Genomic DNA, 115,343 nt, shown 5'->3' on the forward strand with positions numbered 1-115,343 from the left:
CGAATAAAAATAACGCTAATGATTTTAAATAACTGTTATAAATTCATTTTGTACATTTCAACTTTTTATTTAAAAGTATGTATATGAGTGATTCATGGTTTGTAATTGTAAATCCAGTTGCGGGAAGAGGTAATTTTTATAAGATATGGAATACTATTCAACATGAATTAACTACTCAAAATATCTCCTTTAAATATGCACAAACAACGCATACTAAACATGAAATAACGTTAATTCAAAATGCTATTAATGAAGGATTTAAAAAAATTATTTCAGTAGGTGGTGATGGTACTTTACATCATATTATTAATGGTATAATGACTCAAAAAACCATTGATAGTCAAGAAATTACAGTAGCTGTTATTCCGTTAGGAACAGGAAATGATTGGATTAAAACCTATAATATTTCAAAAAATATAAAAGAAGCTATTAGTTATATTCAACAAGAAAAAACGATACATCAAGATATTGGTTATTTAGAGTTAAAAAACACCTCTTCTTACTTTTTTAATGTAGCAGGAATAGGTTATGACGGATATGTTGTTAATAAGTTGAATAAACTAAAAAGATTCGGACCTATTGCTTACTTATTAAGCGGAATAGCCGGCTTGTTACTTTATAAAAAAACTGAATTTACTATAGAAGTTAACAATCAAATTATTGAAACTAAATGCTTGATGACCTTATTTGGAATTTGTAAGTTTTCTGGAGGAGGAATGCAATTAACTGATTATAAAGATAGTAGTAATGGTTTATTTGATATTACCATTGCTAAAAACTTCTCATTAATAGATTTTTTATTGAATATTCAAAAGTTGTACAACGGAAAAATAGTAGAACATAAAAAGGTAGAAACACACCTATCAAACTCATTGTTAATAACTCCAACAAATACTACAGATGTACCTTATATTGAGGCAGATGGAGAGTTAATAGGTCAGGGCTCAGTAAAAGTAACAATGTTTAAAAAAGCTATTAAAATCGTTATTCCGTAAAAAAGTTAAAAAAAACTTAAGAAAATTGTAACATATCTTAAATTTATACGTCTTTATAATAAAATAAAGTCGTTATAAATGAAAAGCTTACGTAAAATAATAGCACTATTTATTTTCATATTTATCACAGGAATTATCGTTACTGTAGTAAGCATTAATACGACTTTAAACGAAAAAAATCCTAAAGAAGTAGTAAAAGCAAAAGACTCTGTTTACCTTATAAAAGCTGCTAAAAAAGCCGTTTAATCGCAGGGCGATAGTCAAATAATCTTCAATTACACTTATCAGTACTTATAAACAATAGTAGCTTACACAGCTTAATTTTCGGAATTTTACCCTACAAAAACGAGAAAGGGAATAATTTCTTCTCCCAGCTTTATTTCAATCAAAAGAAACTTAACAAAGCTTTCTAAGTAAAGAATCACAAATACGTAATAACAAAATTAATCTTCAGAAAAGCAAAATCTAGAATTAAAAAAAACCTGTTATCAACATATAATATTATTAATAAAAAAGATTTTTAAAATTTAAAAAAAGAAATGATTGTTATTATAGCGTGTTAATATGTGGAATAAAAAGTGGATTTTATTTTTGGTGAAGTGACTTATTAAAATAAGTAAACAAGTTATTAGCTAAATAAAATCTTTAAAATCAATTATAAAATAGAGTTATTAACAAAAGTTATAAACAGCAATTCACTAATTTTTATGAATAGTTAATTTATTTTTAAATGTAAAAAAAGGGTTAATTTTATGTTGATAAATGTTCATTAAAATCTCAAAAAAAAAGTTGCATAATTAATTCTTGTTCTTGTATTGTAAAAAATATTTAGAAAATCAAATTTTCTTTTCAGAATATACTATTAGTTCTTAACAATTAGATAATATAGTTTAACCCCTTAATTTTAAAGAGGTTATTAAGAATACTAAAAAAAGCATTGTTAATTACTGTTGATAACCGTGAATAACTGTATTTTTGTAACTCACAACTGAATTAAAATCAACAAATTATGACAATCGCTGTAGGAAATGACCATGCAGGTACCGAGTATAAGTTTGAAATTATTAAACTTTTAGAAGAATTAGGACATAAAGTAATCAACTTTGGTACCAATGATACTGATAGTATGGATTACCCAGATACCATTCACCCAACTGCAGAAGCTGTAGAGACAGGACAAGCAGAAATGGGAATTATTTTATGTGGAAGTGGTAACGGAGCGCAAATGACCGCTAACAAGCACCAAGGAGTACGTGCCGCTTTATGTTGGAATAATGAATTGGTAGAATTAACACGTCAGCACAACGACGCTAATATCTTAACGATTCCAGCTCGTTTTGTATCGTTACAACAGGCTTTAGGTTTTGTAAAAATATTTTTATCTACTGAATTTGAAGGTGGACGTCACGCTAATAGAGTAGAAAAAATAGCTTGCTGTTAATGAATATTACGATTAAAACATTTCAAGAATTAACAACTTCAGAACTGTATGAGCTTTTGCAATTACGTTCTGAAGTTTTTGTTGTTGAACAAGATTGTGTATACCAAGATATTGATGGAAAAGATTTAAAAGCATTGCATGTTTTAGGTGAAAAAGAAGGAAAAATAGTTGGATATACACGATTATTTAACAGCGGTGAATATTTTAATACCCCTAGTATTGGTAGGGTTGTAGTAAAGGAAAGTGAACGTAAATATGGTTATGGTCACGATTTGATAAAAGCATCTATCAAAGCTATTGTTGATAACTATAATGAAACTACAATTACCATTTCTGCACAAACCTATTTACAGAAATTCTATGAATCTCACGGATTTAAACAAATAGGAGAAGGGTATTTAGAGGATGGTATTCCACATATAAGAATGGTAAAAATTTGATAATGAGAATAAGTAATTTTTTAACCAATTTGGGTGAAATATCACTTAACTTTCAGAGTGATGAAGAGGTTAAAATAATTACTAGTGAATTAGGTTATAATCTTTTATCAAATTCATTTAAAATAGAAATTATTGAATTTTATGACGTTAAAAATTGGTTGGATGAACTAAAGAAAGAGGAATTCAATCAATTTAAAGTAGAAAAGACTATAGGTTGGATTTTTAAAATACATAAGTTAAACGATGCAAAAAAAACATTGAGTTTTGATTGCATTTTAAGTCCTAATAACTCAAAGGTAACTTCTGAACCAGACACCGGTGAACACTTAGATTCAGTATGGATAGATGATGAAAAAAATGTAGTAAGTATAGGTACTGAAGATGGAGAAATAATGAAAATTAGGGCAAAAAATAATGATTGGATGCCTAATCGACTTAAAGATAACTTAGGAATTGTAAAGTCAGGATTTTTTTTAAGTAAAAGATATGTGGAAAAATCTATCACTAAAATATTACCATTTGGTTTAAAAACTGAAGTTCCTCAATTATTTAAGGATGAAAACTTATATTTTCATTATCTAATAGCTACAAATAAATTAAAGAAAAATTATGATCATCCTGATGAGTATAGTATTGCAACTCATCTAGCTGTAGATTATTCAAAAAGAATATTAATTGAAAAGTTAAATTTGAAAGATCATTTTTAATGATTAAATCAATTCCTCAACTTCTCTAACTTCGCCGACTTGCATATTTCCTAGTAGAATATCACCCACACGAACACGTACCAAACGAAGTGTAGGAAAACCAACAGCTGAAGTCATTTTACGTACTTGCCTAAATTTACCTTCGGTTAAAGTAACTGAAATCCAGGGAGTAGGACCGTGACGAGCATCGCGAATTTTTTTAGAACGTTCTGGTAAATCAGGAGTGTCAATTAACTCAACTTTACAAGGTTGAGTCATATATTTTTTTCCATCAAAACCAATTTCAACACCGTTTTGTAATTGTTCAATAGCTTCCGCAGTAATAGCCCCATCTAACTGAACATAATATTCTTTTTCAACTCCACCTTTGGTAGTAATAAAATCGCTTACTTTTCCGTCTGTAGTCAATAATAATAAACCTTCCGATTTTACATCTAATCTACCAACAGCCATTGTTTTTTCAGGAAAATCATACAATTCTCCCAACAATTTGTGTTTACCTCCTTTTATTTGATTGGTTATAAATTGGGAAAGAAAACCGTAAGGTTTGTAAATAATAAAGTGATGATGCTCTGACATCTGTTATTTTTAAGGAGTACAATATTACAAAATGTAACATAAAAAAGATGGGGAATTAAAGTTAGTTTTTCATAACTTAGCCATTCTTATATATTAAAATAATTAGCACGATTTATGGCAGCAGATAAAGAAAAAGAAGCGAAATTAAAAGCGCTTCAACTTACACTAGATAAGCTAGATAAGACCTATGGAAAAGGAACGGTAATGAAGTTAGGCGATAGCCAAGTAGAAGATGTAGATGCTATTTCATCGGGTTCTTTAGGCTTAGATTTAGCTTTAGGAGTTGGAGGTTATCCACGAGGAAGAATTATTGAAATTTACGGACCAGAATCATCGGGTAAAACAACCTTAACAATACATGCAATTGCTGAAGCTCAAAAAGCAGGAGGTATTGCTGCTTTTATTGATGCAGAACATGCTTTCGACCGTTTTTATGCTGAAAGTTTAGGAGTAGATGTTGATAACTTGATTATCTCTCAACCAGATCACGGAGAGCAAGCTTTAGAAATTGCTGATAATTTAATTCGTTCAGGAGCTATTGATATTGTAGTGATTGACTCTGTTGCTGCCTTAACACCAAAATCTGAGATTGAAGGTGAAATGGGGGATTCTAAAATGGGATTACATGCACGTTTAATGTCGCAAGCCTTACGTAAGTTAACAGGAACAATTAGTAAAACTAACTGTACGGTATTTTTCATTAACCAATTACGTGAAAAAATTGGTGTAATGTTCGGTAACCCTGAAACTACAACGGGTGGTAACGCATTAAAATTCTATGCATCGGTTCGTTTAGATATTCGTAAGAGAACTCAAATTAAAGATGGTGATAAGGTAATTGGTAACAGTACCAAGGTTAAAATTGTAAAAAATAAAGTGGCTCCACCATTCCAACAAGCAGAATTTGATATTATGTATGGAGAAGGAATCTCAAAAGTTGGTGAGGTTTTAGATATTGGTGTAGAGTACGGAATTATAAAGAAAAGCGGTTCTTGGTTTAGTTACGGAGACACAAAATTAGGTCAGGGTAGAGATGCTGTAAAAGGTGTTATTAAAGACAATCCTGAATTAATGGACGAACTAGAAAATAAAATTAAAGAAGCTATTGAAAATCAAGAATAAGTAATTTAAATTCAAAGTTCAAACTATTACTATTTAAAAAGCTGTTCTTGTTAAAGAACAGCTTTTTTTTTATAAAAAATAAATATGATTAAGATATCTAATAGCATACAAATCAAAGAAATACAAGTAGTAGATTTCAAAATTCTTAATACTTTAATGAATGATGTATATAAAGATGCTTATAAAGATTTTTGGAAAGATGGAGGTGATTGGTATCTACAAAATCAATTTTCAAAAAGTAATTTAGAAAAAGAACTATCAGAAGATAAAACAAGCTATTATTTTGTTCTTTTTAATGCAGAAATAGTGGGAATTTTTAGAATCTTATGGGATAAAAAACTCTTAAGACTAGAGAATAAAAAGTCATTGAAACTCCATCGAATTTATTTACATAAAAATACTCAAGGTAAAGGAATTGGTAAGCAATTATTAGCTTGGTTAGAAGAAGAAGCCATTAAAAAACAATATGAAATGATATGGTTAGATACTATGGATGAAAAACCGCAAGCTTTTGAATTTTATAAAAAGTTAGGATACCAATATCATTCACATTGTTTTTTAGACTTTGAATTATTATTTGACAATGTTCGAAAAATGAGTCAAGTATATAAAGTATTGTAAATTACTATTGTTTGTAGGGAGGTATTTGTATTACCAAACGTTCAATTTCCTTGACAATTTCTAACCTATTTTTTGAAGACAACTCAAAATATAAGTTTTCCCAATTACCTTTGTAATCTATTTTTTTAGTCTTAGGATTTTTAACTTTAGTAAGATTTATAACTCTAAGATAAAAAAGACCGTTAAGGTCATTTTCTGGTCTAAAATCTAAATCAATTGCTCTCATAAGTTGGTAATTAGTTAGATGCAATAAAGAACTTGAGTCCAAATAATGCATAAAACCTTCGGAAGGATCTACTTCATAAAATAAATTCCATTCTACTTTCCAACCAGAAGTAATACGTAAGGGTTGTAAATTAGGTTCTTCCATTATACTCCTGTACTTCCAAAACCACCAGCACCACGTTCTGTTTCATCTAAAACAGCTACTTCTTGCCAGTTTACACGCTCATGTTTTGCAATGACTAATTGGGCAATACGCTCACCATCATTTACAATAAACTCTTCATTAGATAAGTTCACTAAAATAACTCCAATTTCACCACGGTAATCTGCATCAACAGTCCCTGGAGAATTTAATACGGTAATTCCTTTTTTAGCTGCAAGTCCACTACGAGGACGAACTTGGGCTTCATATCCAACAGGAAGCGCAATAAATAATCCAGTTTTTATAATAGCTCTTTCTAAAGGTTTTAAAATAATTGCTTCGTCTATATTAGCGCGTAAATCCATTCCTGCAGACCCTTCGGTTTCATATGTAGGAGTTTGATGTTTGGACTTGTTTATAATTTGTACGTTCATATGTTTCAATAATTTTTAAAATTCAAATATAATAAGGTTTAAGATTAGAGAGTAGTTTATAGATTTCTTAATTTTGTACTACAAACAAATACTACTTATGAACAATCAAACTAAAATAGCTGTATTAGGAGGAGGAAGTTGGGCAACTGCTATTGTTAAAATGTTATCAGAAAATTTAGAAACTATTGGTTGGTATATGCGTAGTGTGTATGCAATTGAACATATTAAACGCAACAAACACAACCCTAACTATTTAAGTTCTGCAGAACTGCATCCAGAGCAACTCGATTTGTCTGATGATATGAATTATATTGTTGAAAATTACGACGTGTTAATTTTTGCAATTCCATCAGCATTTTTAAACAAAGAGTTAGAAAAATTGACTGTTTCGTTAGAAAATAAAGTTGTGTTTTCTGCAATTAAAGGTATTGTTCCAGAATCTGGGTTGATCGTAGGAGAACATTTCCACACAACATATAATGTTCCGTATGAAAGTATAGGAGTTATTTCTGGACCTTGTCATGCCGAAGAAGTGGCAATGGAACGTTTATCATATTTAACATTGGCTTGTCAAGACCAAGAACAGGCTAAAGAGTTAAGTAAATCGATAGCAGGTCGTTATATAAAAACAAAAATTTCCGACGATATTATAGGTACTGAATATGCAGCAATGCTAAAAAATATTTATGCTATTGCCGCAGGAATAGCTCATGGTTTAGGCTATGGAGATAATTTTCAAGCAGTATTAATGAGTAATGCAATTCGTGAAATGAAACGCTTTATTAAAAAGGTTCATAAAATGAAGCGAAATATTAACAATTCGGCATATTTAGGTGATTTGTTAGTTACAGGATATTCTACATTTAGTAGAAATAGAATGTTTGGAAATATGATAGGTAAAGGCTATACGGTAAAATCTGCTATGTTAGAAATGAGTATGGTTGCAGAAGGATATTATGCCACTAAAAGCGCATATCAAATTAATCAAAATAACGGTGCAAAAACTCCAATTATAAACGCTGTATATAATGTCTTATATGACAAAAAAGAAGCGAAAGATGAGTTTTTAAAGTTAACAAATAGATTAGATTAGTTGTTTGCATTTGTACAAATAATCCTTCTTAAAATGAATTAAGAAGCCCCATCAATCGCTTCTATAATTGAGTTGTTTGTAGGTTTTGTATATAAAAATAATAACAAAGTTAATTTAAAAATCTGATTAGTAAATATTTTTGTTAAATTTTTGATGAAAAATAAGTAATGGTATAAAATTACTGATTATTATATTTTTATTACTTTTAGTTTAAAACTAAACAATTATGAAAACAATTCAAGAAGCTGTTGAAATTACCATCAGAAAAACGCCTTTTATAGAAGAGGCTTTAAATGAAAAGTTAATTAATGTATCTTCATTGGCAAGAGAAATCTTACCTGAAGTTTCAAAGCTTTTAAAGAAAGATGTAAAAGTTGGTGCGGTAATGATGGCAATAAATAGGCTATCACCAGCGAATGAATTGAGAGTTCGTAAAAATATTAAACGACTAGCATTAAATTTAGGTGATGTAATTGTACGTTCTGATTTGTGTGATTTTACATTTAAAAATACCACTTCATTACTAAAAGAAATTGCTAAAATTTTAAGCAAGTCTGCTGATAGTAATGACTATTTTTTAACTGTTTCACAAGGAATTTTTGAAACCAACATTGTTACCAGTAAAAATTTACAACCGTATGTTGAAGAAATTTTTAAGAAAGAAACATTAATTAACAATGTGAACGACTTAGCATCAATCACGTTAAAGCTTCCAAAAGAAAATTTAGATCAATCAGGAATTTATTACTTTATTTTAAAGCAATTTGCTTGGGCAAATATTGCTGTTCAAGAGGTAATATCTACAACTCATGAAATGACTATTGTAGTAAAAGAACGCGATGTAAATGAAACTTTTGCCATTTTAATGGATTTGAAATTAAATTAATCCATGGAAAAAAAAGACCCCTACGCTTCTCTCAGAATTAAAGAGTTTAATATTTTTCTTTTAGTTCGCTTTGCTTTGGTATTTGCTTGGTCTATGCAATTTATCATTATCGAGTGGCAAGTGTATAGTATTACAAAAAATCCGTTATCATTAGGTATTATTGGGTTGATGGAAGTAATTCCTGCAGTATCCATGGCATTGTTTGCAGGGCATATTGTTGATCAAAAAGAGAAACGGAACTTGCTTGCTTTGTGTATCGGATTGTTTTCGCTCATAAGTTTAGGTTTATTCTTTTTAACTCTACCTAGTTTTGTTGAAGGATGGGAACAAAAAACTATTCTATATGCTATTTATGCATTGGTGTTTTTTGGAGGATTGTTACGCTCGTTTTTCGGACCAACGATTTTCTCATTAATAGCTCTAATTGTTCCAAAAAAATTATATCCTAATGCGGCAACATGGAGTAGTTCTACATGGCAAATAGCTTCGGTATTAGGTCCCGCTTTTGCAGGTTTAACCATTTCTTGGATTGGTGTACATTGGTCGTTGTGTATTGTTTTCGGACTGGTTTCTATATCATTTTTAACAGTATTCTTTATCAAAAAGAAACCAATTTTAAATCCAAAGATTGGCGAACCTGTCATGAAAAGTTTAAAAGAAGGAGTGCGTTTTGTGTATAAAACAAAAGCGATTTTAGGAGCCATTACTTTAGATATGATTTCAGTATTATTTGGTGGAGCTGTAGCCTTGTTACCTGTATACGCACAAGATATTTTAAAAGTTGGTCCTGAAGGATTTGGGGTTTTACGTGCTGCACCTGCTGTAGGTGCGTTTTTAACGATGTTAATAACTGCTTACATACCTATCAGTAAAAATGCCGGAATGAAGCTTTTAGCGGCTATTTTTGGCTTTGGAGTTTGTATCATTGTTTTTGGATTATCTTCTGTTTTCTGGATTTCAATCGTAGCATTGTTTTTTAGTGGAGTTACCGACGGGGTTTCAATGGTTATTCGTCAAACCATTTTACAATTAAAAACACCTGATCACATGCGTGGTAGAGTGGCCTCGGTAAATTCAATGTTTGTTGGGTCTTCCAACGAGTTAGGCGCTTTTGAAAGTGGTGTAACTGCTAAATTAATGGGAACCGTAACTGCTGTAGTTTTTGGTGGAACCATGACTTTAATTACGGTAGTAACTACTGGAATAGTAAATCCAACACTTCGAAAATTAGACTTGACAAAAGATTTGGAAGAGCATGAAAAAATAGAGTAGTAATAGTTTTTATTTACATAAAATAGAAAACCCCAGAAACTTAGTTTCTGGGGTTTTAGTATGATTGTTTCAACTATCAATAAATCAATTACGACATATCAAAATAGTTGATTTTTGTAATCTTTTTTGTTGTTTGATCGAAGTCGATATTTATAAAAACATCACAACTATCACATTCGGCATATAAAATACTTTTATCACCATTTCTGCCAGTACTAAAATCAATAGTTCCTAATTTACTAATAGGATCTCCCACAGTCACTGTAATACCTTTTATAGTAAAACTAGCTTCACTATTTAAAACATCAAACGACTCAATGTAAGGTTTTCTTCCAGAAGTAGAAAAATCGATTTTTAATCCATTGAATTTATAGTAATAGTAAAACCCATTATCTTCATAAGAATTAGAAGTACCTAAAAGGGATTCTATCTTAGCTTGTTTTCCAAGGGTTTTTTTTAAATCACCTAAGGTGATATTATTAATTTTAATATTATTAAAATCAGAATTTGAAATAATATTAGTTTGGCTTTTTACTATAAAACTGGTTAATAAAAAGAATACGACTACAACTTGTTTCATGCTACTTAAAATTAATTGTACCAACCTTTTTTTGGGTAGGGGTTATGGAGCGCCAAATATATAATTCTAAGATAATTTAGAAGGTAAGAAACTAGTTAAATTTTATTGTTAAGCTTATCTTTTCTTCCAGCTCTTTTTCGTGCAATAATGTTGTTTCATCATTCCAATTAAAGCGTTTGGCAAACTCTTGTACTACAAAGTTTTTATGGATATCAACACTAGGTTTATCAAAAAACAAACGCCCCGTTCTTCTCATAAAAAAGTCGGTAGGAGTACAAGTCATTTCGTGTTTTGTAGTAAACCAAATTTCAGCTTGTAATAAGCGTCTTTCAAGGTTTTCTTCCTCTAATTCATCAAATTTATCTAAAATAAGTTCAGTTTGTTTTCCGTAGTTATGCACTAAATAGTTAGCATCTTTTTCAGTGAAACCAAACGGTTTTATACGTTTATAAATCTGATTGCCATATAATTTTACCGATTTGTAGTTTTGAAATGGTCCACCAGCTAATACAATTTCTTCCGTTTGAATAGGGTCGAAATCTACCTCAAAACGGCGTTTCATTTTTTTAGCAACGATATCTACAATACGTTCAGCCATTTTTCGGTAGCCTGTTAATTTTCCTCCTGCAATAGAGATTAACTTCGTGTCAGATACAAAAATTTCATCCTTACGAGATAATTCTGAAGCTGATTTTCCTTCTTCGTGAATTAAGGGGCGTAATCCTGCCCATGAAGATTGTATATCATCTATTGTTAAATGAATATCGGGAAACATATTGTTAACCGCTTCAATCAAATACAAAGCATCTACCATTGAGGTTTCTACTGAATCTTTGTCTTGTTGATAATTGGTATCGGTAGTTCCAAAATAGGTTACTTTTCCACGAGGAATAGCAAACATCATACGACCATCAGGAATATCAAAATAAACGGATTGTTTTACAGGTAATTTTTCATGTGGAACCACTAAATGCACTCCTTTGGTTAAGTGTAAACGTTTTCCAATTTTAGAGTTATTTATTTGACGTAATTCATCTACCCAAGGTCCAGCAGCATTTACAACATATTTCGACTTGATATCGTAGCTTTCTTTGGTAAAAACATCGGTTACTTTAGCACCTACTACACGTTTATTTTCATAAATAAATTCATCTGCACACGTATAGTTGAGTATTTGAGCATCGTATTGACTGGCTGTTTTTAACACTTCAATAGTTAAGCGCGCATCATCGGTACGATATTCAGCATAAAAACCTGCTCCGTTTAAAATGTTTTCTGGTAACAAAGGTTCTTTTTCTAACGCTTCGTTTTTGGTAAGCATTTTACGTTTATCATCGCCTTCAACAGAAGCCAACACATCGTAAACTTTTAATCCGATAGAGGTTAACCACGAACCGTAGGTTCCGCCTTCAATAAGTGGTAAAATCATCTTTTCAGGAACCACCAAATGAGGTGCCAATTTATGAACAATGGCACGCTCGGTACCTACTTCTTTTACCAACCAAAAATCGAATTGTTTAAGGTATCGCAATCCACCATGGATAAGTTTGGTTGATTTACTAGAAGTACCAGAAGCGAAATCATTTTTTTCAATAAGGGCAACTTTCATACCTCGAGAAGCCGCATCTAAAGCAATACCCGCTCCAGTTATTCCGCCACCAATTACTAAAATATCGAACTCAGTTGTTTGTAATTCTTGCTGAATATTAGCTCGGTTAAAAAAAGAAAAATTGTTCATAGATGTTTTTTATCTACCAAAAGTAAGAATAAAAAGAACTGAAAAAGAATAAAAAAGTAGTTGAAAACTTTTAGGTATAAAGGATTTACTTATGAACTCCTTTTTTCCAATTAAGATCTGCTTGTTTTTTTAATTTCTCAGGGTTTTCTTTTAACCATAATTTTAATGTATTGGTACCCCAAGAGTTATAGAAGAGATATAGTTTACCGTCCCTAATTTCGAAGGTTTTAGGATCAATACTTACTTTCTCACCTGTTTTTCCAATAGCATAAGCACAATAACCTCCATATTGTGGAATGTATTTGGTTGGATTCTCTTTGAACAAGGTTAAATTTTTTTCCGAAGAAAACTTAAGTTTTACTCCGTCATAGCTGGTTTGATATATTTTATCTCCTTCAAGAGGTTTGTTGTTGAAATACGAAACAACATCATAACCTTCAGCAACATATCCTTTTTTAAGGTAATATTCTGTTTTTTGAGAGAATAAAGCACTTGAAATGATAAGGAAAAGAAGTGTAATGGTATTTTTCATCGTCTATGAATTTTAAAAGTAGTCGATAAAAAACAACAGTAATTACAGTTGTGAATTATTTAATAGTGGTTAAGTGTGTTTAATTTTTATAATGTAAGATGAAAATTACAAAACCATTAAATTACACCCGCGAATATCAGAATTATCAAAACGCCCGATAATTTCAAAACTATTGTCTTGGTATACTTTTCCTAAATCTTGTGTAGCAATAAAGGAGCAAGAATTGTAGTTTGCTAAATCAATGACATTAATTCCACCAGATTTTCCCTTTGGCAAAATAGTCAAAGCATCTTCAGTATCACGAGTTAAAATTTGCATCCAAGGCGGACAGTTAAAAACACCATTTCCTTTTGAATATCCTTGGCTTAACAATTCTGTCATTCCATATTCAGAATGAATATTTTTTACTCCAAATCCGTTACTTAAAATCGTGTGTAACTCGTTACGAATAAGTTCTTTTCTTCTTCCTTTCATCCCACCAGTTTCCATAATAATAGTATTAGAAAGGTTGAATTCATATTGCTCAATTAAATCTAACAAAGCAAATGAAACTCCAATTAAAAGTACTTTTTTTCCTTGGGTATCTAGGAACTTAAGCTTTTGAGCTAACTCATCAAGATTGTTGAGGTAGAACCCGCTTTCAGGATGTTGAGAACGCTTGATTAAATCATCAACCATGTATATTAAAGAAGACCCCTTTCGCTCTAAATAATTTGGCAACAAAGCCAATACTACATAATCTTCGATGTTTCCGTAAAAATGTTCAAAACCTTTTAGATAGCTGGTTTCGTACCATGATAAATCGGTAACTAAATGTTTACTAGTTGTACTTCCCGTTGTTCCTGAACTGGTAAAAGTTTCTTGAATTTCATCGGTTGATGAAAGTACTTCGCGAGTTTTAAAAAACTGAATAGGTAAAAACGGAATTTGCTCTACAGTATGTACATCAGAAGGATGAACATAGATTAAATCGCAAAAAGAGCGATATACTTTGTTATTAGCAAATTGATGCTTAAAAACTTGTAGTGCTGTATTCGTGAAATCTTCAGTAGATTGTATGTTAAAAACGGTACTTTTCATAAACTTTCACAAAAATACAAGTATTCCACGCAACCTTTTTAATTTTTTTTCATCTAGTACATAGATCAGTAAAATTAAAATATAAATAATGAAAAAAATTTTGATTCTTTTTTTGAGTGTGTTTACGTTTTATTCTTGTTTGGATGATGACGGATCAAATTTTAGATATGAGTTTTTAAAGATTGATAGTGCGGAAACTCCAGAGAGTTTTATCTTCGGTGAGGTAGATACCATAAAAATTAAGTATACACTACCTAATGGTTGTTATGCTTTTGATGGATTGTATTACCAAAGGGTTGATACCACCAGAATAGTTGCTGGTACAGCTATAGTTAATCTTGATGGTGCATGTACTGAAGATATTAGACAGGAAGAATATGCTTTTACTGTTGAAGCAACACAAGTAGAAGATTACGTTTTCAAGTTTTGGAAAGGTAAAAATGAAGAAGGAGAAGATGTATACGAAGAAGTGGTAATTCCAGTAAATTTGTAGCATCAATTTAGAGAAACTCATACAAGAATGCTGTCGTCAAAATATAGCAGCTCAAGCTCAAGTTTATCAGTTATTTTCTGGTAAACTTTTTGCGCTTTGTTTAAAGTATTCTCGAAATTATCAAGATGCAGAAGATACACTGCAAGATAGCTTCTTAACTATTTTTAAAAAGATATGTCAATATAATAATCAAGGGTCTTTTGAAGGATGGATGAAACGAATAACTATAAATACAGCTTTACAGAAATACAGAGAGAAATCACCTTTACAATTACTAACAGATGGGGTGAGTGAAGAATTTGAAGAAGAAGTTGTATTAGAAACAGAAAGTGTAAATGTTGATATATTATTAAAGTTAATTCAAGATTTACCAGATAGGTATCGATTAGTTTTTAACTTATATGTCTTAGATAATTATTCGCATAAAGAAATAGCATCATTATTAAATATTACTGAAGGAACGTCAAAATCTAATTTATCAAGAGCACGACAATTATTAAAAAAAGAGGTAGAAGTGTATCAAGCAACAGCGCAAAAGGCATAAATGATGGAAGAAAAAAACATCGATAGACTATTTCAAGAAAAACTTAAGGATTTGGAGGTTACTCCAAACGAAAGAGTATGGAATGCTATTGAAGAAAAACTACAAAAAAAGAAAAAACATCGTGTTTTTCCTATTTGGTGGTTTTCAGGGGGGGTTGCTGCAGTATTTGTTTTAGGGCTTTTATTGTATCCTTATATTGACAACCAAGACAATTTAGAAAAAATAGACCCAGTAATTGTTGAATCAGAATCATCAAAACCTGAAGAAAATATAAAAGATGAACTGAAGGATGATATTTTATTAACTGAATCAATAAAAGAAAATTCACACGAAATAGTTGTAATAAAAGAAGAAACGAAAAAGAAAAGAATATTGAAAGAAAAGCTTCACGAGAATGAAGTTTTAACCGCTAATCATGTTGTGAAGGTTAGCCAAAAAGAGTTGCAAGGAAAAGATAGCAACAACATGGCAAGTAAAGTAGTTGAAGGGGCTTTACTAGCAAAAAATGATGTTGTGAAAGAAGAGCAACCTACTGGCAAGCTTGAAAATAGCTTGCCAGTTTTTAAAAAGAAAGAAAACACTTTTTTGAAAAAAGAAAATGATACGATTAATCAAGTTCTAAAACCTAAAAAAGATTTTTTAGCAGTTGTTGACAAAAATGAAGAGGAAACTAAAGAAAAGCCTAAAACGAAGTCTTGGTCTGTTTCACCTACAGTAGCAGTTTTAAACTCTAATTCATTTTCAGAATCATCTCCAATAGATGCAAGTTTATCAAATTCAACAAAAGGAAATACAAGCTATTCGTATGGAGTTCAAGTAGCATATCAACTAAATAAAAAATGGACAATTCAATCAGGAATTCATTTACAAGAAATGGGTTATTCTAATACTAATGTAGCTGTTAACCCTGTAAAATCAAGTAGTTCAAATGTAGTTTTTAGCTCAGGTGAAAGTTATGCATTAAGTGATACCTCTCAAACAAATTTTAGTACAAGTTCAGTATCTATAAGTTCAGGAAGCCTTGATGGAGAGTTAAATCAAAAATATGGATATGTAGAAGTTCCAGTACAAATAAAATACAATTTCTTAGAAGGGAAAAAGATTAAAACAGAATTAGTAGTTGGTTTTAGCTCGTTGTTTTTAAATAAAAATGATGTAACTCTTAATACCACGAATTTTTCTACTTCAGGCGAAGCCAATAACTTAAACTCGATTAATTTTAGTGGAAACTTAGGAATCGATTTAAATTATCAACTAGGTAATAGATGGTCTATAAATATTAATCCAATGCTAAAAACCCAGTTAAATACATTTAAAAATGATTCAAATGGGTTTCAGCCTTATTTTATAGGTGTGTATACAGGTTTAAGTTACCAGTTTTAATCGTTATAAATCTTAATAATTAAATCACCTTTATCATTCATTGAAGCTCTGTACATTCCAGCAGTGTTAAATTCAAAAGACATATTACCATTTTTATCTAAGGCAACTACACCACCTGTTCCACCAAGCTTGGTTAATTTATTTTGAATAACATCTTTGGTTGCCTCTTTCAATGTTTTTTGTTGATACTCCATTTGTGCAGAAATATCATAGGCTACTTGAGTACGTATAAAATATTCACCCCAACCAGTTGAAGAAACCCCACAGGTATTATTATTAGCGTAGGTACCAGAACCAATAATAGGAGAATCTCCAATTCGTCCCCAACGTTTGTTTGTCATACCACCCGTAGAAGTACCCGCAGTAATATTTCCCTCTTTATCTAAAGCAACACAACCAACTGTACCATATTTACTGTTTTTAATATCAGTGTCATAAAAGGCTGCTTTTTTATCGTCATGGTCTAATTCCGTTTTTTCTTTGTCTTTAATTCGTTGTAAAGATTTGAAACGATTTTCGGTATAAAAATAACTTGGATCTACAATTTCTAACCCTTGTTCTTTCGCAAATTGAGAAGCACCAGCCCCTGAAAGCATCACATGATCAGAGTTCGTCATTACTGTTCTAGCAGCTTCAATAGGGCTTTTTATATCTTTTACACCTGCAACAGCACCAGCATTCAAGGTTTTTCCATCCATAAAAGATGCATCTAACTCGTTAGTTTCTTCATGAGTAAAAACAGCTCCTTTTCCAGCATTAAATAAGGGAGATTCTTCCATTACCTGAATAGTTTTTACAACAGCATCTCCACTAGAACCTCCATTTTTTAAAATTTCATACCCAGTTCTTACAGCTTCTTCTAATTTAGCTTTATAAGCAGCTTCTTTTTCAGGAGTCATGTTTTTTTTCAGAATTGTACCAGCCCCACCATGAATAATAATTGCAAACTCGTTTGTAGGAGTATTATTTAGCTCTTTTGAAGTTGTTTTAGTTTTATTACAAGAAAACAGTAGGAAGGTTAAAGTAAGGCAGAAGAAAATATTTTTCATGATTTTGTTAATTTTTAAACAAACAGAGTTGTTTTTGTTTAATTTATTAATTGTAAAATTATTCGTAGTTTTGAGCTTTAAATTTAAAAAACTAAAATTACAATATAAAACATGGCAGATTTTGGTATTAAAGAAGCTTTAGTTCAATTAGGCTTAAAAGATATAAACAACGGAACTTCAACAGGTTCAGTAAACTTCGCAAACGGAGAAATTATTGAAAGTTATTCACCAGTTGATGGTAAGTTAATTGGTAAGGTAGTAGCAAGTACTCGTGAAGATTATGATAAGGTGATGGATGCGGCTACTTCAGCTTTCAAAACTTTTAGAGCAATGCCTGCTCCACAAAGAGGAGAAATTGTTCGTCAATTTGGAAACAAATTAAGAGAATTAAAAGAACCTTTAGGTAAGTTAGTTTCTTATGAAATGGGAAAATCTTACCAAGAAGGTTTAGGTGAGGTTCAAGAGATGATTGATATTTGTGATTTTGCTGTAGGTTTATCTCGTCAGTTAAACGGACAAGTAATTCCATCAGAAAGACCAGGACACGTAATGAGAGAGCAATGGCATCCATTAGGAGTAGTTGGTATTATCTCTGCATTTAACTTCCCAGTGGCTGTTTGGTCTTGGAACACAGCTTTAGCTTGGATTTGTGGTAACGTATGTGTATGGAAAGGTTCAGAAAAAGCACCTTTATGTTCAGTTGCTTGCCAAAACATTATTGCTGAGGTTTTAAAAGCTAACAATTTACCAGAAGGAATTTCTTGTATTGTTAATGGAGATTACAAAGTTGGTGAATATATTACTGAAGATGCACGTATTCCTTTAGTATCTGCTACTGGTTCTACAAGAATGGGACGTATTGTTGGTACTAAAGTCGCTGAGCGTTTTGGTAAATCTTTATTAGAATTAGGAGGAAACAATGCAATTATCATTACCCCAACTGCTGATTTAAAAGTAGTAGTTCCTGGAGCTGTATTTGGTGCTGTAGGTACTTGTGGTCAACGTTGTACTTCAACACGTCGTTTAATCATTCACGAATCTGTATACGATAAAGTAAGAGATGCGATTGTTGGAGCTTACGGTCAAATTAAGATTGGAAATCCATTAGATGAAAATAATCACGTTGGACCATTAATTGATAAAGATTCAGTAAATACTTATTTAGCTGCTATTGAAAAAGCAAAAGCTGAAGGAGGAAACGTATTAGTTGAAGGAGGAGTTTTAGAAGGAGAAGGTTACGAAAGTGGTTGTTATGTTAAGCCAGCAATTATTGAAGCTGAAAACCATTTTGAAATTGTTCAACACGAAACATTTGCTCCAATTTTATACTTAATGAAGTATTTGGGTGGTGTTGAAAATGCTATTGAATTACAAAACGGAGTTGCGCAAGGATTATCTTCTTCAATCATGACAAATGAAATGAAAGAAGCTGAAAAATTCTTATCATATGCAGGGTCTGATTGTGGTATTGCTAACGTTAATATTGGTACTTCTGGTGCTGAAATAGGTGGAGCTTTTGGTGGTGAAAAAGAAACAGGTGGTGGACGTGAGTCTGGATCTGATGCTTGGAAAGTATACATGCGTCGTCAAACAAACACAGTAAACTATTCTGATGAATTACCTTTAGCACAAGGAATTAAATTCGATTTATAAGAAAACGCAGTTTTCAAAACATAAAAACAGTCTCATCATTTTGATGAGACTGTTTTGTTTTTATCTAAGTTGTTGGTTATACTATTTTTCTAAAGCCGCGGCAATAGCTTTATAAGCTTCGTGTGCTTTCGACATTTTTGCATATTCTAAGGCAGTATATCCTCTTTCAGATTTAGTTTTTAATTTGGCTCCGTTATCAATTAATAATTGAACAATATCTGCTTTGTTATATCTAGCAGCAAACATTAAAGGAGTTAATCCTACAGATTTTCTGTTAATATCTGTTCCATTATCAACCATAGCTTTTACAGCTTCAAAATTTCCAGCTCTAATTAATTTACAAAAGGTACTTACATTAGGACTTTCTATAGTCATTTTTACAGGAGCTTCATAAGAATTTGAAGCAGTAATAGTTCCGAAAGATAAAGCGATTGCTAAAGCAGTTAATACAAATTTTTTCATGATGTTACGTTTTTATTTTAAGATTAGGTTACAGCTAAAAGACGCCTATTAAAAAAAAACGTTTCAATAAAAATAGAGACTTAACAATAATTTAAGATGAGCTCTTAAAAATCTCTTAATAGATTAAATTATTTTTAATAAATTAACAATCAGTAAATTAAGATGTTTTAAATGAGTAAGAGATCAACATATTTATATGGTATTTTTTTAACCATTACAGTAGGTACTTTGTTGTGTTGGTATTTATGCTGTAAGAAGCATTATTGTACTATTGAAAAACAACAACACGTAATATTTAATAATAAATTATAATCAACTTAAAACAAAAACTATGAATTGGTGTATATTAATTCCATTATTAGTAGGACTTATTACTGCTTTTTTAGGCTATTTAATTGGAAAGCTATCCAGTAAAAACATAAAAGAAGATGAGATAGTTCTTTTGAAGAATAAAATTGTAAAATTAGAAGATAGTTTACGAACTTGTAGAGAGAACAACTCAAACCTAGAAACGGATTTAAAACTAGCAAGAACAAGTACAGAGGCTTCTTTTGATAGTGCACTAGTCAAGAAAATTTTTGGTAAAAAGATAAAAGAAAACGACTTGAAAATAGTTGAAGGTATTGGACCAAAAATAGAAAGTCTTTTTCACAATTTTGGAATTGACACTTGGAAAATATTAGGAGAAACCTCTGTAGAAAAATGCCAAGAGGTATTAAATAGTGGTGGGGATCGTTATAAAATTCATAAACCAGATTCATGGCCAAAACAAGCTCAGCTAGCTTCAGAAGGAAAATGGCAAGAGCTTAAAGATTGGCAAGAGACATTAAATGGAGGAAAGTAAAAAATCACGCTATAAAATTCTGACCCTTGATAATTTCAAGGGTTATTTTTTACCCAAAACATAGATTGATTCTTAATATAAAACCAAGTACCTTCGTTACTTAAAAGGTGCAAATGAAAGATATTAACTTTATTTTTTTACTATTAGCTTTAGTAGCTGAAATAATTGGAACAATAGGCGGATTCGGTTCTTCTGTTTTCTTTGTTCCGTTAGGAAATTTTTATTTCGATTTTTATTCTGTGTTAGGCTTAACCGCTATTTTTCATCTATCGAGTAATGTGAGTAAAATCTTTTTATTCAAAAAAGGATTAGATAAAAAGTTATTGATAAACATCGGAATTCCTTCTGTGATTTTTGTAATCTTAGGAGGTGTATTATCAAAACATTTAAACAGTATGTATTTAGAAATATTTTTAGGTGTTTTTTTAGTAGCATTTAGTGCTTTTTTCCTAATTAGAAATAGGTTTTCTTTTTCTCCTAACAGAAAAAACGCCATTGTAGGTGGTACTCTTTCAGGATTTTCCGCAGGATTATTAGGCACAGGAGGAGCTATAAGAGGGTTAACTATGGCAGCTTTTAATTTAGAAAAGAGTGTGTTTATAGCAACTTCTGCTTTTATCGATTTTATGATCGATTTTTCAAGAACTTTTGTGTATTACCAAAACGGCTATATTCATGATCACGACTTAAAATATGTGCCTTTTTTATTTATCATCGGTATAGTAGGTACATTCATCGGAAAGAAAATATTAGCCTATATACCACAGTCTAAATTTAGAACCTTGTCGTTGACTTTTATTTTATTGATTGGGATAGTAACGATTGTTCAGTTGATGTTGAGGTAGTAAAATACTAAAGAGCTTTATTTTATAAACTATGTGACGCAACCTTTTAAACAATTAAACATCTAATAGTTAAATAAAAACATAAAAAAAAATGAAAAAGCAAATTTTACTTTTATTATCTATTGGACTAATGTTTTCTTGTAGTAATGAACAAAATAATATTGAAGCAGATTCGGTAGGAAAATGGAAATTAATTGAGGTTTTAGCTGATCCAGGTGATGGAAGTGGAACTTTCGAACCAGTAGAGAGTAATAAAACTATTGAGTTTAAAAGTGATGGAACCTTGATTACTAATGGATCTTTATGCGAACCATACTCGGATGAAGTAATAAGTTCAGGAACTTATGAGAATAACACTATAACTACTGGATGTCAAGATCCTAATATCGCAACTATCTCATTTGAATTAAAGAATCAGTATCTGATATTAAATTTTATTTCTAATGAAGGGTATTCTCAAAAATTTGAAAAGATAAATTAAGACTGAAATTGATAATTAAGTTGGTTAACTATACTTCACTTTCCTTAGCACACGCATCGCTTCTTTGTATTTGATATAGGTGGTTTTATCTTCTAGATTTTTAATATAGTTTTTTGCTTTTTTAAGTTGTAACGGAGCGTTTAAAAATCCGTTTAAATAGCAAATTAAGTAGGAGGTAGGAAGTCTAAAAACATCTTCATGTTCAGTAACCGAAAGCGGTTTGTTTTTTATAATTTTTGCGACAATACAGTTGTTATTATTGTAAATATGCTGTAAAATATTTTTATCGTATTGTGGTGGTTTAAACAAAAACTCGGTAACAATATCGTGTTTTCCGTTGTCTTTAAAATTGATGATGGTTTTTTCTAATGGATAACGTTTTTCGGTTTTATCAATACCCAATACAATGTATTCGGTAATAATAAATGATTGCTCGTTATAACTGATTTGAACATCATCTAACGAAGAAAAAAATAAACGAACTTGTTCATTAACTAATTCAATATCTACACGAGTAAAAAACTCTTCGTTGTTAATTAGTTTTCTTTTTCCTGCCCAACACAATACGAATTGCTCGTTAAATACTTTGTATCTCGGATTATATTCTGGTTTATGTCGGTTGATAAAATCGAAAACACCATCAAGTGTGAGTTTAATATTATTATTGGCGTTTTTTTCAATAGCTTCAACAATTGCTTTATTGTTGTTTCTAAGTTCAAAACTACCTTCTACAGGTATTGAGTTACTTCCTCTACGGTAAAACACTGCTCCTTTACGATATTTCCAAGCATTTTTTGCTAAAGATGTAATAGAGTTGTTAGGATATATAGTTACTAACCCTATTACTTTATGACGCTGTAAACGAGGAAAAGGAACGTTTTCATATTCTATTTTTGGTGGATTATTCAGGTAAGCATTTACCAGATTTTGAATTTTACTATCGTCGTAAAAATCTACACCAATAATGGTGTTTTCTTCATCCTCAATACCAATAACGATATATGAGTTATTGTTTGGATTGGAGTTTGAAAGTGCACAAATGTGTTTTATAAATTTGGCTTTTCCTTCTTTAGAGCCTAAGGATAACTTTTGTTTTTTATCATAAAAACTATTCTCATCGTTATGAGATAGTAAGTTTTTAATTAAAAGACGTTTGTTAATCACAACTTAAGCATTTTTATTCACAATAGTTGCGCTAGCTTGTGCTGTAGGGTATACGATTAAATCTTCAATATTAACGTGATATGGGCGTGTAACAACAAAATGAATAATATCTGCTATATCTTCAGGTTGTAGTGCTTTGTAACCTTGGTATACGGTTTTGGCTCTTTCAGTGTCTCCCTTAAAACGAACATCAGAAAATTCAGTTTCTACCAAACCTGGATGAATGGCACACACACGAATGTTATGTTGGTTTAAATCGATGCGCATTCCTTTATTTAAAGCGTTTACAGCGAACTTTGAAGCACAATACACATTTCCGTTAGGATATACATCTTTTCCTGCTATAGAACCGATATTTAAGATAAATCCGTTGTTGCGTTCAACCATTTGAGGAATCACAGCTTTTGAAACATATAAAAGCCCTTTTACGTTTCCGTCAATCATAGCATCCCAATCGTCTATATTTCCATTTTGAAAGCTGTCTAGTCCGTGTGCATTACCGGCATTGTTAATAAGAATGTCTATATGTTTAAATTCATTAGGTAAACTGTTGATTGCTTTTTTTACTTCATCGTTGTAGCGAACATCGAATTGAAGTATATGTACTTTGGTAAACTGTGATAGTTCTTGTTTAAGTTGTTGAAGCTTTTCAATACGTCGACCACAAATAATTAAGTTGATGTTATTTTTAGCAAAAAGTTGAGCGGTTGCCTTACCAATACCTGAGGTTGCTCCTGTAATTAAAGCAGTTTGTTGCATGGTTTTTTGTTTTGTATAAAGGTAACCTTTTTTATGTTAAGCCACTATTATAAAATGAAAAACCGCCCCTTACGGAGCGGTTCCTTTTAGTTGGCTACTACACCAACCAAAAATCAACTAACCAAACTTTATTTTTACTTCCTTTTCGGAACTGTTTCTCTTTCTATCTTAGTACGTTTTCTACCGCTATTCCTTACAGCTGGTTTAGTACTAGTGGTACTTTCACCTTTTTTGTATTGTATAAATCCTCTACCAGAAAAAACATAGGTTCTTTGAGAATTTACATGATACAGTTCTATCTCACCATCATTAATAACGGTTAAGTCAAATTCTTCAGTATCTCCATTATCATAATTAAGTGTTAAATATTTTAAGTTCTGTTCACCTTGAACGTTACGAACTACATAACTTCCCTTAAAATCCCAATTTATATAATCAACATTTGTGCCAAAAGGATCGTGAGATGAATAGAATGTCACATCATTTTCTGGAGTAAACTGTAAGTAGTTTTCATAATCAAAAGGGTTATCATTTCCTCCATATTTATTAATCTTTTCCCAAGCTACATACTCTTGTAAAAAGTATTCAATATTATCATAGAACAACATGTCATAATCAAATTGATTTCTTTGGTATCCAACCAAATAGTAACTTACGTTTTGTGATAAGTCATCAATTCTAATTCTGTTGTCAGAAAGTTGTACTACCTCAAATTCAAAATATCCATCTATATCGTGTCGAGTTTCTAATACAGTTCCGTAAGTTCCATAGCTTCCAACTGCAATTCCTAAACCGTTTCCTGTATGACCGATATCAACAATATTGTTGTTTGCATACATGGTTCCGTTTAAAAAGGAAATGGTAAACGCTCTTGATAAAAATGGAACATCTCCTGTACCTGTTGTTTTGTGATAATCTACATACCATAAATCATAACTAGAAATATATTGATGTAAAGAAAAACCATCATCTCCAAATCCATCATGTACAATTTCATTTCTTACAACACACGAAGTAAGTGTTACACTACTAACAAGTAGTAATAAAAGTAATTTTATACGTTTCATAAGCTTTCGTTTTATGGTTATGCTTATGAGTTTTCAAATTACGTGCCAAAAATAAAAAACACCTCTTTTGGAGGTGCTTTTGATAATTATAGATTATTTAGAACAACGTTTGTATTTAGTTATTTCCACTTCGTTCTTAATTCAGTTCCTACAGGATATTTTTTTGAAGAAAAATCAGGGATATAGGTTCTTCCAAAACTTTTATCTTTTAAAACGGAGTCAATTTCAATAAAAAGGTTTCCATCTTTTGTTTTTAAAGTTAAACGATTATTAATTAAATCATTTTCACCTTTGTCTAATTCAAATAACCAATGAAAATCATTCTCCTCTTTTGAATATATTATTTTTTTTATGGCTTTAATTTTTGCAGAAATAGGTTTTTTCAAGAAAAATTTTTTCCATTTTTTAGGTATTTGATTTAAATCAAAATTAGAAGTTATAGAGTCTTCAAATTTATTAACTAAATACATCCCACTAGATTCTGGTTCTCTACCAGAATTTAGGTAGTTAGCAAAACGGATATAATCATTTTCTTCTTCTAAACTCCAGCCTATATGAAAAAAATCAGATAAAAGATATCTGTTTTTTTTCCATTTAAGTATCTGATAATTAGTTTTAATTTTAAGAGAATCTATATTATGTTTTATTTTTTTTATAATTGGTTTTGTTTCTCTTTCTATAGGATACTCAGCAAGTTCAACTAAGGTAGGGTTTAGCGTTAAGTATGTTTTAGAACTATCTATTTTATAAGTTCCATAAACCTTTTTTCTTTCTCCTCCACCAGTACAACCAAACAAATATTCTTCATTAATAAACTTTCCATTGCTTAATAGAAACAGGTTTTTACCATTATTAAACCCTTTATAAGAATACTTTAAAGTGTCAATATTTTGTTTCTCAAGTTTTGAACTACTTTTAGTAGTACAACTGAAAATAAAAAAAGAGAAGACAATTATATATTTCATATTTTAAACATCTAAAATAAAGTAGCTTACTGCATAAAAATCTTTTTTTGCTTTTCGATATTTTCCACTTTTACATAGTGAATTTTATCACCAATTGTATACGAAACCATCGCTTCATTTTCTTTCAATTCAAAAGGAAATTTTTCTGTAGGATTATTCGGTGTATTGCCAAATTCCTCTTTAGGATCTACATGTAAAATCAAGTCTTTTCTATCTTCATCTGATGAGGTTTTGTAACGTGCAGCAATATATTGTTTATCGTTATGTTGCTCAACAACAGCTTTCGTAATCCTGTTTTGAAAATATACTTTTTGAAAATCAACAGGCTTTTTAGCAGTGAAATTGATAATTAAGTTAGTAGAATTATAGCTGCCTTTTACACCTCCTGTAACGTGAGCATAACTTGCTGATTCTATTTTAAAAGGATGATTGTTTTCCATTTTTACACTTGCGCATTGTGTTAGACTAAAAGCTAAAATTAAGATTCCGATTAGTTTCATCTGTTTAAATTTTTTATTGTTTTTAATTGGTCAGATGTAATTCGCCATTAAACAGTTCTATTAGTAAAAAAGAATTGCGATGGCTCATTTCATAGAGTTGTTTTTTAATGTTTAAATTTAGGCATTCAAGGAATGTGCCAAGTCACAAATATAATCAGTTTTATATGATGTTGAATTTCAGTTATTGGGAGCTAAAAGAGTGGTTTACAGCGATAGATTTTACCGTAGTTGGTAGTGGAATTGTAGGGTTAAATTGTGCGTTACAGTTGCGAAAAATGCACCCGAAAGCAAAAATTCTAATTCTAGAAAAAGGAATGTTACCTCAAGGAGCTAGTACCAAAAATGCTGGTTTTGCTTGCTTTGGAAGTTTATCTGAACTCATAGATGATTTAAACACACATACTGAAGAAGAAGTTGTTAGTTTGGTAAAAAAGCGTTGGGAAGGATTACAGTTATTACGAACAATTTTAGGTGATAAAAACATCGATTTTCAGCAAAACAAAGGATATGAATTATTTTTGACCACAGAATTGTATGAATCGTGTTTAGCGCAAAAATCGAAGATAAATGAATTGCTGAAACCTTTATTTTCTTCGGAAGTTTTTAAGGTTGATGATAATAAGTTTGGTTTTCAAAATATTCATCAACAGTATATAACTAATCAGTTTGAAGGACAGCTAGATACTGGAAATATGGCAGCTAAATTGTTAGAAAAAGTAGTGTCTTCAGGAATTAAAATCGTAAACAATATTCAGGTTAAAAATTTTATTGAAAATAACGAACAAGTTGAGGTTGAAACTAACCAATTTACATTTAACACTAAAAAATTATTTGTAGCAACTAACGGATTTGCGAATCAACTGTTGAATGAAAGTGTGCAACCCGCTAGAGCACAGGTATTAATTACAAAGCCGATTAAAAACTTACATATCAAAGGAACTTTTCATTTAGATAAAGGTTATTATTATTTTAGAAATATTGATGATAGAATTTTGTTTGGAGGTGGTAGAAATCTTGATTTTAAAGGAGAAGAAACTACTGATTTTGGGCAAACCGCAATTATTCAAAACAAATTAGAAGAAATTTTAAAAACAATCATTTTACCAAATACAGAAGTTGAAATAGAGCATAGATGGAGTGGAATAATGGGAGTTGGAAATCAGAAAAAAGCGATTGTAAAGCAACTTTCTAACAATGTATTTTGTGGTGTTCGTTTAGGAGGAATGGGAGTTGCTATAGGTAGTTTGGTAGGGAAGGAGCTTGCGGAACTTTTAGATTAATATTTTTCAGCTGAAATAAAAAGAATGAATATAAAAGAAGAATTATACAAGCAATGTGAGTCGTATGTAAATAAGCGTTTACAAACGGTGGAAGAAACAATAGCTTCTCATCAAAAAAGCTTGCAATCTGAAACAAAAAGTTCTGCGGGAGATAAACATGAAACAGGACGAGCAATGCTTCAGTTAGAAATGGAAAAAGCAAGTCAACAACTTAGTGGAATTGCTCAAATGAAAGAAGTCTTAGCAAAATTGAAAATAGAGATTACTTCAGAAGTAGTTTGTTTGGGTAGTGTAGTGGAAACTTCTACTACAAATTATTTTATCAGTATAAGTGTAGGTTTACTAATGGTTGATAATAAAAAATACTTCGCTATCTCACCTTCTTCACCAATTGGAAAGCTAATTTTAGGAAAAAAAATAGGGGAAAGCTTCGATTTTAATGGAGCGAAAAACACGATTAAAAAAATTTTCTAAAAAAAGTAGGGTAAATTAAAACCTAATTGTTTTATATGCAGGAAAGGTTGTTATAACCAAGAATAGAAAGAGAAAACTACAATACACTTTTATCTTTTGGTGTTTAATACGGTAAGAGTGTATTTTTTTTAAGAAACAAATTTATTTTAAGATAGTTGAGTAATAATTATGAGATAGTTATTATTGGTTTAAGCAGCCTTTTTTAATTTAAAAAAGGCTGTTGTTTTTTTCTCAATATTTTCTTGATGATTTATAAAAATTGATTGGTTATCGTAAGCTACTTCTATCAACCAAAATCCTCCTTTAAAATAAGATTTTACTACAGTTCCTGTTAAATTGGAAGGTTCATCAACAATTTGTAGTTGATTTGGGTATAACAACATGGTTTGATTGTTAATTGAAATTTCATTTACATCATCAAATAACGAAGCTACATATTTTTCCTTCGGATGTTGGTATAAGTTAGAAGGACTGCCATATGCAAGTACTTGATGATTTCGGATTACCATCATGTTGTCGGCAAAAGATAAAGCATCGTTTCCGTCATGGGTAGCTACAATACAAGCGATGTTTTTCTTTTTTAGATAAGCGAATAATCGTCTACGTAACGAATTTTTTTTGAAATTATCTATCTGACTAAAAGGTTCGTCTAACAATAATAACTCAGGTTCTTTGGCTAATGCTCTAGCAATAGCTACTCGTTGTTGCTGACCTCCACTTAAATTTTTTACCTTTTCGTTGGCAAGCTCTGTCATTTCAATAACTTCTAAAAGTTCTTGAGTTCTTTCTTCTGCTTCTTTAGGATAAAATCGTGAGAGGAATTTTTTAATGTTTTCACTTACAGAGGTAAACGGCATTAAATCAAAATCTTGTGCTACGTACTTGAAAAATTCCATTCCAGGAACCAAGTGATGTTCTGGACCTAAAATTTGAGTGTCGTTCCAAAATAAATCTCCTTTATCAACATCTAACAAACCATACACGATTTTTAAAAGGGTCGATTTTCCGCAACCACTTTCACCCATAACACACAAATGTTCTCCTTTTTGTAAGGTGAAATGAATGCTTTCTAAGGTTTTTTCTTTTGAAGGATAGGTAAATGAAATATTGTTTACTTGTAGCATAAATGCAAAAGTAACGGATTAGTAGGAAACAAAAAACCGACACTTTACGTATCGGTTTATATTTTTAAGCACTTCTTTCTACAAAGCGAATAATACTTTTGGCAATATCTTTTCCTGTGGCTTTTTCAATACCTTCTAAACCAGGAGAAGAGTTTACTTCTAAGATTAACGGACCTCGATCTGACTGTAACATATCTACACCTGCAACACCTAATCGCATTGCTTTAGCAGCTTTTAAAGCAGCATTTTCTTCTTCATCAGTTAATTCAATGATTTCAGCAGTTCCACCTCTGTGTAAATTCGATCTAAACTCACCTTCTTTACCTTGACGTTTCATAGCACCTACAACCACACCATCAACCACAAATGCACGAATATCAGCTCCTTTTGCTTCTTTAATGTATTCTTGAACGATTACACGAGCTTGAAGACCGTTAAATGCTTCTAAAACTGATTCAGCAGCTTTTTTTGTTTCAGCTAATACAACTCCTAATCCTTGTGTTCCTTCTAGTAATTTAATAATTAAAGGTGCTCCTCCTACTTTTTTTATAATTTCAGAAGTGTCTTTAGAATAATTGGTAAAAACAGTTTTTGGTAACCCTAAATTTGCTCTAGATAACACTTGTAAACTACTTAATTTATCTCTAGATCTTACTAAGGCTTGTGACTCTACAACCGAAAAAACTTTCATCATTTCAAATTGGCGTACTACAGCAGTACCATAAAATGTAACTGAGGCCCCGATACGAGGTATAATAGCATCTACATCAGTTATAAGCTCATGGTTGTATACAATAGCTGGTTTTCTTTTTTCAATAATTAAATCACATTTTGTATGATCTAATACCAGCATTTCATGACCTCTTTTTTCTCCTGCTTCTACTAAACGTTTTGTTGAATATAATTTTGAGTTTCTAGAAAGAACAACAATTTTCATGTGTTTGTTTTTACTGTTTTTTTAATAGTCATAATATAACCTTTGTTAATGACAATAATCAAGCAAATATTTTATTTAATGATTATTTAAATTACGCAGGTTTCATTTTATTTTTCTTTTGACGCGATGTTTTTTTGTGAAACATCAACGATAAATTTTTTATTTAAAAATTTTCTACCAATTAAAACTGGATAGGTCATTTTACCTCTATCAGATAAAGATAGTTTTATTTTATATTTTTTATCGAAAAAAACAACAGATGTTGATACCACATATCTTTTTTGTTTTTTACCGTTTGAGCTTCGTATACTTTTAACTTGATACTTGTTTGTTTGTAGCAATTTATTATTATATTTCTCTGTTTTCGGGCACAATAATATAAATTCTAACACGCCATCTTTTTCTTTAATATGCTTACAATGTATCGCAGAAGTATAGGCACCTGTATCTATTTTAGCAGGTAAATCTTCAATTTCCCAATTTAAAAAGGATATTTTTTCAGCTCTTCCTATTAGTTTCATTAAGATAAAAAGTTAAGGAGGGCGAATTACTTACTATTTTTTGAAATACGCAATACCCAATTATCTATTTATTAAAAATAAAAAAACCAGTGCTTACACACTGGTTTAAAGGTACTTATTTTTTTGTTGAATTTACCAAATTCTAACACGATCTTCTGGTTTTAAGTACATGTTATCTCCTTCCTTAACATCAAAAGCTTCATAGAAAGCATCAACATTTTTAAGAGGCATGTAGGCTCTATATTTTCCAGGAGCGTGTGGATCTGTCATGATTTGGTTTTTTAAAGCTTCATCACGTACTTTAGTTCTCCAAATTGTTCCCCAAGAAAGGAAGAAACGTTGCTCAGGAGTATAACCATCAATGTTTTCAGGACGACCATTCTTTTCTAAGAAAATTTGTAATCCTTCATAAGCAGCTTGTACACCACCTAAATCACCAATATTTTCACCTAAGGTAAATTCACCATTTAAGTTCATACTGTCAATAGCAACAATGTCACTAAATTGTTTGATTAATTTAGAACCAGCTTCTTTAAATTTTTCTGAATCTTCTTCAGTCCACCAGTTTTTTAAGTTTCCATCACCGTCAAAACGAGCACCAGAATCATCAAAACTATGTGAAATTTCGTGACCAATAACAGCTCCAATTCCTCCATAATTTACAGCTTCATCAGCTTTGTAGTTGTAGAAAGGAGGTTGTAAAATTGCTGCTGGAAAAACGATTTCGTTGTTTACTGGGTTAAAGTAAGCATTTACTGTTTGAGGAGACATTCCCCACTCAGTTCTATCTACTTCTTTACCTAATTTAGCCATATCTTTTTCAAAGTTCCATTTACGAACGTTTACAGCGTTATCAAAGTATGTACCTCCTTGCTCTAATCCTTTTACTTTTAAAGTAGCGTAATCTTTCCACTTATCAGGATATGCAATTTTAACAGTTAATTTGCTTAATTTTTCTAAAGCTTTTTCTTTAGTTTCAGCACTCATCCAAGGTAATTGCGCAATACGTTTTTCAAAACCTAACATTACGTTATCAATCATTTCCTTAGCTTTTTGCTTTGCTTCTGGCGGGAATTTCTCGTCAACATATAATTTACCTAAAGCTTCACCAATTGCACCATTTAAATTAGCTAAAGCACGCTCATTTCTTGGTTTTTGTTGTTTAGCCCCACGCATTTCTTTGCTATAAAACTCCCAATTAGCTTTTTCTAAATCGGTAGATAATAAACCTAATGAGTTGTTAATTGCATTCCAACGTAATACTAATTTAACATCTTCAATAGGAGCATTTTTTAATACTTCGTTCATAGCTTTGAAGTATTTAGGATCGGTAACGATAACTTTTTCAAGACCTTTAGTTCCATCTAAACCATCAAGATTAACACCAATTCCTTTTAAATGTGCTTCCCAATCAATTACTGGAGCTAATTCAGATAATTCAGCAATAGTCATAGGATTGTACATTTTACGAGTATCTCTACGCTCTTCTTTAGTCATCATTGGCTCAGCTAAACTTTTTTCAAAAGAAACAATAGTTGCTGCATTTTTCTTAGCCGTTGCTTCGTCATCACCAAATTCTTGTAACATATTCGCTACAAATACTTGATATTTTTCAAGCTTGTCTTTTACTTTTTCGTCTACGTAGTAGTCTCTAGATAAACCAAGTCCACCAGCACCCATATAACCAGCATTCATGCTACTGTTTTTAAGGTCGTTAAATACCCCAAAACCGTAAAAACCACCACCACCGTAAGGAGCCATGTTGGTAATATATGTTTGTACGTCGTTTAAGTCTTTAATTTCCTCGATTTTTTGAAGAAAAGGTTGTAAAGGTGCTTTACCAGCGTTGTTTCTAGCTACAGTATCCATGATAGTTTCGTAGTAGTTTACCGCTTTTTCTTGATCAGAATCTATTTCGTTTCCTTCAGCATCTTTTATTTTTTCGAAGTTTCCTTCTTCAATCGCTTTGTTTAAGATAGCTAAGACATCTTTAGTAGTGGTTTTTCTTAATTGATTGAATCCTCCCCAAGAAGTTTCATCAGCTGGAATTTCAGTTTTATCAACCCAAGAACCGTTTACATATCTAAAGAAATCGTCTGTTGGTTGTACCGAAGTATCCATGTTTTCTAAAACAATTGCCTGTACTTTTTCTTCAGGCTTTTTGTCTGTTTTACAAGCAACGACCCCTAAAGAAGCAACTGCAGTTGTAAACAACATTTTGTGAATGGTTTTCATTTTTTGTGATTTTTGATTGAATCTTATATTTAACAAACTACCTCGAGGTTTTGCCTCGAGGTAGTAAATTTACTCTAATAAGAGTGTTTTTTTATAAAAGTGTTACAGTTTTTAACTCTTTATTTCTGATTTTTGAGCATTTGGTAACGATTCAAACCCCATATTGAATAAAGTGAATCCGAAAATATCAGCATATTGCTCAATAGTTTTAGCTACAGGAGTTCCTGCACCGTGACCCGCATTTGTTTCAATTCTGATTAATACAGGATTATTTCCTTGTTGCTTGTCTTGTAATTCAGCAGCAAATTTAAAACTATGTGCAGGTACTACACGATCGTCATGATCACCTGTAGTTACCATTGTTGCAGGATATTGAACACCATCTTTTACGTTGTGTACTGGTGAATATCCTTTTAAGTAATTAAACATTTCCTCACTTTGTTCAGAAGTTCCGTAGTCATAAGCCCAACCCGCTCCAGCAGTAAAGGTGTGGTAACGTAACATATCTAATACTCCAACAGCAGGTAACGCTACTTTCATTAAATCAGGACGTTGTGTCATCGTAGCCCCTACTAATAATCCTCCGTTTGAACCACCTCTAATAGCTAAATAATCAGAAGAAGTATAGTTTTCTTTAATTAGGTATTCAGCAGCAGCAATAAAATCGTCAAATACGTTTTGCTTTTTTAACTGCGTACCTGCATCGTGCCATTTTTTACCATACTCTCCACCACCACGTAAGTTTGGTACAGCGTATACACCACCTTGTTCCATCCAAACAGCATTAGCAATGCTAAAACTTGGAGTTAAAGAAACATTGAATCCACCGTAACCATATAAAATAGTTGGGTTTTTACCATTTAACTCTAATCCTTTTTTATAAGTAATAATCATAGGAACTTTAACCCCGTCTTTTGATGTATAGAATACTTGCTTGCTTTCATAGTCCTCTGCGTTGAAAGAAATAGCAGGTTTCCAGTATAATTCATACGTTCCGTCTTCTGGATTAAATTTGTAAGAAGAACTTGGTGTGTTGTAGTTTGTGAAAGAGAAATATAATTCTTTAGCCTCAGTTTTTCCACCGAAACCACCAGCAGTTCCTACGCCTGGTAATTCAACCTCACGGATTAATTTTCCGTCAAAATCGTATTGTACTACTTTAGAAACAGCATCTACCATATATTTAGCAAAGAAATATCCACCTCCAGTAGAAGGAGATAATACATTTTCTGTTTCAGGAATAAAGTCTACCCAGTTTTCAGGTGTTGGGTTTGTAGCATCTACAGTAACAATCTTTTTGTTAGGAGCATTTAAGTTAGTAACTAAGTATAATTTACTTCCTCTACTGTCTATTACACCGGTATCGCTATCAAAATTGTCAATGATAGGAGTTAACTTACTATTTGGATCCGTTAAATCTTTTATGAATAACTTGTTTCCAGAAGTTGAAGTTGAAGCAGAAATTAATAAGTATTTATTATCTTCAGTCAAGTAACCACCTACATAACGGTGCTTTTGTTCAGGAGTAGCTCCAAAAATAACTTCATCAGAACTTTGAGGAGTTCCTAATTTATGGTAGTATAATTTATGTTGATCAGTTTTTGCTGATAACTCACTTCCTTTTGGCTTATCGTAGCTAGAATAGTAGAAACCTTCGTTTCCTTTCCAAGCAATTCCAGAGAATTTTACATCAACTAAAGTATCTCCTTTAATTTCTTTAGTTTCAGCATCCATTACAATTACCTTTCTCCAATCACTTCCTCCTTCAGAAATAGCGTAAGCTACTGTTTTTCCATCTTTAGTAAAACTGATTGACCCTAATGAAGTAGTTCCATCTTCAGCAAAAGTATTAGGATCTAAGAAAACTTCTTCTTTCCCGTCTTTATCTTTTCTATAGATAACGTATTGGTTTTGTAATCCGTCATTTTTATAGAAATAAGTATAATCTCCTTCTTTAAATGGCGTTCCTACTTTTTCGTAGTTCCATAATTCAGATAAACGCTCTTTTAATTGTTCGCGATAAGGAACTTTACTTAAATAATCGAAGGTAACTTCATTTTCAGCCTTTACCCAAGCTTCGGTTTCAGTACTTCTATCATCTTCTAACCAACGGTAGTTGTCAGTTACTTTGGTGCCAAAGTATTCATCTACCACAGGCTTTTTAGCTGTTTCAGGGTAATTCACACTAATATTGTTTTTAGATTGCTTTTCTTCTTTACAAGAAACTAAAATTGCTCCTGCACAAATAATGGGAAGAAGGATTCTTTTCATGATTTAAAAATTGGTTAATTGGATCAAATTTAGAAGAAAAACGATCATAACAATTCATTTTAAGACGAATTTAACAAAAATACCACTGAAAGCTATTGAAATAAAAACGACTACCTTTACATAAATATAATAGATAAACATGACAGAGAATTTAAATAAAGAAACGTTCTTTAAGAGGGTTTTTAACTATGAAGAGAATAAAGAGTGGAAGTTTGAAGGAGAAATTCCAGCAATTATTGATTTTTATGCTGATTGGTGTGGACCATGTAAAGCTTTGGCTCCTGTTTTAGAAGAGTTAAGTGCAGAGTATGAAGGAAAAATCAATATTTATAAAATAGATACTGAAGCTGAACAAGAATTATCAGCTGCTTTTGGTATTAGAAGTATTCCATCGATGTTATTTTGTCCAGTAGGAGAAGATCCACAAATGGCTCACGGAGCGTTGCCAAAAAAACAGATAGAACAAATTATTTCAGATGTGTTAAAGGTTGAAAAATAAGTCCTTTTTTACACTAAAAAGAGAAGTTAAAAAGTGATGCAATTTGCATCACTTTTTTTATGTGTAAACATCAAATAAGAAACTCAGTGAGTATCACTGTTTAAGCGATTTTTTGGTTTTTAAGTGGTTGTTTTTAAGTTTTTTATAAAAAGAGAGAGTTTTCTTAAAATCAAGTAAAAAAATCATTTTGTTAAAAACTTCAAGGGATTTGTGAATAAGTATAGCTTTCAATTTTTAGCAATTTTTTCAATCTTTGTTTCTCCCTCAGGCGATAAAAAAATAACACACTAAAAGAGCTAAAGAAAGCATGGCATCTATTGAACCAATTTTACAAGAAAATAAAGACAGATTTGTAATTTTTCCAATCCAACATAACGATTTATGGGAGTGGTATAAAAAGCAACAAGCTTGTTTTTGGACTGCAGAAGAAATTGATTTACATTCAGATTTAAACGACTGGAATACCAAGTTAACAGATGATGAGCGTTACTTTATTAAGCACGTTTTAGCATTTTTTGCAGCATCTGATGGAATTGTAAATGAAAACTTAGCAGAAAACTTTGTAAATGAAGTTCAGTATTCAGAAGCAAAATTCTTTTATGGTTTTCAAATTATGATGGAGAATATTCATTCTGAAACCTATTCATTATTAATTGATACCTACATTAAAAATGAAGAGGAGAAAGACAGGTTGTTTAAGGCAATTGATGTTTTTCCTGCCATTAAAAAGAAAGCTGACTGGGCATTAAAATGGATTGAATCTGATTCGTTTGCAGAGCGTTTAATTGCTTTTGCTGCGGTAGAAGGAATTTTCTTCTCAGGATCATTCTGTTCAATTTTCTGGTTAAAGAAACGTGGGTTATTACCTGGGTTAACCTTCTCTAACGAGTTAATTTCTCGTGATGAGGGTATGCACTGTGATTTTGCGGTACACTTACATAACAATCATTTAGTAAACAAGGTGCCAAAAGAAAGAATTAAAGAAATAATCATTTCTGCTTTAGATATTGAAAGAGAGTTTATTACTGAATCACTTCCAGTGAGTTTAATTGGTATGAACGCAACTTTAATGACACAATATTTAGAGTATGTAACTGATAGATTATTACTTGAATTTGGTTGTGAAAAAGAATACGAAGCAACTAATCCGTTTGATTTCATGGAAATGATTTCATTAGAAGGAAAAACTAATTTCTTCGAAAAAAGAGTATCAGAGTATCAAAAAGCCGGAGTAAAATCAGGCGGTACAGGAAGCATCAGCTTTGATGCAGATTTTTAGGAACCAATAAGCTGCAATTCCCCTACATGCAGTATTACTCAGCTAAAGCACTTTAAACGTGCTTTAGCTTATATATCGTTTCAACAAGAAACAAACTAAAATTAACATTTTACAAGTTGCCTAACGAAGCATGTTTTGGCGACGCTATTAACCAACTAAAAACCAATATCAATATGTATGTAGTAAAAAGAGACGGCAGAAAAGAGCCTGTGATGTTCGACAAAATCACAGCAAGGGTTAGAAAAATGTGTTACGGATTAAACAATATCGTTGATCCGGTTAAAGTAGCAATGCGTGTTATTGAGGGATTGTATGATGGGGTAACTACTTCTGAATTAGATAATTTAGCGGCTGAAGTAGCTGCGACAATGACAACTGCGCACCCAGATTATGCAAAACTAGCAGCAAGAATTGCCGTATCTAACTTACATAAAAACACTAAGAAGTCATTTTCTGAAACAATGACCGATTTGTATGAATACATCAATCCGCGTACAGGAAATAAAGCGCCATTATTAGCTGATGATGTATATAAAATCATCATGGATAATGCGGATAAATTAGATTCGACAATTATTTACAGTCGTGATTTTAACTACGATTATTTTGGTTTTAAAACATTAGAGCGTTCTTATTTATTAAAGTTAAACGGAAACATTGTTGAGCGTCCACAACAAATGTTAATGCGTGTTGCTATTGGTATTCACAAAGAAGATATTGATGAAGCGGTTGCTACATACGAATTGATGAGTAAAAAATATTTTACCCATGCAACACCAACCTTATTTAACTCAGGTACGCCAAAACCACAAATGTCTTCTTGTTTCTTATTACAAATGCAAGACGATAGTATTGATGGAATCTACGATACGTTAAAGCAAACTGCTAAGATTTCTCAATCTGCAGGAGGTATAGGGTTGTCTATTCACAATATTCGTGCAACAGGATCATACATTGCAGGTACTAACGGAACATCAAATGGTATTGTACCAATGTTACGTGTTTTTAACGATACTGCTCGTTATGTAGATCAAGGAGGAGGAAAGCGTAAAGGTTCTTTTGCAATGTATTTAGAGCCTTGGCATGCTGATATTTATGACTTTTTAGACTTAAAGAAGAACCACGGTAAAGAAGAAATGCGTGCGCGTGATTTATTCTATGCTATGTGGATTTCTGATTTATTCATGAAACGTGTGCAGGAAGATGGTGAATGGACGTTAATGTGTCCACACGAATGTCCTCATTTATACGATACCTATGGTGAAGAGTTTGAGCGTTTATATACAGGATATGAAGCTGCTGGTAAAGGTAGAAAAACGATCAAAGCACGTGATTTATGGGAGAAAATCTTAGAATCACAAATTGAAACAGGTACTCCGTACATGTTATATAAAGATGCAGCAAACCGTAAGTCAAATCAAAAGAATTTAGGAACTATCCGTTCTTCAAATTTATGTACTGAGATTATGGAATATACTGCGGAAGATGAGGTAGCAGTATGTAACCTAGCATCGATTGCAATTCCAATGTTTGTTGCAGAGGATGAAAACGGAAACAAGTTCTTCGATCATCAAAAATTATTTGAAGTAACTAAAAAAGTTACACGTAATTTAGATACAGTAATCGATCGTAACTACTACCCAGTAAAAGAAGCTGAAAACTCAAACTTCCGTCACCGTCCGGTAGGATTAGGAATTCAAGGGTTAGCAGATGCTTTTATCATGTTACGTTTACCATTTACTTCTGAAGAAGCAAAGAAATTAAACCAAGAAATTTTTGAAACCTTATATTTTGCCGCAGTTACTTCATCTATGGAAGTTGCAAAAGCAAAAGGAGCTTATTCAACATTTGAAGGATCACCAATGTCGCAAGGAGAATTCCAACATAATATGTGGGGAATTAACGATGATGAATTAAGTGGTCGTTGGGATTGGGCGAAGTTGCGTAAAGAAGTGAAAAAACACGGAGTTCGTAACTCTTTGTTAGTAGCGCCAATGCCAACTGCATCTACTTCTCAAATTTTAGGAAACAACGAAGCATTCGAACCATATACTTCTAATATTTATACTCGTAGAGTATTATCAGGTGAGTTTATCGTGGTAAACAAACACTTATTAGAAGATTTAGTAGAGTTAGATTTATGGGATAACAATATGAAAGAAGATATTATGCGTGCAAACGGATCTATCCAACATATTGATGCTATTCCACAAGACTTAAAAGATTTATACAAAACGGTTTGGGAAATGAGTATGAAAGATATTATTGATATGGCACGCCATAGAGGATATTTTATCGATCAATCTCAATCGTTAAACTTATTTATGCAAGATCCAGACTTTGCTAAGTTAACGTCAATGCACTTCTACGCTTGGAAATCTGGATTAAAAACAGGAATGTACTATTTACGTACAAAATCTGCGGTAAACGCGAAGCAATTCACGTTAAATGTAGAAAAGAAAGAAGAAGACAAGCCAATGAGTACAGATGAATTTAAAGCGATGGTAGAAGCTTCTAAAAACGCAGAGGGACCAGACGATTGTTTAATGTGTGGATCTTAAGAATTAGTTTTAATTATTCATTAAAGATTGCTGAGCGCAGTCGAAGCAAAATTAAAAGTGATAAAGAGAAGTCGAAAGGCTTCTCTTTTTTGTATTTTCGAAAAAATTTATTTGATAATGAACTGGGAACAACTCCTTTCTTTAAAACGTTTTGGTGATACCCAAAAACGTGAGCGTGCAAAACAAGACGAAACTCGTTTAGGTTTTGAGGTAGATTTTGATAGAATTATCTTTTCATCGGCTTTTCGTAGCTTACAAGATAAAACACAGGTAATTCCGCTATCTAAAACTGATTTCGTTCATACACGTTTAACACATAGTTTAGAGGTTTCTGTTGTAGGTAGAACTTTAGGTCGTAGAGTAGGAAAGGAGCTATTAGAGCGTCATCCAAATTTAAAAGAGTTAGGGTATACCTTTAACGATTTTGGAGCAATTGTAGCTGCTGCATCAGTAATGCACGATATTGGGAATCCGCCATTCGGTCATTCAGGAGAAAAAGCGATTGGTGAGTATTTTAAAACAGGTAAAGGACTTCAATATAAAGAGCAACTAACCGATTTAGAATATCAAGACTTAATAGATTTTGAAGGGAATGCCAACGGATTTAAAATCCTTACAGAAAGCAGAGAAGGTATTGAAGGAGGTTTACGTTTGTCGTATGCAACCTTAGGAGCGTTTTTAAAGTATCCAAAAGAGAGTCTTCCAAAGAAACCAACCAAACATATTGTCGATAAAAAATACGGCTTCTTTCAGTCTGAAAAAACTGCTTTTTCTGAGATTGCTGAAGATTTAGGTTTGTTAAAAAAAGAATCTGAAGGAGTTTCTTATTATCGTCATCCATTAGCGTATTTGGTAGAAGCTGCGGATGATATTTGCTACACAATTATTGATTTTGAAGATGGAATAAACCTTGGCTTAATTGAAGAAGATTATGCTTTAGAATACATGATTAAGTTGGTAAAAGACACGATTGATAGTAAAAAATACCATTTATTACAACATCAAAAAGATCGTGTAAGTTATTTGCGTGCTTTAGCAATTGGCGTGTTAATAAATGAAGCTGTTACTATCTTTTTAGAAAATGAAGAGGCTATTTTAAACGGAACTTTTGATAAAGGATTATTAGACAAGTGTAAATATGAAGCACAGATTAACGATATCATCAAAATAAGTGTTGATAAAATTTACCGAAGTAAAGAAGTGGTTGAAAAAGAAGTAGCAGGTTATAAAATTATTGCTGATTTGCTAGATGTTTTTGTAACTGCACTTAATAATAAGTTTGAAAACAAACAGTCAAACTACGATAAGTTGGTATTAAATTTACTTCCAGAGGAATACCAACAAGAGAGAGAAAATTTATATGACAGAATTATGCAAGTGTGTAGTTACATTGCAGGCTTGTCTGACGGATATGCTATTAGATTACATAGAAAATTAATGGGATATATTAGTTAGAAAATGTTAAATAGTTGGTTTTTTGATTGAAATTTAACGGGTTTAACATATTATTGTTAAAAACAGTTAGGGTAAAGTAAAAACTGCCTGTTATACTAGTCATTAACCACTTTATTATGAATAAAAAAATATTTTTTTTTAGCTTTTTAATAATAGCTATGTGTGTTGTTGTTTTTAAGGTTAAAGACATCAATGAAACAGAGATTGATAAACTAAGAAAACAGCATGCAGAATTTTTACAAAATCACCCTTTTCAAAAAACGGGAGAACTTCTAAAAAAGAAGAGAAAGTCACAAGGATTACCTCCCAATGCTTATTTTGAACAAAAGTATTTGAGTGAAATAAACCCTAATACGGGAAGAACTCATAAAGAAAACGTTTACCAACTTCAAGAAGAACTTAATAGACGTAGAATAGGACGTAAAGTTCCTGGTGATGCCGACAATGCTTGGGTAGAAAGAGGACCAGATAATGTTGGAGGAAGAACGAGGGGATTGATTTTTGATCCAAATGATACCACTAATGAAACTGTTTTTGCAGGAGGAGTAAGTGGTGGTTTATGGAAAAACACTAATATTTCTAATTCAGAATCAACATGGACTCGAGTAGGAATTCCAGAAAATTTAGCTGTATCTTGTATAGCAGTTGATCCAAATAATTCTCAAATTTTTTATGTAGGTACTGGTGAATCGTATGTAAACGGAGATGTAAACGGAGATGGTTTATGGAAATCTACAGATGCAGGTAATTCTTGGACTAGGATTTTAGGTGGAATTACAGGAGGATCTTTTTTTGATACAAATTCTAAATTAACAATTAATTCCCCAACGGGAATAGCAAGAGATTATGTAACAGTATTAACAACCGCTTTTGGAGGAGACATTACAACCGATATAACTAGTAATTTAGTTTTAGTTAATGATGGAGTTGGTACAACAGAAGACGGATGTGAAACAATTATAAATACTGAAGATCTAAATGGTAAGATAGCAGTTATAAGAAGAGGAACATGTAATTTTTCATCTAAAGCAAAAAAAGCTCAAGATGCTGGAGCAATTGCTGTAATTATAGTTAATAATGTAGATGAACCTCCATTTAATATGGCAGCAGGAGAAGGTGCAGAAAGTGTTACTATACCCACGTTAATGATTAATAAGAAAGATGGAGAAGCAATAATGACAGCAATTTCATCTGGTGTTGTAAATGGAACTTTAATTAGAACTAAAGACAATGCTATAAATGCAACTATTGTTCCTGGTATTCAGCATATTAATGATGTTGTAGTAAGGGACAACTCAGGAGTGTCAGAAGTGTATATAGCGGCTGGAGAAGCTGGATATACAGGAGGAGTTTCGTTGGGAGGTGATAAAATAGGGGTGTATAAATCGACAGATGGCTCAACTTTTACTAAAGTAAATTTTCCTAAAACATTAGCAGGAAATGACTATGAGCCTAATAATTTAGAAATAGCTTCAGATAACTCTATCTATGTAAGTACAACAAGTAGTTTTGCTTTTGGAGATGGAGGAGGAACGATTTTAAAGTCTGAAGACGGTGATAGTTTCAATATAGTATATTCCATAGAAAATGGATTAAGAACAGAAATAGCATTATCACCATCAAATAAAGGGACAGTATATGTTCTTACACAAATTAATGATTCAGATAATCCAGTAAAAATATTAAAAACGACTGATGATTTTGCCACGGTTAATATTATGGCTCTTCCAAATGATGCGGATACCGATATCGATGCAAATGATTTCACAAGAGGTCAGGCATTTTATGATTTATTGATTAAAGTTGACCCATTGAATGAAAATACGATTTATGTTGGAGGGATAGACTTATTTAAATCAACTAATGGAGGAGTTTCTTGGGGACAGTTGTCTCATTGGTATGGAGGGTTTAGTAAGCAATATGTACATGCTGACCAGCATGGTTTAGCGTTTGCTTCTTCTTCTAATAGAATGGTTTTTGGAAATGATGGCGGAGTTTATTTTTCTAATAATTCAGGGGTTACTATATCAGAAAGAAATAACAACTATAATACAGTTCAGTTTTACACTGTTGGTGTTGCTCCAACAACAGCGTTTAATGGTGAAGAGCATTTTTTAGCTGGAGCTCAAGATAATGGTACTCAGTTAATTAAAAAAGCTGCTGAAGGAATAAATAGTGCAGAAAGAGTTTTTGGAGGAGATGGGGCTGCAAGCTTTTTTGATACAGATGGGAAAGATAAATATTATATTGTTAATTACGTATATAATCAAGCAATTGAACTAACAAATTTAGCAACAAACAAAAAAATAACTATTAATGAAGAAGACTCAGCGAATGGGGACTTTATTAATCAAGAAGAACTAGATTCAAATCTTAATATTTTATATTCAAACTATTCTTCAGCAACAGCTTTTTCAGTGATGAGATATTTAAATATCTTATCTATACCCGCAAAGAAGAAACTAACTCACACGCTTATGAATGCTGAACCTTCTGCTTTAAAAATATCTCCTTATAGTAAAGAATCTAGTAAGTTATTTATTGGGTTGAAAAATGGAAAATTATTAAAGGTGGAGAATGCAAATAAAGGAGATGGAACTTGGTCAGAAATAACAGGAGATCTATTTTTAGGGTCAGTTTCAGACATTGAATTTGGAGAAACAGAAAATCAAATATTTGTTACCATGCATAATTATGGAGTAAAAAGTATTTGGTATTCTAATGATGGAGGGGCCAATTGGGTAAGTAAAGAAGGAGATTTACCAGACATCCCTGTAAAAGCAATATTACAAAATCCATTAAGCATTAATGAAGTTATTGTTGGGACAGATTTAGGTGTTTGGAAAACAAAAAATTTTAATGATGCTTCACCAAATTGGACTCAATCATACAATGGTATGAGTAATGTGCCTGTTTTAGATTTAGATTTACGTGATGATAATACTGTTTTTGCAGCTACTTATGGTAGAGGTATTTTCTCTGGAAAATTTACTTTCGACCCTAATGGAGATGCAGACGGAGATGGTGTGCTAAACGGAAATGATAACTGTCCTAATACTGCAAATTCAGATCAAGCTGATATTGATAATAATGGAATAGGAGATGTGTGTCAAGATACAGATGGAGATGGTGTTTTAGATATTGATGATAACTGTCCTAACACAGCAAATCCAAATCAAACAGATATTGATAATAATGGAATAGGAGATGCGTGTCAAGATACCGATGACGATGGCGTGATGGATGATGTGGATAACTGTTTAACTACTAAAAATCCAGATCAAGCAGATACTAACGGTAATGGTATAGGTGATGTGTGTGATACGAGTTATAAGAATGCAGATAACATTTCTGTTAAAACAATTTCAGAAACTTGTGTTGATCAAAACGATGGAAAAATAGTAGTAGAGGTAAAACAAACCTATATAAGTTATACAGTAACTGTTAAAGGAACTTCAACAGATGTGACTAAGCAATTAACAACTACTTCAGTTATTTTTACTGATTTAGCTCCAGGAACTTACGAAGTATGCGTAAAAGTTAATGATAGAGATGATTATGTTCAATGTTATGAAGTTAATATTACAGCATCTAATCCAGTAGCATTAAGATTGACTAAAAATAAAGCATCTCAAAACTATACGGTTAGTGTAACCTCAGGAACTGCTCCATATACGGTATATTTAAATGGAAATATACTTGACACCTTTACTACAGCAACATTTGATGTAACTGCTAAAAATGGTGGGGTTTTAGAAGTTAAAACAGCAAAGGTATGTGAAGGAAAACTGACTGAAATAATTGATAATATTTTCTTAAAAAGAAACCCAGTTTCAGAAACTATAGATTTGTTATTACCTGATAATGCACCATCTCATTTAGAAGCTAAAGTATATAATGTAAGAGGAAAATTGATTCTTGAAGGAAGGTTTGAAAAACAAGGAAACGAACTGTCAATCCCTTTTAATGGATTTAATTCAGGAACGTACATGCTTAAAGTAGGAAATGATAACACAAACACATTTAAAGTTTTAAAACGATGAAAAAAGTAATAAAAACAATCGCCTTATTTTCACTTCCTTTATTTGTGGCGTGTGGTGGTGGAAGTAAAGAACCAGTAAATGAAGCACCAACTACTGTAAATTTAGTGTACCCTACACAAAACTTATTGTGTATAGACAATAGCATTAAGTTTGATTGGAGTGATGCTACAGACGCAAATGGAGATAATATTAGTTATAAAGTAGAAATCTCAAAAAACAGAGAGTTAACTAATATAGCTAAAACACAAATAGTAACTACTTCTCAGGTTACTATTGCTTTAGAAAAAGGAGAAGCATATTATTGGAGAGTTACTGCAGTAGATAATAAAGAGAAACAAGGTGAGCCTTCATCAGTATTTGCTTTTTATACTAAAGCAGAAGGAGAAAGCAATATAGCACCTTTTACGGCAGAAATAGTTAAACCAACTGATGAAAGTACAGTTGAGGGCACTACTGTTACTTTAGAATGGAAAGGAGCCGATTCTAATACAGGAGACACCTTAACTTATGATGTTTATTTTGGTGAAGATGTAATTCCAACAACGTTAAAAGCAGAAGGTAAAAGCACCACTAGCGTTGAAGTAATTGTAGAATCAGGAAAGACATACTATTGGAAAGTAAATACAATTGATAATGCAGGAGCAAAATCGATTGGGCAAATATGGAGTTTTACAGTAAAATAAAACAAGAGTTTAGAATATAAAACGACGCTATTTAGCGTCGTTTTTTTTGTGTTTAACTTATTTTTTCAAGTGTTTCTCAGCTACTTTTTCAAGTTCATCGTACCAATTTTGGCCAAATTTTCTAATTAAAGCTTGTTTTACAAATTTGTATACAGGTACTTGTAGTTCTTTTCCTAAAGAGCAAGCATCATCACAAATTTCCCATTTATGATAGTTTACAGCAGCAAACTCACTATAGTCTTTTACCCGAACAGGGTATAGGTGACAAGAAACAGGTTTTTTCCAATCTACAATTCCCTGATTGTATGCTTCTTCAATAGCACATAAAGCAGTTCCTTTATCATCAAAAATAACATAAGCACAATCGGCATCATTGATTAAAGGAGTTTCTAACTCTCCAAAATCACTAGTTATCCAAGTTCCTTGTTTTTCAATAGCCTCAATACCTTCTTTGCGTAAAAAAGGTTTAATTTTAGGATAAATTTCTTCCAATATTTTGGTTTCTTCTTTTTCTAACGGAGCACCTGCATCACCATCAATACAACAAGCACCTTTACAGGCAGATAAATTGCACACAAACTCTTTTTCTATAAGATCTTCTGAAACGATGGTTTTTCCTAATTGAAACATAAAATGTATTTAAAGTTGGAAGTTTATATGACTTCACGTAAATTTAAATGCAAAAATACTAGATTGTAACATTACTTATATAATTTTGCACACGAAAAACATCAACTATGAACTTTAACTTTAAAGAAATTTTTACAGCCTTTATGGTATTATTTGCGGTAATTGATATTGTTGGAAACATTCCAATTGTTATTGATTTACGTAAGAAAGTAGGACACATTCAATCAGAAAAGGCTTCTGTTATTGCAGGGTTTATTATGATTTTATTTTTATTCGTCGGACAACGATTACTAAATTTAATTGGAATAGACGTCCATTCTTTTGCTGTTGCAGGATCGTTTATCTTATTTTTTATAGCCTTAGAAATGATTTTAGGGATCACATTATATAAAGAGGATGAAGGACAAGCATTAAATGCAACAGTTTTTCCGTTAGCATTTCCATTAATTGCAGGTCCAGGTAGTTTAACAACCTTACTTTCATTACGTGCAGAATTTAATCTTGAAAATATTATTGTAGCGGTTCTATTAAATGTAATCGTAATTTATATAGTATTAAAAACATCGGCAAAAATTGAACGAATAATAGGTCCAAACGGAATTAATATTATTAGAAAAATATTTGGGGTTGTTTTATTAGCAATTGCGGTTAAGTTATTTGCTGCCAATATAAAAATGTTATTAGCATAAAATGAGTTTTGACGCACTAGTTGTTGGAGGAGGTGTATCTGGGATGCAATGCGCCTTAGTTTTGGGATCTGCATTAACTAAGGAATATGCAAAAGGTAAGAAAGTTGGAGTTATCATGCATCAAAGAGCTTCTCACTTGCAAGATGCTTTATTTAATAATGTTTTAGGTTTAACTCCAGGAACTTTAGGTAAGGATATTTTAGAGGAAGGAAAAAAACAGCTAGAAGAAATCTATCCTGAAGTTATTCAAATTGAGAATGAAAAGGTAGTAGCAGTTTTACATGAAGATGAAGGGTATAAAGTAATAACTAATAAAGGAGAGTATATTAGTAAAATGGTAGTTATTGCATTAAACTATTCAAAACCATTTGAAATTGCTGGTTTAGAGCAATATGTAGAAAAACATATACGAGCTAATGCAATGAAAGACAGAATACAATTACGTAATTTTAACCATTTGATTAAAGACGGTTTGTATGTTTGCGGAACACTAGCAGGTTGGCGAAGTCAGTTTGCTATTGCTGCTGGAAGTGGAGCAAGTGTTGCAACAGATATTTTAACGGTATGGAATGATCATATACCAACTAAGGTACACGATAAAAATAAAAAGGAATAATTATTAATAGTAGTATATTATGAAGAGAATAGTTGGACTCATAGCAATGTTAGCATTGTTTGTGAATTGTGGTGGTAACGACAATGAAATTGTATCACCAGTAGAAGATAAAGTAATTGCAGTAAGTGATTCTTTTGAAGCAGAAGAAAATTTAGCGGTTGTATTGCCTAGTTTTTTAGAAAATGATACTTATACTCAAGGTAAGATAGAAATATCATTTGAGACTTCTACTGCAAGAAATGGAAGTATTACAAGAGCAAATAATGAATTTACCTATACACCTGTATATGGTTTTGTAGGAGTTGATTCTTTTAAATATACTATTTGTAGTACCATTACACCAAGTAACTGCTCTACAACAACTGTAATTATTAACGTTAAAGAGTCGTCTTCAGGTAATTTAGGAAGTTTTAATATTCCGACAGAGTTGGCAGCATATTATAAAAATGTAGACTTTACTCTAACTAAAGGAGATTTAAAGGATGCGTTGGCAATTACTGTTATTGGTTCTCATACAACGTATTTAGATTATACTCCTGGTGTATGGGATGTATTGAAACAAGCTGATTTAGATCCTAATGATAATAGCAAAGTAGTTTTAATTTATGGTTATGATGATACTGATGCTAGCCTTGTAAACGATAAAACTCGTGATAAAGATGCTAATGGAGGTAATTCAGGTGATTGGAATAGAGAGCACGTGTATCCTAAATCATTAGGAACACCAAACCTTCAAGAGTCTGGTCCAGGTGCAGATGCGCATCACTTAAGACCTTCTGATGTTACATTTAATTCTCAACGAGGTAATAAATTATTTGCAGCTGGTTCAGGTAATGCTGGTGATGTATCAGGAAATTGGTACCCTGGTGATGAATGGAAAGGCGATGTTGCTCGTATGATGATGTATATGTATTTACGATATGGGGACAGATGTTTGCCTAAAAATGTAGCCGTAGGTTCTACAGTAGCTTCTGACAGTAATATGGTTGCTTTGTTGTTAGAATGGAATGCTGACGACCCTGTGTCTGATTTAGAAATACAACGCAATAATGTAGTTGCTAATAAACAAGGAAATAGAAATCCATTTATTGATAATCCGTATTTAGCTACTCTAATATGGGATGGTAGTGAAGCGGATAACATCTGGAAGTAACGATTTATTTTTAATATAATTGAAAAGCCTGAGCATCTTGCTCAGGCTTTTTTGATTTTGTAATAGATAGTCCCCCACAGATTATCATATTGTAATCAATGGTGGCAAATGTATTTTCTTTTTAAGTTTACAGAACGGAAAAAGGCACAAGCGTAATAAATTGAAGAATAAGTGAAATTAATATAATTGAGCATAAAAAAACCGAAGCATTTGCTTCGGTTTTTTATCTATAATAAAGTCTTATCCTTTAAAACTTGCTTTTAAGAACTCAGAGTTCATACGAGCAATGTTTTCTAAAGAAATTCCTTTTGGACATTCAACCTCACAAGCTCCAGTGTTGGTACAGTTACCAAAACCTTCTAAATCCATTTGAGCTACCATGTTTTTAACACGTTCAGTAGCTTCTACTTGTCCTTGTGGTAATAAAGCATATTGAGATACTTTAGCTCCTACAAATAGCATTGCAGATGAGTTTTTACAAGTAGCTACACATGCACCACAACCAATACAAGTTGCAGCATCCATTGCTTTATCAGCATTTTCTTTAGGAACTAAAATAGCATTCGCATCAGTAGTGTTACCAGAGGTGTTTACTGAAATATACCCTCCAGCTTGTTGAATTCTTTCAAAAGAACTTCTGTCAACTACTAAATCTTTAATTACAGGGAACGCAGCAGCTCTAAATGGCTCAATTGTAATTGTATCACCATCGTTAAACATACGCATGTGTAACTGACAAGTAGTTACGCCACGGTCTGGTCCGTGTGCTTCACCGTTAATATACATTGAACACATACCGCAAATTCCTTCACGACAGTCGTGGTCAAATGCTACTGGCTCTTCACCAGAGTTTACTAGTTGTTCATTTAATACGTCCATCATTTCTAAGAAAGACATATGCTCAGAAATATCGGTCACTTTATATTCGACCATTTTTCCTTTATCACTTGCGTTTTTTTGACGCCAAATTTTAAGTGTTAAATTCATAATTCTCTCTTATTTATATGAACGTTGTTTTAATTCAATATCGTTAAACTCTAATTCTTCTTTGTGTAAAACAGCATCAGCTGGTTCTCCTTTGTATTCCCAAGCAGCTACGTAAGCAAAGTTTACATCATCACGTTTAGCTTCTCCTTTTTGAGGTCCATCTAATTCAACAGACTCTTCTCTAAAGTGTCCTCCACAAGATTCAGTTCTGTTTAAGGCATCTTTAGCAAATAATTCTCCTAACTCTAAGAAATCGGCTACTCTTCCTGCTTTTTCTAATTCTGGATTCATTTCGTTAGCAGCTCCAGGAACTTTTACGTTTTTCCAGAAATCTTCACGTAACTCTTTAATTTCAGCCATCGCTTCTTTTAAACCTTGCTCGTTACGTGCCATTCCACATTTATCCCACATGATTTTTCCTAATTTCTTGTGGTAGTAATCTACAGAATGCTCTCCGTTATTGTTAATGAAGAAATCAATACGATCTTTAACCGCCTTTTCAGCTTCTTCAAATTCTTTTGTTTCAGTTGATATTTTTCCTGTACGGATATCGTTAGATAAATAATTACCAATTGTATAAGGTAATACGAAGTATCCGTCAGCTAAACCTTGCATTAAAGCAGAAGCTCCTAAACGGTTTGCACCGTGATCAGAGAAGTTTGCTTCACCAATAGCATAACAACCAGGAATAGTCGTCATTAAGTTATAATCTACCCAAATTCCACCCATTGTATAGTGAGTTGCAGGATAAATCATCATCGGTGTTTTGTATGGATTGTCATCTACAATCTTCTCATACATTTGGAATAAGTTTCCGTATTTAGCTTCTACAATAGCTTCACCTAATTCAGTGATTTTAGTTGCAGAAGGGTTTTCAATACCTTTTAATTTCGCTTGCTCTTTACCGTAACGCTCAATTGCCGATTTAAAATCTAAATACACAGCTTCACCAGTAGCATTTACACCGTAACCAGCATCACAACGCTCTTTTGCAGCACGAGAAGCTACATCACGAGGTACTAAGTTACCAAAGGCAGGATATCTTCTTTCTAAGTAGTAATCTCTATCTTCTTCAGCGATTTGAGTTGGCTTTAATTTACCTTCTCTAATTGCTAATACATCTTCCATTTTCTTCGGAACCCAAATACGTCCGTCATTACGTAACGATTCAGACATTAAGGTTAACTTAGACTGGTAGTCTCCTGAACGAGGAATACATGTTGGGTGAATTTGTGTATAACAAGGGTTCGCAAAGAATGCTCCTTTCTTATGAATTTTCCAAGCTGCTGTTGCGTTAGATCCCATTGCGTTGGTTGATAAGAAATATACGTTTCCGTATCCACCAGAAGCAATTACTACAGCGTGTGCTGAGTGACGCTCAATTTCACCAGTAACTAAGTTACGAGCAATAATTCCACGTGCTTTTCCATCAACAATAACAACGTCTAACATTTCATGACGATTGAACATTTCAATCTTACCACGAGCAATTTGACGGTTCATTGCTGAATAAGCTCCTAATAATAACTGCTGACCAGTTTGTCCTTTCGCATAGAAAGTACGAGATACTAATACCCCACCAAACGAACGGTTATCTAATTGTCCACCATAATCACGAGCAAAAGGAACACCTTGCGCTACACATTGATCAATGATGTTTGCAGAAACCTCAGCTAAACGATAAACGTTAGCCTCACGAGAACGGTAATCTCCACCTTTTACAGTATCATAAAATAAACGGTAAAAAGAATCACCATCTCCTTGATAGTTTTTTGCTGCGTTAATACCTCCTTGTGCTGCAATTGAGTGCGCACGACGAGGAGAATCTTGGTAAGCAAATGCTTTAACGTTGTATCCTAATTCTGCTAAAGTTGCACAAGCAGAACCACCTGCTAAACCAGTACCTACTACAATTACGTCAATTAAACGCTTGTTAGCAGGGTTTACCAAGTCGATTTTATCTTTATAAGTTGTCCACTTATCTTTTAATGGACCTTTTGGTATTTTTGAATCTAAAATTGCCATATTTAAGTGGTTTTATTAGTGGTTGAAATGGTGGAATAATGCGATGATGATAAATCCTGCTGGAATACCAATAGCATATATTTTACTAAATGTTTTCAACCCTCTAGTATATTTGTTATTTGCTCCAACTGATTGGAATGCAGAGCTAAATCCGTGTAATAAGTGTAATGCTAAGAAAACAAAAGCAATTACATAAGCACCTACTCTAAGTGGATTTACAAATTTGTGTTGTAACTCGTGGAAGTATCTAAACTCTCCATCGTGTAAACCACTCCAATCACCTTGAATGAATTTGGTGTTGATTTCTGGAAACCAAAAATCGATAAAGTGTAAAACAATAAACGCTAAAATAGCGGCTCCACTATAAATCATGTTTCTACTCATCCAAGTAGAGTTCGCAGCTCCGTTATTTTTAGCATAACTTACTTTACGTGCACTGTTGTTTTTCATTTCTAAGATGAATCCCATTACAAAGTGAAAAACAACGCCAAAAATTAAGATCGGTTGCATTACATACTGTACCAAGCCGTTAGTTCCCATAAAATGAGATAGTTTGTTGAATGTAGCTCCGTTGTCTGGAAAAATTGAGGTGATGTTAATTGCAAAATGTTGTAATAAGAAAAACATCAGGAAGAATGCCGAAAGTGCCATGGCAAATTTTCTTCCAATAGAAGATTTTAGTAATCCGCTCATTATTTTGTTGATTGATTAAATAATAGCACAAATTTAAGCGGAACGCATTACTTGAACAAACTTTACGAATTGTTTTCTTAAATATTTAGAATCGGTTTAAATAGAAGAATGTTTTTGTTAAAAAATGTTATTAATATTAGGGAAATAACTGTTTTTTTGTTGATTATTTCAGTCCATTTCTTTTTTTAGTTAATAATTTAACAAAATAAATTATGTGTTTTAAAAACATCAGATCTGTTAAAACCCCAGCTAAGTTATTTTAACTAAAATGATACCGTCTTAAAATTGTATTTTTAAGCTAAAAATAGTTTTTTAAGCCATATTTTCTGAAAGTTAAATTAATTCTTGGATTTAGGTATTCAGGGTTTATGGGTAAACTATGTTCGTAGTATTTTTGACAATTATCTTTCATAACTAGTAAACTTCCATGTTGTAAAAGAAGTTGGTTTTCTTCTTTTGTTTGTTTTTCTCTAAGAGAAAATATGCGTTCTTCACCTAAACTAATTGAAGGAATGATATTAGTATCTCCAAAAGCGACTTCATCTGAGTGGTATGCTACGCCAGAATTACCATCAGGGTAAAAAATACAAACACAAGTTTGAAATTTTTCATTGGTATAATTTTCAACTTTTTCTTTTATTGAAAGCATATACTCTGGCCATTCCATAGTATTTCCCCAGGCAGATTTAGGAAAAGCATTTTTTTCTATTAAATCTCGATCGAGAAACATCATTTTGCCAAAATTATACTTCACAATATCGCCAGTAGGAAGTTTCATTTCCATCATTTTTGTAAGTTCCGAGTGTTTTTTTAATAGTTGAAACAACTTTGTTGCATTTTTTTTAGTCAAGAAACTAGGATTGTAACTAATGAACGTGTCAATTTTAGTAGCCATTTTTATATTAATTAATAGTCAGGTTTAGTATAGAAGCTAGCTCCAAGGGCTTTTCTAACGGAATCATATGACCGCAATTTTTAATGGTAATATTCTTTCCGTTTTTAGTTGTTTGTGCAAACTCTTTTACTTTTTTGGGGTTGATAAGTGCATCATTTTCCGCAGTAATAAAAAGTATAGGAATGTTTAATTTTAAAACTTCTTGTGAAATATTTATTCTAGATGAAGTAGCTTTTAACTGACGTAATAATACTTCTTTTCCTAAATCTACATCCATTTTTTTGATGATGGAAACAATCTTGGAATTACTGTGATTATCAGGGTGTAGAAACTGTTGAATTCTTGCTTGTGAGATTCCTTTATAGTTGTGTTTTTCTAAAAATTCAATGGTACTTTTTCGTAGTTGAATTTCTGAATCACTCAATCCATCAGTGTTGGCGGCAACTATAATTAGTTTTTTTACTTTTTCAGGATGGTGTACCGCAAAGTTCATAGCAGAAAATCCGCCTAAAGAAAATCCTACAATTGTAGCTGGAACTTCAATATGATTTGCAATAATTGTATTGATTTCTTCAAAAGAGTTTGCAGGAGTAATATCAATGTGGATAGGGAATATGTTTTCTAATTTCGGAAACACAAATTGCCATAAATCTACCGTACACATCGTACCTGAAATAAAGTATACTTTTTGCATTTATTGGTTGTAATTAGAGTTTATTAAGCATTTATTGTTTTTCCATTTTCCTTTGAGAGACTCATCAGAAATAATTTTATCATCACAAGTTAAAAAATTTCCTTTTGGGTCTTTTTTGATGACTTTCAGCTTTCCTTGATGAATGGCGTTGATTACTCTGTAAATTAACCCATTTTTAGGGAGTTTTCCATTTTCCTCAGAAAGAGACAATCCAATTTCATTATTAAATAAATCCATTTCCGAAGAAATTTCATCAGGAACAATACCGTCTTCTAATTGTTGTTTTTTAAAAGTTTGATAGTTTTCTTTTTCGTGAGTTCTTCCAAGAGATCGAGCCGCATTTTTTCCTATTTCTTGTTGTAATAAAGCCATCCAAAAAGCATGACGAAACGCATCTACTTTTCCACCAGAATAATCACCATCTAACAAGGGAGAAACTCTTATAGAGTCACTTACTCTTAATGCTTCACGTGAAACAATTAAGGCTTGTTTAGCCTTGAAAGGGTGGAGTAGCACCCACTTTTTTTTAGGTGAGGATAGCTTTCCGAATTCTTGCCAATTAGATTGTGTATATGACGAAACACCTATTAATAAAAAGACAAGAAGTAGTATTTTCTGCAACAAAACAAAAATAATTATAAGCCAAAGATACGCTGGTTTTGTTAGCTCTCCATATTTTTTCGACCAACGATTAAATATGTGTAAGTATAATGGCTATACAGAATATTCAAAGTTACTCTTATAAAAATATTTTTTCTCTACAAACAGTTCAGTTTCAAAAATCTTGTGTGGTAAACTCACCACAACAAATAGAACAGTTTAAGATTTTTTGGATTAAAGAAGGAAGCGGGACGTATAACATTGATTTTAAAAGTTATTCGTTTAAAGGGAATACGTTGTTTTTCTTATCTCCAGGTCAAGTTTTTTCTGTAGTTTCTGAAAAAATGAAAGAAATATATCAGTTGAGTTTTACGAGAGATTTTTATTGCCTTCAAGCACATGATACAGAGGTGGCATGTAATGGTGTATTATTTAATAACGTATATGAAACTCCTTTTGTTTTTCCATCAGAAAATGAAGCTGAAAAACTAAATTTTATCCTTTTAAGTTTAATTGAAGAGTTTGAGTTAGAAGAAACAGCACAGCATGATATGCTACAATCACTTTTAAAACAGTTTATTGTGTATTCTGTACGTATGAAAGAGGAAAAAGATGTTGTAAAGGAAAATACAGAAACGAAACTTTTTAAAGAATTTAGTTTACTGGTGGAACTAAATTTTACAAAACTACATAGTGTTACTGATTATGCGAATAGATTAGGACTTTCGCCTAAATCATTAACCAAGCATTTTAAAAATATAGGAACTCAAACACCAAGTGATTTTATAAAGAATAGGATTATTACCGAAGCAAAGCGATTATTATTGTATACAAATAAAGCTATTAAACATATTGCTTTCGAGTTAGGGTTTAATGATCCTGCTTACTTTTCTCGCTTTTTTACTAAGGCAACAGGCTCTTCTCCTAAAGAGTTTAAGAAAAACTATAGTTTATAAAAAGAAAAAACCACGCAACGCGTGGTCAACTACACAACTAATACGTTTGTTACACTAATACAAACAACCTTTTTTGACGATTTAAAATTACCATTATTAATACACGGTAGTGTTATCTGCACTTTATGAAACCGTGAAGAAAATGAAGCTTTTTTGTAAGAAAATTGTTAGAAAAAACAGATGTACAAGTTTTAAGAACTTTTGTCCATTTTTTGAGGTTACCTCCCGTCGCATCTTTGTATCAGAATTCAAAACCAATGAATTATGAAAGTAGAAATTAATCAATGCCCTAATTGTTGGGGATATCAAGAATATGATGAGCAGTTTCCAGAAAGAGAATTATGTAACTGCGAAAAACAAACTAAAAAGACAATTTTAAAATAGTAAAATTATGAGTACAAGAATTAAAACATTAAACCCAGAAACCACAACAGGAAAATCAAAAGAATTATTTGAAGCCGTTCAGAAAAAAGTAGGATTTATTCCAAACCTAATTAAAGTAATGGGAAATTCACCAGCACTTTTACAAAGCTATTTGAGTTTAGGAGATATTGCTGTAACAGGTAATTTTTCTAATAAATTCAGAGAACAATTAGCATTGGCAATAGCTGAAGAAAACACTTGTGATTATTGTTTGTCTGCCCATACAGCTATTGGTAAAATGAATGGTTTGTCAGAAGATGAAATAGAGAAAAATAGACAAGCAGAAGCATCAGACGTTAAAACTAAAGTAGGGTTGCAGTTTGCTCAAAGTATCACAAGAAATAGAGGAAACTTAAGTTTAGAAGAAATTGCAGAGGTTAAAGCTGTAGGGTATACCGATGAAGATATTTTAGAAATTTTATTAAATGTTGTTTCCAATACGTTAACCAATTATGTAAACCATATTGCAGAAACAGAAGTTGATTTTCCAAAGGTAGAAGCAGGAAAATTTACACAAAATGCTTAAAAACAAGTAGCTTTTGTAGTCGTAAATAATGTGTCATATTGTTAATGGGGAATGATTACAGAACTACTTGTTTTAAACAATAATAACTATATAAAAAACAATTAAAATGAAACGAATTATTATAATCTTAGTATTACTAGTTGGTGTTGTTTTTCAAGCCAATGCACAAAAAGTAAAAACAGTAACATTAGAGCAAACCAAAGGGGCGTTTACTCAAAAATCATTAACACTTCCAGCAGGGACTTATGTTTTTGAAATTTCAAATAAAAATGTAGGTCATGATGTTGGGTTTGTATTAGCGCCAAAAGGGAAAACAGATGAAAAACACCATATTAAAGAAGCATACGTAACCTCTTTAGTAAAGAATAATAGCAAGTCAAGTTCTCAAAAAGTAACTTTAGCAAAAGGAGAGTATGTATATTTTTGTCCGTTAAATCCGACACCGCAATACACATTGAAAGTAGAATAGATTAAAAAAAGCCCTTATTTTAAGGGCTTTTTAATTTGTATTATTTATGGTTTTGCTTCAAAAATTAGGTTGAATGGATTATGGGTTGCAACCTTGAATTTAGAAAAGCCACCTTCTTTAGCAACCGTTTCTATCTTTTTTGACCCTGCTTGAGCTCCTAAAGCAAGTCCAACTTCTTGGTTTAAAGAACAAGGAGTACATATGGTGGTAGAAAATGCGTAAAAAGCTCTTCCGATAGGATTGAGGTTTTCTTCTAATGAATCATTAGCATAAGGTTCTACAATCATACAAGTTCCATCTGGTTTTAGAGCGTCTTTCACGTGTTTACAAGCTCCAACAGGGTCGCCCATATCATGTAAACAATCGAAAAAGCAAATAAGATCATAATCATTTCCTGGAAAATCTTTAGCTGTAGCAACCTGAAAAGTTATATTATTAACATTGGCGTCTTCAGCTCTTTTTCTTGCTTGGTTAATAGATTCTTCATGAAAATCGAAACCTATAAAGGTTGAGTTTGGAAATGCTTTAGCCATTATAATTGTTGAAGCTGCATGACCACAACCAATATCAGCAACTTTAGCTCCTTTTTCTAATTTTTCAACAACACCATCTAATGCTGGTAACCAATTATCAATCAAGTTTCCTTCATAAGATGGACTGAAAAACTTTTCAGTACCACAAAATAAACAGGTGTTATGGTCTCCCCAAGAAATTCCTTTTCCAGTTTTAAAAGCCTCTTCAACTTTTGGCTCGTCATGGTATACTGAAGAAACTGCATAAAAACCTCCTGTCATAAAAACAGGACTTTTATTATTACCGAAAACAGCAGTTTGCTCAGGAGTCATATAAAAATTATTATTAGTAGCATCGTATTCTACGTATCCTGAAGCAGCTTGTGCAGCTAACCATTCTCTTACATATCTTTCTGAAGTATTTGTTTTATCTGCCAATTCACTAGAAGATAAAGCATCAGATTCTGAAAGAGATTTGTACAATCCTAGTTTGTCACCAATGGTAACAAGAGGTCCATTAGCAGCAGCCCCCATTTCGGTAACCACTTTTCCTAATAAGTCGTGTAGTTTTGTTTCGTTTAGTTCCATAATTAAATAGTTTAGTTGTTAGTAGAAAAACTAATGAGAAACAACTCGTTAATTATGCACAAGATAAAGTAGAAAGCTTGCAAACTCATTAGTAACATGAGGAGCGAGCCGAATTTAAAAATAAAATAGATAGATAACAAAGGAAATACCTGCTAATTGGCAGGTATTTTTTACTGTTTTTTACGATAAGCTTTTGTTTACTCCTTTTTAAAGAACTATAAAAATAAGAACGCCATTACATTTTCTAACAGAAAATGTAATGGCGTTTAAAAAGTATGGGAAATGATACTATTTATTCATAATATCTTCTATTTCGTCTGCTTCAATAGGTATGTTGCGCATTAAGTTAAAAGGCTCTCCAGTTTCTTGAATTACTACATCATCTTCTAAACGAATACCAAAACCTTCTTCAGGAATATAAATACCAGGTTCTACAGTAAATACCATATTAGCTTCCATTGGTTGGTGTAATAATCCGTAGTCATGCGTGTCTAATCCCATGTGGTGAGAAGTTCCGTGCATAAAGTATTTTTTGTAAGCTGGCCAATTAGGATCTTCATTTTGTACATCTGCTTTGTCTAATAAGCCTAAACCTAATAATTCCGAAGTCATTAATTTACCAACTTCTACATGATAATCAGCCCAAAGAGTTCCTGGAACTAACATTTTTGTAGCATAATTTTTTACACGGTTTACAGCATTGTATACTGCTTTTTGTCTGTCAGTAAAACGACCAGAAACAGGAATGGTACGAGTCATATCCGAAGAATAATTTGCATATTCAGCTCCTACATCCATCAATAATAAATCACCTGCTTTACATTGTTGGTTGTTTTCAATATAGTGTAATACGTTTGCGTTGTTACCAGACGCAATAATTGGCGTGTAAGCAAATTTCTTAGAACGATTTCTGATGAACTCATGAATAAATTCAGCTTCTACTTCATATTCCCAAACACCAGGTTTTACGAAATCTAACACACGTCTGAATCCTTTTTCAGTAATATCACAAGCAGTTTGAATTAAATCGATTTCGATTTGATCTTTTAGTGAACGTAAACGTTGTAAAATAGGGTTGCTCTTTGCTACAGAGTGTGCAGGATATTTATTTAATAACCATTTAGTAAAACGAGCCTCACGCGTTTCAGTTTCAACAGTAGCACGGTAATGCTCGTTTGTGTTGATGTAAACTGTATCTGCTAACGCCATCATTTCAGCCAATACTTTTTCTAAATCTTGTAACCAGTGTACATTTTTAATTCCGCTAGTTTCTAACGCTTTTTCTTTGGTTAGTTTTTCACCTTCCCAAACAGCAATGTGTTCATTGGTTTCACGTAAAAATAATACTTCACGTAAGTTTTCTTTTGGGCAATCTGGAAATAAAACCAACACACTTTCTTCTTGATCTACACCACTTAAAAAGAAAATATCGCGGTGTTGTTCAAAAGGTAAAGTACTATCTGCACTTACAGGATATATATCGTTTGAGTTAAAAACAGCTAAACTATTTGGCTTCATTTGCGCCATAAAGTTTTTACGATTTTTTATAAATAATTGACTGTTTATTGCGTCGTATTTCATAATGATTCAATTAAATTGATAAAGTCCTTCAAAAATACGGAAAGAAACTGTGCAAATATTAGCCATTTGGCGCTAATTTATGTTTTTTCGAATCCTACTCATGTGTCGGGTAGAAATTCCTAAAAAGGAAGCTAAATAGTGTAGCGGAACTTCTTGAAGAAGCTTAGGTTCGTTTACGAGTAATTTATTGTAACGCTCTTCTGGTGTTAGTGTTAGTAAATCAATACGATAATCGTCAATTAAAAAAATTTGATTCTCTATAAAGTTGTAATAAAATTGATGAAAAGCTTTGTTGTTTTTTATTAGGTATTTAAAGTCATTAATCTTTAATACCCAAAGTTTACAGGCGCTTAATGCTTTTATGTTTTTGGGAGAAGGAGTTTGTTGTAAAAAGCTCTTTAAAGAAGAAGCAAATCCATTTCTTAAAGCTAAATAGGTGGTTTTTTCCTGTCCAGAAGCGGTAACGGCGTATTGTAAAATACCACTTTCTACAAAGCAGAAATAACGACAAGCTTCTCCTTTTTTTACTAAAAACTCATTTTTAGATAAAGGAAACTCTTTAAAACAGTCAATAATTTCAGGGATTAAATTATTTAAGGTTTCATCATTTATGATGTTTTGTATACGCTGTGTAATAGCTTTTTTAGAAGCATCCATTTATGGAAATAAATTTTAGCTTAAAAATATAAAAAAAGAAGCTATTTCAAAACATTTAATACCATGTCATTTTGAATGAATTTGAGAATTCTATTACAAAAAATATCCCTTAACTTGTAATAGTTAAAATTTCTCTACACGCGAAAATGACGTTTTGAAATAGCCTCTTTTTGAGAGTTTATGTTTATAAGAATTATTCTAACTCAACAGTTCCCATATCGGTGTTTTCACCTAGAACAGAATTAACTCCTTCAACAGTTTTTGGCGCTAAACCAGAAGCTTCATCTGGAGTAAAGGTTACGCTGTAAGTACCAGCTGGAACTCCGTGTAACATAAATTTACCTTCTTCATTAGTATAGGTTGTAATAGCTTCTTCTTCTCCAGAAACAGCGCTAACTTCTACTTGATAGTCAAAAGGATTTACCATTCCAGAAATAGCCCCTGAAGCAGCTTCAGTAATTACTCTAATGGTTGGTTTTAAACTATAAGCTCCATTACCTTCAACTACGATTGATTTATCAACCATAAAGTCTAAGATAAAAGTATACTTTACACCGCCAACTAAATCTTGGTGTACGTTTAATTTTAATCCTGATTGTTGAGCACTAGGGGTTGCTAAAGGATGTGTTTGTCCATCTACTACAATCGAATTGTTTTCACCTAAAACCAAACGAATTTGGCTAATTTTTCCAGCAGGAATTTCTGTATCAACTAATAAAGCATCAATACCTCCGGTTAACTCTAATAAGTTATATACTTGTGGGGTTACGTTTCCTAAGCTCTTCCATCCGTTTTCTCCATCGTTTACATTAATCATCACGTCTTGTACGTCAATGTTTACTGCATCATAATCTCCAGGAGCATCAACTAAGCGAACCTCTACTTGAGATGTTTTTGGATCATCGTTAGAACAGCTAATAAAAGCGGTAAAAAAAGTTGCTAAAGCAACTAATAAAAAAACATGTTTTTTCATAATTATATTGGTTTTGTAATACACAGATATATAACAAGATTTATACCAAAATATTGCTTTACTAAATGATTAAAGTTCTAAGGATGCTGATAACTAATGAGGTAATTTTGTTATTGAGAAGCTTTATTACTATTTCTTCTATTACGGTTGTTTCGTTTTCTAGGGGTGTGTTTTTTAGGGTCTCCAGAAGTAGCTGTAGGCTTCTTTTTTTTAGATTTTAAAGGTTTCTTAGAAGTCTTTTTTTCAGTATGTTTTGGTTTTGTACGTTCTGTAGTTACTTCGCTTTTTATGGTAGATAAATCAAAACCTTCTAATTCAGAAATAATAATTTTTTGTCCTAATAATTTTTCAATACTTTTTAAGTAAGTTTCCTCTTCTTGAGACACTAAAGAAATTGCTTCTCCACTAGCGCCTGCTCTTCCTGTTCTACCAATTCTATGTACATAATCTTCAGGAACATTAGGAAGTTCAAAATTAATAACGTGTGGTAATAATGGAATATCCAATCCACGTGCAGCAATATCAGTAGCTACTAATACTCGAATAGAATTGTCTTTAAAGCCTTTTAAGGCTTTGGTTCTTGCACCTTGACTTTTGTTACCGTGTATAGCTGCGGCAGAAATACCTCGTTTAACTAGTTTTTCGGTTAACCTATTAGCACCATGTTTAGTTCGAGTAAAAATTAATACTTGACTCCAGTTTCCTTTTGAAATCAACTGCCCAACTAGCTCCGTTTTTTTACTTTTTGGAACTTTATATAGTTTTTGATTTACTTTTTCAGCAGTTGTATTTTCAGGAGCCGCTTCAACCAACACAGGATTGTGTAAAATACCTTCTGCTAATTTTTTTATTTCTTTTGAAAAAGTTGCCGAAAACAACAAGTTTTGACGTTTTTGAGGTAAAAAAGAGATAATTTTTTTAATATCTCGTAAAAAACCCATGTCAAGCATTCTGTCGGCTTCATCTAAAACCAAAACGTCTACACGTTTTAAAGAAAGTTGATTTTGCTCGTGTAAATCTATTAATCTACCAGGAGTAGCCACCAAAACATCAATTCCGTTTTTAAGTGTTGCTATTTGAGTACTTGGTTTTACTCCGCCAAAAATAGCGGTAGATTTAATATTTAAATGGGTGCTGTATTCGCGCACATTATCATAAACCTGAGCGGCTAATTCTCTTGTAGGTGTTAGTACCAATGCTTTGATTGGACGATATTTTGGATTCTTTTTTTCTGATATATTTTGTAAAATAGGCAAGGTAAACCCTGCAGTTTTCCCTGTTCCGGTTTGTGCAGAAGCTAATACGTCTTTGCCTTCTAAAATAACTGGAATTGCTTTTTCTTGAATGGGAGAGGGGGTTTCGTACCCTTTTTCGGTTACAGCTTTCACTAAAGCTTTTGATAAACCTAACGATGTAAATGTCATATATAATTCTTCAGTAGGATCTAAATAAGACACCACTATGAGCTTACAAAGGTACTGCTATTTATTGGGCTTCGCCTATAAATAAAAAAAGACGCCTTATTCAGGGCGTCTTTTCTTTAGTTTTAATGTGTGTTTAACTTTTAGCCATGGCACTTTTAATAACACCAACAATAACTAGTAAAACAGCTCCACCAACACCACTTCCAGCAATGTTTCCGATAATACCAGAAATATCAATGTTTAGCATTCCTAACAATTGAGCTCCTAGGCCACCACCTAAAATTCCTACAACAGAGTTCCAAAGGGTACCTAAAGAATACTTTTTTAACACAGCTCCTGCAAGATTACCACCTACAGCACCGCTTAATAAGCTAATAAGAAATTCCATAATTTATAATTTTTGATTAGTTAATTTGAATTAAAGAACGTAAAAAATAAATTATAAAACAAATAAAATCAGTTTGTTAGGTGTTTCCTAAATGAAATAAAGGATCTCCCATATTAATAATCGGAAAGTTGTTTTTAGCAATGATATAGCCATTTGCCGGAGATTTTACGGTAAAGTTTGTTTCCCCATAAGTATCCATAATATGCCCTAAAATTTCCCCTTTTTTAACTTTAGCACCGTTATGAACGGTCGGATTAAACAAACCAGCAACTTTTGCGCGAATCCAACTGCGTTTGTTGATGTGAATAGAGGAAGGATTTTCAGGAACTTGAACTCTTTCGTGTATCATTTTAAAGTGTTTTAGAATACGAAGTGTTCCATTAATTCCTTGTTGAATGGCTTTTTCTTCTAAACGCAACGATTCTCCTCCTTCATAAACAATTACAGGAATATTGTTTTTATAACATTGATTTCTAAAGGACTTCGGAATAAGGCTAGAACCGAACATAAATGGAGCATTAAAAATACTGGCTAGTGTATGGCCTATTTCATCTTGAGGTGTATATCGTATTTGTGGAAAGTTGTTGCGTTGTTCACCACCCGTATGATAATCAATAGCGAAATCTACATTGTTAGTTATTTCTTTTATCAGGTAATATGCCATTCTACTGGCTAAAGATCCTGTTTTAGATCCAGGAAAGCTTCGGTTTACATCTTTACCATGCATGTCACGAGACATGTTTAAGAAACCAAAAACATTTAACAAAGGAACCACAATAACACAACCACGATGAATTTTATACGATTTGTCAATTAACATTCTTCGTACCAATTCTACGCTATTAACCTCGTCTCCATGTAAACCACCCTGTAATAAAATAGTTGGACCTACTTCATCTCCGTTAAAAATATAGACAGGGATTTCTATGAGGGTTCCTGTAGGTAATCGATCAATTGGGATTCTAATGAGTTTAGATTCACCCAATCCTATTTTTTGCCCTCTTATTTCTATGGTTTCGTTTTTAAAGTTTTGGTCGAACATTTTCTTCTAAAAATTTAATAATAGTTTTAGCGATATTGTCTTTGGTGTACGTTTCAATTCCTTGCAAGCCAGGAGTAGAGTTAACTTCAATTAACAAGGCTCCTCGTTTTGAACGTATCATATCCACTCCAGCAACAGCAAGGTTTAAGAGTTGAGTAGCTTTAATGGCTATTTCTTCTTCTTCTGGGGTTAAAGTAACTTTACATCCACTTCCTCCTTTATGAATGTTTGAACGAAAATCATGGTCTAATCCTTTACGTTTCATTGAAGAAATTACCTTGCCGTCTACCACAAAAGCACGAATATCTTCACTATTACTTTCTTTAATAAATTCTTGTAATAAAATACCAGTATTAGAGCTGTATAAAGTGTCAATAATAGAAATGGCAGATTTTTTACTTTCTGCTAAAATAACTCCCGATCCGTGTGTGCCTTCTTGTAATTTAATTATGATAGGAGCTTCTCCTAACAAATCTATTTGTTCTGCTACATTTTCAGGATCTACAGAAAAAACAGTTTGTGGTATTGGCAATCCATTTCTGCTAGCTATTTGTAAGGTCTCTATTTTGTTTTGTGCTTTTAAAATACCAGATGAACTAGCTGTGCTGTACACTCCGTTTAGTTCAAACTCTTTTACAACAGCAGCTCCATGCCTCATTGCAGAAAAACCTATTCGAGGAATAATAATATCAGGAACATCAATAATGTCTTTACCTTGATAAATAATTGCAGGTTTGTCTTTACCTAGTTTGATAGAACATTTTAAATGATTTATAATTTCAACTTTATGACCTCTGCGAAGTGCTTCTTTATATATTCTTTGTGTTGAATAAATATGTTCGCTAACAGAAAGAATAAAAATGGTCATAGCTTTATGTAATTGAGTTAACACAAATCTAATAATTTTTTGCGGGTGTATTACTTGAAGGAAATACCCCAAATTTCTGTTAATTTTTTTGAAATAGTTTTAACATACAGTATTTTCACAAGCTACTAAACCAAATAATCATGAAAACCTTAGCAAAAGTTTGTATTGCTTTGTTGCCATTTACAGTAGTTGCTCAACAACCTACTTCAGCAGAAAAAATACAAGATGCTTTACAGCAAAAAGAAGCGTTAACAAAAAATTCCACGGTAAAAAATATTTCATTTAAAAGCATCGGACCTACAGTAATGAGTGGTCGAGTGGTTGATATTGATGTAAATCCAAACGATCCAACAGAATTTTATGTAGGATATGCTTCAGGAGGAGTATGGCATACGAATAACAACGGAACTACTTTTACTCCAATTCTAGACAACTCGCCTACACAAAATGTGGGTGATATTGCTGTAGATTGGAAAAATGGAACAATTTGGGTTGGTACAGGAGAAAATAATTCTTCTCGATCATCGTATGCGGGAATCGGAATTTTAAAATCTACCGATAAAGGTAAAACTTGGGCAAACGTTGGGTTACTCGATTCACATCATATAGGTCGTATTTTAATCAATCCGAAAAACCCAGATGAGGTAATCGTTGGTTCTATAGGTCATTTATACTCATCAAACAATGAAAGAGGAATTTTTAAGACTTCTGATGGAGGTAAAACATGGACAAAAACCTTGTTTATTGATGAAAATACAGGGATTATAGATATTCAGCCTGTGCCAAACAACTTCAATATTTTATATGCTGCTGCTTGGGAACGTGAGCGTAAAGCATGGAATTTTGATGGAGACGGAAAAAATTCTGCAATTTATAAATCGACTGATGCTGGAAATACGTGGACTAAAATTTCGGATAACAATGGTTTCCCTAATGGAGATGGAGTAGGAAGGATTGGTTTAGCGGTATATGATGAAAATACCGTGTATGCTTTTCACGATAGTCAATTCCGAAGAAAAAAAGATTCTACTAAACAAGCTAAAGGTTCAGGAGCTTTGACAAAAGAGGAGCTTGCGACAATTTCTGCGGATGAACTGTTGAATATGAAAGACAAAAAGCTGAATTCATATATCAAAATGAATGGTCTTCAAGAGAAGTATCGTGCAGAAAATATTAAGCAAATCATTCGCTCTAGTCCAGGAGAAATGCGACCAAGTGATTTGGTTGGTTACTTGAAAGATGCGAATGCAGCTTTGTTTGATACTCCAGTGATAGGAGCAGAGGTTTTTAAAACAACTAATGGAGGAAAAACGTGGAAGAAAACACACGAAGGGTATTTAGATGATTTGTACTATTCGTATGGATATTATTTTGGTGAAGTTCGTGTAGATCCGCAAGATGAAAATGGAATTTATGTATTAGGAGTTCCAATTTTAAAATCGAAAGATGGAGGAAAAACATTTACTTCTATTAGCAAAGAAAATGTACATGCCGATCATCAAGCATTATGGGTAAATCCTAAAAAACAAGGGCACCTAATTGATGGAAACGATGGTGGATTAAATATTTCATACGATGATGGTGAAAGCTGGATTAAATTAAATCAACCTGCAGTTGGACAGTTTTATACCGTATATGCCGATAATCAAGAAGTGTACAAGGTATATGGAGGATTACAAGACAACGGAGTTTGGGTAGGAAACCATAATGCAAAAATTGACAAAAGCTGGCATCAAACAGGAAAGAATCCCTATGAAAGTTTAATGGGAGGTGATGGTATGCAGGTTGCGGTTGATGACAGAAATCCGAATATTGTGTACACGGGGTATCAGTTTGGAAACTATTATAGAATTGATAGAGCTACAGGAAAACAAACTTATATTCAACCGAAACCTAAAAAAGATAAGCCAGCATATCGATTCAATTGGCAAACACCTATTTTGTTGTCAAAACACAATCAAGATATCCTGTATTTAGGAGGAAATAAATTACACCGTTCTTTAAATCAAGGGAGTGATTGGGAAGAAATTTCTGGAGATTTAACCAAAGGAGAAAAAGAAGGAAATGTAGCTTATGGAACCTTAACTACAATTTCTGAAAGCCCATTTCAATTCGGGTTAATTTATGTAGGTTCTGATGATGGATTGGTACAAGTGACTAAAAACGGAGGAGGAAGTTGGGAGAAAATTTCAAACTCTTTTCCGCAAGATTTATGGGTAAGTCGTGTAATAGCTTCAAAGTACAAGAAAGAACGTGTATATGTTACGTTAAACGGATATCGTTTTGATGATTTTACACCTTATGTATACATGTCTGATGATTACGGAAAAACATGGAAAAATATTAGCGGTAACATTCCAACTTCTGCGGTAAATGTGATTAAGGAAGATCCAGAAAAAGAGAATATTTTATACCTAGGAACTGATAACGGGTTGTATGTTTCTTTCAATCAAGGAGAAACTTGGGAAGCGTTTAGCAACGGATTGCCGAATGTTGCAATGCATGATTTAGTGATTCAGCCAAAAGCAAAACATTTATTAGTAGGTACTCACGGACGTAGCTTATACAAAGCAAATGTCACATCGTTACAAGAGTTTGATAATAAAGAAGCTATTTTTAGTATCAAGAATATTAAAAAAAGAAATTCTTGGGGAAGTTCTTGGAGTAAGTGGTTAGAGCCTTATACGCCTGGTGTTAGCATTCCATTTTATGTAAATTCTGATAAAGAAGTTGTGTTAGAAGTGTATTCTTCAGATGATGTTTTGGTAAATACGATAACAGCGAAAGCTTCAAAAGGATTTAACGAAGCTGTGTATGATGTTTCTTTTTCAGAAAAAGGAAGAAAGAAATACTTAAAAAAGCACAAAGATGCTGAAATTAAAGAAGCAAAGAATGGTAACTATTATTTGCCTAAAGGAAAATATAAAGTGACTATAGGTGAATTAAGTCAAACATTTGAAATTCTTTAAAAAGAATAATTTATAAAAGAGAAAAACAAGATTGTTGTTTTTCTCTTTTTTTTGAAATAAAATTTAAACAACTTAATAAAGAAACATTACTATTTTTGCGGCATGGGAATTATACGTGTAAACGACATCCGATTATTTACCAATCATGGATGTTTAGATGAAGAAGCAAGAATCGGTTCAGAATATCGAGTAGATGTAGAGGTAAAAGCCGATTTACAAAAATCAGCGCAAACTGATGAGTTGGTTGATACGGTAGATTATGTACACTTGAATCAAATTGTAAAAGAAGAGATGGCAATACGTTCTAAATTGCTAGAACATGTTGCTAGACGAATTTTAGAAAGAATTTTTAGAGAGATACAATTAGTTGATGAAGCGGAGGTTAGCGTAGCAAAAATTAATCCACCCATTGGAGGTAATGTTGCTGAGGTAGCCATTGTTTTATCAGATGTGCGTAAAAAGTAAAAAAAGCTTGCAAAAAAAGATAAAAGCTGTAAATTTGCAGTCCTTATCAATATTAAGGTGTCGTGGCCGAGTGGCTAGGCAGTGGTCTGCAACACCATCTACAGCGGTTCGAATCCGCTCGACACCTCGAAAAGCACATCGTTTAGATGTGCTTTTTTGTTTTTATTAACAAAATAATTCGCTAAAATTCTGCATCTTTGTCGTTATGCGAATTTATCCGATAGAAACAGGTAACTTTAAATTAGACGGAGGCGCTATGTTTGGCGTGGTTCCAAAATCGATTTGGCAGAAGACAAATCCAGCCGATGAAAACAATATGATCTCAATGGGCATGCGTTGTATGTTGATTGAAGATGGTGATCGATTAACCTTAATCGATACAGGAATTGGAAACAAACAGTCCGATAAATTTTTTGGTTATTACTACTTGTACGGAGACTTTTCATTAGACTCTTCTTTAGCAAAATATGGTTTCCATAGAGATGATATTACCGATGTGTTTTTAACACACTTACATTTTGATCACTGCGGAGGAGCAATTCAATGGAATAAAGACAGAACAGGATACGAACCAGCCTTTAAAAACGCACGTTTTTGGAGTAACCAACGTCACTGGGACTGGGCTGTTCACCCGAATGCACGTGAAAAAGCATCCTTCTTAAAAGAAAACATTTTACCTATTGAAGAAAGTGGACAATTAAATTTTTTGCATTTAAATGCAAGGGATTATGTTGGTTTCGATGTCTTATTCAAAGATGGACATACAGAAAAACAAATGTTACCAAAAATAGAATATCAAGGAAAAACCTTAGTATTCATGGCAGACTTGTTACCAACAGCAGGTCATGTTCCGTTACCGTATGTAATGGGTTATGATACGCGTCCGTTACTTACCTTAAAAGAAAAAGAAGCTTTCTTAAAAGAAGCTGCCGATAAAGAGTTTTACCTGTTTTTAGAGCACGATGCTTACAATGAGGTAATAACCGTTAAGCATACTGAAAAAGGAGTTCGCTTAAAAGACACATTTAAATTTACAGATATTTTTAATTAAGATAGAGATTATGAGAGTTTTAAAGCCCGTATTTTACTCGGCAATTGCAGTAGCTACCTTAGCTAGTTGTAACACAGTAAGCAAAATCCCTGTACCAGCAGGAAGCAATACAGTAGTTAATATTCCAGCAAAAAAAGCGGAGTTAACTGATTACGAACAAGAAAACTGGCAACATTTAGATTTAGCAACTGATACAATTCCTGGAATGAGCGTTAACAAAGCGTATGAATTCTTAAAAGGAAAGAAACATGTTGAGGTTATTGTTGGTGTAGTTGATTCGGGTACCGATTTAAAACATGAAGATTTAGTTGACGTAGCTTGGGTAAACACAAAAGAAGTTGCAGGAGACGGAATTGACAACGATAAAAACGGTTATGTTGATGATATCAATGGATGGAACTTCTTAGGAGATTCATACAAAGAGCACTTAGAGTACGAGCGTATTTTAATGAAACCAGAAGTTGCAGATGCTGAAACCTTAGCAGAAGTAAAAGCTTTTCAAGATGAAAAAGTAGAAGAAGCTAAGAAAACAGTTAGCCGTTACGGAAACTTAAAAATTGGAGCAGTAGAGTCTGATAAAGCATTAGAAAAATATTTCGGAAAACCTTCTTACACAAAAGAAGAAGTTGCAGCTATCAATACAAATGATCCAATGTTAGGTAAGGCAAAAGAATTTGCAACTAGAATGTTAGGATACTTTGATTCGTTAACTGAGGCAAAAGAATACTTTGAAAAAGGTATTAAAAATGCTCAAAAAACAATTGACGGAGAAAACTTAAAAACAGATTACCGTACAGTAGTAGGAGACAACGCTTACGACATTAACGATAAGCCAGGATATGGAAACGGAAATACAGGACACTCTGAAAAAGGAGAAGCTCACGGTTCTCACGTATCAGGAATTGTTGGTGCAACTCGTAGCAACGGTAAAGGTATGGATGGTGTTGCTAATAATGTAAAAATTATGGCAGTTCGTTCAGTTTCTGACGGAGATGAGTATGATAAAGATGTTGCTTTAGGTATTCGTTATGCAGTTGATAACGGAGCAAAAGTAATCAACACAAGTTTTGGTAAAGCTTTTTCACCAAACAAAGAATGGGTTTACGATGCAATTAAGTATGCAGCTTCTAAAGATGTATTAATTGTAAATGCAGCAGGAAATGATGGTAAAAACATCGATGTTGAAAAAACATTTCCTAACGATGCGCCAGATTTATTAAATGAAGTTGCAGATAACTTCTTAACAATTGGTGCAATGAGTGCTAATTATAATGAAGAATTACCAGCAACATTCTCTAACTACGGTAAAAAGAATGTAGATGTATTTGCTCCAGGAGTGCAAATATATTCAACTACTCCAGATAATGAGTACAAGAAATTCAACGGAACTTCTATGGCATCTCCAGCAGCAGCAGGGGTTGCAGCATTAGTGCGTTCTTACTATCCTAAATTAACAGCAAGTCAAGTAAAGCATATCTTAATGAACTCAGGAACTAAGATTGATTTTGATGTTGTAAAACCAGGTACAGGAGCTAGATATGGCAACGAGCCAGTAAAAGTTCCTTTCTCAGAATTATCGGTTTCAGGACGTGTTGTAAACGCATACAATGCAGTTAGAATGGCTGATAGAATGGTTAACGGAAGAAAATAAGACTAATATAAATTAGCTAAAAAAGAGCATTATTTTTTGATGCTCTTTTTTTGTTATAATGAAAATGCTATGCAATTAGAGTTCAATAAAAAAACAGAAGAATTAACCATAAAAGACGAAATTCCTAAGCATTCTTGGTTAGTTATAATTTTAATGTTTGTTAACGGAGTTAATATGGGAGTTCAGCTATACTTAATGAGTTATCAAAATAATGAATTATTGTTTAGCTTTATGTTTTTATTAGCTTTAGTTTCGGTAGCTGTGATATTGTATTACCTTGTAAAAAGATCATGGAAGTCTAAATATTCACTAAAAGAAATAGCAGGACTAGAAACAAAAATATCTTACGGAAGAGAGCGTATTTTTTTAAAGCTACAAAATGGAAAAAGACGTAGTTTTCCAATATTAAAAAATGAAGAAGAATTAAAGAGTTTGAAAAGAACACTAACCTCAATGGGAATTAAACCAGTTTAATATGAAGAAAATAATTTTTAGCCTTTTATTGTTACCAATGGTTTCATGTGCTACAATGAAAAACGGCACCGATACTAGTGTGGCAAAAACACATGAAAATAAGCAAACAACCAATAACGGTTATTGGCAACAGCATGTAGATTATACAATGGATATTGATATGGATGTAAAAACCTATCAATATAAAGGAATCCAAAAACTGGTGTACACAAATAATTCACCAGATGTGTTAGATAAAGTATTTTATCACTTATACTTTAATGCTTTTCAACCAAACTCTCAAATGGATGTTCGCTCAAGAAACATTCAAGATCCAGATAAAAGAGTAGGTGATAGAATTAGTAAATTATCACCTTCAGAAATAGGATATATCAAAGTAAACTCTTTACAACAAAACGGAACAGCGGTAAAACACGAAACTGTTGGAACTATTTTAGAGGTTACATTAAACGAGCCAATTCAACCAGGACAAAGTGTAACATTTGATATGATTTTTGATGCACAAGTACCAAAACAAATCCGTCGTTCAGGGCGTAATAGTGCAGAAGGAGTTGCTTTGTCTATGACACAATGGTATCCTAAAATGGCTGAGTATGATTTTGAAGGATGGCACACACCTCCGTACTTAGGAAGAGAATTTCATGGAGTTTGGGGTAATTTTGATGTAACATTACATATCGACAAGAACTATGTAGTTGGAGGAACAGGATATGTACAAAATCCACAAGAGGTAGGTCATGGTTATGAAGACAAAAAGCAACTGTTAAACCTTCCTTCAGGAGATAAATTAACATGGAAATTTAGAGCACGAGATGTGCATGATTTTACATGGGGAGCAGATCCAGAGTTTATTCATGATACATATAAAATGAAGAATGGTATTGATTTACACTTCTTATACAAAAAAACATTAGATGCTGAATATTTAGCAAACTGGAAGAAATTACAACCAAAAACAGCTGAGTTAATGGAGTATTTCAGTAAACATATTGGACAATATCCATACAAACAATATTCGGTTATTCAAGGAGGAGATGGAGGTATGGAATACGCAATGTGTACGCTAATTACAGGGCAACGTAAATGGGGAAGTTTATTCGGTGTAACAGCACATGAGTTAGCTCATACTTGGTTCCAGTTCTTGTTAGCAACTAATGAAAGTAAACACCCTTGGATGGATGAAGGATTTACCACTTATATTTCAAACAAAGCTGAAAATGAAATTTTAGATGAAGGAAAGGAAAATCCACATGCTGGTTCTTACAGAGGATATAATTATGTGGTGGGTAATAATATTGAAGAGCCTTTAACAACACATGCTGATAGATATCACACAAACACTGCATATGGAGTTGCGAGTTATTCTAAAGGAAATATTTTCTTATCACAATTAGAATATATTATAGGAGAAGAAAACGTAGCAAAAACCTTAAAAAAGTATTTTGAAGATTTTGCGTTTAAACACCCAACACCAAATGATATTAAGCGTACAGCAGAAAAAGTTTCAGGTATTCAGTTAGATTGGTACTTAAATGAATGGACGCAAACAACACATACTATTGATTACGGAATTAAATCAGTAAACGGTAAAGAAATTACCTTAGAGCGTATTGGTCAAATGCCTATGCCTATTGATGTTGAAGTAACGTATACTGATGGTTCAAAAGAATCATTTAATATTCCGTTACGTATGATGCGTGGAGAAAAACCAACGAATGCAACTTTTATTGCCGATTGGACTTTTGCACATCCAACCTACACGTTTACCGCAAAAAAAGAGGTAAAATCAGTTGAAATTGATCCGTCTAAATTAATGGCAGATGTAAATCAAGCAAACAATTCATACGGTAAATAAAACCAAGTTATATAAAAGCTTATAAACGGAAACCTATTCAGGTTTCCGTTTTTTTGTTGTAAAAGTTTAATCCTTAGTTTTCTTTGTGTAAATATCTCACAGATTCTATGTAATTTTGTGGCTTAATTTCACAAATGAATCCTTTTAAGAGGAATTAATGAAAGAAATTATAGAAGATTGAACAAAGACAATTAACAATTCAGAATGTCAGAAGAAAAGAAATCATTGAATTTTTTAGAGCAAATTATTGAAGAAGATTTGGCTAACGGAATGCCAAAAGAAAATTTACGTTTTCGTTTTCCACCAGAACCAAACGGATATTTACACATTGGACACACGAAAGCCATTGGTATTAGTTTTGGTTTAGGGGAAAAGTACAACGCTCCTGTAAATCTTCGTTTTGACGATACCAACCCAGCAAAAGAAGAGCAAGAATATGTAGATGCTATTAAGCGCGATGTAGCTTGGTTAGGGTATCAATGGGAAAACGAATGTTATTCTTCTGATTATTTCCAGCAGCTTTACGATTGGGCTGTTCAATTAATTAAAGATGGAAAAGCTTATGTAGATAGTCAATCTTCAGAAGCGATGGCCGAACAAAAAGGAACGCCAACACAACCTGGAGTAGCTGGACCTTATCGTGATAGAAGTGTAGAAGAAAATTTAGATTTGTTTACACGTATGAAAAATGGTGAGTTTGATGAAGGAGCTCATGTGTTACGTGCAAAAATTGACATGACTTCACCAAACATGCTAATGCGTGATCCTATCATGTATCGTATCTTAAAAAAAGCACACCACCGTACAGGAAACGATTGGGTAATTTATCCGATGTATGACTGGACACATGGTGAAAGTGATTATATAGAACAAATCTCACACTCATTATGTTCGTTAGAGTTTAAACCTCACCGTGAATTGTACGATTGGTTTAAAGACAATGTGTATGAGTACAGTAAATCAGAATACCCTTTACCGCCAAAACAACGTGAGTTTTCTCGTTTAAACTTAAGTTACACCGTAATGAGTAAGCGTAAGTTGATGAAATTGGTAGAAGAAGGTGTTGTTTCTGGATGGGACGATCCACGTATGCCAACCATTTCAGGGTTACGTCGTAGAGGATATACACCAGCATCTATCCGTAGTTTTGTAGAAACTGTAGGAGTTTCAAAAAGAGAAAACGTGATTGATGTAGCGTTGTTAGAGTTTAAAATTCGTGAAGATTTAAACAAAACAGCAAACCGAGTAATGGCGGTGTTAGATCCTGTGAAGTTGGTAATTACTAATTACCCAGAAGGAGAAGAGGAAGTTTTAATCGCTGAAAATAATCCTGAAGATGAAAACTCAGGGTCAAGAGAAGTGCCTTTTTCAAGAGAATTATATATTGAAAGAGACGATTTTAAAGAAGAGGCAAATAAGAAATACTTCCGTCTAACTATTGGTAAAGAAGTTCGTTTAAAGAATGCGTATATCATTAAAGGAGAGAGTTGTGTTAAAGACGAAAATGGGAATATTACTGAAATTCACTGTACGTACGATCCGTTGAGTAAATCAGGAAGTGGTACAGAAGAAAGTAAGCGTAAGGTAAAAGGAACGATTCATTGGGTGTCGGAAAAACATGCGGTAAAAGCAGAGGTAAGAGCGTACGATCGTTTGTTTTTAGATGAGGCTCCAGATAGTCATAAAGACAAAGATTTCATGGAGTTTTTAAATCCAAATTCGTTGGAGAAAATTACTGCTTATGTTGAGCCTAGTTTACAAACAGCAAATATTGGAGATCGTTTCCAATTTCAACGTTTAGGGTATTTTAATGTTGATGACGATTCAACTTCAGAAGCTTTAGTGTTCAACAAAACAGTAGGTTTACGCGATACTTGGGCGAAGAAAAACAACTAGTAAAGCAGATATAAATAATCTTTATGATTTTTTTATTTATAAAAACTTAATAAGAATGTTTTTACCATTTTTTTCAATTTTTGTTTAATACAATTGTCAATTGATCAAATAGTAATTCACAAAAACATTTCGTTATAAAACAACAATTTTAATTTTTATATGTATATGAATTCCTTAACAAAATTTAAATTATTAATAGTATTAACCTTGTTTTTTGTTTCTGCTCAGAGTCAAGAAAAATATAATGAAGAATATCAAATTGCTAAAATAAACGAAGCACTTAAAGGCGCTTTTTATTCTACTAAAGATCTTTTCAGGTCTGAGTTAAAAATAGAAAATAATAATTTATTAGTTCAAACAATAAGGAATCGAGATAACTTTGCAATGACTTATACAATACCCATTAATAAGGTTGATATCGAATCTATGAATGTTGGTAAGGATAAGACTCGATATTCAGTAAAAAAGCCAAAAACATATCAGATTAATATCAAGTCTGTCAATAAAGAACGGGTTATTACTCATTCTGCGTTTAAAAACTCAAAATACAGTGCGTTAAAAATAGTGATTAACTCGAAAGAAAAGGGAAATAATATTATTGACCTTATAAGAACACTCGTTCAAAATCATAATTAACAAGATATAGCGCAAATCAATATTTTGAAAATACTTAAAGGTAAACTCTTTTTACTTATAGTCATTATTTTTATTAATAATAATTACTCAATTAGTAAAAATGATGATTATATAGTCTTTAACAAGAAGAAAGTTCAAGTACAAAATGAAATGTTAATTAATTTATTTATAAATCTTGAGCTAACTGAGAAAAATTACAATCTTTCGAGTATAATGGATTATGTGCCTGACCTAAACAAAAAGAAAATCAATAGAATAGAGTTTTCTTCCAATTTGGGAGGTTTCCACGAAAAATTATTTTTCAATTATAGTAAACAAAAATTAGTTGAAGTAAACTATTCTATTGATAGGAATGATGGAGAAGGTGTAAAAATATTTAACTATAAATTAGAATACATCAATAACTATCTTAAAAGTATTTATCTAAACAACAGAAAAAAGTATCAATTAGAATATAATTATCAGGGTAAGTTTTCAACAATTTCCTTTACACTTAGAGAAGTTAGTTATATCTACAATATAGAATATAGTTCTAAAGATAATAATGCCGAGTTGCGACTTGATGTTATTAAAAACGGAAAAGTGTATATTGGAAATAAATATAATAAAACAAAAATATTTTGGGACAAAGAATATAGACTAACATCTTTTGAAATTGACAGGTACAGCACAAATCATATTTCTTATAACTCGAATGGGGATGTTGTAAGTTTTCAATCAATTACGAGTAGACCCATCCCCTCCGATATTCAATGGAATTATTCTTATGATGAAAATACAAATTGGGTAAAAAGATATAATAAAGAAATTATAATTAATAGAAAAATATCTTATAAATAAACTAAAGAAAATCGACTTATTTTAATTTAGAGTATGTAATTTTAAAAAAACACTCATTGAATATGAGTATTTTTTGTTCATAATAGATTAATATTCTATCATATAGTTCGATTCTTTTTTTTAAAACTGAAAACACCAGTAAATTTATTACTTTTAGAACGGAAGCTAAGTATATAAGTCGATCTTCTTATATAGATTAACTCAGGTTTTTGCATAACAATAACTTTTAGGAATGATCAATAACCTCATCAGATAATATATCCCAAAAAAGGAAAACTTTGAAAACATTTCAGACAAACAAGTCAAAGACATACAACATAAAATCAATGGAAGATTTAGAGAAAAATTAAATTTTGAAATTCCTATAAAATGTGTTAGAACGTATAAAAAAACCGCTGCTTTTATGATAAAAGTGGCGGTTTTCTTTTAACAAAAATTCAATTTTCACTTTTCATCAGAATATGTATCTTTACAGATTAAGGAAAGATGTGATAAAAGAGATTTTATCTAGTTGAAAGTCAATAATAAAAAACGCTTTTTGATACTGTGTAAACTACAGGTTTAAAAGGCTTTTCAAAAAATATACTATTGTATGAGTTGTAGCAGTTGCTCAACTAACAAAGACGGTGTGCCTAACGGATGTAAGAGCAATGGAAATTGTGGAACAGGTACTTGTGGGAGCGGAAATAAGCTTGCCGTTTTTGATTGGTTATCGAATATGACTTTACCTACGGGTGAAGCTCCATTTAATATTTTTGAAGTCCGTTTTAAAAACGGTCGAAAACACTTTTTTAGCAATCCTGAAAACCTTACCATTTCTATGGGAGATGTGGTTGCGGTTGAAGGTTCATCGGGTCATGATGTAGGTATAGTGTCGTTGGCAGGAGAACTGGTAAAAGTTCAAATGAAGAAGCGAAAAATTGATGCAGATAGTGAGGAAGTAAAGAAAATTTACAGAAAAGCTTCACAAAAAGACATCGATGTTTGGCAAGAAGCTAGAGATAGAGAGCCTGAAACCCAACGAAAAGGAAGAGAAATTATCAGTCGTTTAGGATTGAAAATGAAGCTTTCTGATGTTGAGTATCAAGGGGATGCTACCAAAGCTACTTTTTATTATACGGCAGATGACCGTGTAGATTTCCGTCAGTTAATTCGCGATTTAGCAAGTGCTTTTTCTATTCGTGTAGAAATGCGTCAGGTAGGTATGCGTCAAGAAGCAGCTCGTTTAGGAGGTGTAGGGTCTTGTGGTAGAGAACTGTGTTGTTCTACTTGGTTAACCGATTTTAGAAAGGTAAATACCGCAGCGGCTAGATATCAGCAATTATCGTTGAATCCGTTGAAGTTAGCAGGACAATGTGGTAAGTTAAAATGTTGTTTAAACTACGAGTTAGATACGTATTTAGATGCGTTACAAAGCTTTCCGAAGCAAGATAAAGTTTTAAAAACTGAAAAGGGAGATGCTGTTTTTGTGAAGATGGACATCTTTAAAAAATTACTTTGGTACACTTACAAAGAAGAAAGTTTTAAATGGTACAAACTGTCATTAGATCAAGTTCATGAAATTATAGAAATGAACAAAAATAATGAGCTTGCTTTACCGTTAGAAGAATACGAATTAGAGATAGCAGAAGAAACTCCAATAGATTTTGAAAATGTTGTTGGTCAAGACAGTTTAACCCGTTTTGATGCTCCTAAGAAAAGCAGAAATAACAGAAGAAGATCAAGAAAACCTGTAAGTAAAAAACCAGAAAATCAAGCTTCTGAGGCTAAAATAACAAGAAAACCTCAAGCTAAACAGGTAAAAAAGGCAGAAGGAGAGCCGAAACCAGATAAAAAACGAGTTGACAACAGAAAGCCAAGACCTAAAAATAATCCTAGAAATAGGAGATCTAAACCTGAAGCAGGTACAGCAGAAAAGCCAACTCAAGGGCAACAAAAAAAGCCAAGAAACCAAAAAAGACGAAATAACAATCAACGTAAAAAAAATAATAGCGATACTAAAAACAACCCCAATAATGAGAACTAAAATTGGTTTACTTTTTTTTATAGCTACATTAATTGTATCGTGTAAGTCAAATAGCGATTTTGATGAATATGTGGCGCTTCCAAAGAGTGCTTGGCATAGAACAAATACTATACAATTTACATTTCCGGTTAATGATTCAATAACTAAGAAAAACCTATTTATAAATCTTAGAAACAATAAAGATTACGAGTACAGTAATCTTTTTTTAATAGCTCAAATGAATTTTCCAGATGGTCAAGTTATTATCGATACTTTAGAGTATGATATGGCAGATGTTACAGGAAAGTTTTTAGGGCAAGGTTTTTCAGATGTTAAAGAGAATAAACTTTTTTATAAAGAAAATATAACATTTCCAAGCACAGGAGATTATACCTTTAAAGTACGTCAAGCTATGCGAAAAAATGGAGAAATTCAGGGCATAGAAGAATTAGAAGGAATAACCCATGTGGGATTTAGAATTGAAAAAACAGAATAAATGACAAAGAAAAAAACAGCAAATTTTAGTAAATATATTAAATGGTTTTGGGGTATTATTATAGGAGGCTTTCTTACATTGGGTCTTCTGTTTTTGCTGGCCTCTTGGGGTGTATTTGGTGCGTTACCTACTTTTGAAGAGTTAGAAAACCCTGAAAATAATTTAGCTACAGAAATAATTTCAGCAGATGGTAAGACTTTAGGTAAGTATGCTGTTGAAAACAGAACACCAATAAAGTATAAAGATATACCAAAAAATATGGTGGAAGCGCTTGTAGCTACTGAAGATGAACGTTTTTATGAGCATTCAGGGATTGATTTTAGAGGTACTGCAAGAGCTGTACTAAAACCTGGAAGTGGTGGAGCAAGTACAATTACTCAGCAGTTAGCAAAAATGTTATTTACAGGAAAAGCTTCTCGAAACATTTTCAAAAGAGTACTACAAAAAGTTCAAGAATGGGTAGTAGCTGTTAAATTAGAACGTCAGTATACAAAAGAAGAGATTATTACAATGTATTTAAATAAGTATGATTTCTTAAATCAAGCAGTTGGAGTTCGATCAGCAGCACGAATTTATTTTGGAAAAGAGCCTAAAGAACTTAATATAGAAGAGTCTGCAATGTTGGTAGGAATGCTTAAAAACTCATCTCTTTTTAATCCTTTAAGAAGAAAGGAAATGGTAAAACAACGAAGAAATGTTGTTTTAAAGCAAATGACTAGAAGCGATTTTATTAATGAGCAACAAAAAGACTCATTACAAAAATTATCATTGGGATTAAATATTAATAAAGAAGGGCATAGTGATGGTTTAGCAACCTATTTTAGAGAACACTTGAGAAGTATTTTAAAAGAATGGGTAAAAGATAATCCAAAACCAGATGGAGGTGAGTATAATATTTATAGAGATGGATTAAAAATTTATACAACGATTGATTCACGTATGCAACAATACGCGGAAGAAGCTGTGCAAGAACATATGGCTAATCTTCAATCGTATTTTGATAAGGAACAAAAGCGTAATAAAACAGCTCCTTTTTATGATATAGACAAAAGAGAGATAGAAGGAATTTTACGAAGAGCTAAACTAAATTCAGATCGTTATAAGCGATTGAAGGCTGCTGGTAAATCTGAAAAAGAAATAGATGAGGTATTTAATACCGCAACAGATATGCGAATCTTCACATGGGAAGGAGAACGTGATACGGTAATGACACCTTACGATTCTATTCGTCACTACAAATATTTCTTACGTTCAGGTTTAGTATCTATTGAACCACAAACAGGTCATATTAAAGCGTGGGTAGGAGGTATTAATCACAAATATTTTAAATATGACGCAGTAGATCAACAAAAACGTCAAGTAGGTTCTACTTTTAAACCTTTTGTGTATGCTACAGCAATTAATCAATTAAAAATGTCTCCTTGTGATAAGTTGCCAAATACACCATATACTATTCCTAAGGAAAAATATGGAATGCCAGAAGATTGGACACCTAAAAATGCTGGAGGTAAATACGGAGAAGAGCTTACATTAAGAGATGCATTGGCTCAATCGGTTAATGTAATTACAGCACAGTTAATAGATAAAGTCTCACCTATAAATGTGGTAAGATTAGCAGAATCTGCTGGGATAACATCTAAATTAGAGGCAAATCCCTCTATTGCATTAGGTGCTATTGATTTATCATTAATGGAAATGGTAAGTGCTTATTCAACATTTGCAAATAAAGGGTTACGTGTAAGTCCGTTAATGGTTACTAGAATAGAAGACAAAAATGGAACTGTTTTACAAGAGTTTGTTCCTGAAACCAAAGAGGTGTTAAGTGAAGAGTCTGCTTATGTAATATTAGATTTAATGAAAGGAGTTACCCAAATAGGTTCAGGAGCACGTTTACGATCTAATTATACATCAGGAGGAGATGCGGTTACAGGTTTCCCTTACAGATTTACCAATCCGATTGCAGGAAAAACTGGTACTACTCAAAATCAATCAGATGGTTGGTTTATGGGAATAGTCCCAAACCTAGCTACGGGTGTTTGGACAGGTGGAGAAGATAGAGCTACGCACTTTGCTGGGTTAAGGTATGGTCAAGGGGCAACAATGTCACTACCAACATGGGCAATTTTTATGCGAAAGTGTTATGAAGACAAGACCTTAGGTGTAAGTAATGGGAATTTTGAAAAACCAAAGGATATAAGTATTAATTTGGATTGTTCGAAAGTAGAATCTTCAAAAGAGGGAGAGGAAGAAGAGAACCTTAACGATATAGATTTTTAGTAACGAAGCTTTAAAACAACAACTATAATGATAAATAAAAAAGTAAATAACGTACAAGAAGCATTAGAAGGTGTAAAAGACGGAATGACTTTTATGTTAGGTGGATTTGGTTTATGCGGAATACCTGAAAATGCGATTGCTGAGTTAGTAAAAATAGGCGTAAAAGATGTTACTTGTATATCTAACAACGCAGGAGTTGATGATTTTGGTTTAGGATTATTACTACAAAATCGTCAAATCAAGAAAATGATTTCTTCTTATGTAGGAGAAAATGATGAGTTTGAACGTCAGATGCTTTCTGGTGAATTAGAAGTTGAGTTAACGCCACAAGGAACCCTAGCGGAAAAGTGTAGAGCAGCACAGGCAGGATTTCCGGCATTCTATACGCCAGCAGGTTATGGTACAGAAGTAGCAGAAGGTAAAGAAACACGTGAGTTTGATGGAAAAATGTACGTATTAGAACCAGCTTTTAAATCAGATTTTTCATTTGTAAAAGCATGGAAAGGAGATACTGCGGGTAACTTAATTTTTAAAGGAACTGCGCGTAACTTTAATCCAAATATGTGCGGAGCTTCTAAAATTACGGTTGCTGAAGTAGAAGAGTTAGTTCCTGCTGGAGAGTTAGACCCAAATCAAATTCACATTCCAGGAATTTTTGTACAACGTATTTTTCAAGGAGAGAAGTATGAAAAGAGAATTGAACAACGAACAGTAACTCCTAAATCGTAAATCATGGCATTAAGCAAAGAACAAATAGCACAAAGAATAGCTAAAGAATTACAAAACAAATGGTATGTTAATTTAGGAATTGGTATTCCTACTTTAGTTGCAAACTATATTCCTGAAGGAATTGAAGTTGAATTTCAATCAGAAAATGGTTTGTTAGGAATGGGACCTTTCCCTGTTGAAGGAACTGAAGATGCCGATTTAATTAATGCAGGAAAACAGACCGTAACAGTGTTAGATGGAGGATCTATTTTTGATTCTGCAACTAGTTTTTCTATGATCCGTGGGCAACACGTACAACTAACCGTTTTAGGAGCGATGGAAGTGGCTCAAAATGGAGATATTGCCAACTGGAAAATACCAGGGAAAATGGTAAAAGGAATGGGTGGAGCAATGGATTTAGTAGCTTCTGCAGATAACATTATTGTAGCGATGATGCATACCAATAAAGCAGGAGAATCTAAATTGTTAAAGAAATGCTCGTTGCCATTAACTGGTGTAGGTTGTGTAACAAAGATTGTAACCAATTTAGCGGTATTAGAAATTAAAGACAATAAATTTTACTTGTTAGAAAGAGCTCCAGGAGTTTCTGTTGAAGAAATTCAAGCAGCCACTGAAGGTACTTTGATAGTAGAAGGAGATATTCCAGAAATGGATATTTAGCATGAAGTTTTTGGCGAAAAAAAGTTTTATTGTAGTTTTTCTAATTGTATTTATTGTAAATGCGGTATTAGATAAAGGATTCAATATAGAGAATTTTGGTATTAGAATTGCAGTGTCTGCATTTTTTGCAGTACTAATTTCACCTAGAAAAAAGAAAATTCAAACTCCAACGGGAGAAAAAACTCAAATCACTTGGTTCCTTTTAAAAGAACCAATCATTCTAGACTAACTTTTTCTTAATTATTAAGAAATATCAAATGAGCTTGTCGAAGTTTTATACTTTCAGACAAGCTCTTTAAATAAAATAAAAAAACAATATTTTTACCCTCAGGGGAAATAAAAAGGGGTTTAATGAAAATAATTTCATACAACGTAAACGGAATACGAGCAGCACTTAAAAAAGGATTTATCGATTGGCTTCAAGCTGCAAATCCTGATGTAATCTGTATTCAAGAAACCAAAGCACATAAAGAGCAGTTAGATGTAACCGAGTTTGAAAATGCAGGATATCCATATCACTATTGGTTTTCAGCAGAAAAAAAAGGCTATTCATCTGTAGCTATTTTCTGTAAAGAAGAACCAAATCATGTAGAATACGGAACTGGAATCGAATCAATGGATTTTGAAGGAAGAAACCTTCGTGTAGATTTTGATGAGGTATCTGTAATGAGTATGTACTTACCCTCAGGAACTAATAGTGATCGATTAGATTATAAGTTCAATTATATGGATGAAATTCTTGAGTATGCTACTGAGTTAAGAAAGGAAATTCCGAATTTAGTTATTTGTGGAGATTATAATATTTGTCATGAAGAAATAGATATTCATAATCCAAAAATGAAAGGCGTTTCAGGATTTTTACCTGAAGAACGTGAGTGGTTAGGAAAATTTATAAACAGTGGTTTTATTGATAGTTTTCGTCACATACATCCAGAAAAACAAGAGTATTCGTGGTGGAGCTATCGTGCTAATGCCAGAGCGAATAATAAAGGTTGGCGTATTGATTACAATATGGTAACCGAACCATTGAAAGATAAAATTTCGAGAGCGTATATTTTACCAGAAGCGAAGCATTCAGACCACTGTCCGATTGCAGTTGAATTAGATTTATAAAAACCAACATGAAAAAACTACTAGCACTACTCCTTTTTACAACATCCATCATAGCACAACAACCTGCAGATAGTCTTTTAGTGGCTAAAGACAGTATTAACGTTGAGCTGATGGCAAATGATTCTATAAATCCAATACAAAATCAAGAGTTATTTTCTACGGAAGATTTGAAAATGATTGATAGTTTGTTGGTAGAAGAAAAATTTAATTCTTCGCTGTTTGATAGTATTCAATATGTTATTAATGATAAAGACATTTTAGGTAATACAACAACAGTACTTACTACAGAATTATTAAAGAAGAGATTACACGATTTAAATGTAAAAACTCCTTTTCATTTAGAGTACAATCCTGCGTTAGAAAAAGTAATTAACAGCTATTTAAAATATAGAAAAAAATATTATCCGGCTTTAATGGCTCGTGCTAAGTATTACTTTCCAATGTTTGAGCGATATTTAGATCAGTACGACATTCCTTTAGAAATGAAGTATTTGGCAATTGTTGAGTCTGCGCTTCGTCCAGATGCTCGTTCTTGGGTAGGAGCTACCGGTTTGTGGCAATTTATGTACGGTACTGGAGTTCAGTTTGATTTAAAGGTAAATTCGTATGTAGATGAGCGCCAAGATCCTGTAAAGTCTACCGTTGCAGCATGTCAATACTTAAGTCAATTATATAAAATTTTTGGTGATTGGGATTTAGCTTTAGCGGCGTATAATTCAGGGCCTGGAAATGTATCAAAAGCTATAAAACGTTCAGGAGGGTATAAGAATTACTGGAATATTCGTCCGTTTTTACCTACAGAAACAGCAGGATACGTCCCTGCATTTTATGCGACAATGTATATTTTTGAGTATGCAGATAAACATCATATTTACCCTGAACCTCCAAAGATTTTCCATTTTGAGACAGATACAATTCGTGTAAAGAGAACTATTAGTTTTGATCAAATTTCAGAGAAAACAGGTATTGATTCTGATTTATTATCATTTTTAAATCCGTCTTATAAGCTAGATATCATTCCGTATGTAAAAGAAAAGAACTATGCCGTTCGATTACCTCGAAGAGATATGATTGAGTTCTTAGAAAAGGAAGAAGAAATCTACACATTAGCTAATGAAGATGATGCTAAAAGAGAAAAACCATTACCTAAGTACTTTGAAATGGATAAACGTATTCGTTATAAAGTACGAAGTGGAGATTATTTAGGAAAAATAGCAAATAAGTTTGGTGTACGAGTTAGCGATATTAAAAGGTGGAATGGTTTACGAACACATCACTTAAAAATAGGCCAGCGATTAAGTATTTATCCAAAGAAAATGGCAATTCCAAAAGAGGTTTCACAAAAGAAAGTAGAAACCCCAAAAGGCAAGCATGAGGTTTATGTTGTTAAGTCTGGAGATTCATTATGGACTATTTCAAAAAAATATCCTACAGTTTCTATTGAAGAAATTAAAAAATGGAACAATATTTGGGGTGCTAAAAGTTTAAAGCCAGGAATGAAGCTTAAAATTTTTAAAAGTTAAAACCAATTATTTAAACGCTATCAACTATGAATAAACTATTAACCTTTTTTGTATTGATTTTTATATCGATATCATGTAAAACAGAAGGAGGAAAAAATAATCATGTTTTACCCACATCAACAGGTAACACCAATAAAATTTTGGTAGTTATAAAAGGAGTTGATTGGGAAGGAAGAATAGGAGATGAAATCCGTACTACTTTTGGAGAGCATCAAGTAGGTTTACCGCAGCCAGAAACATTATTATCTGTAAGTCAAATAGACCCTGTAGGCTACAAAGGTTTTATAAGGAATGCGAAGGCTGTTTTAATAGTTAGAGAAGGAGAACAAGAAAAAATAACAGTTGAAAAAAACAAATATGCACAGCCTCAAATATTAGTTTATGCAACAGCAAAAGATAAAGAAGGTATTGTAAATTTAATCCGTAATAGAGGAAAAGAAATCTTGCAATTATTTAAAGATGAAGATGTTAAATTTATTCAAAGAATTTTCAATAAAGAAAAATTAGACGAGAGTAAATTTAAAACAATTAAAGATTTAGGTGTTACAATTACAATTCCTGAAAGGTATAATTTAGTTGAAGATACAGGTGAATTTTTATGGTTACGTCAACACTTAAAAAGTGGAATTGCTAGAGGAGACGGATCGAATAATATATTAGTATACAGTTATCCACTAGAAGACGAAGCTAAAGTTGCAGATAATATCACCAATATGAGAGATGTTATTGGAGAAAAATACATTCCTGGAAGCAAAGAAGGAATGTACATGATTACTGAACAGGCATATACACCGTTTACGTATGATGCAGAAATAGATGGAAAAAAAGCCTTTGAAACTAGAGGTAAATGGGAAGTGAAAAATGATTTTATGGCAGGACCTTTTATTAATTACACTATAGTTGATAAAGAGCACAACCGAGTAATTGTTTTTGAAGGATTTACTTATGCACCCTCAGTAAATAAAAGAGACTTTATTTTTGAACTAGAAGCAATCGGAAAGTCGTTAACAATAAAATAGCCCCGACTAACAAAGACTAAGTAAAGCATCAATTTTTAAATTGATGCTTTTTTTATGTAACAAAATTCAGGGATGATAGACTTATAAAACAATCAACCAAATTAGTAACCAAATGATTGCACATTTTTTAAAACTTGAGTGGAAACAATTTTTTCGCTCCTCTTATTTTGGGAAAAGTATTGCACTAAAAATTATCATGAGCTTTTTTGCTTTATGGATGTTAACCTCTTTTTTAATGATAGGTTTAGGAGGCTATTTTTTTATTAAAAAAGAATACCCGAATACAGACCCTTTGTTTTTTGTAAATGGAATTATCATTTTCTTGTTAGTTGCCGATTTAATTTTTCGCTATTTAATGCAAAAACTTCCTGTGTTGAATATTAAACCATTTCTTGGGTTACCCATAAGAAAGGAAAAGCTAGTACATTTTGTATTAGGTAAATCAGCGTTTTCGTTTTTCAACTTCATGCCGTTGTTTTTCTATGTTCCTTTTTCAATAGTACTAATGGGACAAGGCTATAACGCTTTGGGAGTTGTAGGATGGTTGTTTTTAATGATTACACTAGTATTAAGTGCTAACTATCTTAATTTTTTAATTAACAAAAATAACTATGCACTAGGAATAATGGTTGCTGTTTTAGCACTATTGTTTTTGGTAAACAAATACGAAATATTCAACATTACTGAGTTTTTTGCACCAGTTTTTCAATCAGTATATAACAATCCAATAGTTGCTCTTTTAGGAGTGTTTTTGCTTGCAGGATTGTATTATTTGAACTTTAAATTCTTACGAAGTAAAGTATATTTAGATGACGCGATTAAAAGTAAAGAAGAAGTAGCTAGTACTACTGACCTGTCTTTTATTGATAGCTTAGGAGATGTAGCGCCGTTTATAAAAAACGACATTCGACAAATTTGGAGAAACAAACGGACTAAAACAGTATTTTTTATGTCATTTTTGTTTCTTTTCTACGGAGCTATTTTCTTTGGACAAGACACCTATCGAGAAAAAATGCCTGCTTTTTTAGTCTTTGCAGCAATATTTATTACCGGAGGTTTTACACTTAATTATGGTCAATTTATTCCTGCTTGGGATAGTGAATATTATAAGATGCTTATGAGTCAAAATATTCGTTATCGAAAGTTTTTAGAAAGTAAATGGTACTTAATGGTTGTGGTATCGGCAGGATTATACCTTTTAAGCATTCCATATTTATATTTTTATGGATTAGACATCTTTTTGATGATTACAGCTGGAGCTATTTTTAATATTGGATTCAACTCATTGTTTTTACTATTTGCAGGAGCGTTCAATAAAAAACGAATCGACTTAAATAAAAGCGGGTTTTCAAACTATCAAGGAACCAGTGCAACACAGTTTTTAATTATCATTCCTATTATGGGGGTTCCAATGTTCTTATTTTGGATTTTTAACAAGTTTGTAGGATTCAATTCAGGTGTTTTAGCAATCGCTATAACAGGAGCAATCGCCTTAGTGTTCAAAAATTACTTTATGAATAGGATAGAAAAGAGATACATTAAAAATAAATATGCTGCCATACACGCATTTAGCCAAAAATCATAACCAACCTTAAAAGAACTAAAATGATTTCAATACAAAATATTTCAAAAACCTACGGAACAGCACAAGTTTTAAACCTTGAAAATATAGAAATTCCTAGCGGACAATCTTTCGGATTGGTAGGAAATAACGGAGCAGGAAAAACCACTTTGTTTAACTTGTTGTTAGATTTGATTCGACCTACTACCGGAGAAATTGTAAATAATCAAGTAGTAGTGAATAAAAGTGAAGATTGGAAAACTTTTACAGGATCGTTTATTGATGAATCTTTTTTAATAGGTTATTTAACTCCTGAAGAATATTTTGATTTTGTGGGAGATTTACGCGGAATGAACAAAGCCGATATACAAGGTTTCTTAACTCAGTTTGAAGAATTTTTTAATGGTGAAATCTTAGGGAAGAAAAAATACTTACGAAGCTTAAGTAAAGGAAACCAGAAAAAAGTAGGGATTGTTGCTGCAATGATGGGGAATCCTCAAGTAGTAATTTTAGATGAACCCTTTGCAAATTTAGATCCAACCACACAAATCAGATTAAAAAAGCTAATTAAAAAATTAACTGAAAATAACGAGGTTACCGTGTTAATTTCTAGCCATGATTTAAGCCATGTTACCGAAGTTTGTGAACGTATAGTAGTTTTAGATAAAGGAAACTTAGTAAAAGACATTTACACATCACAAGAAACATTACAAGAGTTAGAAAGCTATTTTTCTATTTAAAATAGGGTTAAAATCACCTTATAATTATTATTTTTACCTTTTTACGTACAAAAAAGACAATTATAACGTTGTTGTACAGTAAAAGCTTTATTTTATGAAAAAAGGGGGCAAGATAATAGTATTCAGTATTTTAGCAGCTATCGTATATTCGTGTAGTGTTAAGAAGGACGCTTTTTTAAATAGAAGTTACCATGCTGTTACCACCAAATACAATGTGCTTTTTAATGGAGAACAAGCGTATTTAAAAGGCCTTGAAGAAATTCAAGAAAAGCATGAAGATAACTTTTGGAAACGTTTACAAATTGAACCTATTACGTTTGATGAGAGTACAATAGAGACCAAAGTACTAACTCCAGGTACAGGTTTTAATACTGGAGAAGAAGACGAAGAAAATAAAAATCTTACTCCTTTTGAAAAAGCAGAAGAAAAGGCTGTAAAAGCAATTCAAACCCATTCGATGAATATTAATGGGTATGAGAAAAACAGTCAAATAGACGATGCTTATCTTCTTTTAGGAAAATCAAGATACTACACACAACGATTTATTCCAGCGTTAGAGGCGTTTAACTACGTTATAGTTAACTATCCTAAAGCAAACTTGAACTACGAAACCAGAATATGGAGGGCTAAGGCAAATATTCGTTTAGGTAATGAAAAAAGAGCGATACAAACATTACGATTATTATTAGACGTTTTAGACGAAACGGAAAAGATCGGTAAATCGACTAAAGAGCAAGCCTATACGGCAATGGCAATGGCGTATGAGCAAACAGATACGATTCAAAAAGTAGTAGATTACTTAAAATTAGCTACTACTACAAATTACAACAAAGAGCAAACAGCTAGAAATATGTTTGTTTTAGGGCAAGTGTATAGTGAATTAGATAGAAAAGATTCTGCTCGTATGGTGTTTAAAAAACTAGCAGAAAGTAGAAAAGCACCAGATAGGTTTCGTATTAGAGCAGAAATAGAATATGCTAAAAACACTCCGAACGATTCAGCATCTATAGTAGTGTTGGCAAGAATGAAAAAACTCATAAAGAATACAGATAATCGTAAGTTTTTAAACGCACTGTATTATCAAGCAGGAGTTTTAGAAGAAGGAAGAAATAATCCTGAAAAAGCAGCTGAGTACTATAAAAAATCACTGCAAGCAAAGCATAATAATAACTATCAAAAAACCTATGCTTATGAACGTTTGGCAGATATGGCTTTTGAAAAAGAAGATTATTTATTAGCAGGTTCGTATTATGATAGTGTAATGCAAGTGGTTTCTAAAGAATTTGATCAAGAAAAAAGGATTCGAAGAATCCGAATAAAAAATAAAGGACTTACTACTTTAAGAAAGTACGAAGAGACAGTGAAGAACAACGATAGTATTCTTCAATTAGTAGCTATGACTCCCGATGAAAGAACTTCTTTTTTTGAAGGCTATATTGAAAAAATCAAAAAAGAAGACGAAGAAAAACAACAGCGGTTGTTGAATTTGCAAAATTTCGGAAATAGTTTTGGAGGTGGAGCTTCAATAAATAGTTCAGTAAATAAAGGAAAATGGTATTTCTATAATACACAAGCTCTTAATTTTGGAAGAGCAGAGTTTCAAAAAATATGGGGAACACGTCCTTTGGAAGATAACTGGAGATTGTCAGATAAGTCAATAAATACTGTTGAGAACACATCAGAAAATGCAGAAGGAACAAAAATAAATCCAAGATATGAGCTTTCAACCTATCTAGATGAGATTCCAACCGACGAACAAGTAATTACAAATTTAGTTTTGGAGCGTAATGATGCATTGTATCAATTAGGGTTGATTTACAAAGAGCAGTTTATAAACCATACACTAGCTATTAAGAATTTAGAACGATTAAGAGAAGTAAGTACAGATGATAAGTTAGAATTACCTATAAGCTACCATCTATATCAAGTTTATAAAAAACAAGGAGATTTAGTAAAATCTAACGAGTATAAAAATATCATTTTACAAAAGTATCCTGAAACAACTTTTGCTCAAATAATTGAAAACCCTGACGTAAAGTTAGTAGAGGAGAAAAAAGAAGATGAAATTTTAAATAAGTATAAAGAAGTTTACTATTTGTATAAAGAAAATAAATTTGAAGAAGCTGTTAATGAGATAGATAATTTTTATTCTACACTACAGAATTCAAATTTAATTCCTAAATTCGCACTCCTAAAAGCCCTAGCAATAGGTAAATATCAAGATAAAGAAACCTATAAAAAAGCGTTAGAGTTTGTTGCGGTTAGTTATGCAACTACCGAAGAAGGTAAAAAAGCAAAAGAAATCATAGAACAATTAAATAAAACATAAATCCCTTAAATTCCCCGAATATGTTTGGTAAAGAGAATAAAAAAGCCGGAGAAAACAAAGTTGCAGAAAGAAATATCATAGGACAGAATACTAAAATTACTGGAGAAATCATTTCAGAAGGAGATTTTAGAATTGACGGTACTTTAGAAGGAACCATAGTTACTAATGGTAGAGTAATTATTGGTGGTTCAGGTCTTATTAAAGGAAAAGTAGAATGTACTGATGCTGATATTGAAGGAAAATTTTCTGGAGAGTTATTAGTGTCAAATGTTCTTACCGTTAAATCAACAGCAAATATAAATGGTGATGTGGTTATAGGAAAGCTTTCTGTAGAGCCAGGAGCAGAGTTTAACGCAACATGTGCTATGAGAGGAGCGGTAAAAGAATTGAATAAAAATGAGCAAGGACTCAAAGAGAAGACCGCTTAATAAGTTTATACGATTCACAGGAATCGCACTTCAAATGGGTGTAACCATTTACTTAGGAAGTTTACTAGGTGAATGGTTAGACCAAAAATATCCAAACGATAATCAACTCTACGTAAAAATTTGTACACTTGCAGCGGTATTTATATCCATGTACTCCGTAATAAGAGAAGTTACAAAATTAACAAACAAAGATGATTAAACGAATTATAATTTTCACCTTAATTGTACTAACTTTAGGGCTGTTAGGCTTTTTTATAAATAACTATTTTATTGAAAAAAATGCCATTAACCTCACTTTTTCATTAATATCAATTTATTTATTTAACGTAATAGCTTCGTTAATAATTTATGTAGCTGTTGAAGTAGTAGTAAATTATTTGCCAAATGAAACAGGATATTTATACCTTGGTTTAACGTTAGTAAAGTTTGGTACGTTTATTCTACTTTATCAAGATTCGATATTTTCTGAAACAGGTTTGACTAAGCCAGAAAAAATATCAATTCTTATCCCTATTCTTACTTTTTTAATGATTGAAGCAGCTAGCGTTTCAAAGTTATTGAATGATAGGTAGTTTGCTGTTTTTTAAAGTCTTTAATAGACTCAGAAAAACTAAATAAAAAAACCGTTTGTAGTTTTAATTTATTGTGTACCTTTGCACGGAAATTTAGAGACCATAATTCTATATTTAGTAAGGTATGATGATAGCAAAAAAACCTATCTATTTTTTAACGGTACTAGCAATAGTATTTAGTTCATTTACAGCTTTTGCTGGAGGAGGAGATACAACTTCAGATGATGGAGGAAGAGTTAACACTAAGAGTGAAATTGATGGATATATTAAACATCACTTAGCTGACTCACATGATTTTACACTGTTTTCGTATACAAACGATGCAGGTGAACGTAAACATATTGGTTTTCCATTGCCAGTAATCGTTTGGACAAGTCAAGGGTTAAAAACTTTTATGTCTTCTGAGTTTCACCATAATGATGATGGCCATGTTATCGTTGAGAACGGTGGAGTTAAACTAGCAAAAATTCACAGTAAAATTTACGAATTAGAAGAAGGAGCAGAACATGTTTCTTTTGATGAGTCACACCATGCAACAAATGCGCACAAAGTTTTAGATTTTTCTATTACTAAAAGTGTGTTTGGAATGTTGTTGGTAGGGTTGTTATTGTTCTTTGGGTTTAGAGGTTTGGCAAGTGGATATAAAAAAGGACCTGTGCCTACAGGTTTTGCACGTGTTCTTGAACCATTAGTATTGTATGTAAGAGACGAAATTGCTCGTCCAAATATTGGAGAAAAGCATTACCGTAGATTTATGGGGTTCTTGTTAACTGTGTTTTTCTTTATCTGGACATTAAATTTATTAGGATTAACTCCATTAGGATTTAACGTTACAGGACAAATTGCAGTTACTGTTTGTTTAGCAATGTTTACTTTCTTTATCGTTCAGTTTTCAGGAAACAAAGATTATTGGAAACATATTTTCTGGATGCCAGGGGTTCCTGTGTTAATGAAAATAGTATTAGCACCTATTGAAGTATTAGGAATGTTAACAAAACCATTCTCGTTATTTGTGCGTTTATTTGCAAATATTACAGCGGGTCACTCGGTGGTAATGGGTATTGCGGCATTAATGATATTACTAAAAGCTAAGTTTGGGACAGCAGGAGCAACAAGTATTTCATTTTTATTAACCTTATTTTTAACGTTAATAGAAGTTTTAGTAGCGTTTTTACAAGCGTATATTTTTACGATGTTATCATCGTTATTCATAGGGATGGCTGTTGAAGAGCATGATCATCACTAAAAGAAATTAGAATTAAAATTTTGTTTAATTATATATAAATCAATTATTATGACACTTAATTTAGTTGGAGCAGGTTTAATCGTAATCGGAGCAGGATTAGGATTAGGTAAAATCGGAGGAAGTGCAATGGAAGCTATCGCACGTCAACCAGAAGCAGCTGGTAAAATCCAAACTGCAATGATTATTATTGGAGCATTATTAGAAGGTTTAGCATTTGGTGCTTTACTTTTAGGATAGTACAACAAAATCAAAAAAACAATTCTTTAGCGGTTGGCTAAAGAATTGTTTTTACAGAATTAAACAAAACAAATAGAATACAAGAAGTAATGGGTATATTTAGTGATTTTTCAGTAGGGTTGTTTTTTATGCAACTAGTAATTTTAGCAGTATTAATATTTTTATTAGCAAAATTTGCTTGGAAACCTATATTAAACGCATTAAATGAGCGTGAAGAAGGAATCCAAAATGCATTAGATCAAGCAGAAAATGCTCGTAAAGAAATGCAAAATTTACAAGCTGATAACGAGCGTTTATTAAAAGAAGCAAGAGCAGAGAGAGATGCAATGATGAAAGAAGCTCGTGAAATTAAAGATAAAATTATTGCTGATGCTAAACAAGAAGCAGAAGATCAAACTTCTACTATGATTGAAAATGCAAAAGCTACTATTAAACAAGAACAACAAGCAGCTATTGCAGAGTTAAAGAAGACAGTAGGTGATTTATCTATTAATATAGCTCAAAAGGTTGTAAGAAAAGAATTAGCTTCACAAGACGATCAATTAAAACTTGTTGAAGGAATGTTAGAAGAGGTTACTTTAAACTAATCAGTAGATGAAAGAAGCAAGAGCAGCATTACGATACGCAAAAGCAGTTTTAAACTTAGCTAAAGGTTCAGGAAATGAAACTTTAGTAAACGATAACATGAAGTTAATCGTAGATACAATTGCCGAAAGCGCTGATTTAGATGTTATGCTTAAAAGTCCTGTAATAAAAGCTGCAGATAAGCGTAGAGTTTTAAATGCACTTTTTGGAGATAAAGTAGATAACATTGTAAAAGGGTTATTTAATTTATTAGAGGAAAATAAGCGTATGATTATGTTAGAGTCTATTGCTAGACAATACTCAGTAATTTACGATTTTGATAAAAGCATGCAAGTTGCTAAAGTTACTACTGCAGTGGCTTTAACAAAAGAGTTGGAAGAAAAAATACAAGCGAAGATTGTAGCCCTTACAGGTAACAATGCAAGTATAGAAAATATAGTGAATCCTGAGATTTTAGGAGGATTTATCTTACGTGTTGGAGATGTGCAGTATGATGCAAGTATCTCTAATCAATTTAATGAGTTAAGGAGAGAGTTTGACAACAGTCATTACATTCCAAAAATTTAATTATACATCAAAAGAAATAAGATGGCAGCAATTAAACCAGCTGAAGTATCAGCAATTTTAAAGGAACAATTAACAAATTTTGAGTCTAAAGCTTCATTAAACGAAGTAGGGACAGTATTACAAGTAGGTGATGGTATTGCACGTGTTTACGGTTTATCTAACGTACAATATGGAGAATTAGTAGAATTCGATAACGGATTAGAAGGTATCGTATTAAACTTAGAAGAAGATAATGCAGGTGTTGTATTATTAGGAGCTTCTACTTCAGTAAGAGAAGGATCTACTGTAAAACGTACAGAAAGAATTGCTTCTTTAAAAGCTGGAGAAGGAATTGTAGGACGTGTTGTTAACACTTTAGGGCAACCAATCGACGGTAAAGGACCAATCGAAGGTGAAACTTTTGAAATGCCTTTAGAGCGTAAAGCACCAGGGGTTATTTTCCGTGAGCCTGTAACTGAGCCAATGCAAACAGGTATCAAATCTATTGATGCAATGATTCCAGTAGGACGTGGTCAACGTGAGTTAATCATTGGAGACCGTCAAACAGGTAAATCAACAGTTGCTATTGATACTATCTTAAATCAAAAAGAATTTTATGATGCAGGACAACCAGTGTACTGTATCTACGTAGCTATCGGTCAAAAAGCTTCAACAGTAGCAGCTATTGCTAACATGTTAGAAGAAAAAGGAGCGTTAGCATATACAACTATTGTTGCTGCAAATGCATCTGATCCTGCACCAATGCAGGTATATGCACCATTCGCAGGAGCTGCAATTGGAGAATATTTCCGTGATACTGGTAGACCAGCTTTAATTGTTTATGATGATTTATCTAAACAAGCAGTAGCTTACCGTGAGGTATCTTTATTATTAAGAAGACCACCAGGACGTGAGGCTTATCCAGGGGATGTATTCTACTTACACTCAAGATTATTAGAGCGTGCTGCTAAGGTAATTGCTGATGACTCTATCGCAAAAGATATGAATGATTTACCAGAATCATTAAAATCTAAAGTAAAAGGGGGAGGGTCTTTAACAGCTTTACCAATTATTGAAACTCAAGCAGGAGACGTTTCAGCATATATTCCAACAAACGTAATTTCGATTACTGATGGACAGATTTTCTTAGAGTCAGATTTATTCAACTCAGGAGTTCGTCCAGCGATTAACGTAGGTATTTCTGTATCACGTGTAGGAGGAAATGCTCAGATTAAATCAATGAAGAAAGTATCAGGTACTTTAAAGTTAGATCAAGCTCAGTACCGTGAATTAGAAGCATTCGCTAAGTTTGGTTCTGATTTAGATGCTGCTACCTTAAACGTAATTGAAAAAGGTAAGCGTAACGTAGAGATTTTAAAGCAAGCTCAAAACGATCCTTATACTGTAGAAGATCAGGTAGCTATTATTTATGCAGGTTCTAAGAACTTGTTAAAAGATGTGCCTGTAAACAAGGTAAAAGAATTTGAAAAAGATTATTTAGAGTACTTAAATGCTAAGCATAGAGATACTTTAGATACTTTAAAAGCAGGAAAATTAACTGATGAAGTAATTGATACTTTAAGAGACGCTGCTAAAGAAATTTCAGCTAAATTTTCAGCTTAATAAAAACAAAAAAGGTATCCCCGTGTAACAACGGGGGTTTTATAAATTTTAAGTTCAATTAAATGGCAAACTTAAAAGAAATACGTAACAGAATTACTTCGATTAAATCAACAATGCAGATTACCTCTGCCATGAAAATGGTATCGGCTGCAAAGTTGAAAAAAGCTCAAGATGCAATTACAGCAATGCGTCCGTATTCATCTAAGCTTACCGAATTATTACAAAGCTTAAGTGCTACATTAGATAGTGATGCAGGTGGAGTATATTCAACAGAAAGAGAAGTAAATAAGGTATTGTTAGTTACAATAACTTCTAACAGAGGTTTATGTGGAGGTTTTAACTCATCTATTATCAAAGAAACAGTTAAAACAATTAACGGGAAATATAACGATGCTGCTGTTGATTTATTAACAATTGGTAAAAAAGGAAACGATATTTTATCAAAAGATTATACTGTTATTGAAAACAGAAACGATATTTTTGATGATTTAACTTTTGATAATGTTGCTCAAGTTGCTGAACAGTTAATGAATTTATTTGTTGATGGTTCTTACGATAAAATAGAAATCATTTACAATAGATTTAAAAATGCAGCGACTCAAATACCACAAGTAGAACAATTCTTACCAATTCAACCTGTAGAGGGAGAATCAAATGCTAATTCAGATTACATTTTTGAACCTTCTAAAGAAGAAATTATTTTAGAGTTAATTCCTAAGTCATTAAAAACGCAATTATACAAAGCAATTCGTGATTCATTTGCTGCCGAACACGGTGCTCGTATGACTGCAATGCACAAAGCAACTGATAATGCTACGGAATTACGTGATGAGTTATTATTAACTTATAACAAAGCTCGTCAAGCTGCTATTACAAACGAGATCTTAGAGATTGTTGGTGGAGCAGAAGCTTTAAACAATTAAGAAATAAGAACTTACTCAGAAATTTTTTTGAGAATCATAAAAGAAAAGCGAACCTATTTAGGTTCGCTTTTCTTTTATACTAGATTTTGAATTGTTTTTTTGATGGACTCAGTATCTATCCCACAAATTTGTTGCAATTGTTGAATGGTACCATGGTGTATAAACGCATCAGGAACTCCTAACAGCTTAATTTTTCCTTGATAGTTTACTTTGGATGCATATTCTAATACAGCACTTCCAAATCCGCCTTTAATCGTACCATCTTCAATAGTAAGAATCGTATCAAATTTATTGAAAACTCCATCTAAAAGTTGAGTGTCTAATGGTTTTACAAAACGAAGGTCGTAATGTGCAACAGCTTCGTTGTTTTCAAGCTGATTTATCGCTTCTGAGACATTATAAGCTATTGTTCCGATAGATAATACTGCTACTTGAGTTCCTTCTTTTAAATAAGCTCCTTTTCCAATTTCAATATTTTCAAAAGGAAGTTGCCATTGTTCTAGCTTTCCTTTTCCTCTCGGATAACGAATTGCAATTGGATGTTCCAATCCTTGTTGAGCGGTAAACATTATGTTACGTAGCTCAATTTCGTTACGAGGAGCAAATACGATTAGGTTAGGTATACAACGCAAATATGCTAAATCAAAAACTCCGTGATGTGTTGCTCCGTCTTCACCTACTAATCCAGCTCGGTCTAAACAGAAAATTACAGGCAAGTTTTGCAAAGCTACATCGTGAATTACTTGGTCGTACGCACGTTGTAAAAAGGTAGAATAAATATTACAGAACGGAATCAACCCTTGTGTAGCCATACCTGCAGCCAAGGTCACCGCATGTTGTTCGGCAATACCGACATCAAAAGTACGATCAGGAAAGGCTTCCAACATAAATTTTAACGAACTACCTGTTAACATAGCAGGTGTAATTCCTACAATTTTTTCGTTTAGTTGTGCTAGTTCAACAATCGTTTTTCCAAAAACATCTTGAAACTTGGAGTATTTACTTGCTTCTTTTGGTAACACGTCTCCAGAAATTTTATCAAATTTCCCTGGTGCATGATATCTTACTTGATCTTGTTCTGCTTGTCGCAACCCTTTCCCTTTGGTGGTAATTACATGTAAAAATTTAGGACCTTGAATCTTTTTTAATCGATTTAGTTCACGTAGTAACTCTTCAAAATTATGTCCATCGATGGGACCCGAGTAATCAAAGTTAAGAGCTTCAAAAATATTATGCTGCTCAATTTCCAATCGTGGAGCTTTAATTTTTGTTAGATAATCTTTTAAAGCACCTACCGATGGGTCAATACCAATGGCATTATCGTTTAAAATAACTAAGAGGTTTGCATTGGTATCTCCTGCATGGTTTAACGCTTCAAAAGCCATTCCACTAGCGATAGAAGCATCACCAATAACAGCAATATGATGTTTTTCAATATCTTGTAATTTCGAGGCAATTGCCATCCCTAAAGCGGCTGAAATAGCGGTAGAAGAATGACCAACACCAAAAGTGTCGTACTCACTTTCTGAGCGTTTAGGAAATCCTGAAATCCCGCCAAATTGACGATTGGTATGAAAAACATCTTTTCTACCTGTTAAAATTTTATGTCCGTATGCTTGATGTCCCACATCCCAAACCAATAAATCGTTAGGGGTATCGAACAAATAATGAAGCGCAATAGTTAACTCTACTACTCCTAAACTTGCTCCTAAATGCCCTTCTTTTGTGGAAACCACATCAATAATAAACTCACGCAATTCTTTGGCAAGTTGAGGTAATTCTTCTGATGTTAGCTTACGTAAATCAGCAGGAATTTGAATGTTTTTCAATAGGTCGTTCGACATATAGCAAAAGTACAAAAAGGTAGAGATTCCTAACTTTTTAGGCTAAAAACTTTGTAGTTTTGTTGTATGAGCAAATTGTACTTGGTACCCACACCGATTGGAAATTTAGAAGACATTACGCTAAGAGCGTTAAAAATCTTACAAGAAGTAGATTATATTTTAGCTGAAGATACGCGTACGAGCGGGAAATTGTTAAAACATTATGATATAGCTACTCCAATGCAATCCCATCACATGCATAATGAGCATAAAACAGTAGAAGCAATTGTAAAACGTTTGCAAAGTGGCGAAACATTTGCGTTAATTTCGGATGCAGGAACTCCCGCCATTTCTGATCCTGGGTTTTTACTGACTAGAGCTTGTGTACAAAACAATATAGATGTGGAGTGTTTACCAGGGGCGACTGCTTTTGTACCTGCGTTAGTAAATTCTGGTTTACCAAACGATAAATTTGTTTTTGAAGGTTTTTTACCTGTAAAAAAAGGACGTCAAACGCGTTTACAGTTCTTAGCTGAAGAAACACGTACCATGATTTTTTATGAGAGTCCGCATAAATTATTAAAAACCTTAGCAAATTTTGCTGAGTATTTTGGTGAAGACAGACAGTTATCTGTTTCTAGAGAATTGACAAAATTGTTTGAAGAAACCAAGCGAGGAAGTGTAAAAGAAGTGTTAGCATATTATACTGAAAAACCTGCCAAAGGAGAGATTGTTATTGTGGTTGAAGGGAAAAAGTAATTTAGATTGTTGTTGGCTTAACTGTTCGCAAATTTATATTCAGGATACTGCTCTTCGAGAAGTTTTTCTGACTTTTTAGGGATTAACTCTAAAGTGATGTAAGACACTAATATTAAAAGAACCGAAAAGACAGAAATAAAAAGTGTAAATTCTTTTCTATGCATCAGTTCTGCTAATCGAAAAATATTATACACATTACAAAAAAAGACAATAAAGTTAGTAGATGCCATTTTAAAAATGATATCTTCTAATAACCAGTTTTTACCAGTTTCTTTTACTCGCTGCTTTTGTTGCTTGATTAAAAATTGACATCTAATTATTATAAAAAGGAAAAAGAAAACTTCTAAACCGTAGAAAAAATACTTTCCATAATATGGTATTTGGAATAAAAAATAAAAGATAAAAACAGAACTTAGAGTTAAAATTATTTTAGGTAGCGTAAACCATTGTTTTAGGTAGCTCCAAATAATTTTTCTGTACTTTTTACTCATTTGCTTTTGTTTTTCTTCAACGACATTCATAAATCCAAAAACACCAAATTTTTTGAACGATTTGTCTCGTGCTTGCTCAAAAGTGAGTGTTGGATTTTCTTCCCAAATTTGTTCAATATCGTTAGCTAGATGATCTACTAACTCTGTTTGTACATCATAATGCTCAACAAAATGTTGACGTGTAAACTTGTACAATTGTTCTATATGTTGGTCGGTTAGTTTCATAGCTATTAAATTAAATACTGATATTTTTTTTCAATAAAATCTCTTTTCTCTAGAAAACTTTGACAGAGTAAGTAATTAAAAACAAAAGCAGTTAGATAAATGTAGGTAGCATTTTTTTGATAATTACCATTATAAAAAATGTCTAAAAAATTAGGGAAGTTTAAAGCAATAATAATAACAAATGAGCTTACAAAAGAGTAAGTTTTTACAATTTTAAGAAGCTTATGTTTCTTTGTAAAATTATAGGAAACATATGAAGTATATACAAGATTTAACATTAATGAACTAAAAATGAAAATAGAAGTTTCTTTAACATATTTAGGACCAAAAAAGAAGCATATAAACGAAAAGAAAAGTATAACGAGCACATTTTTAGGACATATGACTTTTTTTAGGATGTCTTTTAAAATAGCTTTAGTATAGTGCCAATGTAATTTTTTGGTCTGTTTTTCATATCGATTTTTTAGAGCTTTTTTTCTACTCAACATATACTTTATAAAAGGTACTTGAAAACCTTTACCTTCAAAAAAAGCATTTGTATCTTCAATGTTATTTTCAATTTCGGTAGCAATATGATCTACCATTTCAAAACGGATATCGATATATTCAATTCCTATTCCTTCTAAAAAAAGATCTATTTTTTTTATTTGTTCTTTCGTTAGTTCCATTTACAAGCATATTTTTTTATTGCTAAAAAGTGATTTTTATAAAGCTTTATACCAAGTTGTATAATAAAAGCAACGAATAAGAGCATTCCTATTTTTATAAGGTCAATATTGTCTTCTTTAGTAAGAAAATCACCAAAAAGCAATATAGGAAAAAGTACATAAGGCAGTACTTGTGTTTTGTACAAGAAACGATAGGATGTTTTTTGTTTAGATTGCCATATTAAGATGTAGCCTAAACCAATAATAAAAGATACAGTATAGATAAAAAACTTTGCTAAAAAGTTTATTGTTTGAGCGTGTGAAGTAGTTACTTCTAGCTTTAAATTGATTAACAATATCATTAAAAGAAAGGCGAATAATAGTTTAATAATATTCGGTTTCCCATACTTTTTCATTTTATCAATTATAATTTTGGGTTTTACATAGGCATAGCCTAGATACCCGCTTGAGGAGTTTTGTAGAAGAGTATTCCACTTTTTGGTAGTGTTCTTAAATGCTTCTTCAAAAGATGTATTTTCACATATATTGTTTTCTAATTCTGAAACAATATGATCTAATACTTCAACTCTAACATCTATATAGTATACCTTTTTTACATCAAGGTACTTTTCTACTCTTTGTACTTGTTCTTTTGTTAATTCCATAGCTAAAAAAATTACTCCAAACTAAACTTAGGGTTTACCAATTGTTGCATAGTACTTAAAAACTCTTGCATTTCAGAGAGTCGATTAGCGGTTTCTTTCGTGCCTCTTTCGGTGAGTTTATAATATTTACGTAAGCGATTACCAACTTTAGCAACTTCAACATCTAACAAGCCCTCAGCTTCAAGTTTGTGTAAGGCAGGATACAAAGCACCTTCAGTAATTTTTAATTCACCTTTGGTAAGTTCTTTTACTTTTTGCGTGATTTCGTATCCGTACATTTTATCATTTTGAGCTAATAACTTCAAAATAATAGTTTGTAAAGAACCTTTATATAATTTCTGATTTCCCATTGTGTCAATATTGAATGGTTTGTTTTAGTTGCTTTTTTGTGTTTGTGACTCGCAACAAATATACATAATTTTCTTATGTATAAAATTCTGAGGTATATATTTTATAACAACCCTAACTTTTGTTCGTGCTTAGTTTCTTATTTTTGTAATCTTTATAAAATGAATAGATGTCTACATTTCACAAACTACGTATTGAAAAAATAATAAAGGAAACGGCAGATGCTGTTTCAATCTTATTTGATGTTCCTGCTGAGTTAGCAAGTAATTATACCTTTATTGCAGGACAATATATTACCATAAAAGCCAATTTAGATGATAAGGAAATAAGAAGAGCTTATTCTATTTGTGCTTCACCTAACAGTAAACAAATAAAAGTAGCGGTAAAAGCTGTTGATCACGGAAAATTTTCAACCTATGCTACTACGAAATTAAAAGAGAATACTTTTTTAGAAATTTCTGAACCAGAAGGAAAGTTTATCATAGAGCCTCAATCGCAAAAAAATTATTTAGCGTTTGCTGCAGGAAGTGGTATTACACCAGTTTTATCAATGGTAAAAGCGGTGTTAGAAAATGAACCAACTTCAACAATTACTTTGGTTTTTGGAAACAAGAAAGCAGAGAGTACTATTTTTTACGATGAATTAAATGAGTTGGCAGAAAAACATCCTTCTCAATTAAATTTACACTATGTATTTAGCCAAGAAGTTAGAACGAATACTAAGTTTGGTAGAATTGACAAAGGACTTGTAAATTACTTCGTAAAGAATATTCATAAAGATATTTCTTTTGATTCTGTATATTTATGTGGACCAGAAGAGATGATTCAAACAGTTTCTAATACACTTCAAGAAGATGGGTTTGATGAAAGAGATATCAATTTTGAATTATTTACCGCAAGCGTTTCAGATGAAGAAGCAGCGTTAAATATTCCTGATGGAAAATCTGAAATCACTGTACTATTAGATGACGAAGAGCATACTTTTATGATGGAAAAGACAGATACGGTTTTAGCAGCCTCTTTGCACCATAAATTAGATGCTCCTTATTCTTGTCAAGGAGGGGTTTGCAGTAGTTGTATTGCAAAAGTTACCGAAGGAGAAGCAGTAATGGCGAAAAACTCAATTTTAACAGACGAAGAATTAGAAGAAGGATTAATCCTTACTTGTCAAGCACATCCGACGACTCAGAAGATTGTGGTAGATTTTGACGATGTTTAGTAAGTCGTAACTTTATAACTATGGATTTCTACGATTTTAAAAATGCTTTTTTAGTAGGTGTTTTTATGGCTTTTATGATAGGGCCAGTGTTTTTTATGTTAATAAAAACAAGTATTTTAAAAGGTGCTCGAGCAGCTATTGCCTTTGATCTTGGGGTGATTTTAGGAGATATTTCTTTTATGTTAATTGCCTATTTTGGAAGTAGAAGTTTGTTAGAAAAAATAAAAGACGATCCGCGATTGTTCCTTATCGGCGGATTGGTCTTAATCGTTTACGGGTTAATTACGTATTTAGATAAAAACAATAAAAAGGAAGCAGAAGCACCAGATGTTGCTTTACCAGAAAGCAACAACTACCTAAAACTGCTGCTTAAAGGATTCTTTTTAAACTTTATTAATATTGGAGTGTTAGCGTTTTGGTTAGGATTGATTGTGGTAATTGGTCCTACTTACGATATGAATCCGAAGTATTTAGTATGGTATTTTGGTACTGTAATAGCAGGGTATATGATTGCCGATTTAGGAAAGATACTTTTAGCAAAACAGTTAAAAAGCAGATTAACTCCTTTAGTTATTTACCGTATAAAACGCGGAATGGGAATATTACTCATCGTTTTCGGAGCAGTGCTAATGTTGAAAGGTTTTATTCCTAACGGAAAAATAGACAATCTAATTGAAAAAGTAGAATCGATAGATTAAATAACGGCAAGCTTCGAGGAATTTAATCCTAAGTTATCGCCCTACGATTAAAAGCCAATAATCATTTTGGCGATTGAAAAGTAAATTAGAATTCCAAAAATATCATTACAAGTCGTAATAAAAGGTCCTGTTGCAATAGCGGGATCTATTCCATACTTATCTAAAATTAACGGAATAGAGGTGCCAACCAAACCAGCTACAATAATAACTGAAAACAGAGAAGAAGCAATAGCTAAAGCTACTTGAAAATCTCCTTTAGTTATCCAGACAAAAGAAAATAGTAAAACAGCTAAGATTATACCGTTAAGCATTGCTAAAGAAACTTCTTTTAATAAACGATTCCAGATAGAACCTTTAATTCCATCGTTAGCTAAACCTTGTACAATAATTGCTGAGGATTGTACTCCTACATTACCCGCCATCGCCGCAATTAGTGGTGTAAATAAAAAGAGAATAGGACTTTTTTCCATAGCATCTTGAAAAACTCCCATAATGCTAGCAGCACTCAGCCCACCAACCATTCCTAAGAATAACCAAGGTAAACGTGCTTTGGTTAAGGCAAAAATACTATCCTCAGAATCTACATCTTGGGTAATACCGGCAGCTAATTGGTAATCTTTTTCAGCCTCTTCTTTAATTACATCAACAATATCATCAATGGTAATTCTTCCAACTAAAACACCTAATTCATCAACAACAGGGATAGCTTCAAGGTCATATTTACTCATAATATTAGCGACTTCTTCAGCTTTATCATGAACATGAACAAAGTCTACTTTCGGAATATAAACGTCTGATATTTTTGCACGAGTAGACGCCATTAAAAGGTCTTTTAAAGACAAACGTCCTTTTAACTTTCCTTCATCATCTACTACGTAAATAGAATGCACTCTGGTAACCTCTTCTGCTTGTAAGCGCATTTTTTTTACACAGGTAAGTACATTCCAGTTTTCATTAACTTTTACAAGCTCTTTTGCCATTAATCCCCCAGCAGAATCTTCATCGTAACGTAATAATTCAACAATCTCTTTAGCGTGTTCACGGTCTTCAATTTGTTGAATTACTTCTTGTTTACGCTCTTCTGGAAGTTCAGCGATAACATCGGCAGCATCATCGGTATCTAATTCATCTATTTCTTCGGCAATCTCTTTGGCAGAAAGTTGTTCTAGAATGTTTTCACGTACCTCTTCGTCAACATCCATTAATACCTCTGAGGTAGTTTCACTATCAAGTAGTCGAATGATATATACAGCATCATCAAAAGACAACTCATCTAATACTTCAGCAATATCCGCGTGGTGGAATTCTGAGAAGAATTTAGAAAGCGATTTATCTTTCTGATTTTGTATAAGCTCTTCTACGCGCTCTAGTAAGTCTTTCGTAATGTCTAATGCCATCGTTTACGATTTTAGCCGATAATAGAGAGTTGAATGTTCTAAAACTAACTTAAAAATAAGCGTTTAACTGTTGTCTTGCGCTATTTTTTGTGTCAATTCTATGAATTTTTGTACCGATAATTGTTCGGGACGCATCGCAAATATAGGGTCTTCTTTTAAGGTATCCGAAAGATTGAAAGATTTTAAGCTTGAACGAAGCATTTTTCTTCGTTGATTGAAAGCAGTTTTTACGACTCTAAAGAATAATTTTTCATCAACAGGAAGTGTATAATTTTCTTTTCTGATAAGACGAATAACTCCAGAATCTACTTTTGGCGGTGGGTTGAATACTGACGGAGGAACCGTAAATAAATACTCAGCATCGTAAAAAGCCTGCGTTAATACGGATAATATTCCGTAGGTTTTGCTTCCTTCTTTTTCAGCAATTCGTTCAGCTACCTCTTTTTGAAACATTCCAGAGAATTCAGGAACATAGTCTCTGTTTTCAATTGCTTTAAAAACAATTTGCGATGAAATATTGTATGGAAAGTTTCCTATAATAGCTACTTGTTGTTTGTTGAATATTTCTGTAAAGTCCTTTTTTAAGAAATCACCTTCAATGATATTAAATTTTTCTTTTGAAGTGTCTAACTTAATATGTTCAACAGGAAATGTGTCTTGTAAGTAAACCACCGATTCTGAATCAAGTTCCATTACGGTAACCTTAGGTTTTTTTTCTAACAAATACTTTGTTAAAACCCCCATTCCAGGACCAATTTCTAATACATTATCGTATCCGTTTTCGGTTAAAGTATCAGCTATTTTTTTTGCAATGTTTTCATCGTTTAAAAAATGCTGTCCTAAATGTTTTTTAGCTCTTACGGTCATTTCTTATTGTATCTATTTGGTTGGTGGTTTTATTGTTAAGGCTATAAATGTTGGTCCAAAACCTATCCCGCTAATTACTCCACTAATGGTTTCCCAAGGGTTGTTGTCATAAGTGTAATACCCCATAACTCCACCTAAAGTTGCTATGAGTATTCCTACGATTATAAGTAGTTTTTTCTTTTGATAGATTTTTTCTTGCATGTTTAGTTGCTGTTCACTGTAGGATAAAACTCATTCACTACTTTAAGTTCTGTACGGAATGCTAACATTTTATCTGCAAATTTTATTAATCCGTCATTACGTAATTTATCTGCACTATACTTGTAGTAGTTATCCAAATCTTCACGAGTTCTTGCTGTATATTGAATAGAATAGGTAATTCCTCCCATTTCTTCTTCTACTAGGACTTGCGTCATTTTTGCGCTGATAAAATGCCCTGTTGCTAACACTTCAGGAATATGGCTTTCTATCCAAGTTAACCATTCAGCGTGGATACTTTCGTCTATATTTACGGTTACGTTGTATATGTACATCTTTTTAATAATTTATAATGAGTAGATAAATTAATGTGTTAAATAAGGTTGTGATTAGGTGTGTTTAATTGATAAACAGCAAAATACTTACATTAATTAATATCGTCTCCTCTTAGTTTTCTAAACTTTTTACGAGCTTCTACTAAATAGATACTCGAAGGGTGGTCAAAAATAATCTTTTGATAGTATTCTTTTGCCTTTTCAGGGTTATTTAATTCGTTGTTGTATAATTCTGCCATGTAGTAATAAACATCATCAACATAAATTCCGTTTTTATCTAAGACTATGATTTTAGCGTAGTTTAAAATAGCTTCATCATATTGCTTCTTTTTAATAAATAATTGGGCTTGTTTAAACAAGGCTTCGTCTTCAATAGCTTGTCCTTTATAAGTTGTAATAATTTCACCTAAAACAGCAATAGCTTGGTCGTTTTTATTCTGAAAAGCTAACAAATCGGCTTTGGCGTATTCTTTTAATCCAGAAGAAATGCTGTCTTTAGGTTCGTTATCTGAAATAGTTAAAAACAAGTTTGCAGCATCGTTGGCAATAAGTTGAGAGGCTGATCCTTTTAAAACTTTTAGTTGTGCTTTAGCCCATTTAAAATCATTTTTAAAGTAAGATGCTTGGGCAACTTTAAAACGAGCTTCTTGACCTATATTATGATTTTTAAATGAGGTTTGTACCTGCGAATAATAAATGAGAGCTTTATTGAATTTACCCATGTACACTAAAACATCTCCTAATTTTAATTTTATAGAAGCTTTTATAAATCTTGAGTTAGAAAAATCTAAAGATTTGTGTAAAATAACTTCAGCTTCTTCAGGGGTGTTTTTGGTAAAGGTTAAATAATCAGCATAAGCTATTTGAGTGAACAATGTGTTTGAATTTATACCATATTCTTTAAAAATAGCATCAAAACGTTGGTCAATGTCTGGTTGTTTGGTGTCTATAGCTATTCTCAGATTGTTGTTTATGGCTTCAAACTTATCTCTTGGATAATTGGTGTTTTCTATAATAAGATCAAAACATTCTTTAGCAGTTTCGTAGTCTTCATTTTCCAAAGCTATTTTACCTAGTTCATTAATTCTATTTAAATTATCAGGATCTCTGGCAAATAATGCTTTGCTTTGAATAAGTGCTTTGCTGTATTCTTTTTGCCTAATAAACAACCAAGAAAGTAGATCATTCCAAATGTCTTTTGGATTACTTATAGATCTTTTTAATAAAGCTTTTTTGAATAAAATATTATTTTCATCTTCACTATCATCGGTTAAGTATTTGCCAGCATAACGTTTAACATTGTTGAGGTAGCCTTCGTTTTTATCAACCAAATCGATGTATGATTCGAACATTTGTTTAAAATCACCTTTCTCACCATAAATTTGAGCCATTTGAAACCCATAATTAGCTTTCGGATTTATATCCATTATCTTTTGAAAGGTTTCAATAGCTAAATCTAGTTTGCTGTAATTTTTAAACATACCAGCAATTAATGCTCCGTAATTAGCTTTATTATTAATGGATTCTATTGCTAATTGATAGTGTTTGTTTGCAGTATCTATTTTTTCTTGACGTTCGAAGTTGTGACCTAGAACAACATGCAAGTAAGCTAAATTTGGTTTTTCTTTTAACTTTTGAAAAAGAAGCTCTTCAGCTACTGTAAATTGTTCGGTTTCTTGATAGCAAGTAATTAATCTTTCTAAATAAGTAGTGTTGTAAGGGCTTTGGTTGTATAACTCTTTATATAACTGAATTGCTTTTTCATATTCATTATTTCTAAAATAATTTTCAGCAATGATAAATTCGTTTTGTTGCGCATGACAAAACAAACTAAATACCAGTAAATTAAATAGAATAACGACTCTTTTCATTTATCAAAAATACTGAACATAATTGTTAAAATACTATTAAAAGGGGTGCTTTTTTGAAAAGTACTGTAACATTTTGGCACGAACTTTGTCTTATTAGTAAAACAACTAAACAATGTTAATTATGAAAAACTTTACTACACAATACGAGATAGCAAAGCAGAATGCAAATGAGTTTATGAGAAAAGGTCAAATAACTCAATATTTTGAAGCATTGCTTGAAATGAACAAATACAAGAGATTAATGGTAGCGGTAGTTGCCAACTAAACATATTTTTTTTCAATGGGGATTGATTAATTAAAAATCCCAAGCGTCGTAATTGAGGCTTGGGATTTTTTCATTTTTATAGTGAAGATTGATTAATCAATCACATCAAAACCACAGTAAGGAACTAATACTTCAGGAATTTTAATTCCGTTTTCAGTTTGGTAATTCTCTAAAATACCAGCCAACACACGAGGTAATGCTAAAGAGCTTCCATTTAAAGTGTGTACTAATTGACTCTTTCCTTCTTTATTTTTGAAACGTAATTTTAAGCGATTTGCTTGAAAAGTTTCAAAGTTTGAAGCAGAACTAATTTCTAACCAACGTTCTTGAGCAGTTGAGTATAGTTCAAAATCAAAAGTTAAGGCAGAAGTAAATCCTGTATCACCACCACATAAACGTAAAATACGATACGGTAATTTTAATTCACGTAAAATTTCCTTGATATGTTCTACCATTCCGTTTAAGGCATTGTATGAATTATCAGGATGCTCAACACGAACAATCTCAACTTTATCAAATTGATGTAAACGATTTAAACCACGAACATGTGCTCCGTAGCTTCCCGCTTCACGACGAAAACAAGGAGTGTAACCAGTTACAGTAATTGGTAAATCACTTTCTTGTACTATTTCATCTCTAAACATATTGGTTACTGGAACTTCAGCTGTTGGAATTAAGTATAAGTTATCACCTGTTACATGATACATTTGTCCTTCTTTGTCAGGTAACTGTCCCGTACCAAAACCAGAAGCTTCATTTACCAAATGAGGAACTTGTACTTCATTATAACCAGCCGCTGTATTCTTATCTAAGAAATAGTTGATTAAAGCACGTTGTAAACGAGCTCCTTTTCCTTTATATACAGGAAAACCAGCACCTGTAATTTTTACACCTAATTCAAAATCGATGATATCGTATTTCTTAGCTAATTCCCAGTGAGGTAATGCGTTTTCTCCTAAATCAGGAATAATTCCTTCTTTAAAAACTTCTTCATTATCTTCTTCATTCTTTCCTGCTTTTACAGAAGCATGCGGAATGTTAGGGATTTGATACAATAACTCGTTTAATTTATCAGCAGCAGCGTTTAACTCTTCGGTTAATTGTTTAGATTCCTCTTTTAATTCACCTGTTTTTGTTTTCAGTTGATTCGCTTCTTCAACTTTACCAGATTTAAAAAGACCACCAATTTCCTTGGATATTTTGTTAGATTCAGCCAATATATTGTCTAATGAAACTTGTGTAGCTCTACGTGTTTCATCAGTAGTTAATACTTCTTCAATAATTGCTTCGGCATCAGCAAAATTACGCTTTGCTAATCCGTCTAAAACAGTTTGTTTGTTTTCTCTAATAAACTGAACCTGTAACATCTTTTTAATTTTTAAGAAAAGCAAAGATAAAAGAAGCAACAGACTTAAACAATGCTATAGGCTAATTGTTTTGAGGTAGTTTAAAGAAGTTTCTTTGTCTTTTTTAAGTTGTGATATTAAATCGGGAACAGAATCGAACTTTTGTTCATCTCTTAAAAAGTATAACAGTTCAATGGTTAACTCTTTATCATATAGGTTTTGATTGAAATCGAAAAAGTGGACTTCAATGGTTTGGTGCTCGCCATCAACAGTAGGGCGGTTGCCAATATTCATCATTCCATAAACAGTATCGTTGTCTATAGTTGATTTTACAACATAAACACCAGTTTTAGGAATCAACTTGTACTCTTCAGAAACATCAATATTAGCAGTTGGAAATCCTATTTTTCCGCCTAATTGTTTACCATTTACAACTTTTCCTGTGAGAGAAAAGTTATATCCTAAATAGTTGTTAGCGGTTTTTAACTGACCGTTGGCAAGTGCTTTTCTAATTTTGGTAGAGCTTACCGAAACTTCATCAATATCTTGAGCAGGAATTTCTTCAACTGTAAAATCGTATAAATGAGAATATTCAGTTAGCTGTTCAATGTTTCCTTCTCTATTTTTTCCGAAGTGATGATCGTAGCCAATAATTAATTTAGAAATGTTTAGTCGATTCACTAGAACATCTCGAACAAAGTCTAGAGCAGTAAGTCTTGAAAACTCTTTACTAAACGGATGAATGATTAAATAATCTAAACCCAATTTTTCAAGATGTTGTGCGCGTTCCTCAATTGTATTAATCAATTTGATAGAAACGTCTTTTTGTAACACCATTCTAGGGTGTGGAAAAAAAGTAAGTAGTACCGATTTTTTTTTGCTAGATTTTGCTTCATGCACTAGCTTTTCAATAATTTTTTGATGCCCAATGTGCACACCATCAAAAGTACCAATGGTAACTATTGTTTTTTGAGTAGGAGTGAAGTCAAAAATAGAATGTGTAATTTCCAAGGTTACAAATAAATTTAAGCAAAAATACAATTTGTATAAGAGGATAAATAATATTTCAAGAATAAAATCTAAAATTCAGATTTAGTAAAAAAAACATCTAATAAATTAATAAAATAGTAAAAAAGAACACGGTATATTTCGTAAATGAAAAAAAATTGTATTTTGCAAAGCAGTTAACAAATTATTTTACATTATGATGAAAAAACTATTACTTGTTGCATTTGTGCTATTCGGCACAGCAATAATGGTTGCTCAAACTACAATTACGGGTACGGTTAAAGATGTCTCTTTAGGTGAACCTATTCCAGGAGCAAACATTAAGGTTTCAAGAAAAGCAGTAGGTACTTCTACTGATTTTGACGGAAAGTTTACAATGACGGTAACAGATACCCCGCCGTTTACAATTGAAATCTCTTCTCTAGGGTATCAAACACAAACAGTTGAGATAACTAAAAACAACCAAGTTGTTGAGGTTAACTTAACCGAAAATGCTACTTCGTTAGATGAAGTTGTTATCTCAGCTTCTAGAACCCCAGAACGTGTTATGGAATCACCTGTAACAATTGAACGTTTTGATATTAGAGAAATTAAAAACACTTCTGCTCCTTCGTTTTATGATGGTTTAGAAAACTTAAAAGGAGTTGATATTAATACAAGTAGTTTAACATTTAAGTCTGTTAATACTCGTGGTTTTGCTGCATTTGCAAATGAGCGTTTTGTTCAGTTAGTAGACGGTATGGATAACTCTTCTCCTGCATTAAACTTTTCATTAGGAAACTTATTAGGATTGTCTGAATTAGATGTGAAGAGTGTAGAGATTTTACCAGGAGCAGCTTCTGCATTATATGGGGCAAATGCATTTAATGGTATTATGTTAATGCGTAGTAAAAACCCTTTTAACGAGCAAGGAATTAGTGCAGTAGTTAAAAGCGGTTTAACTAGTCAAGAAGCAGCAGGAGATAATAAGTTTTACGATGTTAGTATGCGTATGGCTCATACATTTAACGACTATTTCGCAGCTAAAGCAACTATTTCTTACTTAAAAGGAGAAGAGTGGCATGCAACAGATTATAGAAACACATCAGGAGTTGGTGGTACATACAAAGCAGGTTTTAGAAGAGAAGGAGATGCAGATTCAGCGATTGATTATGATGGGGTAAACGTTTACGGAGATGAAGTAGGAACAAACATAAGAACAGCTTCAGGTTTAGGAATTATTCCAGATGTAAGAGTTACGAGAACAGGATATAATGAAGTTGATTTAATGAGTAATGAAGCAAAAAGTATGAAGTTCGGAGGAGCATTACACTTCCGTCCTTTAGGAAATGACCGTATTGAGATTATTTGGAATTCTAAATTCGGTAGAGGAAATACTATTTATCAAGGACAAAACAGATATAACATTGCTAACTTCTTTATGGAGCAACATAAGTTAGAGGTTAGAGGTAAAAACTTCTTTATAAGAGGATATTACACAGGTGAAGATGCAGGTGATTCTTACGATACGCGTTTTACAGCTATCAACTTAAACAGACAATGGAAATCTGATAAAGATTGGTTTGGAGATTATATTCAAACGTATGCTGGTATTATGTTAGCTGGTAACCCACAAGGATTATCTGAAAAACAAATGCATCAAGCAGCAAGAGAAGCAGCAGATACAGGGCGTTATATACCAGGAACACCTGAGTTTAAAGCAGCTTTTGATAAAGTTACTAGTGATCCAGATTTAAGAACAGGGTCTAAATTTAAAGATAATACACAGTTGTATCATGCAGATGGTAACTTAAACTTACGTGATTATATTGATTGGGCTGAGGTACAAGTAGGTGGATCATACAGACAATATAGTTTAAATTCGTATGGAACAATTTATACCGATAATAGTGGGCCAATCGATTATGATGAGTTTGGTGTGTATACACAAATTCAGAAGAAAATGATGGATGATCGCTTAAAGTTAACTGCATCTGCACGTTATGATAAAGCAATGAATTTTGATGGAAATGTTTCACCTCGTTTATCGTTAGCGTATGCCGCAGGTGAAATGAAAAACCATAACTTCAGAGCTTCTTTTCAAACAGGTTTCCGTAATCCAACAACGCAAGATCAATACATTGGTTTAGATACTGGAGGAGGAACTTTAATAGGTACAGCTGAAGATAACTTAGATAGATTTACTTCTGCACCAATAGATTTAAGTCCAATGGGGGCTGCAATTTTAGGCTCACCTACAACAACATATACAGGTAGAGATGCTTATGAAAATGCTTTTTCTGCAAAATCAATTGATGAACAAACGTATGAAAAGTCAGATTTTGATTTAGTAAAACCTGAAAAAGTAACTTCTTTCGAAGTAGGTTATCGTGGAGCAATCTCAACAGGAGAAAACAAATTAGGAATTGATTTAAGTGCTTACTATAACGATTATAAAGATTTTATTTCTATTAAAAATATTGCGGTTCCTTTTTATGGAAAAGTAGGAAGCTCAGAACCAAGTGGTATTCCAAATGTAACTCAAGGAGAATTAGCTTTGCTAGCTTTACAAAATGGAGATTATGCAGGTGTAGGTTTTAGAACAAACTCTACTGCAGATATTAGTTCTTACGGTTTAGGATTAGGGTTGAGTACAAAAGTTCTTAACGGATTTGATCTTGGATTAAACTATACATGGTCTAAGCTAGATTTTGACCAAGCATCAGATCCAGATTTTGAAGCAGGGTTCAATACACCAGAACATAAAGTTAAATTACAATTCGGACACACAAGTTTATTTGAAAACTTCGGATTCAATGTTAACTTACGTTGGCAAGATGAATTCTATTGGGAGTCATCTTTCTTAGAAGGAACAATTGAAGACAGAACGGTTCTTGATGCTCAAGTTAACTACTCTATCCCTTCAATTAAGTCAATCTTCAAAGTAGGAGGTTCTAACTTAACAGGAAAAGAATACTTAAGTGCTCCAGGAGTAGGAGCTGTTGGTTCTCAATACTACATTTCATGGACTATCAACAACTAAAAAAAGAAACAATGAAAAACACAATAAAATATACTTTTTTATCTGCGTTATTTTTAGGTTTTGCTGCCTGTGATGTAGATAATACCTTACCAGAAATTAAAGAAGAAACTGAAGTAGAAAACAATATTGCTTTAAGTGCAGGAAGTGTAGACTTTTCAAATTATATAGCAGTAGGAGGTTCTTTTACAGCAGGGTATACTGATGGAGCTTTGTTCAAGATTGGACAACAAAATTCTTTTCCAAATATTTTAGCAAGTAAATTTGCTATGGTAGGAGGTGGAGATTTTAATCAACCTTTAATGGAAGATAATATTGGGGGAATGATTCATCCAGTAACAGGAGAGGTTGTTTTAGACCCAAGATATTATTTTGATACTTCAACAGGGTTACCAACAGGACTTGATAAAACACCTACAACTATAGTGGGGTATCCAGCAACAAATGCAGCAAGTTTTAGTAATTATGGGATTCCAGGAGTGAAAAGTTTTCATTTTTTAGCTCCAGGTTACGGTAGTCCTGCTGGCTTACAGGTAGAACCAGCTACAGCTAATCCTTATTTTGTTAGAATGAGTCCAGCTCAATCTACCTTATTAGCTGAAATAGCATCTAAACAACCAACTTTTTTCACTTTATCTGAAATAGGAGGGAATGACGTGTTAGATTATGCTGTTGCTGGTGGTGCAGCTGGAGAGATCACAGAGCAAGCACTTTTTGAACAAGTATTTGGAGCTATTATTAATACTTTAGCACCAACTTCGGATGCTAAAGGTGTAGTGGCAAATTTACCTTACATTACAACATTACCACATTTTACAACTGTGCCTTACGCTCCATTAGATCCTTCAAATGAAGAGTTTGCAGCC

Annotated in this window: 113 protein-coding genes and 1 tRNA gene (1 of these 114 running past the window's edge); 68 read left to right on the forward strand and 46 right to left on the reverse strand. The window is 32.4% G+C overall.

Annotation, left to right across the window (positions count from 1 at the left end; genetic code table 11):
* Positions 1 to 83: 83 nt before the first annotated feature.
* The 5 genes from ACKTSU_RS00005 to ACKTSU_RS00025 all read left to right on the forward strand — a co-directional run bounded on the left by ACKTSU_RS00005 (position 84) and on the right by ACKTSU_RS00025 (position 3,583).
* Complete coding sequence (locus ACKTSU_RS00005; RefSeq protein WP_408034278.1) at positions 84 to 995, forward strand: diacylglycerol/lipid kinase family protein; 912 nt, start codon at positions 84 to 86, stop codon at positions 993 to 995.
* Positions 996 to 1,073: 78 nt separating this feature from the next.
* Complete coding sequence (locus ACKTSU_RS00010; protein WP_408034280.1) at positions 1,074 to 1,241, forward strand: hypothetical protein; 168 nt, start codon at positions 1,074 to 1,076, stop codon at positions 1,239 to 1,241.
* Positions 1,242 to 2,004: 763 nt separating this feature from the next.
* A complete protein-coding gene (rpiB, locus tag ACKTSU_RS00015) occupies positions 2,005 to 2,436 on the forward strand; it encodes a ribose 5-phosphate isomerase B (RefSeq protein ID WP_274634092.1) in 432 nt (143 codons plus the stop codon).
* A complete protein-coding gene (locus tag ACKTSU_RS00020; protein WP_408034282.1) occupies positions 2,436 to 2,876 on the forward strand; it encodes a GNAT family N-acetyltransferase in 441 nt (146 codons plus the stop codon). Before rpiB ends, ACKTSU_RS00020 begins: the two co-directional genes overlap by 1 nt.
* Positions 2,877 to 2,878: 2 nt before the next feature.
* A complete protein-coding gene (locus ACKTSU_RS00025) occupies positions 2,879 to 3,583 on the forward strand; it encodes a hypothetical protein (RefSeq protein ID WP_408034284.1) in 705 nt (234 codons plus the stop codon).
* Between the two features lie 3 nt (positions 3,584 to 3,586).
* Here ACKTSU_RS00025 and ACKTSU_RS00030 read toward each other — a convergent pair whose 3' ends face one another.
* On the reverse strand, positions 3,587 to 4,162 hold the full coding sequence (locus ACKTSU_RS00030; RefSeq protein WP_408034286.1) for a pseudouridine synthase: 576 nt from the start codon (positions 4,160 to 4,162) through the stop codon (positions 3,587 to 3,589).
* A 114-nt stretch (positions 4,163 to 4,276) separates the two neighbouring features.
* Here ACKTSU_RS00030 and recA point away from each other — a divergent pair, with 114 nt between their 5' ends.
* Complete coding sequence (recA, locus tag ACKTSU_RS00035) at positions 4,277 to 5,284, forward strand: recombinase RecA (protein ID WP_028891613.1); 1,008 nt, start codon at positions 4,277 to 4,279, stop codon at positions 5,282 to 5,284.
* An 84-nt stretch (positions 5,285 to 5,368) separates the two neighbouring features.
* Complete coding sequence (locus ACKTSU_RS00040) at positions 5,369 to 5,905, forward strand: GNAT family N-acetyltransferase (protein ID WP_408034288.1); 537 nt, start codon at positions 5,369 to 5,371, stop codon at positions 5,903 to 5,905.
* Between the two features lie 4 nt (positions 5,906 to 5,909).
* On the opposite strand, the gene ACKTSU_RS00045 is transcribed toward ACKTSU_RS00040, so the two are convergent.
* Both ACKTSU_RS00045 and dut read right to left on the reverse strand, forming a co-directional pair.
* Positions 5,910 to 6,275 carry a hypothetical protein gene (locus ACKTSU_RS00045; RefSeq protein WP_408034290.1) on the reverse strand — a complete coding sequence of 122 codons (366 nt, stop codon included), beginning with the start codon at positions 6,273 to 6,275 and terminating at the stop codon, positions 5,910 to 5,912.
* Positions 6,275 to 6,706: a dUTP diphosphatase gene (gene dut / locus ACKTSU_RS00050; RefSeq protein ID WP_408034292.1), complete on the reverse strand. Its 432-nt coding sequence runs from the start codon at positions 6,704 to 6,706 to the stop codon at positions 6,275 to 6,277. Before dut ends, ACKTSU_RS00045 begins: the two co-directional genes overlap by 1 nt.
* A 97-nt stretch (positions 6,707 to 6,803) precedes the next feature.
* Here dut and ACKTSU_RS00055 point away from each other — a divergent pair, with 97 nt between their 5' ends.
* From ACKTSU_RS00055 to ACKTSU_RS00065, 3 genes are all read left to right on the forward strand, one after another.
* Complete coding sequence (locus ACKTSU_RS00055) at positions 6,804 to 7,799, forward strand: NAD(P)H-dependent glycerol-3-phosphate dehydrogenase (protein ID WP_408034294.1); 996 nt, start codon at positions 6,804 to 6,806, stop codon at positions 7,797 to 7,799.
* 226 nt (positions 7,800 to 8,025) lie between these two features.
* Entirely contained in the window at positions 8,026 to 8,685 is a 660-nt protein-coding gene (locus tag ACKTSU_RS00060; RefSeq protein WP_408034296.1) for a hypothetical protein, read from the forward strand.
* A gap of 3 nt (positions 8,686 to 8,688) precedes the next feature.
* On the forward strand, positions 8,689 to 9,957 hold the full coding sequence (locus ACKTSU_RS00065) for an MFS transporter (RefSeq protein WP_408034297.1): 1,269 nt from the start codon (positions 8,689 to 8,691) through the stop codon (positions 9,955 to 9,957).
* Between the two features lie 88 nt (positions 9,958 to 10,045).
* Here the strand turns inward: ACKTSU_RS00065 and ACKTSU_RS00070 are convergent, their stop codons facing one another.
* The 4 genes from ACKTSU_RS00070 to ACKTSU_RS00085 all read right to left on the reverse strand — a co-directional run bounded on the left by ACKTSU_RS00070 (position 10,046) and on the right by ACKTSU_RS00085 (position 13,887).
* Positions 10,046 to 10,537: a hypothetical protein gene (locus ACKTSU_RS00070; RefSeq protein WP_408034299.1), complete on the reverse strand. Its 492-nt coding sequence runs from the start codon at positions 10,535 to 10,537 to the stop codon at positions 10,046 to 10,048.
* A 91-nt stretch (positions 10,538 to 10,628) separates the two neighbouring features.
* A complete protein-coding gene (locus tag ACKTSU_RS00075; protein WP_408034300.1) occupies positions 10,629 to 12,275 on the reverse strand; it encodes a glycerol-3-phosphate dehydrogenase/oxidase in 1,647 nt (548 codons plus the stop codon).
* A gap of 85 nt (positions 12,276 to 12,360) precedes the next feature.
* The gene (locus ACKTSU_RS00080; RefSeq protein ID WP_408034302.1) at positions 12,361 to 12,807 is read right to left on the reverse strand and encodes a YHS domain-containing (seleno)protein; all 447 of its coding nucleotides are present in this window, start codon (positions 12,805 to 12,807) and stop codon (positions 12,361 to 12,363) included.
* Between the two features lie 105 nt (positions 12,808 to 12,912).
* Complete coding sequence (locus ACKTSU_RS00085) at positions 12,913 to 13,887, reverse strand: LuxE/PaaK family acyltransferase (RefSeq protein ID WP_408034303.1); 975 nt, start codon at positions 13,885 to 13,887, stop codon at positions 12,913 to 12,915.
* Between the two features lie 88 nt (positions 13,888 to 13,975).
* Here ACKTSU_RS00085 and ACKTSU_RS00090 point away from each other — a divergent pair, with 88 nt between their 5' ends.
* The 3 genes from ACKTSU_RS00090 to ACKTSU_RS00100 are packed head-to-tail and all read left to right on the forward strand — an operon-like array spanning position 13,976 to position 16,307.
* A complete protein-coding gene (locus ACKTSU_RS00090) occupies positions 13,976 to 14,380 on the forward strand; it encodes a hypothetical protein (RefSeq protein ID WP_408034305.1) in 405 nt (134 codons plus the stop codon).
* Between the two features lie 43 nt (positions 14,381 to 14,423).
* Positions 14,424 to 14,924 carry an RNA polymerase sigma factor gene (locus ACKTSU_RS00095; protein WP_408035313.1) on the forward strand — a complete coding sequence of 167 codons (501 nt, stop codon included), beginning with the start codon at positions 14,424 to 14,426 and terminating at the stop codon, positions 14,922 to 14,924.
* Positions 14,925 to 16,307: an outer membrane beta-barrel protein gene (locus ACKTSU_RS00100; RefSeq protein ID WP_408034306.1), complete on the forward strand. Its 1,383-nt coding sequence runs from the start codon at positions 14,925 to 14,927 to the stop codon at positions 16,305 to 16,307.
* Here the strand turns inward: ACKTSU_RS00100 and ACKTSU_RS00105 are convergent.
* On the reverse strand, positions 16,304 to 17,356 hold the full coding sequence (locus ACKTSU_RS00105) for an isoaspartyl peptidase/L-asparaginase family protein (RefSeq protein WP_408034307.1): 1,053 nt from the start codon (positions 17,354 to 17,356) through the stop codon (positions 16,304 to 16,306). The genes ACKTSU_RS00100 and ACKTSU_RS00105 overlap by 4 nt on opposite strands.
* Positions 17,357 to 17,467: 111 nt before the next feature.
* On the opposite strand from ACKTSU_RS00105, the gene amaB reads away from it, so the two are divergent.
* Positions 17,468 to 19,009 (forward strand): L-piperidine-6-carboxylate dehydrogenase, encoded by a 1,542-nt coding sequence (gene amaB, locus ACKTSU_RS00110; RefSeq protein ID WP_408034309.1) that lies wholly within the window; start codon positions 17,468 to 17,470, stop codon positions 19,007 to 19,009.
* A gap of 81 nt (positions 19,010 to 19,090) precedes the next feature.
* On the opposite strand, the gene ACKTSU_RS00115 is transcribed toward amaB, so the two are convergent.
* A complete protein-coding gene (locus ACKTSU_RS00115; RefSeq protein WP_408034310.1) occupies positions 19,091 to 19,471 on the reverse strand; it encodes an ankyrin repeat domain-containing protein in 381 nt (126 codons plus the stop codon).
* Positions 19,472 to 19,802: 331 nt separating this feature from the next.
* Here ACKTSU_RS00115 and ACKTSU_RS00120 point away from each other — a divergent pair, with 331 nt between their 5' ends.
* The 3 genes from ACKTSU_RS00120 (at position 19,803) to ACKTSU_RS00130 (ending at position 21,641) form a co-directional block, all read left to right on the forward strand.
* Positions 19,803 to 20,315 (forward strand): hypothetical protein, encoded by a 513-nt coding sequence (locus tag ACKTSU_RS00120; protein WP_408034311.1) that lies wholly within the window; start codon positions 19,803 to 19,805, stop codon positions 20,313 to 20,315.
* A gap of 113 nt (positions 20,316 to 20,428) precedes the next feature.
* On the forward strand, positions 20,429 to 21,160 hold the full coding sequence (locus tag ACKTSU_RS00125) for a sulfite exporter TauE/SafE family protein (protein WP_408034313.1): 732 nt from the start codon (positions 20,429 to 20,431) through the stop codon (positions 21,158 to 21,160).
* 130 nt (positions 21,161 to 21,290) lie between these two features.
* Positions 21,291 to 21,641, forward strand: coding sequence for a hypothetical protein (locus ACKTSU_RS00130; RefSeq protein WP_408034315.1), 351 nt, complete (start codon positions 21,291 to 21,293; stop codon positions 21,639 to 21,641).
* Positions 21,642 to 21,665: 24 nt separating this feature from the next.
* On the opposite strand, the gene ACKTSU_RS00135 is transcribed toward ACKTSU_RS00130, so the two are convergent.
* The 5 genes from ACKTSU_RS00135 to ACKTSU_RS00155 all read right to left on the reverse strand — a co-directional run bounded on the left by ACKTSU_RS00135 (position 21,666) and on the right by ACKTSU_RS00155 (position 26,096).
* A complete protein-coding gene (locus ACKTSU_RS00135) occupies positions 21,666 to 22,805 on the reverse strand; it encodes an ATP-binding protein (RefSeq protein ID WP_408034317.1) in 1,140 nt (379 codons plus the stop codon).
* Between the two features lie 3 nt (positions 22,806 to 22,808).
* Complete coding sequence (locus ACKTSU_RS00140; RefSeq protein WP_408034318.1) at positions 22,809 to 23,564, reverse strand: SDR family NAD(P)-dependent oxidoreductase; 756 nt, start codon at positions 23,562 to 23,564, stop codon at positions 22,809 to 22,811.
* 134 nt (positions 23,565 to 23,698) lie between these two features.
* Positions 23,699 to 24,631, reverse strand: coding sequence for a hypothetical protein (locus ACKTSU_RS00145; RefSeq protein WP_408034320.1), 933 nt, complete (start codon positions 24,629 to 24,631; stop codon positions 23,699 to 23,701).
* A 119-nt stretch (positions 24,632 to 24,750) separates the two neighbouring features.
* The gene (locus ACKTSU_RS00150; RefSeq protein WP_408034322.1) at positions 24,751 to 25,596 is read right to left on the reverse strand and encodes a hypothetical protein; all 846 of its coding nucleotides are present in this window, start codon (positions 25,594 to 25,596) and stop codon (positions 24,751 to 24,753) included.
* A 26-nt stretch (positions 25,597 to 25,622) separates the two neighbouring features.
* Positions 25,623 to 26,096 carry a hypothetical protein gene (locus ACKTSU_RS00155; RefSeq protein ID WP_408034324.1) on the reverse strand — a complete coding sequence of 158 codons (474 nt, stop codon included), beginning with the start codon at positions 26,094 to 26,096 and terminating at the stop codon, positions 25,623 to 25,625.
* A gap of 170 nt (positions 26,097 to 26,266) precedes the next feature.
* Here ACKTSU_RS00155 and ACKTSU_RS00160 point away from each other — a divergent pair, with 170 nt between their 5' ends.
* Both ACKTSU_RS00160 and ACKTSU_RS00165 read left to right on the forward strand, forming a co-directional pair.
* Positions 26,267 to 27,376 (forward strand): NAD(P)/FAD-dependent oxidoreductase, encoded by a 1,110-nt coding sequence (locus ACKTSU_RS00160; RefSeq protein ID WP_408035315.1) that lies wholly within the window; start codon positions 26,267 to 26,269, stop codon positions 27,374 to 27,376.
* Positions 27,377 to 27,400: 24 nt separating this feature from the next.
* Positions 27,401 to 27,850, forward strand: a complete 450-nt coding sequence (locus ACKTSU_RS00165; protein ID WP_408034326.1) for a GreA/GreB family elongation factor — start codon at positions 27,401 to 27,403, stop codon at positions 27,848 to 27,850.
* Positions 27,851 to 28,038: 188 nt separating this feature from the next.
* Here the strand turns inward: ACKTSU_RS00165 and ACKTSU_RS00170 are convergent, their stop codons facing one another.
* The 5 genes from ACKTSU_RS00170 to ACKTSU_RS00190 all read right to left on the reverse strand — a co-directional run bounded on the left by ACKTSU_RS00170 (position 28,039) and on the right by ACKTSU_RS00190 (position 34,938).
* Positions 28,039 to 28,974 carry an ABC transporter ATP-binding protein gene (locus ACKTSU_RS00170; protein WP_408034328.1) on the reverse strand — a complete coding sequence of 312 codons (936 nt, stop codon included), beginning with the start codon at positions 28,972 to 28,974 and terminating at the stop codon, positions 28,039 to 28,041.
* A 64-nt stretch (positions 28,975 to 29,038) separates the two neighbouring features.
* Positions 29,039 to 29,911: a 30S ribosomal protein S6--L-glutamate ligase gene (rimK, locus tag ACKTSU_RS00175; RefSeq protein ID WP_028891585.1), complete on the reverse strand. Its 873-nt coding sequence runs from the start codon at positions 29,909 to 29,911 to the stop codon at positions 29,039 to 29,041.
* Between the two features lie 107 nt (positions 29,912 to 30,018).
* A complete protein-coding gene (locus ACKTSU_RS00180; protein ID WP_028891584.1) occupies positions 30,019 to 30,432 on the reverse strand; it encodes an ATP-dependent zinc protease family protein in 414 nt (137 codons plus the stop codon).
* Positions 30,433 to 30,564: 132 nt separating this feature from the next.
* Positions 30,565 to 32,667 carry a M13 family metallopeptidase gene (locus ACKTSU_RS00185; RefSeq protein ID WP_408034330.1) on the reverse strand — a complete coding sequence of 701 codons (2,103 nt, stop codon included), beginning with the start codon at positions 32,665 to 32,667 and terminating at the stop codon, positions 30,565 to 30,567.
* A gap of 111 nt (positions 32,668 to 32,778) precedes the next feature.
* On the reverse strand, positions 32,779 to 34,938 hold the full coding sequence (locus ACKTSU_RS00190; protein ID WP_408034332.1) for a prolyl oligopeptidase family serine peptidase: 2,160 nt from the start codon (positions 34,936 to 34,938) through the stop codon (positions 32,779 to 32,781).
* Between the two features lie 139 nt (positions 34,939 to 35,077).
* Between ACKTSU_RS00190 and trxA the strand changes: the two genes are divergently transcribed.
* The 6 genes from trxA to ACKTSU_RS00220 all read left to right on the forward strand — a co-directional run bounded on the left by trxA (position 35,078) and on the right by ACKTSU_RS00220 (position 45,458).
* Complete coding sequence (gene trxA, locus ACKTSU_RS00195) at positions 35,078 to 35,437, forward strand: thioredoxin (protein WP_408034334.1); 360 nt, start codon at positions 35,078 to 35,080, stop codon at positions 35,435 to 35,437.
* Between the two features lie 307 nt (positions 35,438 to 35,744).
* Positions 35,745 to 36,716, forward strand: a complete 972-nt coding sequence (locus ACKTSU_RS00200; RefSeq protein ID WP_408034336.1) for a ribonucleotide-diphosphate reductase subunit beta — start codon at positions 35,745 to 35,747, stop codon at positions 36,714 to 36,716.
* Between the two features lie 173 nt (positions 36,717 to 36,889).
* Positions 36,890 to 39,277, forward strand: a complete 2,388-nt coding sequence (locus tag ACKTSU_RS00205) for a ribonucleoside-diphosphate reductase subunit alpha (protein ID WP_408035316.1) — start codon at positions 36,890 to 36,892, stop codon at positions 39,275 to 39,277.
* A 117-nt stretch (positions 39,278 to 39,394) separates the two neighbouring features.
* Positions 39,395 to 40,732: a deoxyguanosinetriphosphate triphosphohydrolase gene (locus ACKTSU_RS00210; protein ID WP_408034337.1), complete on the forward strand. Its 1,338-nt coding sequence runs from the start codon at positions 39,395 to 39,397 to the stop codon at positions 40,730 to 40,732.
* 116 nt (positions 40,733 to 40,848) lie between these two features.
* Positions 40,849 to 44,775, forward strand: coding sequence for a thrombospondin type 3 repeat-containing protein (locus ACKTSU_RS00215; protein ID WP_408034338.1), 3,927 nt, complete (start codon positions 40,849 to 40,851; stop codon positions 44,773 to 44,775).
* Entirely contained in the window at positions 44,772 to 45,458 is a 687-nt protein-coding gene (locus ACKTSU_RS00220; RefSeq protein ID WP_408034340.1) for a fibronectin type III domain-containing protein, read from the forward strand. The genes ACKTSU_RS00215 and ACKTSU_RS00220 overlap by 4 nt, the downstream gene beginning before the upstream one ends.
* A gap of 57 nt (positions 45,459 to 45,515) precedes the next feature.
* Here the strand turns inward: ACKTSU_RS00220 and ACKTSU_RS00225 are convergent, their stop codons facing one another.
* A complete protein-coding gene (locus ACKTSU_RS00225; RefSeq protein ID WP_028891575.1) occupies positions 45,516 to 46,088 on the reverse strand; it encodes a DUF3109 family protein in 573 nt (190 codons plus the stop codon).
* A 107-nt stretch (positions 46,089 to 46,195) separates the two neighbouring features.
* Between ACKTSU_RS00225 and ACKTSU_RS00230 the strand changes: the two genes are divergently transcribed.
* From ACKTSU_RS00230 to ACKTSU_RS00240, 3 genes are read left to right on the forward strand one after another with little or no spacing between them, the layout of a single operon-like run.
* Entirely contained in the window at positions 46,196 to 46,777 is a 582-nt protein-coding gene (locus tag ACKTSU_RS00230; protein ID WP_408034342.1) for a MarC family protein, read from the forward strand.
* Position 46,778: 1 nt separating this feature from the next.
* On the forward strand, positions 46,779 to 47,393 hold the full coding sequence (locus tag ACKTSU_RS00235) for an NAD(P)/FAD-dependent oxidoreductase (RefSeq protein WP_408034344.1): 615 nt from the start codon (positions 46,779 to 46,781) through the stop codon (positions 47,391 to 47,393).
* A 19-nt stretch (positions 47,394 to 47,412) separates the two neighbouring features.
* Complete coding sequence (locus tag ACKTSU_RS00240) at positions 47,413 to 48,546, forward strand: endonuclease (protein ID WP_408034346.1); 1,134 nt, start codon at positions 47,413 to 47,415, stop codon at positions 48,544 to 48,546.
* 240 nt (positions 48,547 to 48,786) lie between these two features.
* Here ACKTSU_RS00240 and ACKTSU_RS00245 read toward each other — a convergent pair whose 3' ends face one another.
* From ACKTSU_RS00245 to ACKTSU_RS00270, 6 genes are all read right to left on the reverse strand, one after another.
* Positions 48,787 to 49,533: a succinate dehydrogenase/fumarate reductase iron-sulfur subunit gene (locus ACKTSU_RS00245; protein ID WP_408034348.1), complete on the reverse strand. Its 747-nt coding sequence runs from the start codon at positions 49,531 to 49,533 to the stop codon at positions 48,787 to 48,789.
* Between the two features lie 9 nt (positions 49,534 to 49,542).
* Entirely contained in the window at positions 49,543 to 51,558 is a 2,016-nt protein-coding gene (locus ACKTSU_RS00250) for a fumarate reductase/succinate dehydrogenase flavoprotein subunit (RefSeq protein ID WP_408034350.1), read from the reverse strand.
* A gap of 15 nt (positions 51,559 to 51,573) precedes the next feature.
* The gene (locus tag ACKTSU_RS00255) at positions 51,574 to 52,251 is read right to left on the reverse strand and encodes a succinate dehydrogenase cytochrome b subunit (protein WP_408034351.1); all 678 of its coding nucleotides are present in this window, start codon (positions 52,249 to 52,251) and stop codon (positions 51,574 to 51,576) included.
* Between the two features lie 298 nt (positions 52,252 to 52,549).
* On the reverse strand, positions 52,550 to 53,146 hold the full coding sequence (locus ACKTSU_RS00260; protein ID WP_408034353.1) for an alpha-ketoglutarate-dependent dioxygenase AlkB: 597 nt from the start codon (positions 53,144 to 53,146) through the stop codon (positions 52,550 to 52,552).
* A 7-nt stretch (positions 53,147 to 53,153) separates the two neighbouring features.
* Positions 53,154 to 53,840, reverse strand: a complete 687-nt coding sequence (locus ACKTSU_RS00265) for an alpha/beta fold hydrolase (protein ID WP_408034354.1) — start codon at positions 53,838 to 53,840, stop codon at positions 53,154 to 53,156.
* Positions 53,841 to 54,461 (reverse strand): DUF6973 domain-containing protein, encoded by a 621-nt coding sequence (locus ACKTSU_RS00270; protein WP_408034355.1) that lies wholly within the window; start codon positions 54,459 to 54,461, stop codon positions 53,841 to 53,843. It abuts the gene before it with no gap.
* A gap of 89 nt (positions 54,462 to 54,550) precedes the next feature.
* Here ACKTSU_RS00270 and ACKTSU_RS00275 point away from each other — a divergent pair, with 89 nt between their 5' ends.
* The 3 genes from ACKTSU_RS00275 (at position 54,551) to ACKTSU_RS00285 (ending at position 56,814) form a co-directional block, all read left to right on the forward strand.
* The gene (locus ACKTSU_RS00275; protein WP_408034356.1) at positions 54,551 to 55,396 is read left to right on the forward strand and encodes a helix-turn-helix domain-containing protein; all 846 of its coding nucleotides are present in this window, start codon (positions 54,551 to 54,553) and stop codon (positions 55,394 to 55,396) included.
* A 391-nt stretch (positions 55,397 to 55,787) separates the two neighbouring features.
* Positions 55,788 to 56,345: a carboxymuconolactone decarboxylase family protein gene (locus tag ACKTSU_RS00280; protein ID WP_408034357.1), complete on the forward strand. Its 558-nt coding sequence runs from the start codon at positions 55,788 to 55,790 to the stop codon at positions 56,343 to 56,345.
* A gap of 106 nt (positions 56,346 to 56,451) precedes the next feature.
* Entirely contained in the window at positions 56,452 to 56,814 is a 363-nt protein-coding gene (locus ACKTSU_RS00285) for a cupredoxin domain-containing protein (protein WP_408034358.1), read from the forward strand.
* Between the two features lie 44 nt (positions 56,815 to 56,858).
* Here the strand turns inward: ACKTSU_RS00285 and ACKTSU_RS00290 are convergent, their stop codons facing one another.
* The 8 genes from ACKTSU_RS00290 to ACKTSU_RS00325 all read right to left on the reverse strand — a co-directional run bounded on the left by ACKTSU_RS00290 (position 56,859) and on the right by ACKTSU_RS00325 (position 64,847).
* Positions 56,859 to 57,914, reverse strand: a complete 1,056-nt coding sequence (locus tag ACKTSU_RS00290; protein WP_408034360.1) for a class I SAM-dependent methyltransferase — start codon at positions 57,912 to 57,914, stop codon at positions 56,859 to 56,861.
* A gap of 288 nt (positions 57,915 to 58,202) precedes the next feature.
* Positions 58,203 to 59,495, reverse strand: coding sequence for an aminopeptidase P family protein (locus ACKTSU_RS00295; protein WP_408034362.1), 1,293 nt, complete (start codon positions 59,493 to 59,495; stop codon positions 58,203 to 58,205).
* 72 nt (positions 59,496 to 59,567) lie between these two features.
* On the reverse strand, positions 59,568 to 60,152 hold the full coding sequence (locus ACKTSU_RS00300; RefSeq protein ID WP_408034364.1) for a Crp/Fnr family transcriptional regulator: 585 nt from the start codon (positions 60,150 to 60,152) through the stop codon (positions 59,568 to 59,570).
* Positions 60,153 to 60,345: 193 nt separating this feature from the next.
* Entirely contained in the window at positions 60,346 to 61,125 is a 780-nt protein-coding gene (locus ACKTSU_RS00305; protein ID WP_408034366.1) for a DUF4382 domain-containing protein, read from the reverse strand.
* A gap of 110 nt (positions 61,126 to 61,235) precedes the next feature.
* The gene (locus tag ACKTSU_RS00310; RefSeq protein ID WP_408035317.1) at positions 61,236 to 62,549 is read right to left on the reverse strand and encodes a DEAD/DEAH box helicase; all 1,314 of its coding nucleotides are present in this window, start codon (positions 62,547 to 62,549) and stop codon (positions 61,236 to 61,238) included.
* Between the two features lie 133 nt (positions 62,550 to 62,682).
* Positions 62,683 to 62,937 carry a hypothetical protein gene (locus tag ACKTSU_RS00315; protein WP_408034368.1) on the reverse strand — a complete coding sequence of 85 codons (255 nt, stop codon included), beginning with the start codon at positions 62,935 to 62,937 and terminating at the stop codon, positions 62,683 to 62,685.
* Positions 62,938 to 63,013: 76 nt separating this feature from the next.
* Positions 63,014 to 63,979: a succinylglutamate desuccinylase/aspartoacylase family protein gene (locus ACKTSU_RS00320; RefSeq protein ID WP_408034370.1), complete on the reverse strand. Its 966-nt coding sequence runs from the start codon at positions 63,977 to 63,979 to the stop codon at positions 63,014 to 63,016.
* Positions 63,960 to 64,847 (reverse strand): RimK family alpha-L-glutamate ligase, encoded by an 888-nt coding sequence (locus tag ACKTSU_RS00325; protein ID WP_408034372.1) that lies wholly within the window; start codon positions 64,845 to 64,847, stop codon positions 63,960 to 63,962. Before ACKTSU_RS00325 ends, ACKTSU_RS00320 begins: the two co-directional genes overlap by 20 nt.
* A 140-nt stretch (positions 64,848 to 64,987) precedes the next feature.
* Here ACKTSU_RS00325 and ACKTSU_RS00330 point away from each other — a divergent pair, with 140 nt between their 5' ends.
* From ACKTSU_RS00330 to atpG, 31 genes are all read left to right on the forward strand, one after another.
* On the forward strand, positions 64,988 to 67,816 hold the full coding sequence (locus tag ACKTSU_RS00330) for a VPS10 domain-containing protein (RefSeq protein WP_408034374.1): 2,829 nt from the start codon (positions 64,988 to 64,990) through the stop codon (positions 67,814 to 67,816).
* A 102-nt stretch (positions 67,817 to 67,918) separates the two neighbouring features.
* Positions 67,919 to 68,281 (forward strand): dihydroneopterin aldolase, encoded by a 363-nt coding sequence (gene folB / locus ACKTSU_RS00335; RefSeq protein WP_408034376.1) that lies wholly within the window; start codon positions 67,919 to 67,921, stop codon positions 68,279 to 68,281.
* Between the two features lie 56 nt (positions 68,282 to 68,337).
* Positions 68,338 to 68,408 (forward strand) — tRNA-Cys (locus tag ACKTSU_RS00340).
* Between the two features lie 78 nt (positions 68,409 to 68,486).
* Positions 68,487 to 69,332, forward strand: coding sequence for an MBL fold metallo-hydrolase (locus ACKTSU_RS00345; protein ID WP_408034378.1), 846 nt, complete (start codon positions 68,487 to 68,489; stop codon positions 69,330 to 69,332).
* Positions 69,333 to 69,342: 10 nt separating this feature from the next.
* Positions 69,343 to 70,983 carry a S8 family peptidase gene (locus ACKTSU_RS00350; protein WP_408034380.1) on the forward strand — a complete coding sequence of 547 codons (1,641 nt, stop codon included), beginning with the start codon at positions 69,343 to 69,345 and terminating at the stop codon, positions 70,981 to 70,983.
* Positions 70,984 to 71,052: 69 nt separating this feature from the next.
* Entirely contained in the window at positions 71,053 to 71,457 is a 405-nt protein-coding gene (locus ACKTSU_RS00355) for a hypothetical protein (protein ID WP_408034382.1), read from the forward strand.
* Position 71,458: 1 nt separating this feature from the next.
* Positions 71,459 to 73,312, forward strand: a complete 1,854-nt coding sequence (locus tag ACKTSU_RS00360) for a M1 family metallopeptidase (RefSeq protein ID WP_408034384.1) — start codon at positions 71,459 to 71,461, stop codon at positions 73,310 to 73,312.
* Positions 73,313 to 73,516: 204 nt separating this feature from the next.
* Positions 73,517 to 75,208, forward strand: coding sequence for a glutamine--tRNA ligase/YqeY domain fusion protein (locus ACKTSU_RS00365; RefSeq protein WP_408034386.1), 1,692 nt, complete (start codon positions 73,517 to 73,519; stop codon positions 75,206 to 75,208).
* A gap of 165 nt (positions 75,209 to 75,373) precedes the next feature.
* Positions 75,374 to 75,844 carry a hypothetical protein gene (locus ACKTSU_RS00370; RefSeq protein ID WP_408034388.1) on the forward strand — a complete coding sequence of 157 codons (471 nt, stop codon included), beginning with the start codon at positions 75,374 to 75,376 and terminating at the stop codon, positions 75,842 to 75,844.
* 24 nt (positions 75,845 to 75,868) lie between these two features.
* On the forward strand, positions 75,869 to 76,684 hold the full coding sequence (locus tag ACKTSU_RS00375; protein WP_408034389.1) for a hypothetical protein: 816 nt from the start codon (positions 75,869 to 75,871) through the stop codon (positions 76,682 to 76,684).
* Between the two features lie 592 nt (positions 76,685 to 77,276).
* Positions 77,277 to 78,710: a regulatory iron-sulfur-containing complex subunit RicT gene (ricT, locus tag ACKTSU_RS00380; RefSeq protein ID WP_408034391.1), complete on the forward strand. Its 1,434-nt coding sequence runs from the start codon at positions 77,277 to 77,279 to the stop codon at positions 78,708 to 78,710.
* Complete coding sequence (locus ACKTSU_RS00385) at positions 78,700 to 79,185, forward strand: gliding motility lipoprotein GldH (protein WP_408034393.1); 486 nt, start codon at positions 78,700 to 78,702, stop codon at positions 79,183 to 79,185. The genes ricT and ACKTSU_RS00385 overlap by 11 nt, the downstream gene beginning before the upstream one ends.
* Positions 79,186 to 81,462 carry a penicillin-binding protein 1A gene (locus tag ACKTSU_RS00390; protein WP_408034395.1) on the forward strand — a complete coding sequence of 759 codons (2,277 nt, stop codon included), beginning with the start codon at positions 79,186 to 79,188 and terminating at the stop codon, positions 81,460 to 81,462.
* A 27-nt stretch (positions 81,463 to 81,489) separates the two neighbouring features.
* The gene (locus ACKTSU_RS00395) at positions 81,490 to 82,191 is read left to right on the forward strand and encodes a CoA transferase subunit A (RefSeq protein ID WP_408034397.1); all 702 of its coding nucleotides are present in this window, start codon (positions 81,490 to 81,492) and stop codon (positions 82,189 to 82,191) included.
* 3 nt (positions 82,192 to 82,194) lie between these two features.
* Positions 82,195 to 82,851, forward strand: a complete 657-nt coding sequence (locus ACKTSU_RS00400) for a CoA transferase subunit B (protein ID WP_408034399.1) — start codon at positions 82,195 to 82,197, stop codon at positions 82,849 to 82,851.
* A gap of 1 nt (position 82,852) precedes the next feature.
* Entirely contained in the window at positions 82,853 to 83,080 is a 228-nt protein-coding gene (locus tag ACKTSU_RS00405; RefSeq protein ID WP_408034401.1) for a hypothetical protein, read from the forward strand.
* A gap of 122 nt (positions 83,081 to 83,202) precedes the next feature.
* Positions 83,203 to 83,964, forward strand: a complete 762-nt coding sequence (locus ACKTSU_RS00410; protein WP_408034403.1) for an exodeoxyribonuclease III — start codon at positions 83,203 to 83,205, stop codon at positions 83,962 to 83,964.
* Between the two features lie 8 nt (positions 83,965 to 83,972).
* Complete coding sequence (locus ACKTSU_RS00415; protein ID WP_408034405.1) at positions 83,973 to 85,487, forward strand: lytic transglycosylase domain-containing protein; 1,515 nt, start codon at positions 83,973 to 83,975, stop codon at positions 85,485 to 85,487.
* 26 nt (positions 85,488 to 85,513) lie between these two features.
* On the forward strand, positions 85,514 to 86,506 hold the full coding sequence (locus tag ACKTSU_RS00420; protein ID WP_408034407.1) for a DUF4837 family protein: 993 nt from the start codon (positions 85,514 to 85,516) through the stop codon (positions 86,504 to 86,506).
* A 112-nt stretch (positions 86,507 to 86,618) separates the two neighbouring features.
* Positions 86,619 to 88,091: a DUF5687 family protein gene (locus ACKTSU_RS00425; RefSeq protein ID WP_408034409.1), complete on the forward strand. Its 1,473-nt coding sequence runs from the start codon at positions 86,619 to 86,621 to the stop codon at positions 88,089 to 88,091.
* Between the two features lie 20 nt (positions 88,092 to 88,111).
* Positions 88,112 to 88,807 carry an ABC transporter ATP-binding protein gene (locus ACKTSU_RS00430; RefSeq protein WP_408034411.1) on the forward strand — a complete coding sequence of 232 codons (696 nt, stop codon included), beginning with the start codon at positions 88,112 to 88,114 and terminating at the stop codon, positions 88,805 to 88,807.
* Between the two features lie 94 nt (positions 88,808 to 88,901).
* Positions 88,902 to 91,136: a type IX secretion system periplasmic lipoprotein PorW/SprE gene (gene porW, locus ACKTSU_RS00435; protein WP_408034412.1), complete on the forward strand. Its 2,235-nt coding sequence runs from the start codon at positions 88,902 to 88,904 to the stop codon at positions 91,134 to 91,136.
* Positions 91,137 to 91,156: 20 nt separating this feature from the next.
* Positions 91,157 to 91,564, forward strand: coding sequence for a bactofilin family protein (locus ACKTSU_RS00440; RefSeq protein WP_408034414.1), 408 nt, complete (start codon positions 91,157 to 91,159; stop codon positions 91,562 to 91,564).
* Positions 91,533 to 91,763, forward strand: coding sequence for an AtpZ/AtpI family protein (locus ACKTSU_RS00445; RefSeq protein ID WP_408034416.1), 231 nt, complete (start codon positions 91,533 to 91,535; stop codon positions 91,761 to 91,763). Before ACKTSU_RS00440 ends, ACKTSU_RS00445 begins: the two co-directional genes overlap by 32 nt.
* Positions 91,756 to 92,136 carry a DUF6168 family protein gene (locus tag ACKTSU_RS00450; protein WP_408034418.1) on the forward strand — a complete coding sequence of 127 codons (381 nt, stop codon included), beginning with the start codon at positions 91,756 to 91,758 and terminating at the stop codon, positions 92,134 to 92,136. Before ACKTSU_RS00445 ends, ACKTSU_RS00450 begins: the two co-directional genes overlap by 8 nt.
* Positions 92,137 to 92,260: 124 nt before the next feature.
* On the forward strand, positions 92,261 to 93,382 hold the full coding sequence (gene atpB / locus ACKTSU_RS00455; RefSeq protein WP_408034420.1) for a F0F1 ATP synthase subunit A: 1,122 nt from the start codon (positions 92,261 to 92,263) through the stop codon (positions 93,380 to 93,382).
* A 48-nt stretch (positions 93,383 to 93,430) separates the two neighbouring features.
* Entirely contained in the window at positions 93,431 to 93,619 is a 189-nt protein-coding gene (gene atpE / locus ACKTSU_RS00460) for an ATP synthase F0 subunit C (RefSeq protein ID WP_303505964.1), read from the forward strand.
* Positions 93,620 to 93,708: 89 nt separating this feature from the next.
* Positions 93,709 to 94,206, forward strand: coding sequence for a F0F1 ATP synthase subunit B (locus tag ACKTSU_RS00465; protein WP_408034422.1), 498 nt, complete (start codon positions 93,709 to 93,711; stop codon positions 94,204 to 94,206).
* A 7-nt stretch (positions 94,207 to 94,213) separates the two neighbouring features.
* Entirely contained in the window at positions 94,214 to 94,771 is a 558-nt protein-coding gene (atpH, locus tag ACKTSU_RS00470) for an ATP synthase F1 subunit delta (RefSeq protein WP_408034424.1), read from the forward strand.
* A gap of 21 nt (positions 94,772 to 94,792) precedes the next feature.
* Complete coding sequence (atpA, locus tag ACKTSU_RS00475; protein ID WP_408034425.1) at positions 94,793 to 96,373, forward strand: F0F1 ATP synthase subunit alpha; 1,581 nt, start codon at positions 94,793 to 94,795, stop codon at positions 96,371 to 96,373.
* A 62-nt stretch (positions 96,374 to 96,435) separates the two neighbouring features.
* The gene (gene atpG, locus ACKTSU_RS00480; RefSeq protein WP_408034426.1) at positions 96,436 to 97,296 is read left to right on the forward strand and encodes an ATP synthase F1 subunit gamma; all 861 of its coding nucleotides are present in this window, start codon (positions 96,436 to 96,438) and stop codon (positions 97,294 to 97,296) included.
* 74 nt (positions 97,297 to 97,370) lie between these two features.
* On the opposite strand, the gene dxs is transcribed toward atpG, so the two are convergent.
* Positions 97,371 to 99,140 carry a 1-deoxy-D-xylulose-5-phosphate synthase gene (gene dxs, locus ACKTSU_RS00485; protein WP_408034427.1) on the reverse strand — a complete coding sequence of 590 codons (1,770 nt, stop codon included), beginning with the start codon at positions 99,138 to 99,140 and terminating at the stop codon, positions 97,371 to 97,373.
* Positions 99,141 to 99,206: 66 nt separating this feature from the next.
* On the opposite strand from dxs, the gene rsmI reads away from it, so the two are divergent.
* Complete coding sequence (rsmI, locus tag ACKTSU_RS00490) at positions 99,207 to 99,878, forward strand: 16S rRNA (cytidine(1402)-2'-O)-methyltransferase (protein ID WP_408034429.1); 672 nt, start codon at positions 99,207 to 99,209, stop codon at positions 99,876 to 99,878.
* Between the two features lie 17 nt (positions 99,879 to 99,895).
* Here rsmI and ACKTSU_RS00495 read toward each other — a convergent pair whose 3' ends face one another.
* Genes ACKTSU_RS00495 through ACKTSU_RS00510 form a run of 4 tightly spaced genes read right to left on the reverse strand, consistent with a single transcriptional unit; the run spans position 99,896 to position 102,256 of the window.
* Complete coding sequence (locus tag ACKTSU_RS00495; RefSeq protein WP_408034431.1) at positions 99,896 to 100,594, reverse strand: hypothetical protein; 699 nt, start codon at positions 100,592 to 100,594, stop codon at positions 99,896 to 99,898.
* Positions 100,595 to 100,599: 5 nt separating this feature from the next.
* Positions 100,600 to 101,262, reverse strand: a complete 663-nt coding sequence (locus ACKTSU_RS00500; protein WP_408034433.1) for a hypothetical protein — start codon at positions 101,260 to 101,262, stop codon at positions 100,600 to 100,602.
* Positions 101,253 to 101,906 (reverse strand): hypothetical protein, encoded by a 654-nt coding sequence (locus ACKTSU_RS00505; RefSeq protein WP_408034435.1) that lies wholly within the window; start codon positions 101,904 to 101,906, stop codon positions 101,253 to 101,255. Before ACKTSU_RS00505 ends, ACKTSU_RS00500 begins: the two co-directional genes overlap by 10 nt.
* 11 nt (positions 101,907 to 101,917) lie before the next feature.
* Entirely contained in the window at positions 101,918 to 102,256 is a 339-nt protein-coding gene (locus tag ACKTSU_RS00510; RefSeq protein WP_408034436.1) for a PadR family transcriptional regulator, read from the reverse strand.
* A gap of 167 nt (positions 102,257 to 102,423) precedes the next feature.
* Here ACKTSU_RS00510 and ACKTSU_RS00515 point away from each other — a divergent pair, with 167 nt between their 5' ends.
* Both ACKTSU_RS00515 and ACKTSU_RS00520 read left to right on the forward strand, forming a co-directional pair.
* Positions 102,424 to 103,473, forward strand: a complete 1,050-nt coding sequence (locus ACKTSU_RS00515; RefSeq protein WP_408034437.1) for a 2Fe-2S iron-sulfur cluster-binding protein — start codon at positions 102,424 to 102,426, stop codon at positions 103,471 to 103,473.
* Positions 103,474 to 103,493: 20 nt separating this feature from the next.
* The gene (locus tag ACKTSU_RS00520; protein WP_408034438.1) at positions 103,494 to 104,171 is read left to right on the forward strand and encodes a LysE family translocator; all 678 of its coding nucleotides are present in this window, start codon (positions 103,494 to 103,496) and stop codon (positions 104,169 to 104,171) included.
* A gap of 47 nt (positions 104,172 to 104,218) precedes the next feature.
* Here ACKTSU_RS00520 and mgtE read toward each other — a convergent pair whose 3' ends face one another.
* From mgtE to ACKTSU_RS00545, 5 genes are all read right to left on the reverse strand, one after another.
* Positions 104,219 to 105,568 carry a magnesium transporter gene (mgtE, locus tag ACKTSU_RS00525; RefSeq protein WP_408034439.1) on the reverse strand — a complete coding sequence of 450 codons (1,350 nt, stop codon included), beginning with the start codon at positions 105,566 to 105,568 and terminating at the stop codon, positions 104,219 to 104,221.
* A gap of 63 nt (positions 105,569 to 105,631) precedes the next feature.
* The gene (rsmA, locus tag ACKTSU_RS00530) at positions 105,632 to 106,435 is read right to left on the reverse strand and encodes a 16S rRNA (adenine(1518)-N(6)/adenine(1519)-N(6))-dimethyltransferase RsmA (RefSeq protein WP_408034440.1); all 804 of its coding nucleotides are present in this window, start codon (positions 106,433 to 106,435) and stop codon (positions 105,632 to 105,634) included.
* 12 nt (positions 106,436 to 106,447) lie between these two features.
* On the reverse strand, positions 106,448 to 106,636 hold the full coding sequence (locus ACKTSU_RS00535) for a hypothetical protein (RefSeq protein ID WP_408034441.1): 189 nt from the start codon (positions 106,634 to 106,636) through the stop codon (positions 106,448 to 106,450).
* A 2-nt stretch (positions 106,637 to 106,638) separates the two neighbouring features.
* Positions 106,639 to 106,968 carry a DUF4286 family protein gene (locus ACKTSU_RS00540; protein WP_274634273.1) on the reverse strand — a complete coding sequence of 110 codons (330 nt, stop codon included), beginning with the start codon at positions 106,966 to 106,968 and terminating at the stop codon, positions 106,639 to 106,641.
* Positions 106,969 to 107,060: 92 nt separating this feature from the next.
* Positions 107,061 to 108,839: a tetratricopeptide repeat protein gene (locus tag ACKTSU_RS00545; protein WP_408034442.1), complete on the reverse strand. Its 1,779-nt coding sequence runs from the start codon at positions 108,837 to 108,839 to the stop codon at positions 107,061 to 107,063.
* A gap of 121 nt (positions 108,840 to 108,960) precedes the next feature.
* Between ACKTSU_RS00545 and ACKTSU_RS00550 the strand changes: the two genes are divergently transcribed.
* Positions 108,961 to 109,104, forward strand: coding sequence for a hypothetical protein (locus ACKTSU_RS00550; RefSeq protein ID WP_166627718.1), 144 nt, complete (start codon positions 108,961 to 108,963; stop codon positions 109,102 to 109,104).
* 92 nt (positions 109,105 to 109,196) lie between these two features.
* Here the strand turns inward: ACKTSU_RS00550 and serS are convergent, their stop codons facing one another.
* Positions 109,197 to 110,471, reverse strand: coding sequence for a serine--tRNA ligase (gene serS / locus ACKTSU_RS00555; RefSeq protein ID WP_408034443.1), 1,275 nt, complete (start codon positions 110,469 to 110,471; stop codon positions 109,197 to 109,199).
* Between the two features lie 54 nt (positions 110,472 to 110,525).
* Positions 110,526 to 111,461 carry a bifunctional riboflavin kinase/FAD synthetase gene (locus ACKTSU_RS00560; protein WP_408034444.1) on the reverse strand — a complete coding sequence of 312 codons (936 nt, stop codon included), beginning with the start codon at positions 111,459 to 111,461 and terminating at the stop codon, positions 110,526 to 110,528.
* Positions 111,462 to 111,654: 193 nt separating this feature from the next.
* On the opposite strand from ACKTSU_RS00560, the gene ACKTSU_RS00565 reads away from it, so the two are divergent.
* Positions 111,655 to 114,480, forward strand: coding sequence for a TonB-dependent receptor (locus tag ACKTSU_RS00565; protein ID WP_408034445.1), 2,826 nt, complete (start codon positions 111,655 to 111,657; stop codon positions 114,478 to 114,480).
* A gap of 11 nt (positions 114,481 to 114,491) precedes the next feature.
* Positions 114,492 to 115,343 carry the 5' portion of a G-D-S-L family lipolytic protein gene (locus tag ACKTSU_RS00570; RefSeq protein ID WP_408034446.1) on the forward strand. The gene runs 786 nt beyond the window's last position, so the window shows 852 of its 1,638 coding nt (coding positions 1-852); the start codon lies at positions 114,492 to 114,494; the stop codon falls past the right edge of the window.

The organism is Tenacibaculum aestuarii (assembly GCF_964510395.1).
GTDB lineage: Bacteria > Bacteroidota > Bacteroidia > Flavobacteriales > Flavobacteriaceae > Polaribacter > Polaribacter aestuarii.

What these genes read in the sequence shown, in the direction of transcription:
- ACKTSU_RS00010 (WP_408034280.1), top strand. Translation starts at nt 1,074, where the DNA reads ATGAAAAGCTTACGTAAAATAATAGCACTATTTATTTTCATATTTATC.
- serS (WP_408034443.1), bottom strand. Translation starts at nt 110,471, where the DNA reads ATGTTACAGGTTCAGTTTATTAGAGAAAACAAACAAACTGTTTTAGAC.
- ACKTSU_RS00300 (WP_408034364.1), bottom strand. Translation starts at nt 60,152, where the DNA reads ATGGATGCTTCTAAAAAAGCTATTACACAGCGTATACAAAACATCATA.
- ACKTSU_RS00365 (WP_408034386.1), top strand. Translation starts at nt 73,517, where the DNA reads ATGTCAGAAGAAAAGAAATCATTGAATTTTTTAGAGCAAATTATTGAA.
- ACKTSU_RS00425 (WP_408034409.1), top strand. Translation starts at nt 86,619, where the DNA reads ATGATTGCACATTTTTTAAAACTTGAGTGGAAACAATTTTTTCGCTCC.
- ACKTSU_RS00070 (WP_408034299.1), bottom strand. Translation starts at nt 10,537, where the DNA reads ATGAAACAAGTTGTAGTCGTATTCTTTTTATTAACCAGTTTTATAGTA.
- ACKTSU_RS00130 (WP_408034315.1), top strand. Translation starts at nt 21,291, where the DNA reads ATGTTTTCTTGTAGTAATGAACAAAATAATATTGAAGCAGATTCGGTA.
- ACKTSU_RS00210 (WP_408034337.1), top strand. Translation starts at nt 39,395, where the DNA reads ATGAACTGGGAACAACTCCTTTCTTTAAAACGTTTTGGTGATACCCAA.
- dxs (WP_408034427.1), bottom strand. Translation starts at nt 99,140, where the DNA reads ATGTCGAACGACCTATTGAAAAACATTCAAATTCCTGCTGATTTACGT.
- atpB (WP_408034420.1), top strand. Translation starts at nt 92,261, where the DNA reads ATGATGATAGCAAAAAAACCTATCTATTTTTTAACGGTACTAGCAATA.
- ACKTSU_RS00320 (WP_408034370.1), bottom strand. Translation starts at nt 63,979, where the DNA reads ATGTTCGACCAAAACTTTAAAAACGAAACCATAGAAATAAGAGGGCAA.
- ACKTSU_RS00230 (WP_408034342.1), top strand. Translation starts at nt 46,196, where the DNA reads ATGAACTTTAACTTTAAAGAAATTTTTACAGCCTTTATGGTATTATTT.
- ACKTSU_RS00205 (WP_408035316.1), top strand. Translation starts at nt 36,890, where the DNA reads ATGTATGTAGTAAAAAGAGACGGCAGAAAAGAGCCTGTGATGTTCGAC.
- porW (WP_408034412.1), top strand. Translation starts at nt 88,902, where the DNA reads ATGAAAAAAGGGGGCAAGATAATAGTATTCAGTATTTTAGCAGCTATC.
- ACKTSU_RS00545 (WP_408034442.1), bottom strand. Translation starts at nt 108,839, where the DNA reads ATGAAAAGAGTCGTTATTCTATTTAATTTACTGGTATTTAGTTTGTTT.
- ACKTSU_RS00150 (WP_408034322.1), bottom strand. Translation starts at nt 25,596, where the DNA reads ATGAAATATATAATTGTCTTCTCTTTTTTTATTTTCAGTTGTACTACT.
- rimK (WP_028891585.1), bottom strand. Translation starts at nt 29,911, where the DNA reads ATGAAAATTGTTGTTCTTTCTAGAAACTCAAAATTATATTCAACAAAA.
- ACKTSU_RS00220 (WP_408034340.1), top strand. Translation starts at nt 44,772, where the DNA reads ATGAAAAAAGTAATAAAAACAATCGCCTTATTTTCACTTCCTTTATTT.
- ACKTSU_RS00495 (WP_408034431.1), bottom strand. Translation starts at nt 100,594, where the DNA reads ATGAAACTAACCGACCAACATATAGAACAATTGTACAAGTTTACACGT.
- ACKTSU_RS00515 (WP_408034437.1), top strand. Translation starts at nt 102,424, where the DNA reads ATGTCTACATTTCACAAACTACGTATTGAAAAAATAATAAAGGAAACG.
- recA (WP_028891613.1), top strand. Translation starts at nt 4,277, where the DNA reads ATGGCAGCAGATAAAGAAAAAGAAGCGAAATTAAAAGCGCTTCAACTT.
- ACKTSU_RS00140 (WP_408034318.1), bottom strand. Translation starts at nt 23,564, where the DNA reads ATGCAACAAACTGCTTTAATTACAGGAGCAACCTCAGGTATTGGTAAG.
- ACKTSU_RS00055 (WP_408034294.1), top strand. Translation starts at nt 6,804, where the DNA reads ATGAACAATCAAACTAAAATAGCTGTATTAGGAGGAGGAAGTTGGGCA.
- ACKTSU_RS00100 (WP_408034306.1), top strand. Translation starts at nt 14,925, where the DNA reads ATGATGGAAGAAAAAAACATCGATAGACTATTTCAAGAAAAACTTAAG.
- ACKTSU_RS00350 (WP_408034380.1), top strand. Translation starts at nt 69,343, where the DNA reads ATGAGAGTTTTAAAGCCCGTATTTTACTCGGCAATTGCAGTAGCTACC.
- ACKTSU_RS00500 (WP_408034433.1), bottom strand. Translation starts at nt 101,262, where the DNA reads ATGGAACTAACGAAAGAACAAATAAAAAAAATAGATCTTTTTTTAGAA.
- ACKTSU_RS00045 (WP_408034290.1), bottom strand. Translation starts at nt 6,275, where the DNA reads ATGGAAGAACCTAATTTACAACCCTTACGTATTACTTCTGGTTGGAAA.
- ACKTSU_RS00025 (WP_408034284.1), top strand. Translation starts at nt 2,879, where the DNA reads ATGAGAATAAGTAATTTTTTAACCAATTTGGGTGAAATATCACTTAAC.
- ACKTSU_RS00120 (WP_408034311.1), top strand. Translation starts at nt 19,803, where the DNA reads ATGAATTGGTGTATATTAATTCCATTATTAGTAGGACTTATTACTGCT.
- ACKTSU_RS00115 (WP_408034310.1), bottom strand. Translation starts at nt 19,471, where the DNA reads ATGAAAAAATTTGTATTAACTGCTTTAGCAATCGCTTTATCTTTCGGA.
- ACKTSU_RS00200 (WP_408034336.1), top strand. Translation starts at nt 35,745, where the DNA reads ATGGCATCTATTGAACCAATTTTACAAGAAAATAAAGACAGATTTGTA.
- ACKTSU_RS00265 (WP_408034354.1), bottom strand. Translation starts at nt 53,840, where the DNA reads ATGCAAAAAGTATACTTTATTTCAGGTACGATGTGTACGGTAGATTTA.
- rpiB (WP_274634092.1), top strand. Translation starts at nt 2,005, where the DNA reads ATGACAATCGCTGTAGGAAATGACCATGCAGGTACCGAGTATAAGTTT.
- atpE (WP_303505964.1), top strand. Translation starts at nt 93,431, where the DNA reads ATGACACTTAATTTAGTTGGAGCAGGTTTAATCGTAATCGGAGCAGGA.
- amaB (WP_408034309.1), top strand. Translation starts at nt 17,468, where the DNA reads ATGGCAGATTTTGGTATTAAAGAAGCTTTAGTTCAATTAGGCTTAAAA.
- ACKTSU_RS00145 (WP_408034320.1), bottom strand. Translation starts at nt 24,631, where the DNA reads ATGAAACGTATAAAATTACTTTTATTACTACTTGTTAGTAGTGTAACA.
- atpH (WP_408034424.1), top strand. Translation starts at nt 94,214, where the DNA reads ATGAAAGAAGCAAGAGCAGCATTACGATACGCAAAAGCAGTTTTAAAC.
- ACKTSU_RS00445 (WP_408034416.1), top strand. Translation starts at nt 91,533, where the DNA reads ATGAGCAAGGACTCAAAGAGAAGACCGCTTAATAAGTTTATACGATTC.
- mgtE (WP_408034439.1), bottom strand. Translation starts at nt 105,568, where the DNA reads ATGGCATTAGACATTACGAAAGACTTACTAGAGCGCGTAGAAGAGCTT.
- ACKTSU_RS00400 (WP_408034399.1), top strand. Translation starts at nt 82,195, where the DNA reads ATGGCATTAAGCAAAGAACAAATAGCACAAAGAATAGCTAAAGAATTA.
- ACKTSU_RS00275 (WP_408034356.1), top strand. Translation starts at nt 54,551, where the DNA reads ATGGCTATACAGAATATTCAAAGTTACTCTTATAAAAATATTTTTTCT.
- ACKTSU_RS00005 (WP_408034278.1), top strand. Translation starts at nt 84, where the DNA reads ATGAGTGATTCATGGTTTGTAATTGTAAATCCAGTTGCGGGAAGAGGT.
- ACKTSU_RS00190 (WP_408034332.1), bottom strand. Translation starts at nt 34,938, where the DNA reads ATGAAAAGAATCCTTCTTCCCATTATTTGTGCAGGAGCAATTTTAGTT.
- ACKTSU_RS00385 (WP_408034393.1), top strand. Translation starts at nt 78,700, where the DNA reads ATGAGAACTAAAATTGGTTTACTTTTTTTTATAGCTACATTAATTGTA.
- folB (WP_408034376.1), top strand. Translation starts at nt 67,919, where the DNA reads ATGGGAATTATACGTGTAAACGACATCCGATTATTTACCAATCATGGA.
- ACKTSU_RS00325 (WP_408034372.1), bottom strand. Translation starts at nt 64,847, where the DNA reads ATGACCATTTTTATTCTTTCTGTTAGCGAACATATTTATTCAACACAA.
- ACKTSU_RS00030 (WP_408034286.1), bottom strand. Translation starts at nt 4,162, where the DNA reads ATGTCAGAGCATCATCACTTTATTATTTACAAACCTTACGGTTTTCTT.
- ACKTSU_RS00040 (WP_408034288.1), top strand. Translation starts at nt 5,369, where the DNA reads ATGATTAAGATATCTAATAGCATACAAATCAAAGAAATACAAGTAGTA.
- ricT (WP_408034391.1), top strand. Translation starts at nt 77,277, where the DNA reads ATGAGTTGTAGCAGTTGCTCAACTAACAAAGACGGTGTGCCTAACGGA.
- dut (WP_408034292.1), bottom strand. Translation starts at nt 6,706, where the DNA reads ATGAACGTACAAATTATAAACAAGTCCAAACATCAAACTCCTACATAT.
- ACKTSU_RS00430 (WP_408034411.1), top strand. Translation starts at nt 88,112, where the DNA reads ATGATTTCAATACAAAATATTTCAAAAACCTACGGAACAGCACAAGTT.
- ACKTSU_RS00225 (WP_028891575.1), bottom strand. Translation starts at nt 46,088, where the DNA reads ATGTTTCAATTAGGAAAAACCATCGTTTCAGAAGATCTTATAGAAAAA.
- atpG (WP_408034426.1), top strand. Translation starts at nt 96,436, where the DNA reads ATGGCAAACTTAAAAGAAATACGTAACAGAATTACTTCGATTAAATCA.
- ACKTSU_RS00020 (WP_408034282.1), top strand. Translation starts at nt 2,436, where the DNA reads ATGAATATTACGATTAAAACATTTCAAGAATTAACAACTTCAGAACTG.
- ACKTSU_RS00170 (WP_408034328.1), bottom strand. Translation starts at nt 28,974, where the DNA reads ATGCTACAAGTAAACAATATTTCATTTACCTATCCTTCAAAAGAAAAA.
- ACKTSU_RS00280 (WP_408034357.1), top strand. Translation starts at nt 55,788, where the DNA reads ATGAGTACAAGAATTAAAACATTAAACCCAGAAACCACAACAGGAAAA.
- ACKTSU_RS00080 (WP_408034302.1), bottom strand. Translation starts at nt 12,807, where the DNA reads ATGAAAAATACCATTACACTTCTTTTCCTTATCATTTCAAGTGCTTTA.
- ACKTSU_RS00465 (WP_408034422.1), top strand. Translation starts at nt 93,709, where the DNA reads ATGGGTATATTTAGTGATTTTTCAGTAGGGTTGTTTTTTATGCAACTA.
- ACKTSU_RS00060 (WP_408034296.1), top strand. Translation starts at nt 8,026, where the DNA reads ATGAAAACAATTCAAGAAGCTGTTGAAATTACCATCAGAAAAACGCCT.
- ACKTSU_RS00450 (WP_408034418.1), top strand. Translation starts at nt 91,756, where the DNA reads ATGATTAAACGAATTATAATTTTCACCTTAATTGTACTAACTTTAGGG.
- ACKTSU_RS00520 (WP_408034438.1), top strand. Translation starts at nt 103,494, where the DNA reads ATGGATTTCTACGATTTTAAAAATGCTTTTTTAGTAGGTGTTTTTATG.
- ACKTSU_RS00505 (WP_408034435.1), bottom strand. Translation starts at nt 101,906, where the DNA reads ATGGAATTAACAAAAGAACAAGTACAAAGAGTAGAAAAGTACCTTGAT.
- ACKTSU_RS00260 (WP_408034353.1), bottom strand. Translation starts at nt 53,146, where the DNA reads ATGGCTACTAAAATTGACACGTTCATTAGTTACAATCCTAGTTTCTTG.
- ACKTSU_RS00085 (WP_408034303.1), bottom strand. Translation starts at nt 13,887, where the DNA reads ATGAAAAGTACCGTTTTTAACATACAATCTACTGAAGATTTCACGAAT.
- ACKTSU_RS00235 (WP_408034344.1), top strand. Translation starts at nt 46,779, where the DNA reads ATGAGTTTTGACGCACTAGTTGTTGGAGGAGGTGTATCTGGGATGCAA.
- ACKTSU_RS00290 (WP_408034360.1), bottom strand. Translation starts at nt 57,914, where the DNA reads ATGGAACTAAACGAAACAAAACTACACGACTTATTAGGAAAAGTGGTT.
- ACKTSU_RS00125 (WP_408034313.1), top strand. Translation starts at nt 20,429, where the DNA reads ATGAAAGATATTAACTTTATTTTTTTACTATTAGCTTTAGTAGCTGAA.
- ACKTSU_RS00345 (WP_408034378.1), top strand. Translation starts at nt 68,487, where the DNA reads ATGCGAATTTATCCGATAGAAACAGGTAACTTTAAATTAGACGGAGGC.
- ACKTSU_RS00295 (WP_408034362.1), bottom strand. Translation starts at nt 59,495, where the DNA reads ATGAAATACGACGCAATAAACAGTCAATTATTTATAAAAAATCGTAAA.
- ACKTSU_RS00310 (WP_408035317.1), bottom strand. Translation starts at nt 62,549, where the DNA reads ATGACATTTACATCGTTAGGTTTATCAAAAGCTTTAGTGAAAGCTGTA.
- ACKTSU_RS00215 (WP_408034338.1), top strand. Translation starts at nt 40,849, where the DNA reads ATGAATAAAAAAATATTTTTTTTTAGCTTTTTAATAATAGCTATGTGT.
- ACKTSU_RS00305 (WP_408034366.1), bottom strand. Translation starts at nt 61,125, where the DNA reads ATGAAAAAACATGTTTTTTTATTAGTTGCTTTAGCAACTTTTTTTACC.
- ACKTSU_RS00065 (WP_408034297.1), top strand. Translation starts at nt 8,689, where the DNA reads ATGGAAAAAAAAGACCCCTACGCTTCTCTCAGAATTAAAGAGTTTAAT.
- ACKTSU_RS00255 (WP_408034351.1), bottom strand. Translation starts at nt 52,251, where the DNA reads ATGAGCGGATTACTAAAATCTTCTATTGGAAGAAAATTTGCCATGGCA.
- ACKTSU_RS00420 (WP_408034407.1), top strand. Translation starts at nt 85,514, where the DNA reads ATGAATAAACTATTAACCTTTTTTGTATTGATTTTTATATCGATATCA.
- ACKTSU_RS00550 (WP_166627718.1), top strand. Translation starts at nt 108,961, where the DNA reads ATGAAAAACTTTACTACACAATACGAGATAGCAAAGCAGAATGCAAAT.
- ACKTSU_RS00535 (WP_408034441.1), bottom strand. Translation starts at nt 106,636, where the DNA reads ATGCAAGAAAAAATCTATCAAAAGAAAAAACTACTTATAATCGTAGGA.
- ACKTSU_RS00075 (WP_408034300.1), bottom strand. Translation starts at nt 12,275, where the DNA reads ATGAACAATTTTTCTTTTTTTAACCGAGCTAATATTCAGCAAGAATTA.
- ACKTSU_RS00330 (WP_408034374.1), top strand. Translation starts at nt 64,988, where the DNA reads ATGAAAACCTTAGCAAAAGTTTGTATTGCTTTGTTGCCATTTACAGTA.
- ACKTSU_RS00180 (WP_028891584.1), bottom strand. Translation starts at nt 30,432, where the DNA reads ATGAAACTAATAGGAAGAGCTGAAAAAATATCCTTTTTAAATTGGGAA.
- ACKTSU_RS00315 (WP_408034368.1), bottom strand. Translation starts at nt 62,937, where the DNA reads ATGGAATTTCTTATTAGCTTATTAAGCGGTGCTGTAGGTGGTAATCTT.
- rsmA (WP_408034440.1), bottom strand. Translation starts at nt 106,435, where the DNA reads ATGACCGTAAGAGCTAAAAAACATTTAGGACAGCATTTTTTAAACGAT.
- atpA (WP_408034425.1), top strand. Translation starts at nt 94,793, where the DNA reads ATGGCAGCAATTAAACCAGCTGAAGTATCAGCAATTTTAAAGGAACAA.
- ACKTSU_RS00185 (WP_408034330.1), bottom strand. Translation starts at nt 32,667, where the DNA reads ATGAAAACCATTCACAAAATGTTGTTTACAACTGCAGTTGCTTCTTTA.
- ACKTSU_RS00090 (WP_408034305.1), top strand. Translation starts at nt 13,976, where the DNA reads ATGAAAAAAATTTTGATTCTTTTTTTGAGTGTGTTTACGTTTTATTCT.
- ACKTSU_RS00405 (WP_408034401.1), top strand. Translation starts at nt 82,853, where the DNA reads ATGAAGTTTTTGGCGAAAAAAAGTTTTATTGTAGTTTTTCTAATTGTA.
- ACKTSU_RS00370 (WP_408034388.1), top strand. Translation starts at nt 75,374, where the DNA reads ATGAATTCCTTAACAAAATTTAAATTATTAATAGTATTAACCTTGTTT.
- ACKTSU_RS00165 (WP_408034326.1), top strand. Translation starts at nt 27,401, where the DNA reads ATGAATATAAAAGAAGAATTATACAAGCAATGTGAGTCGTATGTAAAT.
- ACKTSU_RS00245 (WP_408034348.1), bottom strand. Translation starts at nt 49,533, where the DNA reads ATGAATTTAACACTTAAAATTTGGCGTCAAAAAAACGCAAGTGATAAA.
- ACKTSU_RS00285 (WP_408034358.1), top strand. Translation starts at nt 56,452, where the DNA reads ATGAAACGAATTATTATAATCTTAGTATTACTAGTTGGTGTTGTTTTT.
- ACKTSU_RS00440 (WP_408034414.1), top strand. Translation starts at nt 91,157, where the DNA reads ATGTTTGGTAAAGAGAATAAAAAAGCCGGAGAAAACAAAGTTGCAGAA.
- ACKTSU_RS00105 (WP_408034307.1), bottom strand. Translation starts at nt 17,356, where the DNA reads ATGAAAAATATTTTCTTCTGCCTTACTTTAACCTTCCTACTGTTTTCT.
- ACKTSU_RS00360 (WP_408034384.1), top strand. Translation starts at nt 71,459, where the DNA reads ATGAAGAAAATAATTTTTAGCCTTTTATTGTTACCAATGGTTTCATGT.
- ACKTSU_RS00395 (WP_408034397.1), top strand. Translation starts at nt 81,490, where the DNA reads ATGATAAATAAAAAAGTAAATAACGTACAAGAAGCATTAGAAGGTGTA.
- ACKTSU_RS00510 (WP_408034436.1), bottom strand. Translation starts at nt 102,256, where the DNA reads ATGGGAAATCAGAAATTATATAAAGGTTCTTTACAAACTATTATTTTG.
- ACKTSU_RS00565 (WP_408034445.1), top strand. Translation starts at nt 111,655, where the DNA reads ATGATGAAAAAACTATTACTTGTTGCATTTGTGCTATTCGGCACAGCA.
- rsmI (WP_408034429.1), top strand. Translation starts at nt 99,207, where the DNA reads ATGAGCAAATTGTACTTGGTACCCACACCGATTGGAAATTTAGAAGAC.
- ACKTSU_RS00355 (WP_408034382.1), top strand. Translation starts at nt 71,053, where the DNA reads ATGCAATTAGAGTTCAATAAAAAAACAGAAGAATTAACCATAAAAGAC.
- ACKTSU_RS00250 (WP_408034350.1), bottom strand. Translation starts at nt 51,558, where the DNA reads ATGGCAATTTTAGATTCAAAAATACCAAAAGGTCCATTAAAAGATAAG.
- ACKTSU_RS00240 (WP_408034346.1), top strand. Translation starts at nt 47,413, where the DNA reads ATGAAGAGAATAGTTGGACTCATAGCAATGTTAGCATTGTTTGTGAAT.
- ACKTSU_RS00415 (WP_408034405.1), top strand. Translation starts at nt 83,973, where the DNA reads ATGAAAAAACTACTAGCACTACTCCTTTTTACAACATCCATCATAGCA.
- ACKTSU_RS00155 (WP_408034324.1), bottom strand. Translation starts at nt 26,096, where the DNA reads ATGAAACTAATCGGAATCTTAATTTTAGCTTTTAGTCTAACACAATGC.
- trxA (WP_408034334.1), top strand. Translation starts at nt 35,078, where the DNA reads ATGACAGAGAATTTAAATAAAGAAACGTTCTTTAAGAGGGTTTTTAAC.
- ACKTSU_RS00390 (WP_408034395.1), top strand. Translation starts at nt 79,186, where the DNA reads ATGACAAAGAAAAAAACAGCAAATTTTAGTAAATATATTAAATGGTTT.
- ACKTSU_RS00410 (WP_408034403.1), top strand. Translation starts at nt 83,203, where the DNA reads ATGAAAATAATTTCATACAACGTAAACGGAATACGAGCAGCACTTAAA.
- ACKTSU_RS00540 (WP_274634273.1), bottom strand. Translation starts at nt 106,968, where the DNA reads ATGTACATATACAACGTAACCGTAAATATAGACGAAAGTATCCACGCT.